Here is a 115,343-nt window from a genome sequence, read left to right as displayed (position 1 = left end):
AGCGAAAAACTGTCCTATCCTAACCGGTATCTGTATAAACAGTTTTAAATTCCGATTATTCTATAAAAGATAAAAATATAACAGTTACAGTAGAATGTAGCTGTTTTTTTAGTTAACCTTCAAGCTGAAGTAAAGTATTGATACCTTTTGCATGAGCATGAAGGTCCGGAAAAAAATCATCATAACATTGCTGAAGCTTATCTTTATTCTTTAAAAAAGCTTCAAAAACAGGAATGTCTTTTTCCAGGTATTTAGCTTTATTAAGAACATTCTGGATACTGAATTTTATCCCCCAATCTTCACGGTAATTATAAAGCCAGTCATCATGCTCCATTTTTACCAGCATTTTTTTGAAATTCTCCGGAAGCCATTCCTGATGCTCATTCAATACCCTGTAGACCTTCAGTGAATGGGCTTTCCATTCCGCTAAAGAGTTTAGGGAAAGATCCGTGGCTACAAAATAATCCATGGAAACATCTACAAAGGCTCCGGCATATAATCTTACCAGGGGAGCAAATACTTTTTTTGCTTCGTGAATGGCCGGGTGGGAGTCTGTAAAGGTATCAATGGCTCTGTGCAAAGTAATCCCATCCTGAATTGTCTTTGGAAATGAAAAACGATCTTTATTCCGGATAAAATCTTCAAGAAATTGTCCTACGATCTGTCCGTCGGTAAAGGATAGAAAAGAATGAGCCAGATAATTCATATTTTAAAGGTAGGAATTAAATGTGAATGGAAAATGTTTCGTAGGTAAATACTTTTAAATTTAAAGCCCTTCCTGCTTTTTTCTAAATTCAGTAGGAGTCATTCCGGTCATTTTTTTAAAAATAGTATTAAAGGCTGTTTTAGAATTAAACCCGGATTCAAATGCAATTCCCAATACGGAAAGCTTTGTAAAAGACTCATTTGTTAACAACTTTTTAGCATGTTCTATTCTGTATTTATTAACGAAATGAAAGAAATTTTCATTAAAGCCATTGTTCAGAAGATAAGAAAGCTGATGGGCATTAATCTGGGCCAGGTCAGAAAGTTTCAGGAGATTAAGGTCACCATCCAGATAAGGTTTTTCCGTTTCCATTAAAACATTTAACCTCAGTTTCAGAGTTTCAAATTCATGATCGGAAATTAATTTCTTCCTTTCCGTCAGTTCTTGCTCATTTTCTATTTCTATGGCCAATAACTCATTCCGCTGTTCCTTGTTGGCAGGATAGATTTCCTGTTGGCGAAGCACATAATAAAGTGTACTGTAGACAATGAATAAAAACAACAGGTCCATAACCAGATGCTGATGCATTTTGTACACGAAAGTGTTAAACAATTCGTAACCGACTGTGATGATAATCGTTATAAAAAGCAGAAAACTTAATTTGATAAGCCATTGTAGATCAATATTCTCCGTGTTGGAAGAAATTGTTTTAATTCTTCTCTGATGTTTCCTTATTTTAAAATAAATGATAGCAATATAAGGCAGGTTATGAGAAACATCTATCAATAATACTATAATGCGGATGATCGGATTGTTATCAGAATAGAATAATAATATCCAATAGATAACAGGAATGATAAGGCAAACCAGATCTCTCGCTTTAAACCTATAATCAGGATTAATAAAAAAGACAACACTGAAGAATAAAAGTATGGGCGTAAATATCTGTACAGCGTATAGTGAATCAATAAAAAACGGCCCTGCAGGAATTCCGCAAAAACGTAAAATATCCAGGACCCAGTAGCTGGACCACAACAATAAAAACATTCCAAAAAAGAAATTGGCTTTCCTGTTGACCCTCATGGGATTTATCAATACCGTAAATGAGAGCAGGGTTAGCCCACCATAAAGCAATACCAGGACAAACTTCTGAATGTTTTCGAGTTGCATTTTTTATGTTTTACTAAAAAAGTCTTTCATGAAAATCTTCAATTTTACTTACTTCCTCAATCTTTATCCCGAATTTTCTTTTTGGAATTTTATTAAGATTGGAAACAAATATTTTCTCGTAGCCCAGTTTTTCAGCTTCCGTAATTCTCTGCTCAATCTGAGCCACCGGACGGATTTCTCCACTTAAACCAATTTCCCCGGCAAAGCAGAAGTGTTCGGAAATGGCAATATCTTCATTGGATGAAAGAACAGAGGCAATCACAGCCAGGTCAAGAGCCGGATCATCTGTTTTGATACCTCCGGTAATATTAAGGAAAACATCCTTAGCTCCAAGTTGAAAACCTGCTCTTTTTTCTAATACCGCCAACAGCATATTCAGCCTTTTCGAATCAAAGCCTGTTGAACTTCTTTGTGGAGTTCCATATACGGCTGTACTTACCAAAGCCTGGATTTCCAATAACATCGGACGGTTTCCTTCCAGAGTTACAGCAACTGAATTACCGGAAAGCTCTTCAAATTTCTTGGTAATCAGAATTTCAGAAGGATTTTTAATTTCCTTTAATCCCTGAGAGATCATCTCGTAAATTCCGATTTCAGAAGTAGATCCAAAACGGTTTTTATTGGCTCTTAGCAATCTGAAAAGATGATTCCTGTCCCCATCGAAGTTTAGAACTACGTCTACCATATGTTCCAGTACCTTAGGGCCGGCAATCTGACCGTCTTTGGTGATATGCCCTACCAGAAATACAGGTGTACTGTTTTCTTTGGCATATTTAATAATTTCATTAGAACATTCTCTGATCTGAGAAACTGTTCCGGGGGAACTTTCAATCAATTGAGACTGAAGAGTCTGAATAGAATCAATAATGATAAAATCAGGTTCCAGTTTTTTGGCTTCATGAAGAATCTTTTCCAATGATGTTTCGGTGAAAAGAAAACAGTTTGGATTTTGAACATCCGTAAGCCTGTCTGCCCTCATTTTAATTTGAGAAGCACTTTCCTCACCGGAAACATAGAAGACTTTTTTCTTCATTTTTAAGGCAAGCTGAAGTAGTAGTGTAGATTTTCCGATGCCGGGTTCCCCACCAATCAGGGTAACTGATCCTAAAACGATTCCGCCTCCCAGTACACGATTCAGTTCTTCGGAAGGGGTTTTTATTCTCGGTTCTTCACTGGTTTCCACTTCAATGATGTTGATCACATGCTGTTTGGTTTTGGAAAATGGAGGCGTCTTATGAGAGGGTTTTTCCACCACCTCTTCCACTAAAGTATTCCATTCTCCACAGTTTTTGCATTGTCCCATCCACTGAGAGTATTGAGAACCACAGTTTTGACAGAAATATGCTGTTTTCAGTTTTGCCATACTGCGAAGTTATAAAAAAATGCATTTTTTTTCCGAAGTTTTACTGGATTTAATAATAAAAACTAACATACATCAATGTCAGAAATATCTTTTATATATTAGCTTTGTCTAATTAAAATAGTAATATAAAATATAATTACAATGAAAAAAGTATTTTTATCCTTCGTATTCGCTTTATTAAGTGTGGCAGGTTTTGCACAAGGGAGCTGGACAATAGACCCTATGCATTCTTCTGTAAATTTTACGATTAAGCACATGGGAATCAGCTTTGTTCAGGGCAGATTCGATAAATTCAGCGGAACGGTAACTACAAAAGGGGCTAATCTTGAAAATGCAGCTTTCGATATTGCTGTGGAAGCTGAAACTATCAATACAGGAGTAGAGATGAGAGACAAGCATCTTAAAAGTGATGATTTCTTTGGGGCAGGTAAGTATCCTTCAATACTATTGGAAGGAACTTCTATCGTAAAAGATAAAAACGGCCCTTATACGTTAAAGGCAAAACTGACTATTAAAGATGTGCAGAAGGAAATTGCCATCCCTGTAACATTTGGTGGAATAACAAAAAATAAGAATGGGAAAGAAGTGATGGGACTGCAGGGAAAATTCACTATTAACCGTTTGGATTATAATATAAAATATGACCCTACCGGAACGGGAGTAGCAAAAGATGTTGATATCAACGTTTACCTTGAATTGGTAAAACAATAATTGTATATCATTTTAAATAAAAGGGTTTCCAATTCCATGGAAACCTTTTTTTGTTTTTATCATTCTAAAGGCTCTCAGCCTGAGAAATTTACTTTTCCTGAATAATAGATAATACGGCTGCAAAAATCATCAATTGGTATATGTTAACTCCTTGTGATTTGGATTGAATATGTATACTGAAGTAATGGTGGGTACTGCTTTTTGTGATTTGTTTATACTCAATATAAATATTTTTTTTAATCAGGTTTTATTATTGTTTGAAGGCTGTTTTAGTATTTTCAAAATCTAAAAGATTGCTTTGTGTTTCTTTTTCCCCTAACTTTGCACAAACCTAATCTAATGAGTAAAAAGAATACAAAGTACATCTTTGTGACAGGAGGTGTAACTTCATCTTTGGGAAAAGGAATCGTGTCTGCTTCTCTGGGACTATTGCTAAAATCACGCGGTTTTAACGTAACGATCCAAAAACTTGATCCTTATATCAATATCGACCCGGGAACATTGAATCCTTATGAGCATGGAGAGTGCTATGTAACCGAAGATGGTGCAGAGACGGATCTGGATTTAGGCCACTATGAGCGTTATCTTGATGCTCCTACTTCCCAAAATAACAACGTTACTACAGGAAAAATCTACCAGACTGTAATTGAAAAAGAAAGAAAAGGAGACTTCCTTGGAAAAACAGTTCAGGTGATTCCTCATATCACTAACGAAATCAAACGCAGAATTAAAATCCTTTCAAAACAGAACTACGATATCATCATCACAGAGATCGGAGGAACAGTAGGGGATATTGAATCTTTACCATACATTGAAACTGTTCGTCAGTTGAAATGGGAATTGGGAGAAAGTAATTCTATGGTTATCCACTTAACATTATTGCCATACCTGGCTTCAAGTGGAGAGTTAAAAACAAAACCATCACAACATTCAGTACGTCAATTGATGGAGAGTGGAATTATGGCTGATGTTTTGGTTTGCAGAACAGAGCATAAAATTCCTAAAGATCAAAGAGCAAAACTGGCACAATTCTGTAACGTTGCTTTGGAAAACGTTATTGAGTGTAAAGATTTGGAAACCATCTATGAGGTTCCAATGTATCTTCAGAAACAGAATTTTGATGATGTAGTATTGAAAGAACTGGATCTGAAAAGTGATAAAACAGCTGATCTTAAAGACTGGAAAAATTTCCTGAAGAAATTCCAGAACCCTAAAAAGAAGGTAGAGATTGCGTTGGTAGGAAAATATGTTTCCCTTCAGGATTCATATATTTCTATTGCTGAGGCATTTAAACATGCCGGTGCTGATCTTGAAACTGAAGTGAAGGTAAGATGGGTATACAGTGGAGATATTACAGAAGAGAATATTAAAGATGTTCTGAAAGGAGTGAACGGTATTCTTGTAGCTCCGGGATTTGGAGACAGAGGAATAGAAGGGAAAGTCCTTACTGCAAAATATGCAAGAGAAAACAAAATTCCTATGTTGGGAATCTGTTTGGGGATGCAGATCATGACGATTGAATTTGCAAGAAATGTTCTTGGACATACCAAAGCGAATTCAGTAGAATTTGATACAGCAACACCTGATCCTGTGATCTCTTTAATGGAAGAACAGAAAAATGTAATAGATAAAGGAGGAACAATGCGTCTTGGAGCATGGAAATGTGCTTTGAAAAGCGGATCCAAATTATTTGATGTCTACGGAAGCAAAAATATTTCCGAAAGACACCGTCACCGTTATGAATTCAACAGTGAATATCTTCAGGAGTTTGAAAAGAACGGCTTCCTTGCTACAGGTACAAACCCTGAAACAGGATTAGTTGAAGCTCTTGAACTTCCCGGTCACCCATTCTATGTAGGTGTTCAGTATCACCCTGAATATAAGAGTACGGTAGCAACACCACATCCTTTATTCAGAGCTTTCATTAAGGCTTGCGAAACATCTAAGTAGATCGTTTGGTATTTGGAAAGAATGTATAAGTACGTTACATTGTTCCCAATAAAGAATACTAAATGTCCGGATAAAAAGAAATAAGGTAAAATTTTATCATAAACGTCTTACTATAAACTCAGGCTGATTATTCTCAGCTTGAGTTTATTATATAGTAACGTAGTAAAGCATAGAGTTTTGATAAAAAAACAGTATTTTTGTCAGCTCAAAATTATGTACATATAAAGGTACATCCTAAGTTTAAAATTTTAATATAAAATAAAATGCAACAAAACAACGGAATCGATAAGAAGCAAATGATTAGTTTCGCGGTTTTATGCCTGGTTCTCTTCGGCTTTATGTTCTATTTCCAGAACAAGCAGGCGAAAGAAGAGCAGTTAAAAGCTGAGCAGCAGAAAACTGAACAGGTTAAAAACCCGGTAAAACAAACTCAGGCAAGTAATATCAATCCAAATGTAACTCCTGGTTCCATCCAGACAGCAAGTTTGTCTAACAAAGAATTGAATGTTGAATTCTCAAGTTTAGGAGGACAGGTTTCTAAAGTACAGCTTTCAGAATACAAAGCATATGACCATAAAACAGATCAGGCAGATCTTCCGCTTTATCTGATCAATAAAAATAACTCAAACTACGGATTCCAGTTTAAAGATAAAACAGGAAAGGTTGTCAACACTAAAGATTTAGTTTTTGCTCCTGCTGTCAATGGAAACGTAGTAACATTAACAGCTGATTATAACGGAGCCGTTATTCAGTTTATTTATACCTTACTTCCCAAATATACTTTAGATTTTAAAGTAAGAACACAGGGACTTTCTAAAATTACTTCTGACAATAAAGCAGACTTTATCTGGGATTATAGTGTAAGAAACTTAGAAAAAGGTAGAGCTCAGGAGCAGTCTCACTCAGAATTCTCTTATGCTTTCAATAATTATAAGGATTATGATTATGATGGAAGAACTACAATGGAGGAAGAAAAAGAAACCCTTAACTGGATTGGTGTAAAGCAGCAGTTTTTCACCTCTGTGATTGAGGCTAAAAATGGTTTCACACAGAGTAAAGGAAATCAGGAGTCAATTGAAGAGGGTGAGTATCTGAAAAAATTAAACTATGAAGGTTTTGTTCAGATGACGGGAAGTGAATTAAACCAAGATTTCACTTGGTACTTTATGCCCCTGGATCTGAAATTACTGAAATCTTATGATAAAAACTTTGATGAGATTTTACCATTAGGATGGTCTTTTATCGGATGGATGAACCGTGGATTCTTTATGCCGATGTATAACCTAATTGCTGATTGGGGATTAACAGCAGGCTGGGTAATCTTCCTAATGACCATTATTGTAAAATTAATCTTGTCTCCAATTATGTATAAGCAGCATAAGTTGAGTGCAATGATGAAAGTAATCCGTCCGGAAATTGATGAGGTGAATGCTAAGCTGAAAGATGCGGATCCTATGAAGAAACAGCAGGCTACTATGGAGGTTTACAGAAAAGCCGGAGTGAATCAGATGGCGGGATGTTTGCCTGCGTTGGTTCAGATTCCAATTTTCTATGCATTATTCCGTTTCTTCCCGAACTTTATTGATTTGAGAGGTCAGGGATTCTGGTTTGCAAAAGATTTGACAGCCTATGATGATTTGATCAAACTACCATTTAAAGTTCCTTTCCTGGGAGATCACTTGAGTATTTTTGCATTGGCATGTACTATTGTTATCTTGATTTATACGGTGATGACTTCAGGAAATATGCAGCAGCCTCAGCAGGAGGGAATGCCAAACATGAAAGTGTTGATGTATATTTTCCCAATTACATTCCTATTCTTCCTGAACACTTCAGCGTCCGGTCTTTCATGGTACTATTTTGTATCGAATGCGATCAACATTCTAATTATCCTGGTGATTAAGTATGTGATTCTGGATGAGAAGAAAATTCATGCTCAGATTCAGGCTAATAAAGAAAAGCCAAAAACGGAAGGTAAATTCCAGAAGAGAATGAGAGAAATGATGGAGAAAGCTCAGGACCAGCAAAAAGCTCAGGAGCAGCAAAGAAATAAAAAGAAATAGTCTTATATTATATAGGACTACAAAAAAGAGAAGCAGTTTAACTGCTTCTCTTTTTTTATGGCTATCATTGAATGTAATTCATTGAATATTGCATTTAATCATATTTCAATCGGAATGATTGTCTGTGGTGTTTTGTAGGGCCATGCTTTATCAAAGCTTCCTGATGCTTTTTTGTGGCATATCCAAAGTTGGTGTCCCAACCATATTCCGGATGCTGTTCATGCAGCTCTATCATTAATCTGTCTCTGTAGTTTTTGGCAAGTATTGAAGCGGCGGCAATGGACAGAACTTTTGAATCACCCTTGATGATACACTGATGAGGTATGAAGTTATAAGGATGGAATTTATTGCCATCTACTAAAATAAGCTCAGGAGTGATCGTTAATTTGTCTAGGGCACAATGCATGGCATGGATGCTGGCATTGAGGATGTTATGTTCATCAATGAATGAAGGAGGTAGTTCAGCAATAGCGTAGTTTTTTACGTTATCCTTGATGTAATTATCCAGCTCCATTCTTGTTTTAAAGGTTAATTTTTTTGAATCATTAACTAAATTTTGCTTAAAATTATCATCTAGAATTACTGCAGCAGCCACCACTGGTCCGCTTAAACAACCTCGTCCTACTTCGTCACATCCTGCTTCAATATAAGCGTCTGACCACCTATGTAATAATTGTGTATTTATATCCGCCATAAGACTGTAAAATTAGCAAAAACAAACCTATTAAACAGAGGTTTCATCTGTTTTTTGAAATTCTGAAAATAAATCATTTTTAAGTTCATGAATTAAAATAAATGATCGATAATAATATGATTTTTATGATTTGTCAAGAGAGTTTAAAATTGCTTTTTTTTAACCTAAAAACAATTTTACTTAATGGTACTATATTGGTGCTTTTGTTACGTTAATTTATTTATGATTTTTGTGATTTTTTGTTACGGTTGTAGCTTGTTGCTCGCGGTTTGTAGAATGTTTTTTCGAATTTTAAGATAAAAAAAAATAATATGCAATACATTGTATTGTTGGAGTTATTGCTTCTTTTAAAGATTGTTCATGTGTGTATATTATTTATTTACAGTATATTATGAGGTTTGTATATTTTAAATTTACATAGATAATGTCAATAATGACAATCGTTAGTATTTTTGGAAGAAAAATGTTTAATTTTTTTTTAATCTTTGTTAAAAAAAACAATTTTAACGTATTTTAATAATTTTTGTGCTTATTTATTTGAAAATTTTTGAACAGTTAATAATTTTTTAAGAATTTATTTTGTGTTGTTAATAAAGTTTTACAAATTTGTACGGATACAAAATTAAATTTGATATGAAGAAACTAACAACGAGTCTTCTTGTGGTGGTATTGTCTTCATCTGTTGCTATTGTAAGTGCTCAACAGAAGAAAAATGATACCGCTACGCAGACTAAAGAGATTGAGGGTGTAGTGGTGACTGCATTAGGTATTAAGAGAGAAAAGAAAGCTCTTGGATATGCCTCTCAAGAAATCAAAGGGGACCTTATTTCTGATGCAGGGCAAACTAATGCTGTAAGTGCATTGTCGGGAAATGTTGCGGGGGTACAGGTTACAGCACCTTCTTCCATGGGAGGTTCTACCAGAATTACCATGAGAGGTATTAGTTCGGTTACCGGAGAAAACCGACCTTTAATTGTTATTGATGGGATTCCTTTAGATAACTCAAACGTTAACAGTGTAGATACTCAGAGAGGAGCAGGAGGTAGAGATTACGGAGATGCAACTTTTGACATCAACCCGGATGACATTGAAAGTGTAACGGTTTTGAAAGGAGGTCCTGCAGCAGCACTATACGGATATAGAGCGGGTAACGGAGCGATCATCTATACCACAAAATCAGCTAAAAAAGGTAGAACGGAAGTTACACTTAATACAGGTGTATCTTTTGAATCAATCTACATCAGACCCAAATTACAAACTCAATATGGAGGAGGTTTAGAATCTGAACTTCCTACAGCAGATATTAATGGTCAGACCTATAATATTACAGAATTCGGAACAGACGAAAGCTGGGGCCCAAGATACAATCCTAATTTACTATATTTAGGTTGGAATTCATTTGACCCTGAGTTCAGTAATGATTATATGAAACTGAAAAAATGGGTAGCTCCTAATAAAGATGTTGATGACTTCTTTAGAATGGGAACTACATATACCAATAACTTCTCAGTTTCTAAATCATTTGAGAATACCAACGTAAGATTATCTTATACCAATACTAAAATTAACGGTATTGTTCCTAATTCAGAAATTAAGAAAGATAACTTCAGTTTAAATGTTAGCTCAAAATTATCAGACAACCTTAAGGCAGATGCTGTTTTCAATTATGTACATACAGCAGGTTTCAACAGACCGGAACAAGGATATGGAGATAATTCAGTAGCACAGAAGTTTTATCAGTGGGGACAAAGACAGTTAGATTTTTCAGAACTGAAAGATTATAAACTGGCTAACGGAATGCAGAGATCTTGGAACAGAACTGCTTGGGATGATGGTACTCCTAACTTCTCAGATAACCCATACTGGACTATTTATGAAAATACGTCTGATGATAGCAGACACAGATTCTTTGGAAATGCAGGGTTAACCTATAATTTCTCTAAGAAGGTATATGTTTCAGGAAAAGTATATGGAGATACATATTCTCAGCAGATCAGATCAAGAGTTGCTGTTGGTTCAGCAGCACAATCAGGATATACTATCCAGAAAAGAAATAACTCTGAATTCAACTACGAAGGTAGAATTCACTATAACGATAATTTCGGTGATTTCAGTTTAAATACATTTGCCGGATTCAACATTATGGATCGTAAATGGGATATTTTAGAAGGTAGATCTGTAGGGGGATTAATTATCCCTGGCTTATATAACCTTGCTAATAGTAAGGAAGCTCCACGTGCATCTAACGCTTCTTACCATTTAGGAGTACGCAGTGTATTTGCATCCGTTTCATTAGGATATAAAGACTTTTTATTCTTAGAAGGAACAGGAAGAAATGACTGGTTCTCTATGCTTAATGAAGATCAGTTTTATCCTTCAGTAACCGGTAGTTTCGTGTTCTCCAAAATTGCTAATGTAGACTGGATCTCTTTTGGTAAATTAAGAGCGGGATGGTCAAGAATTGCAGGAGGTTCAGATCCTTATATCAGAGGAACGTATGCATCGATAGAGACTCCGTTTGGAGGAAGCCCTGTATACTCTATGCCTAACACTAAAGGGGAGCCAATGATCAAACCAGAGATCAAGACTACAAAAGAGATCGGTTTGGAAATGAACTTCTTTAAAAACAGATTTGGATTTGACTTTACGTATTATGACGTAAAATCTACGGATTTGATTATTCCATTGCCAATTGATCCGGCTACAGGATATGGATTCAAGAGAATCAATGCCGGGGAAATGACCAACAAAGGTATTGAAGCTATGGTAAATATTACGCCTATCAGAAGCAGTGATTTCTCATGGGATTTTACCTGGAACTTTACAAGAAACAGAAACAAACTTGTTGATCTACAAGGAAGTCTTCAGAATTATATCTTAACTACTGCACCGTTCAGAGTACAGCTTGCTGCTCAGGTAGGATATTCTTACGGAGTAATCTTAGGAACTGATTATGTATATGATGCTGCTGGTAATAAAGTAGTAGATGCTACAGGTCGTTATAAAGCTTCTGAAATTAAACCTTTAGGTTCTGTACTGCCTGATTACAATATGGGATTCAGAAACTCATTTAAGTATAAGAGCTTCGGGTTGTCATTCTTAATTGATGTTCAGCAGGGAGGTAAATACTTCTCAACAACTAATATGTGGGGGATGTCTTCAGGTATGCTTGAAGAGTCTGCACTTGGAGGAAACAGAGAAGCTGGAATTACTCTTCCGGGAGTTAAAGAAGATGGTACTCCAAATGACATTCATTTAGATGCAACAACATGGGGGAAATCATTTTATAACACTGTTGATGCACAAAACGTTTTTGATGCAAGCTACATTAAGCTAAGAGATGTTACATTATCTTACGATTTACCAAAATCTTTCATTGGGAATTCTATTCAGGGAATCAGAGTATCTGCTTTTGCAAGAAACCTGTTTGCTTGGAATTTAGCTAATAAAGGAATTGATCCGGAGAATACAGCTTATGGATCAGGAAATATTCAGGGAATAGAAGGAGGTTCGTTACCATCTACAAGGGTATACGGAGTTAATGTAAACTTTAAATTTTAATCACAATGAAAAAGATATTTTCAATACTAACACTGGCAGGTTTGTCTCTCGCTCTTAATAGCTGTGCAGATAAATTTGAAGAAATAGATACCAATCCAAACTCTACGGAGAATCCGTTACCAACCGGATTATTCAACAATGGAAACAAAGAGTATATGGATTATACAAGAGATGGTTGGGTGTCAGGAAGAATGATGTTGCCGTTTATTCAGTATTCAGCTCAAAGACAGTATACTGAAGAAGACAGATACCAATACAGACTTACTACAGGTACACAATTATGGACAAGAACCTATTATGTGGCTCAGGATTATAAAAAGATCATTGATCTGAATACTGATCCGGCTACTAAGGCTCAAATGGCTAATTATGGAGCTAACGCGAACCAGATTGCAGCATCCAGAATTATGTTATCTTATGTATTTGCTAATTTAGCAGATGCTTTCGGAGATATTCCATATTGGTCTTATGGAAATAAAGATGCAGATTTCCAGGCATTAAATGTTGATGCGAATTTACAGCCTAAATTTGCTACTCAGAAGAAAGTATATGCAGACATCTTAAAAGAGCTTAAAGAGGCTTCTGAAATGATCGACGGTACTCAGGATGTTATCCTGACAGATGGAGATCAATTGTTTGGCAGCCCTGCTAAATTGAAGACATTTGCGAACTCACTGAGATTAAGAATTGCAACCCGAGTAAAAGGAGTAATTCCAGGAGCGGAAGCTCATATTGCTGATGCTATTGCTTCAGGAGTAATGACATCTAATGATGATACTGTTGGATTAACATATGAAAATAACTTAGTGAATCCATCTCCGTTCTTTGCAACCTATATTGAAAGATCAGATTTTGCTATTTCGAAGACTTTCGTACAGCTGCTTAAAGGAGAAAAAGGTAATTTTGGAGTGGATCCAAGAATCTTCAAATATGCTTCTCCAACTTCTGTAAAAGCTTCTAATATCAGAGCTCAGAATATGGTTGAAGCTACAGATATCAGCCAGATCAAAGGAATGCCATATGGAGTACCAACTACCTTGGCTACCAGTCAGGCGGCTTCATCAAGTTACTTCGGTAAAAGTGTTTTAAAGCCTGGTTATACTGAAATCTTTATGGAGTATGCAGAAGTAGAATTCTTATTAGCAGAAGCTAATGGATGGTCACAAGATCATTATGAAAAAGGAGTTAGAGCATCTATGGAAAGATGGGGTGTTCCTACTACTGATATTGATACATTTGTTGCTGCTCTTCCGGCAGCTAGCAAAGCTAATGTAATGAATCAGAAGTATGTAGCGTTATTTATGCAGCCTAACGAAGCTTGGTCAGAATACAGAAGAACAGGATATCCTAATACATTATTGTTACCTGGACAAACAGCTGACTTGAATGTACCTTCTGCAGCTGGGCAAACAACATACACGTTTACTTCGCTTATTGCAGGATTAACAGATGTACCAACAAGAATCTTCTATCCAACAACAGTTCAGACGTTAAATACAGCGAACTATCAGGCAGCTTCTGCTTCTATTGGTGGAGATCAAATGAACACAAAATTAATATGGGATACCAATTAATATTGTAAATATATTTATAATACACATTCAGTTAACATTCATATCAAAACCGCCTTTGGGCGGTTTTTTTATTTAATATTAGGAATTGTTTTTTCATTATTAAGCAATTAGTAGTGGTGCTTACTCTCATTTTCCACTAAATGATTGTTGATTTTTTATTGATTTTTTGTCTGTTGTATTTTTTTTATGACAATTTAAGGGGTAGTTATTTAAAATCATTTTATGAATTTCAATTTTTGATAAATATATATAAGAAACTTTATTTTATTGTTTATTAATTGGTTTTTTAACTTAAAATATTAATTAATGCACATGTTTTATCGTTTTATATTGAGTATTTTATATTTTTTTAATTTTTTTTCTTTGACTTGTTTAGAAGGTTTTACAAATTTGTACGGATACAAAAATTAAAATCTGATTATGAAAAAACTAACAACGAGTCTACTCGTAGTAGTATTATCTTCATCCGTTGCTATTGTAAATGCCCAACAGAAGAAAAATGATACCACCACGCAGACTAAAGAAATTGAGGGTGTAGTGGTGACTGCATTGGGCATTAAGAGAGAAAAAAAGGCTCTTGGATACGCTTCTCAAGAAATCAAAGGGGACCTTATTTCTGATGCAGGGCAAACTAACGCTGTAAGTGCATTATCTGGAAATGTTGCAGGGGTTCAGATTACTGCTCCATCGTCTATGGGGGGATCTACAAGAATTACAATGAGGGGGATCAGTTCTGTAACTGGTGAAAACCGTCCGTTAATTGTAGTGGATGGAGTTCCTCTAGATAACTCAAACGTTAACAGTGATGATACTCAAAGAGGGGCTGGAGGTAGAGACTACGGAGATGCAACTTTTGATATTAACCCTGACGATATTGAAAGTGTAACCGTTTTAAAAGGAGGACCAGCAGCTGCTTTATATGGGTATAGAGCTGGAAATGGAGCGATTATCTATACTACAAAATCAGCTAAAAAAGGAAGAACTGAAGTTCAGCTTAATACTGGTGTTTCATTTGAATCTATTTACATCAGACCAAAATTACAAAACCTATATGGAGGTGGTTCAGAATTAGCACTGCAAACTCAGGAAATAGATGGGATAACGTATAATCTTCCTGAATTTGGAACAGATGAAAGCTGGGGTCCTAAATATAATCCTAATTTATACTACTTAGGATGGGATTCTTTTGATCCTGAGTTTCCGGATCAATATATGAAGCTTAAACAATGGGTTGCTCCTAGAAAAGATGTTGATGATTTCTTTAGAGTGGGAACAACTTATACCAATAACATTTCTGTTGCTAAGTCATTCGAAAATACAAATATAAGATTGTCTTACACCAATACAAAAATTAACGGTATTGTGCCAAATTCTGAAATTAAGAAAGATAATTTCAGTATAAATATTAACTCCAAATTAACGGACAATTTAAAAGCTGATGCAGTTTTTAATTATGTGCGTACCGAAGGCTTCAACAGACCGGAACAAGGATATGGAGATAACTCTGTAGCACAGAAGTTTTATCAGTGGGGGCAGAGACAGCTTGATTTTTCTGAACTGCAAAATTATAAATTGCCGTCAAACGGAATGCAGAGATCATGGAATAGAACATCATGGGATGATGGTACTCCGAACTTCTCTGATAACCCTTACTGGACGATTTATGAAAATACATCTGCTGATACCAGAAATAGATTCTTTGGAAATGCTGGGTTGACGTATAACTTTTCTAAGAAAGTATATGTTTCTGGTAAGGTATATGGAGATACCTATTCACAAACCATCTCCTCAAGAGTGGCTATTGGATCAGCTGCACAATCTCAATATAACCTTAGAAAAAGTAATAACTCTGAATTCAACTATGAAGGAAGACTACACTATAATGATAATTTCGGAGATTTCAGTTTAAATACCTTTGCAGGATTTAATATTATGAACCGTAAGTGGGATATCATGGAAGGGAATTCTGTTGGGGGATTAATTATTCCTAATTTATATAATTTATCTAACAGTAGAGAAGTTGCACGTGCACGTAACTCATCTTTTCACTTGGGGGTACAAAGTTTATTTGCATCAGTTTCTGTGGGATATAAAGACTTTTTATTCTTAGAGGCTACAGGTAGAAATGACTGGTTCTCTATGCTAAATGATGATCAGTTTTATCCTTCAGTAACCGGTAGTTTCGTGTTCTCTAAAATTGCTAATGTAGATTGGATCTCTTTTGGTAAATTAAGAGCAGGATGGTCAAGAATTGCAGGAGGTTCAGATCCTTATATCAGAGGAACTTTTGCAACTATTGGAAATTCATTCTGGGGAAGCCCAATTTATTCTATGCCTGCTACTAAAGGAGAGCGAGACCTTGCTCCTGACTTGAAAACCACTAAGGAAATTGGTTTAGAAATGAACTTCTTGAAAAATAGAGTAGGGTTTGATTTTACTTACTATGATGTGAAAACTACAAACCTGATTCTTCCGTTACCAATTGATCCTGCCACAGGATATGGATTCAAAAGAATCAATGCCGGAGAGATGACCAACAAAGGTATCGAAGCTACGGTAAATATTACTCCTATAAAAACTGCTGACTTCTCATGGGATTTTGCATGGAACTTTACGAGAAACCGAAACAAGCTTGTAGAATTGCAGGGTACTCTTGATAATTATATCCTTACTAATGCTCCGTTCAGAGTACAGTTAGCTGCTCAGGTTGGATATTCATACGGTACAATCCTAGGAACTGATTTTGTATATGATGCCAATGGTAATAAGATCGTAGACGAAACTGGTCGCTATAAAGCATCAGCGATTAAGCCTTTAGGTTCAGTACTTCCTGATTATAATATGGGATTCAGAAACTCATTCAAATATAAAAGTTTTGGGTTATCATTCCTGATTGATGTTCAGCAGGGTGGTAAATATTTCTCAACAACTCACATGTGGGGAATGAATAATGGTATGCTTGAAGAAACGGCTCTTGGAGGAAACAGAGAAGCTGGCGTGATTCTTCCAGGGGTTAAAGAAAATGGTGCACCTAACGATATTCTGCTGGATGCTCCAACTTGGGGTAAATCATATTATAATACCGTTGATGCGCAGAATGTTTTTGATGCAAGTTACATTAAGCTAAGAGACATTACTTTATCTTATGATCTTCCAAAATCATTTATAGGTAATTCTATCCAAGGTATCAGAGTATCAGCATTTGCAAGAAATCTTTTTGCATGGAATCTTGCCTTCAAGGGAGTTGATCCGGAGAATACTTCTTATGGGTCAGGTAATATTCAAGGGTTAGAAGGTGGTTCTTTACCATCTACAAGGATGTATGGAGTTAATGTGAATTTTAAATTTTAATTACAATGAAAAAAATATTTTTTATAATAGCACTAGCAGGTTTGTCTTTAGCATTTAACAGCTGTGCAGAAAGGCTAGATGAAATTGATGACAATCCGAATTCTACAGAGAATCCTCTGCCAACCGGATTATTCAATAACGGGAACAAAGAATATATGGACTATACGAGAGATGGTTGGGTATCAGGAAGAATGATGTTACCATTTGTTCAATATTCTGCTCAAAGAATATATACTGAAGAGGACAGATATCAGTACAGGCTCACTACAGGAACTCAGTTGTGGACAAGGACCTATTATGTAGCACAGGACTATAAGAAAATTATTGATCTGAATACTGATCCAGCATCAAAAGTTAAGATGCTTACCTATGGAAGTAATGAAAATCAGATTGCTGCAGCAAGAATTATGTTATCTTATGTGTTCGCTAACTTGGCAGATGCTTTTGGGGATATTCCTTATTGGTCTTATGGTAATAAGGATGCTGATTTCCAGGCATTAAATATTGATGCAACATTGCAACCTAAATTTGCTACACAGCAAAAAGTGTATGCAGATGTCTTAAAAGAGCTTAAAGAGGCTTCGGAAATGATTGATCTTTCTACATCAACCGTTTTTTCTGAAGGTGACCAATTGTTTAAAAGCCCGGCTAAGCTTAAGAAATTTGCAAATTCATTAAGATTGAGAATTGCAACCCGAGTAAAAGGTGTAGTTCCGGGAGCAGAGGCACATATTGCAGATGCTATCGCTTCAGGAGTAATGACTTCTAATGATGATACTGTGGGCTTAACTTATGAAAGTAACTTGGTTAATCCATCACCATTCTTTTCAACCTACATTGACAGATCTGATTTTGCTGTTTCAAAGACTTTTGTTCAATTGCTTAAAGGAGAATCTGGAGTTTTTGGGGTAGATCCTAGAATTTTTAAATATGCAGCTCCAACAACGGTGACAGCAACTGATATTAGACAGCAGACAATAGCAGAAGCTTCAGATATTAGCAAAATCCAAGGAATGCCTTATGGTGTGCCATCTACATTGACCTCAAGTCAGGCAGGTACCTCAAGTTACTTTGGTAAAAATATCCTAAAACCTGGTGCTACCGAAGTATTCATGGAGTATGCAGAGGTTGAATTCTTACTATCAGAAGCGAATGGCTGGTCACAGGATCATTATGAAAAAGGTGTGAAAGCATCTATGGAAAGATGGGGAATTGATGCCGCTAAAGCCAATACATTTGTAGGTGCGCTTCCTGCAGCGAGTAAGGCTAATGTAATGACACAGAAGTATATTGCATTATTTATGCAGTCTAATGAGGCTTGGTCAGAATATAGAAGAACCGGATACCCGAATACATTGTTATTGCCTGGACAAACGGCTAATCTTAACAAGCCATCCGCAACGGGGGTAACTACCTATACATTTACGTCACTTATTGCTGGCTTAACAGATGTACCAACCAGAATTTTCTATCCAACTACTGTGCAGACATTAAATACAGCGAATTATCAAGCTGCGTCTGCTTCTATCGGAGGAGATAAAATGGATACCAAATTAATTTGGGACAAAAATTAATATCTTTAACAACATTCATATTATACCGCCTTCGGGCGGTTTTTTTGTTTTTATAAGTTTGTATTTTAGATTCTTAAAATGATTTTTTTTAGTAAAAAAAATATTTCTTTTTATGATGAATTATTATTATATTTAAGTTCACAATAAAATAAATAATATGAAAAATTTGAAAAAAATGTCAACACAAGAATTAAAAACAATTCTGGGTGGGGCTGCACCTGAGTGGTGTGTTGGTCCTGGTGGATGTTGGGATCATAAAACAAAAAGCTGTTATCCAGCTGGACAATGTCCTTAATGTAATCTAAAAAAAAATGAATTCTCTTCTAATACTAACTCAGTATTCAACAAAATTAAACGTTGAAGAGTATGTCTAAAAATGACATGGTATTAGTCTTAGAAAAAGATCTATTGGAAAACCGCCGAAATGCGGTTTTTTTAAGTATACAATAAAAAGAGGTCTCAAAAGACCTCTTTTTTTATTTTTATTCACCTTTGCACTTTATTGAGAATGGTAAGCAGGCGCCCCAGGCTTGACATTGTCTGTAGCCGTCAGGACAGGTTCCCCATGGTTCGCAGCAGGGAGCATTTCCTCCATTGATCTTTTTAAGTTCTGTTTTAGAGATTTTTCTTGAATTTTTCATGATATATTTTGTTTTAATTAGTAAAATAAATATATGAAAATTATCGATAATTTGTTGCTTTTCAGTGTAATAATGTGAAAAATAAATTAAATAATTGAAACTCTCTGATCTTGGTATATAGGGTTGTCTTTTTTATTTCACTAAATTTGTACTTCAAATTTTTGAGATGAAGTAAGGCTATTCCACGTGGCCTTTAAAAAAGTAATATATACACATGAATATTAAAGATATTATAGAAGGGAAACTTTCAGAGGTTATTTTAAATGTATATCAATTAAAAGACATTAAGCTGGAAGTTCAGGAAAATAAAACGGAATTTGAAGGTGACTTTACCATTGTTACTTTTCCGTTGGTAAAACAATTAAAGAAAAATCCGGAAAGCATTGGAGTTGAATTGGGAGAGGCTTTAACGGAACAATCAGATTTATTTGAAAGCTTTAATGTAGTAAAAGGTTTTTTGAATGTTAAAGTTATAAATCAGTTGTTTGTGGATAACTTCAGATCCGTAAGCAATAGTTTTTCAACCATAGAAAAGAAAAATGCTACGGTAATGGTAGAATATTCTTCACCAAATACTAATAAGCCTTTACACTTGGGGCATATCAGAAATAATTTATTAGGATTTTCTGTAGCTCAGATCTTAAAAGAAGCAGGTTATGATGTGATCAAAACGCAAATTATCAACGATAGAGGAATTCATATCTGTAAGTCGATGTTGGCTTGGGAGAAATTCGGAAATGGTGAAACACCGGAAACGACTCATACTAAAGGAGATAAATTTGTAGGAAACTACTATGTGGAATTTGATAAAAACTACAAAAAAGAAATTGCAGATCTTGTAAGCCAGGGAGCAGGAGAAGAACAGGCAAAGAAAGAGGCTCCAATGATCAAGGAAGCTCAACAAATGCTTTTAGACTGGGAAAATGGAGATGAAACGGTGAGAAATCTTTGGGCAGAAATGAATTCCTGGGTATACAAAGGATTCAATGAAACCTATAAAAGATTAGGTGTTGATTTTGACCAGGTTCAATATGAAAGCAATACTTACCTCTTAGGGAAGGATCTTATTCAGCAAGGTTTGGATAATGGAGTTTTATATCAAAAAGAAGATGGTTCGGTTTGGTGTGACCTTACGGATGAGGGGCTTGATCAGAAGTTATTATTACGTTCTGACGGTACATCCGTTTATATGACACAGGATTTAGGAACTGCCGTTGAACGTTTTAAACAAAGCGATATCAAGAAGCTGATCTATACTGTAGGAAATGAGCAGGATTACCACTTCCAGGTTTTATTTAAGATTTTAAAGAAACTGGGATATGAATGGGCAGACCAGCTGTATCACCTTTCTTACGGAATGGTAGAACTTCCTGAAGGTAAAATGAAGTCTCGTGAAGGAACTGTAGTAGATGCTGATGACCTGATGCAGGAAATGTATGAAACTGCAAAATCTAAGGCTCAGGAGCTTGGGAAACTGGAAACTCTTTCAGAAGAAGATAAAGAAGCTTCTTATGAAACAGTAGGACTTGGAGCATTGAAATATTTTATGCTAAAAGTAGACCCTAAGAAAAAAATGCTTTTCAATCCTGCCGAAAGTATCGATTTCAATGGAAATACAGGGCCATTTATCCAGTATACTTATGCACGTATTCAGTCATTGTTATCTAAGGCGGACTATATCCAGAAAGACACAGCTGATGTAGTTTTCAATCAATCTGAGAAAGAACTGATTATGCAGTTGACCAACTTTAAAACTGTAGTAGCCAAATCAGCAGAAACACTAAGTCCTGCTTTAGTAGCCAATTATGTATATGATCTTGTGAAAGCATACAACTCTTTCTACCAGAATAATCCCATCCTGATTCAGGATGATGAAAATATAAAACAATTCCGTCTGAATGTTTCAGACCTTACAGCCAAGACCATTAAAAAGTCTTTAGCGCTTCTGGGAATCGGAACCGTAAACAGAATGTAGAAAATAATAAGCCTCCTGAATTTCAGGAGGCATTTTTTTTGTAAATATATAAGTTGAGATCAGAAATCTTTATACAGAATTACCCCTCAAAATTTCACATCACGAACCCCGTGCCTCGTATCCCTTACCCTGAATTATATCTATCCTACAATTTATCACTCTCACCATGCATCTGCTTAAGGCTATCTGCGTATAGTTTCGCTGCACTCCATCTTGCATGCTTGGAAAGAACCACCTTGTATCCTTTTTTGTATGTGTAGACTTTGGTGAATTTGGCCCCGAAAAATATCAACATACAGGAATAATTAATCCACATCATAATCAGAATCACGGTTCCCGCAGCTCCAAAAGTGGAGGTTGGTTTTACCTGGCTGAAATAAAGGCTTAGTAGAAATTTTCCTAATGTAAATAGAGCTGTTGTTAAAAAAGCACCTCTCCATACAGATTTCCAGGAGATCAGTACATCAGGGAGAACCTTAAACATTAGGGCAAACAAAAGCATGACAAGTCCGAAACCTACAGCAAAGTTCACCAGTTCTACAAGCATATAAGTTTCAAAACCGAAATATTGCGTAATGATTTTATTAAAAAGACTGATCAGAGAAGATAAGATCATCGTGATCATCAGTAAAAATCCCAGGATAAGGATCATTCCCAGAGAATTGGCCCGGTCCAGTAAAAATTTGAGTAGCGCCTTTTTAGGAGCAGCTTCTACATCCCAAAGTGCATTTAGGGAATGCTGAAGCTGAAAGAAAAGGGTTGTAGAACCAAAAACAAGAGAGCCTACTCCTACTGCTTTCATAAAAATGTTTTTTTTATCAATAAGGGCTCCAGCCAGCATCCCTTCAATACTTTTGGCCACGTCAGGTCCCATAATACCGCTGATTTGAGTACTTATCTGTCCACGTATAGCTTCTTCACCGAAAAAGTTTCCCAATACCCAGATAATAATAATTAATAATCCCGGGATAGAAAAGATGGCATAATAGGCCAGACTTGCCGAGTCTTTTGACGCAGAAGAACTGTTCCATTCTGTAAATGTTTCCTTTAAAACCTCCCAGAAAAATTTTATATTATTTATCATATTAAAATGGATATCCGATGGCAATATTTAAAATAAGATTATCTTTTCTCCAGCTTGGATCTCCGAAATTAATTTTATCGAAAGCCCATCTGTCTCCTTTTTCATAATAAGGTACCCGCAATGGCATGGCTAAATCCAATCTTAAGATCAGGATAGAAAAATCAAGTCTCAGACCAACTCCGGCTCCCACAGCAATTTCATTTAAAAAATCTTTTGAGAATTTGGCACCGGGTCTATCCTTATCATTATTGATCAGCCATATGTTTCCGGCATCTACAAAAACGGCAGCATTCAGAAATTTATACAGATTAGCACGGTATTCGGCATTAAATTCCAGTTTTATATCTCCTGACTGATCAAAATAGGCACCTTCTTTTAAAGTTCTGGGATCAAAACTTCCCGGCCCTAATGTTCTTGCACGGAATGCTCTGATACTGTTACTCCCTCCTGAGAAAAACTGCTTGGAAAAAGGAATAAATTCTGAATTTCCATATGGATAAGCAATTCCGGCAATCACTCTTGTTGCCAGTGAGGATTTCTCGGTAAATTTATGATAGAACCTCAGGTCATTTTCAATCTTAACATATTGACTGAAAGGAATTCCGAAAATTTCTTTTTGCTTATCTTTTTTTGCATTGGCTCCAGTAACCAGTCCCGTAATGTTTCCTGCCAGATCAAGCGTTCCTTTATAGTAGAATGTATTGGTTCTGGGAAGCATTGTGTTCGTATAGGTATAAGAATAGGTAGGTCCGAAAATAAGCTGTCTCTCTACAATTCGCTGCATGGCAGGGTTACCTTCGGATTTTTCTCTATATTCCTCTGTAACTTTAGCCGGAGAAACCAACGTGATATCGATCACCTTCAGCTCATGTTCTTTTCGGGCATTTTCTTTCCAGATATACCCAAATGATCCGGTGAAGTTGTTCAGTGTATAATATTTTGTCCTGTTCTGAAATTCGTATCCCAATGTAATATTGGTTCTCGGAACAAATTCGCTGGAAGAGTGGAAACGGAAAGGTGCTACAATTCTTGGAATAGAAAGCTGCACATTGGTTCCTCCGCGGAAAATATTGTTGGCATCTTTAGGTCCTCCCATCTGAAAATCAAAAGCTCCATAAATAGCAGCTTTAAATTGTTCAGCTCCACGGAAAAAATTTCTGTGTGTCCAGTTTAGGTTTAGCTCACTACCGGCGTAGTTTGCTGAGTTCGTTCTTCCTAATGCTTCAAGACGAAGAGATTGAATTTGTCTTGGTGTCAGTAAATAATAGGCATCAAATTGATGACTTAATGAATCCGCTACAATGAATTCATTTTTTACAAATTTGAAAACACCCAGACTTATTAACCGGTTTAGCGTAAGGTTATGGTTGGAACGGTTATACAGATCTCCTTTTTTAAAGTATAAAGCACGGTCAAAGATTTTAGGTTTAAATTTATGTTGCGGATCGATAACATACATATCATCGAAAGCATATTTAGAAAGGGAGTCTTTATCCATCGGGATACTGTATTTCCCATCTTTTACATCCTGGATGTTATAATTAGGGAACACAATCACCTTATCAATACTAAACTGTTGGGTGGCTAGATCCGGAGTATTATCTTTAAGTTTTACGTTGAGTTCTACCTTATGATTTTTATTTACAGTACTGTCTGCCTGTACAATGATATTATCAGGATGGAAGTAATAAAAACCTCTTTCTTTTAAACCATTATCAATTCTTTCTCTTTCAGTTTTGATGACATCCAGGTCAAACGGCCTTCCGTTTTTAAGAAGAGTTTTAGGGGTTAAATTTTGAATTTCCTGATTAACAAGGGTAGAATCTTTCTGAAATTTTACGCCCTCAATCATATATCTGGCACCAGGCTTTACCGTATAAATGACATGTGCTTTTTTGTTCTTTGAAACCGTATCATAGGTTGCCCGTGCATTGAAATATCCTTTGTTTTCAGAATAGTTTTCAATAATATCTTTATTAAACTCACGGTCTACATCGCCTAATAGTACTGGTTTTTCACCCACTTTATATTTAAGCCAGTAATTAAAACCTTTGTCTTTTTTGGGCTCTTTGGCTATATTATAGAAATATAATTTGGGACGAAGCCCCAGGAATGTAGAATTGGGTTTTGGGGTAAGGTTGGCTTCCAGTGCTGACTGGAGATCTTTTTTTTCTTTTTTTGAAATAGTGTCGTTTACGATTTTTACCTCTGCACCCGTATAGAGCATCTGACCCTCTCTCAAATACTTGGTATTACTGCAGGAGAGAGCTACCGATGAAAGCCCGGAAACAAACAGATATTTGCAATATGTATGAAATGTTTTACCCATTATTTAAATTCTACCACTTGGTTATTTTGATTTTTTTTTGGCTTTTTCTCTTTAGATTTTTGAAAAATCTCCCGGAATTTGTCATAATCCAATGTAATGATAAATCCTACTCCGGTTTCTATGATTTGCCCCTGAAGAGCCACCTGATATTCATCTTTACGGTAAGCACGAAGCATATATCTGCCGTCTTTAGACAGGCTGTAATCTACAGAAACATTTCCTGCAATATTGGTCATGTTTTCATTTTGACGGGCCTGGCCTTCCAGTCCGAAATTACTTCCTACCGTTACTTTCAGTCTGTCATTCAACAGTTTTTTACTGATATCTACATTAAGGTCTGTTCTGGTGTTTTTCTGCCCGGTTGAATAGTCCTCTGAAGAATCAAGCCCAAAATTAAGATCAACTCCTTTAATCAGCCCGGCGGCAAGGTTATTCAGCTGTTGGGAGAGAATTTTACTCACACTCTGTCTTGCCATGGTTTCTGCAGACATTCCGGCGCCGCTTTCAAAAGGGTTTTCTCCAATAAATCGGTTGAGGAGAAGTAAAGCAAATACCTGCTTATTCAATTCAGATTCCTGAGTTCTGAGCTGGGCCAGTTTCTGATCAACAATATCTTTAACATTAGTGGATACAGAATTGTTTTTTTCTTCCGTGGTAACATCAAAACTAAGCTGAGGTTTCAAGAGCTCACCTTTCATTTTCAATAAAGCATTGAATGGTATTCTCTGTTTAAACTGATTGATCAGGGATGCTCCTCCGTCAGTACCTACCTGTTGTTCTACAAGGTCAATAGGAGCAGCTTCAGTTTTATAAACTGCGGTAATATCCATTACAGCCGTTGTAGGCTCGCCTGTCCAGGTGATGGTACTTCCTTTCTGGATGTCAAACTTACGTTTCAGGAAGCTTACAGAAAGATCATAGCTTCCTTTTTCTACTTCATAGACCCCTACCAATGTGGTTTTTCCTGATGGATCTATTCCTCCGGTAAGCTCTGCTTCGCCCTGAAGCTGTACAAAATCCCCGTTGGCTTTGTCTATAATAAGTGAAATTTTTGCTTCTTTGCTTACTTCAATATTCACACTTACATCCATTCCTTTGATGCGGCTCTGTGCATTAAGAGAGTCTGCTTTCACCGTTTTATTGAGAACCACCTGATCCTGATCAATAAACTCTACAATCCCGTCCCTTTCCTGTAAAGATGGGGTAGATTGAGGAAGTACAAAAGTAAAATCAGTATTGTCAGCAACGCTTAACCTTCCGTCTACTTTTGGTAAATCAAGGTTTCCGCGGATACGAAGCCCTGCATCAATAGCAAGAACACCATACATCATGGCATCATTGGATTTCTCAGAGTTGACCACTTTGAAATCTTTAGCATTCACATTAAGATTAAATGCAAAATCTCGATAGGTCTGCGTAAGTACTTCTCCATCTACAACAAGAGCATTTCCATCTTTATCATTGATCTTAAACTTATTAAATTCAATGCCACGGTTTGTGAAGTCTATATCATCATTGAGTTTTCTGAAATCACTTCCTGTTTTTGCAATTTCAAGACCTGCATCATTAAACTTTACTTTTCCTAAAATATTGGGTTTTTCCGAACTGCCTGTGATTTTTAAATTTCCGGAAAGATATCCCTCTGTATTGGTGATTGCATTCATGGAAAAGCCCTGGATACTTTTCATCTGAAGCTGATTGATAGCCATATTCAGATCAAAGGTGCTTGAAGAGGTATTGTAATCTCCAAGGATTTTTACATCATTATTATTTCCGGAAAGAGCGATATCAGCATTTAAAAGATTCGATGAAGAATTGTTCACCTTGACAGCAAGATTTCCAACGGGGCTTCCGTAGACAATCAGGTCTGAAATATTTAAATCTGAAGTGAAGGTCATCTTTTTCATCACATCCCTCAGCTGAGCTGTACCATTAATTGTCCCTCTTGCCAGAACCGTATCTTTTTTAATAAGTTCTGTAATGGTTTCTATTTTGAAATCTTTCAACGAAACATTCAAAGGACTGTTAGGGTTGTCATTCTCAGATTGAAGAGAAATTTCGCTTCCTCCATTAGAAAGGATGAAATTGTCTGCTAAAATCCCTTTATTACTGATCTGAATTTTATTATTTTCGGCAACATTCCAATCGGTATAATTAAGTTTTAGCCCATTGGGATTCAATGATATTTCTGTAATGTCGTTCAGTGATTTTGCATTTCCTGCAATAAGGAACCGGGTGGCATCTTTATCATCTTTCGTACTCACGTTGTAATTGATGGTGTTATCGGCAACATCTCCACCAATATTGATTTTCTTTAAAGTTAAGCTTGAACTTTTCAGAGCGGCTACATTAAGGTTGTACTGTAATGCCTGATTTTCATTGGTCACTTTAAGAGTTGCATTTTCAATGGAATTTTCACCATATAGCAACTGGGGAATCTGTCCGTCAATCTCAATTTTCTGAGAATCTGCATCATAATTTCCTGTCAGATTAATAGTCTCGAAACTTTTCAGATCAGGAACAAATTTTCTGATAAGATCATCATTTTTAATTTTTGCCAGAAAGTTGAAATGCTGTCCCGGATCAATTTTCTGGGTTTTATCCGGTTTCTGAAACTGGTAATATTGGTTGATCGTCTGCGTTAAAGCTCCGAAGATCTGAGTGAGCTTATATTTTCCCTTTAACTCTACATCTGCAATTTGAGAATTGAATACAATCTGTGTGGAGTCATTGGTAGAAGAGGCTTTTAAATTGACTTCCTGTACAGGATACACTTCTTTGGTATCGGAGAAAGCAAAATCTTTAAGGTTTACATAGCCATTCAGATTATTAGGATCTAAACTGCTAAAGTCACCATCAATTTTTCCTGCAATGATCATCTGTTTATCATAGAAGCCCAGTTTGTTAACATCCAGTTTAATGATTTCTCCATTGATTTTTACCGTAGGATTTTTTTCATTATAAACACCCGAAGCGGTCAGTTGTAAATTCGCATTCGGATCTTTTGAATCTAAAATAATATGATAAACTCCTTTGTTAATTTTCCCGTTTAGATTCATATTCTGGTATCGGTAACCTTTATAGACAGCTGAAGCAACATGTCCTTTTACATCTGCATTGGCATTTTTAAAATCAAAACTTTCTCCTTTTGCCGAAATCTGAGCTGTGATGGGGCCAATGTCTTTATTCTGAATGATTTTTCCCACCTGTACTCCCTGAAGATTGGCTTTTATATCGTACAATTCATGATTTTTTCTACGCATATCAACATTTGCAACGATTGCTGCATTTCCAAGCGTAGAATAAAGATTGAGATCTGTGCTCACTACTTTTGTCGTTCCTTTTGCATTTCCTTTAACGCTGAAATGCGAAGGAAGGGAAATATTGGAAGGAATTGTATTTTTAGGCACAAGATTGAAGATTGTTTTGGCACTGGAAGAAAATTCTCCGATTCTTACATCATAATACAACTGGTCGGGATTCATTGCATTTTTGATCTTTCCTGATGCCACGACTCTCAATTGATCTAATCCTGACACTTTGAGATCCTGGATAAAAAGATCATTGACACTCCCTTTTACATTGGCGTTCACATTTAAAATAGCATTCGGATACTTGTTGAAAGGAACGGTGTTTTTTAGAGTGGGAACCAGGTTTAAAATATCAGAAAATCCGATTTTTGAATCTTTAATGTTAGCTGAAATTTTAACAGCACCCAGATTTGAAGTGAGCTGGTCAATGGAATTATAATTCAGGATTACCTCATCCCGCAAAAGAGTTTTTGGAGTTTGAAGGTAAAGACTCTTAAGGTAAGCTTCCTTTTCTCCATACACGAAATCTGTATTGAATTTCTGAATATTCAAACCTCTGGTTTCCTGAACTTCTGCAGAATTTACTGTTCCTGCAAACGTATTGTTTTCCATTTTGAAGCTTCTCACTTCAACATTCATTTTTGAAAAATTCAGGTGGTTGAAATCCATTCCCTGCTTGGTAGCAGCAATTGCTGTATTATTGTAGATCGCTTTTACGTCATTGAGAACAAGTTTTCCTAACAACAATTTCATGGCTTTATCCTGATCTGAAACTTTGGACACTTCAGCCTCCTTTTCCTTTTTTGGATTGGCATTCTGAGCCGGAAGATAAAGGTTGGCATTAATATCCGCTCCGGATAAAAATACATTGGCAACGCTGTAATCGTTATTCTCAAGATCAATTTTGTTGACTTTCGTACTAAGTTCTTTAAATATAACCTTAGCAAAGGTTTTGGTATTTTCGTCCCCGTAATCAACGTCGAAATTGGTCAGTTTAATTCCTCTCAGCCCAATATTCATAGGCTTTTTTTCGTTGAGTGAATCTACCTTTTTCTCAACTTTTTTAGAAACCTCCTCTACAAGGCCCTGCTTCAGTTTTAATTTTAAACCATCAAGGTTAATATCATTGACAGCATAGGTGTTTTTAGTGAGATCAAACTTTTTAACTCTCGTATCAAAAGATGTAAAATAAAGGCTAATGTCATTTCTCGACTGCTGGTCGTTAAAAGTGACCCCTACATCTTTTAAATTAATTTTATCAAGGGAAATAATGAAAGGCTTGGAAGAGCTTTCCTCTTTATCGGTGGTAGCAAAAGCATCAATAATATAATCAAAATTGAATTTACCATCGGGTTTTCTGACAACATGAGCACGGGCTCCCTGCATATCTACAGAGGTAATATCTGCAGTAGAATTGATGAGCTTGAGCATATGTAAACCTACATCCAGCTTTTTTACAGCCAAAAGAGTATCAACATCCTGTCCTTTGAGATACAGATTTTCCATCACAAGACTGTTGGGAAATCCAATATAGACTTTTTCAAGGCTTACTTTAGTCTTGATTTTTTTCTCAAGGTAGACAATAAGCTTGTCTTTAATAAAGTTCTGAACGGCTGGAAGTCTTAAGCTTAGGATCAACAGGGTAACAAAAACCAATATCGAAATAAAAGTTATTGCAATACGCCTTAAGAGTTTTGTGGTGTTGATTTTTAGTTTCAAATGCGATGTGGTTTCTGACAAAGATAATAATACTAAATTATTTTCACTTTGTTGTGGTACCCTTGCAAATGCAAAAATCCTGCCTTGGCTGTCTAATTATGGAATTTTTAGTCTGTAGTTGTCAAGTGAATAGTTGAGTAAGACGAGCCAAGGTGTGGATTTTATTCTTTAAAAAGCCCCCTTTATATCATTTTTTTTGATGTTGAAAAGGTTAGTTAGCAAAAATGAAAATTCAAATGTAATGTAGTTCTAAAGGGGGCTTGGCATGGTTTGTATATTGAGGTAATCAATTTTTTTAATTGTTTCCGTTTTCCCATTTCACCTCTTCTCCCTGTGCTGCAGCACCACCCTGCGAAACTGTAATAGGAGAGGTTTCCTGGTTAATATGATAAACATAGGCTGCAATTTTTTCAGCATCTTTTCCTGTAATGGTTCCGTCCTTAATGAAAGGTCTCATGGTAGGATTATTAGGAGAACCGTTTTCAAGCATCCAGAAAACATTTTTAAATAAGCTTTTCTCTTTGATGTTGATCCAGTGGGTATCGGTAAGATTGGGTCCAATACCTCCTTTTCCACCATCTCCGTGACAGGTCACGCAATTGGTTTTGAAAAGTTCTTGTCCTTCTGCAATATTATCTGCGCTATATTTTGCTGTTTCCAGATTAATTTGAGGTGCTGTTTTTTCAAATTCTGCAATGGAAGCCAGCATTGTTTTTGTTTCTTTCGTATATTCAGCTTCCGGGTGAGCATAATCTGTAAAGCTAAAAGCTGTTAAATACACAACACAGAAGATACATCCGAACCAAAATAAACCGATCCACCATTTCGGAAGTGAATTATCAAGCTCTGTAATTCCATCAAAACCATGGTCAATAAGAATATCTTTTTCCTCAGTGACAGATTGTTTTTTGAAGGCAGAGTTCCATAACTTTTCATAATAGGGAACACTCTTTTCCGCCAGGTATTGTTTTTTCTCTTCATCAGACAGCCTGCTGAAGCTTTCATTCTCAATCATGTCTCCTATGGAATTCATAATCATAAGAAGGATGATGGCAATCAGGATCAGTGCCCAGAAGAATGGAGAAGAAAAATATCCGGAATCACTGGCGAACATTTCAAAGGCCATGATCGTTAAACCTATCGTTGTTGCGATATATATTGAAAGTGGGGTTCTCGTTTTCATTGCAATACAATTTTAATGATTAGTCTGCACTTGCTGTTTGAATCTGTGTTGTTTTGATATCCGTACCTAATCTTTGGAGGTAGGCGATCATAGCTACAATTTCTCTTTGCTCAAGCGGTACATAAGCAGATCCTTTTGCTATTTTTTCTTTTGCCATCTGATCTTTTACATCGGTAGCTTCTGCATAAATTCTTTTTACAATATCTTTTGACTGGTTGTCTGCCCATTGGTTGGCAGAATCAATCTGAGCTTTTGTATATGGTACATCAAAAGAATTTTTCATTAATTTTATTTTATCAACCATTTGAGAACGATCCAGTTTATTGGTGATTAACCAAGGGAAACGGGGCATAATGGAACCGGCAGAGGTAATTCTTGGGTTGTACATATGTTTAAAGTGCCATGAATCCGGGTTTCTTCCTCCTTCTCTGTGAAGATCTGGTCCTGTTCTCTTAGATCCCCATAAAAATGGTCTGTCGTAGATAAATTCTCCAGCTTTGGAATACTGCCCGTTTTTACCTTCGAATCTTAATACCTCATCACGGAAAGGTCTGATCATTTGAGAGTGACACGAGTTACATCCCTCACGAACATATAAATCCCTTCCTTCCAGTTCTAATGGAGTATATGGTTTTACCGCCGTAATAGTAGGAACACTTTGCTTAAGAGATAACGTAGGAACAATTTCCACAAGTCCTCCAATAGCAATAGTAATGAATGCCAGGATAGAAAGTAGGGTAGGAGTTCTTTCCAGCCATAAATGGACACCTTCTCCTTCTTTTCTTCCCGTACCGATGTTGGCCAGGGCTGGGGCTTCAGCAGGAACTTCTTTTTGGAATGAACCGGCTCTTACCGTTCTGATCACATTGATCACCATTAAAATAGCTCCGGACAGATAAAGGATACCTCCTAAAAATCTCATTTTAAAGTAAGGAATGATTGCTGTTACAGTATCCAACCAGTTTTTCCACAATAATGTTCCGTCCGGGTTGAACTGTTTCCACATTAATCCTTGTGTGAAACCAGAAATATACATTGGTACTGCATAGAAAATAATTCCTAATGTTCCCAGCCAGAAATGCCAGTTGGCTAATTTTTTAGACCAAAGTGACGTTCTCCACATAATAGGAACCAGGTAATAGATCACCCCGAATGCCATGAAACCATTCCATCCAAGAGCTCCCAGGTGTACGTGACCGATAACCCAGTCGGTGTAGTGACCGATTTTATTTAAAGATTTTGTTGCTAATAAAGGTCCTTCAAAGGTGGCCATACCATAACAGGTAATTGCAACCACGAAGAATTTAAGGATAGGATTTTCTCTTACTTTATCCCAAGCTCCTCTTAAGGTAAGAAGACCATTTAACATCCCTCCCCAGGATGGTGCAATAAGCATAATAGAGAATCCTGTTCCTACTGCCTGTGCCCATGCCGGTAATGCTGTATATTGCAGGTGGTGAGGCCCGGCCCAAAGGTATACAAAGATCAACGACCAGAAGTGAATAATAGATAGTTTGTATGAGAATACCGGACGTTGTGCTGCTTTTGGCATAAAGTAATACATCAGACCTAATACAGGAGTGGTCAATACGAATGCTACCGCATTGTGTCCATACCACCATTGTACTAATGCATCTTTTACACCTGCATATACAGAATAAGATTTCCAGCTTGTGAAAGATAAAGGAACTTCAAGATTATTGAAGATGTGAAGCATTGCCACAGCAATCCATGTTGCTACATAGAACCAGATTGCTACATACAAGTGTCTTACTCTTCTTTTAGCGATCGTTCCAAACATATTGATCCCGAAGATCACCCATGAGAAAGTAATTAATATATCAATAGGCCATTCATGTTCAGCATATTCTTTAGAAGTATTGATTCCCATTAAGAAAGTAATCACTACCGTAATGATCATAAACTGCCATGACCAGAAATGTAACCATGATAATGTATCACTGTACATTCTTGTTTTCAGAAGCCTTTGCATACTGTAATAAGCACCACAGAAAAAGGAATTACATACGAAAGCAAAAATTACGGCACTTGTGTGAAGCATTCTGATCCTTCCAAAGCCCAAAGCGCCCTGAGTGTTGATCAGCCCCTGAATATTTCCGGATGCTAAACTTTTAATAGTGGTGTCATCTGTACCGAATAAAAATTCCGGTAATTCCGGATAGAAAAGCATTAATGCTGCAGTAAGTCCCAGCAGAAATCCGATGAGCCCGAATACGATAGTAGCATAGAGGAATGCCCTGACAATATTATTGTCATAATTAAATTTTTGCGTCTCCATAAATTCCAATAGTGTTTACCGAAGTGATATTTTCTCTGAAAAAGACTTATTTTCTGTCTTTTTCTATGATGAAAATAAATATCATGTAATGTGTATTATGTTTTGCCAAAGGTATTTATTAACTTTGTTAGAGTCTAATAGGTAATCTTCTAAACTATACCAAAAACTACTAAAACAAAAATGATGAAAGTATGTGGCCAAAATATCAGGAAAATTCGTCGGAGCAGAGATCTTACTCAGGAATATATGGCCTTTGAAATGGGGATTTCCCAGAAGGCATACTCCGATATTGAAAATTCTAAAGTGAAGATCAACCTGGATATCCTGACTAAAATTTCAGATATTTTAGATATTAAGCCTTCCGATATATGCAGCATTTCACACAAATGTGGAACTGACGATGGATATGAAGATAAATATCAGAATCTTTTGGAATATATGAAGAAGAACAATATTTCGATTCCGAAAGAATATCTGTAAAAATAAAATAGCTTTTTTGTTTTTCGTTAGCCAGAATTGTCAATTTGCCCTATGGAACGAGAATTTCTGTGAAAAGTTTTTATATATTTAGCGCCTGAATAATTCATTCTATGAGCAACGAAAATAAAACAGGACAAAACGAGACTTTAGTTAGAGGATTAACAAATCGACACATACAATTAATTGCCCTTGGAGGTGCCATAGGAACCGGATTATTTCTAGGAATTGGACCTGCAGCCGTATTGGCAGGACCCTCCGTTATTTTAGGGTATGCCTTAGCCGGAATCATTGCCTTTTTTATTATGCGCCAGCTTGGTGAAATGGTAGTTCAGGAGCCGGTATCGGGAAGTTTTAGTCACTTTGCCTATAGATATTGGGGAAATTTCCCCGGTTTTGCATCCGGATGGAATTACTGGATTCTCTATATCCTTGTAAGTATGGCCGAGCTAACGGCAATTGGGCATTACATCCATTTTTGGTGGCCGGAAATACCGCTCTGGGTTTCCAGTTTATTCTTTTTTGTAGTGATCACAGCACTTAACCTTGCCTCTGTAAAAGTATATGGAGAAACTGAATTTTGGTTCTCTATCATCAAAGTGGTAGCCATTATTGCTATGATTGTTTTCGGAGTATACCTCTTAATCAGTGGAACAGGAGGTGAGAAGGCAACAATTACAAACTTATGGAATGACGGTGGCTTTTTCCCAAAAGGTCTGTTTAATAAAACAGAAACCGGATATTCAGGTTTGTTCGCCGCTATGGCGATGATTATGTTCTCATTTGGAGGATTGGAACTGATCGGTATTACAGCAGCAGAAGCTAAAAATCCTGAAAAAACAATTCCTCAGGCTACTAATCAGGTGATTTATAGAATCCTTATTTTCTATGTAGGAGCTTTAGTGATCCTGTTTGCATTGAGTCCATGGAGAGAAATTACAGAAGGATCAAGTCCGTTTGTTATGGTTTTTCAAAACTTAAACGGCCTCGAATTCAGTCTTTTTGGTAAGGTTATTCAGTTCAATACATTGATAGCCAATGTTCTTAATTTAATTGTATTAACAGCTGCTTTATCAGTTTACAATAGTAGTGTTTACAGCAACAGCCGAATGCTTTTTGGACTGGCTCAACAAGGTAATGCCCCGAAGTTTTTGAAAAAACTGAATAAAAACTCTGTTCCTACAAATGCCATCCTTATTTCTTCATGCTTTGCAGGGATCTGTATTATCATTAATAAATTGGTGCCTGAAAAAGCTTTTGAGTACCTAATGGCTTTGGTAGTATCTACATTGATTATCAACTGGCTGATGATATGCTATACCCATTTAAAGTTTAAAAAAGCTATCAATAAATCAGGAATTCAATCCAAGTTTCCTTCCATATTCTATCCTGTATCCAATTATATCTGTATTGCCTTTTTGGTTTTAATTTTAGGATTGATGAGTATTACAGGAATGGAAATTCAGGTGATTTTAATTCCAGTTTGGCTGGGCTTTCTGTTCGTCATGTATAAACTGTATAAGCCGAAATAAAATATAAAACAGTCTGATGTTTTAAAAGATGAAAATAAATTTATTTTCATCTTTTTTGTTTTTTTCTGTACCTTGGTAATAGTCCATAACTTCAAATTCCGGCTGGGGAAATCAAATCAATCTCTCATTATTCTTATCGGATTTTTTTAGATTTTTCATGAAACTATGCTGTGCTTTGAAATTTTGGTGTATTTATTGGAACAAAATATAATGATATGAAAAAACTATTCACACTCACTTTTGTGTTGAGTTTTATATTAAGTATGGCACAGACAGATTATCATTTTCCCGAAGAATCTTCACGGCATGAAGGAACGTGGCTACAGTGGCCTCATCACTATCAACATGGAATGACTTACCGGAAGAGGGTAGAGCAAACCTGGGTGGATATGACAAAAGCTCTTCAGTTTGGTGAGAAGGTTCACATTATTGCTTATAATGCCGAGGAAAAAAATAGAATTATCCATATTCTGGAGGAAAATAAAGTTCCTATGAAAAATGTGGATTTCAAAATGTATCCTACAGATGATGTATGGATCAGAGATAATGGACCTATTTTCGTAAAAGATAATAAGGGCAATGTTCTTATTGAAGACTGGGGATTTAATGGCTGGGGCGAAAAATTTGACTTTGAAAATTGTGATAAAATTCCAGAACGAATCGGAAAAGATCTTGGAATAAAAGTGATTGACCTGAATGAAGAAATGGTGAATGAAGGAGGTTCTGTAGAGACTGATGGAAATGGAGTTTTAATGGCTTGTAAAAGTTCAGTGATCAGCCAGAAAAAAGAAGCAACACGAAATAAAGGAATCACACAGGAGGAAGCTGAAGAAATGTTTAAAACATATTATGGGGTGTCAAAAGTAATTTGGCTGGATGGTGTTACCGGATTGGATGTTACAGATATGCATATTGATGGTTTTATGAAGTTTGTTAACCATAATACCATGATCACCATGAGTGAAAATGATCTTCTTGAGCTTGGGCTTTCTGATAAAGATATCAAAACGCTTTATGCAGCCTCCAATACAGATGGTAAGGAATATAAAAAAGTCTATCTGCCTGCGACTCAAAATAAAGTAAAGACAGCTTATGGAAAGCAGCTAGACGAAAAAGGTTCTTATGTAAACTATTATGTAGCTAATACAGTGGTATTGGTTCCTAATTATGGAGATCCTAATGATGAGGTAGCCAATCAGATGATTCAGGGTCAGTATCCTGAGAGAAAAGTTATAGGGATAGATGTAAGAAATTTATATGAAAATGGAGGCATGGTGCACTGTGTTACCCAGCAGCAGCCTGCGGGCAATCTGCTGAAATAAATAAAAAATTTATGCTGTAAAAAAATCCTATAGAATACATGTGCTATTCCATAGAATGTTTTTTTTGTATAAATAATATTGTTAAAAATTAATATTTGAATAATATGTTTTTGTATTTGTAAAAAATGCATGAAAAAAATACTAAAAATCATTAAATAAATGAATATGCTTAGTATTGATTGTGTTATAAAATATTCTGATATACAATTTGTTAAGCTTGGATTCTATTATTGAATTTGCCGTTTTTGTAAGTTTGTAACGGGAAAAACTTCAATTAAGGATGAAAAAAATAAAAGGTTTTAAAAACTCCTGCGGAAATGCCGAACACCGCTTCATAAAGTAGGTAAAATCTAAAAAAGCATTGTATGTCGAACTCATTTCAAACGATTAACAGCTCTGTTAATCATTGGTATATTCCGTTGATATTCGGAATTACTTTTTTAATCTGTGGATTTTATGTTTTCAGTGTACCACTAGCAGCCTATGTTACACTTTCTATTTTTTTTAGTGCTTCGTTTTTATTCTCCGGGATTACAGAAATGTTCTTTTCTTTAGAGAACAGGACCTCCCTGCAGGGATGGGGGTGGTTTCTTATAAGCGGTTTAGTGACTACCGCAATCGGCACTTATCTCATTGCTAATCCTCAGATTTCAATGTCTGTTCTGCCTTTTGTGGTGGGGATTACTTTATTGTTCCGTTCTTTTCAGCTGCTCGGTTTTGCATTTGATCTGAAAAACATGAAAGTAGCAGGCTGGAGTAATGTAGTTCCAACAAGTATCGGAGGCATGATATTCTCTTTACTATTGATATTTAGTCCCATATTTATGGGAATTTCTTTAGTAATATTGACGGGGATTTCTTTTATCTTAATAGGGACAGCCTCTGTAATGCTGGCTTTGGATTTTAAGAAAAATAAAAAATATTTCCGGAGGAACAGGCCTGGAATACAGAGATAGAATCAGAATTTACACAGAAAGTGATGATCTGAAAAAATAAGCATATTATATACGTAGAAAAGACCTTAGTAAGAGGTCTTTTTGTTTTTTTTAATCCGTATATATCTCTGTGTAAAATCATTGATGAAAAAGAGAAGATTTTTATTATAAATATCAGGTTAATTTCTTTTCTGAAAAAAATGAATTCATCTGTGGTTTTATTCACTATGTGTGCTATTTTTCGTACCTTAGTTCAGGTTGTATTTCAAATTCAGGTGAAAATTATAACCTGTTTGAAAGTACAGCTACGGAGATGCCGAACACCGTTATGCAAAGTAGGCAAGACTAAAAAAAGACACCTATGGCCAATTTATTTCAAACCCTTACAAACACCGTAAAACATTGGTATATTCCTTTGATTTTTGGAATCCTTTTCCTTATCTGCGGTTTTTATGTTTTCAGTGTACCACTTGCAACCTATGTCACACTTTCTATTTTCTTTAGTGTTTCATTCTTATTTTCCGGAATTACAGAAATATTCTTTTCCCTTCAAAACAATAAATCCTTACAGGGGTGGGGTTGGTTTCTTGTAAGCGGATTATTAACAACAGCTATAGGAATTTACCTTATCGCAAATCCGCAAATTTCAATGGCCGTACTTCCGTTTGTTGTAGGATTTACCTTACTGTTCCGTTCTTTTCAGCTCCTGGGCTTTGCTTTTGACCTGAAAAGTATGAAAATAATGAGCTGGGGAAATGTAGCTCTTGCCAGCGCAGGAGGAATTATATTTTCTTTACTGCTTATATTCAATCCTATATTTACAGGAATTTCTTTGGTTACCTTAACCGGAGTTTCCTTTATTTTTATGGGAATCGCTTCTATTATGTTAGCACTGGATTTGCGAAAAGTTAAAAAAATTCCCGGAAAGATAAGCCAGGAGCTAAGAGATCGGATTAAATCTATTCAGGATGAAATTGATGATGTGAAAAAGTAAGTATACCTTATATTTATAAATGTAAAAAGACCTTAATAAGAGGTCTTTTTGTTTTTTATCAGCATTTTTCTGTACAAAATTAAGTTACAGGTCCAGAATCCATTTCTGAAGATCAGTGTTCGAAGATAATTTAAGCTTTTTCTTAAGTCTGTATCTTTTTGTCTCTATCCCACGGACACTAATGTTTTCATATTGGCAGATTTCTTTATTCGTAAGATTTAATCTGATATAAGCACTGAATTTTATATCATGTTCTGTAAGTTCAGGAGTATGTGTAATTAATTTTTCATAGAATTCTGGGTATACTTCTTTAAAACGTACCAGAAACAGAGGGCTTCTGCTCTCCATAAGCTGAATGATTTCATCAAATGAATTATTTACTTTCAATTTAAGAACATCCGTTTCTATGATCTTTTTCTCTAGAATTTTGTCCTTTTTCAGGGCTTTTTTAATATAGATTTTTCTGATGAAATATAATAACAGGCCAAATGATACTACAATGAGCATGACTATAAAGTAGAACGTCCTTCTTTCTTTTCCTTTTTCCTCATGCTTTAAATCAATCAATGTGTTAACGGCAAGATTTACGGCTTCTTTTTCGTTTTTACTGATATCGTCATGAAGAAGGGTATATTTTCTTAGAAATTCATTAGATTTTTCAATTTCATTTAAAGATTTATAAACACTGGAAAGTGTGTCATAAACAGTCAGTAAGGAGCCTGGGTTATTTTTCGTTTTTTGAAATACGTCTAGCGATTTCAAATAATATTCAAGTGCTTTTTCTTTATTTCCTTTTATATTATATAGATCTCCATAGCTGAACCATGCAGTGGCTTTTTCAATATCAGATGCATTGTTAGAATAGGCAAAAGCCTTATTCATATAGTATTCAGCAGAGTCTAAATGTTTTTTTTCAGCAATAAATTTATCTGCTGTTCTTGTATAAGAGGTGATATTGGGTTTTGAACCCAGTATTTTCTTCTTTATAGCTTGTAAAGAATCAAGGTTTTTATCTTTGGGAAAATTCTGTTGTTTCCATGAATAGTTGTAGGCCAGAGCAAATTCTCTCTGTTTAAGATTGGTAATTTTCTTTATATAAGATGCTGCCTGATCAAAGGCTGCATTGGACTGTTCATAAAGTCCCAGCTGTGTATAATTCCTTCCGTATTCATTGTATAAATTGGCCTTCAGGAAAGGATCATTACTATGCAGCAGTTCTTTTTTAGCTTTGTCAAGATATTCCAGGCTTTCTTTATTCCTGTCAAGTCCGGATAATATGCTTCCTATATTGGTATATACCATAATAACACCCTTGGTATCATCATTTTTTTCATATTGTGTAAGTGCGTTAATGTTGTATTTTAAGGCTCCTTCGGCGTCTAGTCTCTTTCGATATTCTAATGTCGTTTTTATAGGTTCGGGTTGAAAAGAGAAGTCCTGAGCGTCAAAAAATATTGAGAAGTAAAAGAAAATCAGATATAATATTTTAATTCTAAAATTTGGGAACATATTTTTTAAAATTATTAACACAAAAATAACTTTTTTATGAATATGATTAAGAAATTAATCAGCTGCATGTAATTTTTTATTTTAACATATAGCAAAAATGTACTTCAAAAATACTCCATTTAAATAAGTAAAGTATTGTTTGTTAATTCATTGTATTGTGAAGTGTATTTGAAGTAATGCTTTGAGTAGATAATATTGATACATTTATCACGAAATAATTTTTTCATTCTTTCACGTTTGAAAAGTGTTTGTGTTTAGAGGCAGGGATATTGATGATCCCTGCTTTTTTAATAAGAGAACTATTGGGGTTTTAAAGTGTTTATAATTATCCTCTTTCCTCTGAATATTGCTCAGAAAATACTAATAATTCACTTTTTCCACTTACTTCAAAGTTACTTCACTTGTGTTGTAACTATTTGTTTTGTAGTGTGTTATTGATTGAAGTGTCTTTGGTGTAGATTTTTTTTTGTTTGCATGCTGTAAGTTTGCATCATCAAGTTCGAACACTGGAGATTTCAGACCGGTCATGTTTTTCAGTACGATTCTAAATACACACAAGAAAAAATTAAACAATGAAAAAAATAATAATTTCATCTGCGATATTTGTCGCGAATTTTGCCTTTTCTCAAGTAGGTATTAATACCCCTAATCCACAAGCATCATTGGATATCCAAAGCAAAGGAAATACTTCCGCTACTAAAGCTATGAGAATCAATAACTCAAATAATACAGAAATGGTTACCATTACTGATGCGGGGAAAGTGGGAATCGGAGCTGCTATTCCGAAATCAAACCTGCAGGTTATTGGAGGTGAATTGAGGGTTGGCGGGCCATCCTCACAACTTGGGAGTGTTGCCAATCCAATTTTAAGAATTCATTCTAATGCAAATACTGATGGTTCAGGAGGTTCACTGCTTTTCAGTGAAAATATGGAGACTTTTGGATATTATATAAGACAAAATACAGAAGCAGGAAATACTTATGGTTCCGATGGTTTAGCGATTGGTGCTGCACAAACAGGGAAGTATACATATAATCCGGCACGTCCCGGCATTTTTGTTTCAGATTTTCAAAATGTAAGTTTTGGAACAGCTACTCCCCAGGCAATGTTTCACATTGATGGAGCAAGAGATAATAATATTAATGCAGCTCCAACATCTGCGCAGCAAGTAAATGATATTGTGGTTAACACCTCTGGAAATATAGGAATAGGAACAATCAGCCCTACCCATAAGCTCGATATTCGTTCTGCAACTAACGGAGCCGTTAAAATTGTAGATGGAACACAGGGAGCCAATAAAGTTTTAACCTCAGACGCTAATGGTGTGGCTACATGGAAAGATGGTGTTACTGATACAAGTATCTATAATAGTAATGGAACGTTGTCGGCTAACCGAACTGTTGCACAAGCAGGGAATATTTTAGCATTTACAAGTACTGCTACAGCCGGAACCAGTCATTTTACTGTAGATGGGACCACTTTTAATGTTGATGCAAGAAATAACAGAATTGGCCTGGGTACTGCATCTCCCAATAACCTTTTGGATTTGGGTGCCTCTCAGGGAAAAAAACTGGCAATTTGGAACAGTACTGCTGGCGATGATTTTTATGGATTTGGAGCGGCACAAAATGTTTTACAACTTTTTGCGGGGGTTCCAACTACAGGAAATGCGCTGATGACTTTAAATAAAAATGGAAGGGTGGGTATTGGAACTACTAACCCCCAAGCTAATTTTCATACCATCGGAACAAGGAGATTTGAGAATGCCACAAGCGGCTCTGTAGCTGTGGGTGCTGTATTAACGGCAACTGATACTAATGGTACTGCTGAATGGCGGATTCCCGCTTCTCAAACTGCTGTAGGAGGTGTCGTAGGAGGTGCTGGGATTAATATTCCTTTTGCTAATGATGGCACTTATAAATATACAGGAAGGTATGTCACATTGCCTCCGGGAAAATGGGCAGTTACTATTACTCAGCTGGCACAAACTGTGGGTAATCTGGATAATGATGACTGGATGTTTGTGAGAAGTACTTTTGGAGAAGGGAATGTAGCTGTAGGCGCTGCTCTTACACGATCTAATGATGTAAGAGGTCCTTCATTGATGAGTTTCAGAGTACAAGGACCTGCTTCTGCAGGACATACCCAACAGTTTGATGTATTTCAGGGAACTATTATTATTGAAAATACGACCTCATCAGATAAAATCTATAGATATATTGCTGGAAATACAGTTACAGGTGGAGGACCTAATAGCACAACCGTTATCTCACGATTTGGAGATACATGGTCAGAGAGTTCCATTTTTGCTACAGCCATTAAATAGTAAGAGAAAAGAGGATATTTTATTTTTATGGTTGTTGGCAGGCAGGGATACACTGGATTTTCCATATCCCTGCTTATTTAAACACAGTATAATTGAATACCTAAAGTTATGTATGGTGTAATTAAACAAAACAGATTAAATTTTATTATAAGAGACAATGGAGTTAGATTTTAAAAACATTCACATAGGAAACATGATTCACTTACAGGTAGAGCAAAATCAATTTGAAATGACAAGGATATGTAAGTTTATGAAATCTTCGGAAAAGGAAATAAAAGCAATGTATCTACAAAAAGATCTTCCAACCGGTATATTATTAAGATGGAGCAAACTGTTACAGTATGATTTTTTCCGGATCTATTCTCAGCATTTAATATTATTTGCACCCCAGAAAAGTAGTGCAAGGGTCTACCTAAAACAAACGGAGGATAAGAAAAGTAACCTCCCACAATTTAAAAAAAACTTATATACTAAGGAAATTATTGACTTTATTCTTGAGCTTATCCGTACTGGGGGAAAAACAAAAGAACAGATAATGAAGCAATATAATATTCCTAAAACAACTTTGTATAAATGGCTTAAAAAATACTAACGAAATGTAATAGGATCTGTAAAATAGTATACTAAATCAAATGAAAAGAAATGAAATGTTCAAAACCTTATTATAAAAAGATATTTACTGATATGTTGGCATTAAAATTTCCTGATAAAAAAGAACAATGCTTGTTTTTCTTAAATAAAGAAGAACTTTCCGAGCTGGATGTACTAAAGCTTAATAAAATAATATTTGGCGAGGATGTTTCAGAAAATGTAAATGCCAAAAATCACAGGTCTTATGATAAGTCTACCATTTTTAAAATTTTGGATTATCAAAAGAAACAGAAACTGAATAATATACAGACTGCCAGGTATTTTGGTCTCAGCAGAAACACAGTAGCAAAGTGGAAAAAAATATTTTTAGTCTAAAAATAGTAGGGGCTGTTCCTAATAATTCAATATCTGATTCAAAATTATAGCTAAAAATGTTTTTTTTACTATTTCCTGATTCGAATTCTATCCAACTTTTGATAGAATATATCTTGATCATCTTTAGGGAAAACATGTGCTTTTATCCATAGCTGCTTCTGTGTAATTCATAATGGTTATATTTTAAAATTATAGCTATATAAATGTGGGTTTTTCATTTAAAAAGCTATTTATTGAATAATATTTTCAATTAAAATAATGTATGGTTGATTATTTTTATATTTTTTTAAACCGGGATATTGTTTAGTATCTGTTTTGTTCTTAATTTTAATCCATTGATAAATAATATTGTAGAGAGTTTTAAAGTGTAAATGCAGAAGTAGTAAAGTAAAGAGGTTTTGTAAGGATTACATTGATATAGAAACTAATGTTGAAGTAAAATTTATAAGATTCAAAAAATACATCATATTACTCAATTTAAAAACTAATAAAATGAAAACAAGCATTTTACTATTATCAATGCTGATAATTGCCAATTTTACACGTGCACAAATTGGAATATACACATCAAACCCTCAAGGCGCGCTCCATTTTGATGGTGCAAAAGACAATCCGGCGACGGGTATTCCAACTGATGTACAGCAAGCCAATGATTTTACAATAACCTCTACTGGAAATGTTGGTATTGGTACCATCACCCCGTCATCAAATCTTCATATAAAAAATAGAGGAACAGCTACGGGGATTGGAACAGGTGAAGCGACGAATACAGGACTTTTGATAGAAAACCCTATTGCCAACAGTTCCATATTGTCAATTTTAAGAACCACCGGAGCAGCAGGAACTAAACAGACAGTAATGGGAATAAACCCTAATATCAATGGAAATAATGGATTGTTTGTTATTTCCCGTACCCCTGGTGCAACTGATTTTGTAATGGATTTATCTTCCGGCAATATAGGGATTGCCAATAATGCACCCACCAATACTTTAGATGTGGCTGGTAGTACCAGAATAAGAACCATGGATATAGCTGCAGGTGCTACCATTGTTACCCCAGTATATTCAGATACAAATGGCGTTTTGAATAAGGCAGTTACTAATGTATATGGAACGGTTATTAATAATACGGTGAATGTAACAGCAGGAGCTACAGGTACTTTGATTACGGGAATTCCAAATGCCGGCGTATATAAGGCTGTTATTTCTGTTGGAAATGCTTGTGCACGTACTGCTGTTGCAGAATATTATGTTACCAGCAATGCTTTTAACAGTGCTTTTTCTATTAAGGGAATAGATGGTCTTCTCAACACCGATACCACCTCTAAGGGGCCTGTATTTACAGAAGTAAGCAGAACTACTACTTCAGTGGTTTGGTCTGGTGTGCCAAATTGTGCAGGAGGAACGGGCTCAGCCTTTAGTTATACATTAACAATGCCTTCAGCAGATGTGATAAATATTACCAATAATGGAGATGCGACGCTGGATTATAGAATAATTCTTACAAGGTTTTTTTAATTTTTTTATGAAAGTCTATCGTGTAAGATTCTGGAAAATGATTATTCTATCAATCTATTCTTATTGTATGGTTTTCCGTATTTTTTTAGGGTAATCATCATTTAGTTTTGCTAAATATTTAAATAGTAAAAAATGAAAAAAATGGTATTATTGATCGTTTTAGGAGGGATGTTCAATTCTTGTGGAGGAAGTAGTGATGAAAGTGAAAGAGGTTCAGAATCTTGTACCTATAATGGACACAGACTGTATGTAGGTGAAAAAGGAGGGTGTTATTATCTTTCCTCCGGAGGAAGCAAAGAATATGTTGATAAAAGTTATTGTGTAGGATGTAACTAAAATCTATTAGTTTTATCAATATATAAACATCATTACTATTCTCGAAATAAAACTCTGTCATAAAGGAGACAGGGTTTTATTTTTTTTTCAGAGAGGATTATAAAAACAAAAACCATCCTTAAAGAAGGATGGTTTGTAGACCCACAGGGATTCGAACCCCGACTGACGGTACCAAAAACCGGAGTGCTACCGTTACACTATAGGTCTGTTTATTTTTGGTGATGCAAATTTATAGTTTTTTTTTAAATGTACAAATACCTTATCAAAAAATCTATAGTTTTTACACTCAAAATTGATGGGAATTTATCTTTTCTGACGGATTTTATATTGAATCTTTGGTAGATGCGCCATGTTACCACTGTGAAAAATAGCTTTACAGAAAAATAAACCATTGTATCAACCCTATAAAAAACAAAAACCATCCTTAGAGAAGGATGGTTTGTAGACCCACAGGGATTCGAACCCCGACTGACGGTACCAAAAACCGGAGTGCTACCGTTACACTATAGGTCTGTTTTATTTTGGTGGTGCAAATTTACAGCTTTTTTCTTTACTTACAAGAACTTTTTAAAATTTTTTCTAAATTTACTGTGCTTTTATGAATACTAAAATATGCTGATAGACTTCAATAATCTCAATACTAATAATTTATCGTTTAATACGGAATTTGAAAAAAAAGTTGGTTTTTTTCTGGAAGAATGGTTTTTTAACGCAAACACGGTAAAAGTTCAGACTTCGGGTTCCACAGGAACGCCTAAAATTTTTGAAATTGAGAAAAGTAAAATGATAAATTCTGCGGTAATGACCTGCAACTTTCTGGGATTACAACAGGGTGATAAGGCACTTTTATGCCTGCCGGTAGAATATATCTCAGGGAAAATGATGGTTGTACGTGCTCTGGAAAGAAAATTAAAACTAATGGTGACAGAACCCTCCTTAAACCCTGTCGAAAATCTGGAAGAGGAAATAGATTTTTGTGCAATGACTCCTTTGCAGGTAGAAAATTCATTGGATAAACTTCATTTAATAAAAAATCTGATCATTGGAGGGGCTGCAGTATCAGAGAGTTTAAAAAATAAAATTCTCAAAATGAATCTGAGTGTTTCAAACCGTATTTTTGAAACCTATGGAATGTCTGAAACTCTTTCTCATATTGCCTTAAGGCAGCTGATGCCGGATCCGGAAGAGTATTTTACAGCTTTTGAAAATGTAAATATTTCCTTGGATGAGAGGACATGTTTGAAAATATTTGCACCTGCAGTGAATGATGAAGTGTTGATAACTAATGATTTAGTTGAAATTAAAGCAGGAAAGCAGTTTAGGTTTTTAGGACGGATTGATAATGTAATCAATTCCGGTGGAGCCAAAATTTTTCCGGAAACTCTTGAAGCCCTGGTAAAAAAAGCGATTCCAAATGAAGCGGTATTCTTAGGTATAAAGGACGAAAGTTTGGGTCAAAAATTGATATTGGTTATAGAAGGAAATAAATCAGAAGACTTGTTTGTGAAAATTTCAGAAATACCGTTTGATAAAAATTTCCACAAACCCAAAGAGATTATTTTTATAGATGAAATACCCAGAACGCCAAACGGAAAAATAAACAGGATAGAACTGTATAAAAAGATCAGTACAGAGGCCTAATCTTTTTCACTTATTTTAAAATAAATACAATGAAAGACTTTTCAAAAGAACTCAGTTTCAAAACCTCCCGAAGTAGTGGTGCTGGAGGGCAAAATGTGAATAAGGTGGAAACTGCCGTTACCGTACTTTGGGAAGTGAATGCATCCGTTTTCTTTCATGAGGAGCAGAAAGCATTACTACTGGATAAATTGAAAAACAGGATCAATGCTGATGGAGTTTTATTTTTAACTGTTTCTGAAAGCCGAACGCAGCTGATGAATAAAAATAAAGCAATTGAAAAAATAATTGAACTGGTAAACAAAGCGCTCATTGTTCCCAAAAAAAGAACGGCGACAAAACCTTCAAGGGCTCAGAAACAGAAAAGATTGGATAGCAAGAAAAAGCTCTCCGATAAAAAGGAAAACAGACGGTTTAAGTTGTAGTTGTTTACTCAAAAATAAACGATTACTTCCGGAACGTTGAAAGACATGATCATGATGGGGAAATATTTAATTTGGCGATAATTTGCCGCTACATTCCGATTTTAAGTCCTATATTTGTTAGGATTAAAACAAAATATAATGACAGCAACAATCTTTTTATCTGCGATACGCCGACCGTCAGGATTACTGCTGTCATTACTTTATTTACATACAGACTCTTTCCTGAAAAGTTCTAAGGACTTTATCAATTAAGCCCTGTCAGGATCCAAGACAGGGAATCACTCCGGATTTTATTTATTGCTTTTTTGCAGTTTTCTATAGAAGAAGGCTGTTGTATGCCTGGATTCTACATTGGATCGTTAGGGAATAACTGCATTTTAATTTTAAAAAATTGAACAAAATGTCCAATCATATTATTGTAACCACAGGGATTTATGATGCCATAAAAGATACACTCAGAAGGAAAAAGGTGAGCATCGGAGAAGAAAAAAGACTTACGGAAGAACTTAGAAATGCAAAACAGGTATTGAGAAGAGATCTGCCTGCTGATATCGTAACGGTTGAAAGGAAAGTGACATTGAAAGACCATACCTTAGATTTTGAGCACGAATATATTTTTGTACCTTCTACCAAAGCAAAGCTTAAAAAGAATAAGCATTCCATATTATCGGATATTGCCCTTGCAGTAGTAGGATATAAAGTAGGAGATGTTATCAGTTGGCCTTTCAAAGACGGAGAACGTAAAATTGAAATCCTGAAAGTGGCTCCCTGGGAAGGATAAATCCTTGTTGAAAGCTATTAAATTAAATTAAATTAAATTACAATGAAAGCGGGGCTCACTTTGAGCCCGCTTTTTTAATTTCATTAGCTCAACTGTTTTGGAAAACGCAAAGGCACAAGTTTTTTATATCATGTGTGCTTTAAAATCTTAGATTTTATTGCTGCTAAAAACTTTCATACTACATGAAAAGTTCTTTGCGCCTTTATGTGTCCCAACAAACAGCTTTAGCATTTAACAAATGATAAAAAAAGACCCCTCTGTGACACTTTCTTCAAGTGCTTGGGCTGCATTCCGTTTTTAAGTTTTATCTTTGCAAAAATTAAAAAAAATGAGCAAACCAATTTCTGAATTTATAGAGAAATATTACCTGCACTTCAATGCAGCTGCATTGGTGGATGCATCTAAAGGCTATGTTGCACATCTTAAAGATGGCGGAAAAATGATGATCACTTTAGCTGGAGCAATGTCTACTGCTGAATTGGGTAAAATTCTTGCAGAAATGATTCGCCAGGGGAAAGTAGATTTTATCTCTTGTACAGGTGCTAACCTTGAAGAAGATTTAATGAACCTTGTGGCACACTCTCACTACGAAAGAGTTCCTCATTATAGAGATTTAACAGCTCAGGATGAGTGGGACCTTCTGGAAAGAGGTTTAAATAGAGTTACAGATACTTGTATCCCTGAAGAAGAAGCATTCAGAAGATTACAGAAACATATCGTTGAAATCTGGAAAGATGCAGAAGCGAAAGGAGAAAGATATTTCCCACACGAATTTATGTACAAAATGATCCTTTCAGGAGTATTAGAGCAGTATTATGAAATTCCTAGAGAAAATTCTTGGATGATTGCTGCTGCAGAAGCAAACCTGCCAATTGTAGTTCCGGGATGGGAAGATTCTACAATGGGTAACATTTTCGCTTCTTACTGTATCAAAGGAGAGCTTACAGCTACTACAATGAAATCAGGAATTGAATATATGACTTATCTTGCTGACTGGTATACTAAAAACTCAGGAGGTAAAGGAGTTGGATTCTTCCAGATCGGAGGAGGTATTGCAGGGGATTTCCCGATCTGTGTAGTACCGATGTTGTATCAGGATATGGAAATGCATGACATTCCTTTCTGGTCTTATTTCTGCCAGATCTCTGACTCTACAACATCATATGGTTCGTACTCAGGAGCTGTTCCCAATGAGAAAATCACTTGGGGTAAACTGGATATCACTACACCGAAATTCATCGTTGAAAGTGATGCAACTATTTGTGCACCATTAATGTTCTCTTATATCTTAGAAAACTAAGAACAAAATTCTCGAAAGAGATGACAATATCAGCGCTTCAAATCATTTGAAGCGCTTTTTTATTTGTGAGATAATTCAGCAAGTCAGAAATATTTTGATTAGAAAGCGCAAAGTGGCAAAAAACTTTTTATGTAGTGTGGAGATTTTCAGCAGATATAATGTTATATTAAATTTTCTCGCAGATCACACAGATCACGCAGATTTTAATGAGCATCTGAGATAAAAATAAAAATCTACCTTACACAATTTTATCTGAGATAAAATCCTTGCGCCTTAAAAGCATGAGTTATATTAAAAAACTTGCGCCTTTGCGTTTTTCCAAACTTTTCATACAAAAAAAGACTGCCTCAAAATTGAAACAGTCTCTTGTGTAATATTATTTTTCAAGCTGCTTAGCATCTCTTTTTTGTTGGAATACGCAAAGGCGCAAGGGATTTTCATGTAGTATGAAAATTTTAAGACGCAAGAAAATCTAAGATTTTCAGCAAAAGCAATGTATAATCTTATATTAAATTTTCTCACAGATGAAGCGGGTTTTCATTAGTATCAGCGTAATCTGCAAAATCAGCGTGAGATAAAAATAAAATATACCTTACACAATTTTATCGGAGATAAAATCCTTGCGCCTTAAAAGCATGAGTTATATTAAAAAACTTGCGCCTTTGCGTTTTTCCAAACTTTTCATACAAAAAAAGACTGCCTCAAAATTGAAACAGTCTCTTGTGTAATATTATTTTTCAAGCTGCTTAGCATCTCTTTTTTGTTGGAATATGCAAAGGCGCAAGGGATTTTCATGTAGTATGAAAATTTTAAGACGCAAGAAAATCTAAGATTTTCAGCAAAAGCAATGTATAATCTTATATTAAATTTTCTCACAGATGAAGCGGGTTTTCATTAGTATCAGCGTAATCTGCAAAATCAGCGTGAGATAAAAATAAAATATACCATACACAATTATCGAAGATAAAATCCTTGCCCCTTACAGTATGTAATATTTCAAAAAACTAACGTCTTTGCGTTTTCCAAAAATTTTCCGCAAACATCTGTGAAAACCGGTATCATAAGTAGGAAAATAAAAAAATCAATCCAACGAATTCACCAGAACAAAATAACGATACGCCAAAATTCCCTTTTCTATCTTAGTCAGATGATTGGGATCTTTATTACTCAGTTTTGGGAGAACTTTTTTATTAACCGCATTCAGCAGCCGGAAAAATGATTTTTTCATATCTTTATCTTTAAATGAAACATCATTGAATCCATGTGAGTTCAAAAATAATGCAAATCTTTTGAAATTCGGAGTATATGATTTTCAATCACTTAATTAACTACAGAAAGATATGGACGAAATCTTCAAACAACAGGTGTACGAAGTGGCGAAACTTATTCCAAAGGGCAGGGTTTCAACGTATGGAGCTATAGCCAAAGCAGTAGGTTACCCGAATCATTCCCGGCATGTAGGAAAAGCCATGGGAGGATGTCCTGAAGATGTTCCTGCACACCGTGTGATCTCAAGTTCAGGAGTCTTATCTGTCCCTGAATTTCAGCCAAAACTGGAAGCGGAAGGTCTTACGATAGACAATCTTAGAATAAAAAATTTCAAAAAACTGTTCTGGGATCCGTTGGAGGAATTGTAAATTTCAAAGCAAGTTTGTTTAAACTTAACCACAAAAGTCCCAAGAGATTTTTAAACACTTAAGCTATTTAAGGTATATACTTTGTGTATAAGAAGTACACTAAATTTTTGTTGAAAATCAAAGATTTTCATCTTATGTGAACTTAATTGTGCGGTATTCTTTTAAACTTTCTAAAGTGTACTAAAGTGTCTAAAAAAATAAAAACTTTTGTGTCTGACTACGTCGAAATAATATTCATCGACTGAAAAGAGATAATCTTCGATTTGTGGTTTAGTAAAAAAGTTTAAACAGCTTTAGAATTTAAATCAAAGAATTTTTTTAACGCAAAGTTTTCATTTGCTTTCTTTAATATTTTAAGAGAGCAAAGTTGGAATCAATGAAATTGATTCTTTCTAAGCGAACGTATTACTACCACAAAGCTTCATTAGCGACAGAGTTGCAACTCTTTGCCTCCTAAAATAAAACATTTAAATCATTAATTATGTGCATCAAAAAACTTTAGCATCAATTAGAGCCTATATCACAAAAAAATGTCACTCCATAACTTAATATGAGTGACATCTATATTTTTTACAGTTTTCAAACCGTATTATTTTCTTCCTTTTGGGAGACCTTTCAATTCTTCTTTCAGTTTTTCGTTCTCCTCTTTTAATAAAGCAATATAGTTTTGTAAATTTTCAATGATAGCTCCCGGAATATTATCATAATTATTCTGGTTAGTAATTACCCCCGCAGAAGAAGATCTATCATTAAATACAGGATGGTCATTGTTAATAACTACTGTAGGTTCTTCCTCTTCATAAATATCTTCAATCGGTACATCCAGAAAACGGGCAAGTTTGTCCCATTCATCTTTTACGATCCTTACATCACCGCTTTCTTTTCTGCTGTAATTAGATACATCTGTTGCGATAAAATCAGCTACCTGTTGTTGAGTATAGCCTTTTTGTTTTCTGATGACGCGTAATTTTTCTTTTTGCATGACCGACATTTTATACAAAAATGGCAAAAAAGCATAAGCTATACAATAGAAAACAGAAAAAAATATGATTTAAAGAATAAGATTAAAGATAAAATGAAAATAAGCTTATAAACATAGGTGTTATCTGATTTAATTGTTGAAAACTTTCTTCGTATCAGTTGTTTATTTCATGATAACTTCTGATTAATCAAAGAGTATTTGGTAAAAGACCAGATTTAAACCTTATAGGTTTTTAAAACCTATAAGGTTTAGATACAATAACCTATCCATTTAGATTACTGTTGATGATTTTTGGATTGTTGTAAAATGCAAAGTCGCAAAGATTTTCATGCATTATGAAAATTTAAGACGCAAGAAAATCTGAGATTTTCAGCAAGGGACATAGCAGAATAGTATTAAATTTCTCGCAGATCCAGCAAGTGCTGGTTAAAATCTACCGTACACAATTTTATCGGAGATAAAATCCTTGCGTCATAAAAGCATGAGTTATATTAAAAAACTTGCGCCTTTGCGTTTTCCAACTTCCTCATCCTTTTTACTAAAAAAAAGACTGCTTCAAAATTGAAACAGTCTCTTGTGTATTCTTATTTTTCAAGTTGCTTATAGCTTCTCTGTATAAAGTCTGTCAGGTCTTTTCCTTTCAGTAAATTCTGTGAAAGTTTGGCAAGATCCAGAGCATATTTAATCAGGTTTTGCTTTTCGTCACTATTTTCAGTTTTTAATATCTGATTAGAAAGTTCACTGTTGGAATTGACAACAAGATTGTACATTTCCGGGAATCCTCCCATTCCGAACATTCCACCTCCGCCTGTAGCCTGCATTTCTTTCATTCTTCTCATAAACTCCGGCTGAGTAATAGTGAAAGGAGCATCACTGCTGTCAAGATCTTCAAGCTGAACGGTGAATTTAGCATCCTGTATTGCTTCTTCTACATTCTTTTTTAAAGATTCTTTTTCAGTTTCATTTAATTTTGAAATAACCGGCTCATCTTTTTTGATCAGGTTATTGATGTGATCAGCATCTACTCTTGCGAATGAGATGTTTTCTTTTGAAGTTTCCAGTTTCTGGATCACATGTGGAATGATAGGAGAGTCTAATAAAAGTACCTCATATCCTTTATCCTTTGCAGATTGAATGTAGCTGTGCTGTTCATCAGCATTGGTAGCATAGAGAACAACTAATTTGTTATCCTTATCCGTTTGTGACGGCTTGATTTTCTCAACTAATTCATCCCATAAAAAGTATTTTCCGTCTGTGGTAGGATACAACGTAAATTTATCTGCTTTTTCAGAAAACTTCTCTTCAGTGATAATTCCGTATTCAATAACGATTTTAATATCGTTCCATTTTTTCTCATAATCTTCACGGTTTTCGTTGATCAGAGAAACCATTTTATCGGCTACTTTTTTGGTAATGTAAGAAGAAATTTTCTTTACAGCACCGTCTGCCTGAAGATAAGAACGGGATACATTCAACGGAATATCCGGAGAGTCGATAACTCCTCTAAGAAGCATCAGGAAATCCGGAACGATACCTTTTACTTCATCTGTTACAAATACCTGATTTTGGTAGAGTTGGATTTTATCCTTGTCGATATTCAGATTGTTGCTCAGTTTTGGGAAGAATAAAACTCCGGTAAGGTTGAATGGATAATCAACATTAAGGTGAATATTGAATAGAGGTTCATCAAACTGCATTGGATACAATTCGTGATAGAACTTCATATAATCTTCGTTGGTCAGCTCACTTGGAGCGATAGTCCATGCCGGTGTAGGGTTGTTGATGATATTATCTACTTCTTCTGTTTCCGCCACGGCATCTTCAGGAGCATCTTCCGGTAAAGGCAGGGTATGTGTTTTTGTTCCGAATTTAATAGGAACAGGCATAAACTTGTTATACTTTGATAATAGCTCACGGATTTTTCCTTCTTCTAAAAACTCTACAGAATCTTCTGCAATGTGAAGGATGATTTCTGTACCTCTGTCAGTTTTATCCGTTGTTTCCTCAAGGATAAATTCCGGGCTTCCATCACAGATCCATCTTACAGCCGGTTCATCTTTATATGATTTGGTAAGGATTTCCACTTTCTCAGCCACCATAAAAGCAGAGTAGAATCCAAGCCCAAAATGTCCGATAATTCCTGAATCTTTTGCAGAATCTTTATATTTTTCCAAAAACTCTTCAGCTCCGGAAAAAGCAACCTGGTTGATGTATTTTTCAACTTCCTCACCCGTCATACCAATACCCTGGTCGATGATACGTAACGTTTTTTGTTCTTTATCGATTTTGACCTCAAGTTTTGGGTTACCGTATTCAACCTTAGCCTCTCCGATACTTGTTAAATGCTTTAATTTTAAGGTAGCATCAGTAGCGTTAGAGATTAATTCTCTTAAAAATATTTCGTGGTCGCTGTAAAGAAACTTTTTTATAAGGGGAAAAATATTTTCAACAGATACATTAATATTTCCTTTAGTCATAATATTTTAGATTTTTAATTGTTACCCATAACTTCTCAAAAAAAATACCACGAAGAAGAATGTGACAGAATGACATTTTTTTTATGAGCGGTCTATTCATCCCTTTTATTATATTTACCGCCAATTATAATAACAATATGGGAATCTTTAATTTTTTTAAGAAAAAAGAAAACAGACAGGAGGAAGTTTATGCTCCGGTTCAGCAAAATGAAACATCAGTTAAAAATGTAATGGAAGAAGCTGAAGAAGTGGAAGTAATGGTAGATACATTACCTGAACAGCCTTCGGAGCCAGTTGAAGAAAAGAAGATCAATAATGAATATGAAAAGATAAAGATTTACAATGATTATATTGTCTATTCCATTGCGCTTCAGCTAAAGGGTGATTATGCCCCTATTTCTGCATTTGAAAAGGAAAATGGTGAAGTGGAAGGATTTGCCTATATGGTGAACGATGCTACATATATGTTTTCAATGGAAGATGCTATCGGAAGAATGGAAAAAAAGTTTGAGTCTGAGCTTAAGGAAGGTAAGATCAGGTCATACATGATTTTATACCATTCTAAGTTTGATGATAATGGCAACCATGAAGTGGCAACCCAGGAAGGAGAGTTCAAATCAATCACGCTTTCCTATCATTATAAAGGTTTTGATAAAGCTAAAACAGCATTGCCTTATGTTTTTGAAAACCAAAGTATTACTTATAAAGGTTTTTCAGAGTTTTCTCAGGAAGAAAACAATGAGATCATGAATAATCAGTTGGTAGAGGGTAAAGAGTATTTCACCAATATAGAAGAAATTAGAATACCGGAAAGTAGTAACGAAGCTGGAATCAAGATTAAAAAATCAAATGTTCATACCCTTGCGAGCACGTGGGGTGGGGTTTTCGGATTTGAAAGCTTTCAGAACCAGAAAGAATTTTCCGAGTATTTGATCCACACCATGTCTTTATTTAGAATGGAAGACCCTGCTTATGACCAGGATAAGCTGAAGTATACAGAATTTAAAGATGTAAAATTCAAGCCGGTACTTTCCGATGATTTTACTACCATGTATCCGGAAGTAAAAACTGATTTTTCCCTGGATTTTGAAACAAAGGAGATTAACGAATGGGAAAATGTGAACAACAATGAAGCAGTTATTGGAGGTTCGGCAAGAGATACCTTTGGAATTTGGTTTTTCGCAACGGATTATGTGGAGAATAGGAACAGATATTTGACACAGACAAAATTAAATGTTAATATCAGTGGGATTATTTTCGTATTGGATCTGCATGAGAGTTTTGAATTACCGGACGGTACTATGACGGGAGAGGATTTTACAGCGTATAAACCTAGCCAGGATCTTCCTAATTATGGATGTTTTGATTTTGTGGGTAAGATTATGGACTTCAGAGAAACGGAAGTACTGGCAGATGGAAGTGCTAAAGGCTATATACTGAAATTAAAGCTGATCACAAATTCTGAAATGGAAGACTTCTTTACAATTGATGCCTTTGTTAGTAAAGGAAATATGAGATTTGAAACGTTGACCAAAGGAATGCAGGTTGCCGGAGCAGTACAGTTGCAAGGTAAGATGGCAGACTAATAATAAGCATACAAAAGAAAAACGGTCTGAATTTTCAGACCGTTTTTTTATTTTAATTGAAACAAATTATTTGTTTTTCAATTCTTCCTTGATTTTATTTTCCAATTCCTCAGCAAGATCAGGATTATCTTTTAAAACATCTTTTACAGCATCACGTCCCTGACCTAATTTGGTCTCTTCGTAGCTGAACCAAGAACCGCTTTTCTTTACAATTCCCATATCTACTGCTGTATCAAGAATTTCTCCTACTTTAGAAACTCCTTCTCCATACATAATGTCAAATTCAGCCTGTTTGAAAGGTGGAGCTACTTTGTTTTTCACAATCTTCACTTTCACACGGCTTCCGATAGCTTCGTCACCCTGCTTAATTGGAGCACTTGCTTTTCTGATATCCAGTCTTACAGAAGCATAGAATTTAAGAGCATTACCACCGGTAGTTGTTTCAGGGTTTCCAAACATAACACCGATTTTTTCTCTTAGCTGGTTGATGAAGATTACCGTACATTTTGTTCTTGAAATAGTAGCAGTAAGTTTTCTTAATGCCTGAGACATTAATCTTGCATGAAGACCCATTTTAGAGTCTCCCATTTCCCCTTCAATTTCAGCTTTTGGAGTAAGAGCAGCTACAGAGTCAATCACAACGATATCAATAGCTCCTGAACGGATAAGATTATCCGCAATTTCTAAAGCCTGCTCACCGTTATCCGGTTGAGAAATAATAAGGTTTTCTAAATCAATTCCTAGTTTTGCAGCATAGGTTCTGTCGAAAGCGTGCTCAGCATCAATAAATGCAGCAATACCCCCTGCTTTTTGAGCTTCAGCGATAGCGTGAAGAGTCAATGTTGTTTTACCTGAAGATTCAGGACCATATATTTCAATGATTCTTCCTCTTGGATATCCACCTACGCCTAATGCGATATCTAATCCTAAAGATCCTGAAGGAATAACTTCTATGGTCGTATCTACGGCAGCATCCCCCAAAGTCATTACAGTTCCTTTTCCGTATGTTTTATCTAATTTGTCAAGCACTAATGCGAGTGCTTTTTTCTTATCTTCAATGTTACTCATCGCTATTAAAATATTTCTCAAAAATACATAATTTAAATATCAAAAACTAATATTATTTATGGGTGAAACCTGTTTTTAAAGTTAAAAAATGATAAATTTTTACTACTGATCTCATTCATAACGAAGCAGATGCAGAATATAGTTTTCGGGAAATTTTAAAACATATTTTTTATTTGCAACAGATATATTATCTAATGGAAATTTGAGTTTTTTGTGATATTCAGATAGTCTTCCAGTACCTTCATCTGATCCTTATTTCCTCTTTGTATTCTTGCTTCCCGGCTTACCAGATTGTCATAGATTTTATTGAAAAATATCTTAGATTTTGGAAATAGTTTTTTATAGGAAACCTCTGGAATTTGTAGTCTTTTACAAACCTCGTCACCCAAAAGAAACCAGGTACAGCAGATATGGAGATACCTTAAGTTTTTTCTTTGGAATTCAAATTTTAAAATAGGATTTTCTAACGATTCGTTCAGTAAAGAATGGGCAAGGAGAACAGAGTCTTTATCTGAAGGTGGCTGAACCGAAGTCCATAGATAAAAATATTCTGTAGCCTGCTTTTTATTATCGGGAAGAAGCTGCTCCGGAATTCCTAATAAATATCCTACATATTTCCAGAGGTGAAAAATACCCTGTTCTTCTTCAACAGAAAAAGTGTTTCCCAGTTTTTGAAGGCTGTGAAGGAAAACGAGGCTGAACCCAATATAGGTAGCCATCATATCCCAGGAATTGATGGGCTCTCCCCAGTTTTCAGTGTCCCAGTCTTTATAGTGTTTCTTTATGGAAAGCCTGGCATAGGAATGGATAAGCCTGGTTTTTATGGCAAACTCATATCCTTTTGCGTGAAGTTCGAGTGCATTGTAGCGGGTAGCATTGACCCAGAAATCCAGTGTTTCAGAAAGACGCTTTACAGCTCCTTTTTTTAAGGCTTCCGTTACAATCAGCGGTTTATTGAGATAAGCATAATCATATCCTCCGATCAGGCAGTAATCCCGCAGTGAGATCAGAGAATCCAGATTACTTCTCATACAAAGTTCAGCACCGCTTTTGAGCAGGTTATAATCAAGCCACTCAGGAACCTTTTGGGTTTGGGCGAATAATTTTTTTACGCTGTCAGGAACATCGTCGGTCTCGGAAACACCATTGCGGATATAGTTTTCAATTTCTCTGGAGGCTTCCTGGTATTTTTTAGTAAAATAAACCTCTTTTACAACCTCATCACCGGTTTCATCTACATGATAAAAGAAAGGCGCATATTTCTCAAAGTTTTCAAAACTCACTTCAGCTCCTGAAATTTCAATGAGCTGTTTGCCATTGCCTTCTTCCCAAAAGTTTTTGAAATGAGAAGAATCTTTAAAGCGAGGTTGTATTGTCGTTCGTTCCATGTAATATAAAAGTACAAGTTTTACACCGAAATCCCCTGATGATATTGATCAGTCTTTTAGATGATATGAAGCTTGGTTTCATTTTTTTTTGAAAAATAACACAAACGGGTTATTTTTTTGTCCCCATAAAAGTCCAAACTTTGTTGTGAAGCTAAGAGTCATCAAAATAGCAATTCTAAAAAGATATTGTTTCAGAATTGAATTTCTCTGCTCTTCAATGATAAAAACTTTAACCCTAAAACAACTAATTATGAAAACGAAAATTTTACTGCCACTTTTGCTTTGGACAGGAGTGATCTTTGGACAAGTTAGAGATTCATTAAATGCAAAATTTACCAACTCTGAGGTTGATCAGAGTAAAATAGTTGCATCAAACATTTTAAGAGTTGAGGCTGATCTAGTATCATCCTGGAGAGGAGTCAGAGGTTGTGGCGATGCGCCGACACCGCGTAAGAATATTGAAGCTACCGCTGATGCTTGGATTAAAACGAAAATGTTTGAACACAAAAACTTGAAATGGATCAGATACGGATGGAATGTTCCGGTAATTTCAGTAAGACGCTGGCAGGATCCATTTCCGGACAGAAGAAGGCATTGTTCCGGAAATGCCAGATTCAAAATTTTTATGGAATTTGAAAAACAGTAACCCTTAAAACAAAAAAACCTTCCCATCGGGAAGGTTTTATATTACTTATTGCTTATCGCTCATTACTTATTATAAAGAAGCAGCATGTACAAGCATATCTACTAACTTGTTAGAATAACCCATTTCGTTGTCATACCAAGAAACAAGTTTTACGAAGTTTGGAGAAAGCATGATACCAGCGTCTTTATCGAAGATAGAAGTTCTCTTATCTCCTACGAAGTCCTGAGAAACTACTGCATCTTCAGTATATCCTAAGATACCTTTCAATTCACCTTCAGAAGCTTCTTTGATCGCAGCACAGATCTCATCGTAAGAAGTCGCTTTTTCTAATCTTACCGTAAGGTCAACTACAGAAACGTCTACAGTAGGTACTCTGAAAGACATACCTGTTAATTTTCCGTTTAATGAAGGAATTACTTTTCCTACTGCTTTAGCAGCACCTGTAGAAGAAGGGATAATGTTGTTTAGAGCAGCTCTACCACCTCTCCAGTCTTTCACTGAAGGACCGTCAACAGTTTTTTGAGTTGCTGTTGTAGCGTGTACAGTTGTCATTAAACCTTCTACGATTCCAAATTTATCGTGGATTACTTTAGCTAAAGGAGCTAAACAGTTTGTAGTACAAGAAGCGTTTGATAAAATTTTGATATCATCAGTAAGTTCCTTGTGGTTTACACCCATTACGAACATTGGAGTATCATCTTTAGAAGGAGCGGAAAGGATTACTTTTTTTGCACCTGCATTGATGTGAGCCTGAGCAGAGTCTTTAGATAAGAAAAGACCTGTAGATTCTACGATATAGTCAGCTCCAATTTCATTCCACTTTAGGTTGTTAGGATCTTTTTCAGCAGTTACTCTGATTTTTTTTCCGTTTACAACAAGATCATTTCCTTCTACAGAAACTTCACCTGGGAAAACACCATGTACAGAGTCATATTTTAACATGTAAGCCATGTATTCTGCATTGATTAGGTCATTGATTCCTACAACTTCAATGTTGTCTCTTTCAGTCATTGCTCTGAAAACAAGACGTCCAATTCTACCAAAACCGTTGATACCTACTTTAATTGTTGACATAATAGTTTGTTTTTATTAGATTATAAAAATAATTAGATTGCTAAAATTTCTGAAATCAACATCAAATCTTTGTTGATTTCGTTATGTTTTTTAATGGCTTCTTCAATAGGAGTATACACCACATCATTGGAGCGCATTCCTGCCATTACATTGTTTTGTCCTTCCATTAATCCTACTACAGCACCATATCCAAGTCTGCTGGCCAATACTCTGTCTGCACAACTCGGGGATCCTCCTCTTTGCATATGTCCTAAAACCGCTACACGAATGTCATAGTCAGGGAATATTTCCTTTGTTTTTTCTGCTAACCCATAAACATTGGCTAGTTTTTCACCTTCTGCTACCACTACAATGCTGGATGCTTTTCCTGTTTTTTCAGCTTTTCGGAATTTTGCAAAAAGATCATCCATGCTGTCTTTTTTCTCAGGAATTAAAATATCCAAAGCACCTGTTGCCAGACCACTGTTTAAAGCAATAAAACCGGCATCACGACCCATCACCTCTACAAAGAAAACCCTGTTGTGAGAAGTAGCTGTATCACGGATTTTGTCAATAGCTTCCATAGCTGTATTCAGAGCTGTATCATACCCAATGGTATTATCAGTCCCGAAGATATCATTGTCAATAGTTCCCGGTATACCAATTACCCGGATTCCAAACTCTTCATTGAAGATTTTAGCTCCTGTAAAGGTTCCGTCTCCTCCAATACATACCAATCCGTCTATTCCAAGCTTGACACAGTTATCATAAGCTTTCTGACGGCCTTCTTTAGTTCTGAATTCGTGGGATCTGGCAGACTTTAGAATAGTTCCGCCCTGGTTGATTATATTTTTTACGGAACGAGCTCCCATTTTCAGGAAATCAGCATTGATAAGACCATTGTAGCCTTCTCTCACTCCGTAGCATTCGATATTATAGTAGTTGGCGGTTCTTACTACCGCTCTTAATGCAGCATTCATACCTGGAGAATCTCCTCCTGAAGTAAGAACTGCAATTTTTTTTACAGCACTCTCTTTCATCTAGTAAAAAATTTCGAACACAAATTTACAAAAACAAGTTCAGATTATGGCAGTAACTTTCTAATAGTTTTGAATATAAATTATTAAAAGCTTCTGAAGTTTGTAGGCTTAAAAATATATCGTGCCGTTTTGGTTTCCGGAGAGTCAACATTAAGATCATACCATGGAGAAGTTTTTTTGTTAAAAGGATTGGAAAGTAAATGAACAGACTGAGCCGGAGTAAACCCTTCACCCAATAAGAATAATTTCTTTCCGTCCTTATTGTTACATACTCCTGCAATAAACACCACGTGACCCGGACTTCCCGGAGTAATCAGGATATCTCCGGTTTTTAAATCTGAATTTTTAGTGACCGGTTTTGTCTCCTGATGTAAAGAGATCGTTCCTGCATAATTGAAGATGAGGTCAAGATAACTTCTGAAATTCTGATAAGAATCATCAAAACCTGCTGTTTTTCTAAAATTGACAGAATTACCATTCACAAAAGCTCTTGTTCCGTTTTTATAATCATTCCAGCTGAGCAGATCCCCGCTTGTGAAATGGAATTTTATGGCATCGGTTTTTTTATCTGCATATAAATATTCTGCGCGCAGTCGTATCACGGCATCAGCACATTGCTGCAGGTCTTTATTTCCCGTGTCAATATCAAAAACAGCTTCATGAAGATGTTGGGTAGAAATGGGGGTTTCATCATATTTCAGGATCTGACTTCCATAAGGCTTCAGTTTAAAGTTTTCAATAAAATATCCGAAGGAACCGGATGCTTCATCCTGCCATTCATAATCCTTAGGAGGAGAGAATCTTTCTTTGATGGTATTTTTACCTGTATTGACCAGCACAGAACCTTCGGAAACAAAGTCCTGGGTTTCCTGAGAACTAAGTTTTGAAGATGTTTTATCCGGGGTGCAGCTTACCAGAACACTAAGAATAGTTAATCCTGAAATAATTTTTTTCATATGGCATTTGATACAGTTACAAATATGATGATTTTTGTAATATGTAGTAGAGTATAAAGTATAAAGTATAAAGTATAAAGTATAAAGTATAAAGTATAAAGTATAAAGTATAAAGTATTTGTAGTCTATACTACTGCAGGGTATTAAAAAAAATGTGGGGCCCCCTGTGATTAAGAAACTATGCTTTCTCTTCTTCAGAAATCAACAGTTTTCCCCAGTCATTAAGCTGCCAAAGAATCTTAACCAGCTTTTCTCCAAGTTCCGTTAAGGTATACTCAACTCTGGGAGGTAATTCATTGAAAGATTTTTTTGTTAAAATACCGTCTTCTACCATTTCATTGAGCTGTTGATTAAGAACCCTTCGGTCAACCTTAGCAATACCCCGAAGAAATTCACTGGGCCGTTTTTTGCCCTCATTGATCTGCCATACGATAGGAATCTTCCATTTTCCACTAATGCTGTTCACAGCTACTTCCAATGGACAGATTTTATTTTCTTCAGCTCTTCCCTTTATTTCCATAAAATTGACTTTTTTATCCCTATGGGTGAAAAATATGCGGTATTGCCTGTTTCTAAAGGCTTTTAGACCTTTGTAAAAATAATAAATTAAAAAGTAATGCATAGGTTGGCAAAGCAGATTGATCAGTTGAATCAGGAATTGTTTTTCAGCTTCAGGATTTTGTGCTTCCTTATTATCAGAATTTAGGAATTGAGCTATCTGAGTTTAATAAGAATGATGAAAATACCTTACCGGTTCCTGCTGTTTTTGTGGTGGATGGAAATAGAATGGTAACATATAAGTTTTTAGATGTAAATTACATGAACAGAGTAGATATAGAAGAATTAATAAAGGTATTATGACAGAAAAAAGAAAAGGAGCACGTTCCATCAAAGACATTCCGGGAGATATTCTGGAACAGCTGAATCGGGGAGAACTTGAAACAGCTAATCTTACGGAATGGCTGGCAGTAGATCAAAAATTACTGTTAGAAAATCTGCTTCACCAAAATGGGCGGACAGAATATTTGAAACCTATTGTAGACCTTGTGAATCAGCTGAAAAAACAGACGGTTAATACAGTCAATGAAGCGATTGGAATGGGATTGCTAAAACTTTCTCATCAAAATCATGATGAAGCATTTTTACTGGACCTTTCAAGACATCAGGCAGATTTGGTGCGCTGCTGGTCTGCTTATACCGTGGGGAGAAATTCAAGGACAGATCTTAAAGAAAAACTGAAAAATATACAGCCTTTTGCTTCTGATCATCATTTCGGAGTAAGGGAAATCTGTTGGATGACGGTACGTCCGGATATTTCAAAAAATCTTACAGAAAGCCTGTCGGTGTTGTCAGGATGGACATCGCACAAAGATGAAAATGTCAGACGCTTCGCCAGTGAATCAACGAGGCCCAGAGGTGTCTGGTGTGAGCACATTTCGGAATTAAAGCAAAATCCGGGATTAGGACTGGATATCTTAGAGCCACTACGATCGGATCCCTCAAAATATGTACAGGATAGTGTGGGAAACTGGCTGAATGATGCCAGTAAGTCACAACCTGAATTCGTAACGGAAATCTGTGATGAATGGCTTCGCGAAAGTCCTACTAAAGAAACACAGTATATTGTCAAAAAGGCACTTCGAACTGTCCGGAAATAAAAGTTATTCACAAAATCATAATTTCGGCAGGGATTTATATGTATATTTCTGATAATTAAATAAATACATACTTGTTATTCAAAAAAGTATAGTATGTTGTAATAGTATTTCAAAAAACATAAAAGTTATCCACAAAGTGGAAATGTTGATTTTATTTGATTGCATGATGTTGATATTTAATGCTTTGTGTGGGCAGTTTATCATGAGTATCTGTGCCATCTGTGGTAGAAAAAAGTTATCCACAATATGGAAATATTACCCCGTGTTTTATCACAAATCAGAAGACGCCTGCAGATTGAATAAAAAAAGAAAAATCACTTTAAGGAAAATCCTTGTCACTCCTGACAGATCAGTTTATCCACAAAAAGGAGAATATAGATTGTTGTCGGTTTTAATGTTCTGATTATTAGGTGTTAAATTGATATTTTAGAAAAAAGCTTATGTAAATTTGTGATCAGTAAAAAGTTATCCACAAAGTGGGAATGTTGATTTAATTTCGCTGTATATGATTGATAGTTAGTTTTTTGTGTTGGAAACTTATCATGAGTATCTCTGTTGTTTATGGTGGGAAAAAGTTATCCACAATATGAAGATTAGGGTTGGAGTGTTTCCACAAATCAGAAGAATGCCGAAGCTTAAATGAAAAAATAGAAATCACATTCGGATCAATCTTTGTCATCCATCATAAATAGGGATGATTCACAAAATGAGAATATGGATTATTATTGATAATATTGTATTGAATACCAAATCAGCAATGGAGATTTTGGAAAATTGTTTATCTCAATTTGTAGTCAATAAAAAGTTATCCACAAAGAATAAGTGTCAGTTTAATTTCACTTCATACTACTGGTAATTAGTTATTTGTAAGGGTTTTTTAGAATGAATGTTTGTACTAAAAAAAAATTATCCACAATGTATGAATTCTGAATCCGGGTGTACGGTTATTTTCAAATTATCCCATGCTGAAATTTTCAAAGTACTTCCTTAGTATTTCTCCGTCAAATACTTCCAATATCTCTTGGGTACATGCTGAATATGGAGTTTTAGATTTTTTCTTTCCACAATATTGGTTTTTGTGAAATACCGCTGCCAGAGCGTTTGATAATTCTTCTCTTCATCATGGAATTTCTGTTGATATTGATTGAAATCCGGTTTTTCTTCAGGATAAAAGAAATCACAATTTTCAAGATCATAAAGAATTCCATAGTTTCTCCTAAGATCATAGATCATCCATTTCTGATCCTGGTAACGGTCTTTAAAATGTTTTCTGATCAACGGAAGAACATTAAAGTCCGGATCTATTTTGGCGAAAAAAATACCATCTTTCATTTTTTCAAAGCGTACAAAAGCGGTCATTCTATGTCTTTCCCGGTCTACAGACTTACAGATTTTTGAAATTTTTAAAATATCAGGATCTGCAAAATTTTCCAGAATATTTTCTCCCGGATGTTGTATAGATTGTTTCACCGCAGATAAGATCAATATCTCACTTTCAGGATCATCAGATAAAAAAACTTTTAACAATTGATGAATTCCCTGTTTCCCTATATGCTGTTCTAATTTCTTTAAAACCCGGTCTGATTTATCTGTCTGCGTAATGACTTCATGTATTTCGGCAAAAATATTTTCCTGAAAAAACTTTTCTCTGCCTGTTATTTCCACGTCTTTATAATGGTATTCGAAAACTTCAAACACCGCAGTGAAAAGACCGTCAAAACTTCCGTCATAGATAAGGGTTGTCATAGTTTAATTTGAAAATATAAGAATTGTTGTTTTTGTTATTCTATTGCATTTTCAGAATGATAAAGAGTTTTTTATTTTCTATAGCATATTAATCTCAATTCATTTTCGTCCGATTCCAAACAAAACTCACCAATGCTTTGTATAATTGTAGAAATTTTTTCCAGATCCTGAGCCGTGTTGGAATCAAGAATTTTAGGGAAAGAAAGATATTCTATTTCTTTATATTGAAGCCAATCTCCAAATGAATTATTCCCTTCAAAAGCCGAATCCCAATAATCAAACTCAAAAATGCTGTTTTCATCCAGATATAATTCTCCAATTTTTTCATTTTGAATTTTTTTAAATTGGATTTTCTTTATCTCATGGGCATTGGCAACTATTACCTCGATCAGTTTTACCCATTTTGAGTTGGACATGAAGTGTTGAGAAAATTTTGCAATCTCTTTTTCAATTTCCCTTTTCCATTGCTCACCAGCATGTTTCGCTTTTTTTGTTCTCATATTTAAAATAAACTCAATTGTTGTGAAAATTGATTGTGAAATTTAGATGAGCTTCCTCCTACCAGGAGTTTCCTGAAATTTTTATCCGTTAAATATTTCAAATAAGCATTCCCTGTATTAAAATCAATAAAATATTTTGCCCTGTTGATTGCTGTTCCCAATTGTTTCAAATGATCCATCGTTAACATCTGAAAACGCCTGGCACTTATAATCTTCTGTGCAGATTTTACACCAATCCCAGGAATTCTTAAGATCATCTGATAATCGGCAGTCTGAATATTAACAGGAAACTGATCCAGGTGCCGCAATGCCCAGCTTAATTTTGGGTCCACTTCCAGATCAAGAAAAGGAATAGCAGGATCTAAGATTTCTTCTGCTTTAAAACCATAAAACCTCATCAGCCAGTCGGATTGATAAAGCCTGTTTTCCCGTAACATCGGAACTTCTGTTGCCAGTGAAGGTAATCTTTTGTCTTCCAAAACAGGTACATAGCCGGAATAATACACCCTTTTCAGATTGAAATTTTTATAAAAATGATCAGCAACCTTGATGATTTGTAAGTCGTTTTCATTGGTCGCTCCTACAATCATTTGAGTAGACTGTCCTGCCGGAGCAAATTTAGGAACTTTCTTTAAAATTTTCTTCTCATCCTCATACTGGCTGATCCCTTTCTGGATATACCGCATCGGGCTGATCATATCCTGTCGGTTTTTCTCTGGAGCGAGTAGTTTTAATCCGCTTTCCGTAGGGATTTCAAGATTAACAGACAGCCGATCTGCATATAAAGCTGCTTCCTGCATCAGTTCATCACTTGCTCCCGGAATCGACTTCAGATGAATGTAGCCATTAAAGTTTTCCTCCAAGCGTAATTTTTTTGCCACTCTTACAAGCCGCTCCATGGTGGTATCTGCATTTTTGAAAATTCCGGAACTCAGAAATAATCCTTCAATATAATTTCTACGGTAAAAATTAATCGTCAGATCTACTACTTCCTCAATGGTGAAGGCGGCCCGTTTGATATCATTTGAGCTCCTCGAAACACAGTAAGCACAATCGTAAATACAGTGATTGGTCAATAAAACCTTAAGTAAAGAAACACATCTTCCATCTTCTGTATAGGTATGACAAATTCCACTTACAGAGCTGTCTCCTAAAGCCCCTTTTTTGTTTTTTCTTGTACCTCCGCTGGATGAGCAGGAAACATCATATTTCGCTGCATCAGCAAGGATTTCAAGTTTTTCTTTAAGGCGGTCAAAATTCATTTTTTATAAGATGTGATATTATTTGTATCTATTTGTTGTTTAAATTTTGTTCAAATTTAGTTCCAAAATTGATAAATGTCAATCTTTTTTCATAGAAGTTATCAACAAAAAAGACCCTCAAAATCATTATATTTACGGCTCATTAAAGTTTATATCATGAATCATAAACCCATCGAAGGTTTTTCCAAGCTACCTAAGCAAGGGAAAATCGACTGGCTCGTAAACGAATATCTTGAAGGAAATCAGGACTACCAACATATATTAAAACAATATTGGAATGATGATGCAGATCTTCAGAAACTTCATGAGGAGTTTTCTGAAAATACGATTTCCAACTTTTATATGCCTTACGGAATTGCTCCGAACTTTTTAATTGATGGAAAACTATTGGCACTTCCAATGGCTGTGGAAGAAAGTTCTGTAGTCGCTGCCGCTTCCAAAGCTGCTAAATTCTGGATTGATAAAGGTGGTTTTAAAACAACGATTATCAACACTGAAAAACTGGGGCATACCCATTTTATATTTAATATTGAGCCTCACAAATTATTGCATTTCTTTAATTTCAATTTGAAGAAAAAATTATTTGAAGCTACAGAAGACATTACGGCCAATATGAGAAAACGTGGCGGTGGAATTCTAAACATCAGCCTGATTGATAAAACGGCAGAAATGCCTAATTACTATCAGCTTAAAGCCAGTTTTGATACGGTAGATTCAATGGGAGCAAACTTTATCAACTCATGTCTTGAGCAGTTTGGAAAAACTTTGAGACAGGAGGTGGCAACCAGTGATGACTTTAGTCAGGAAGAAAAAAATTCATTGCAGATTGTTATGAATATCCTTTCCAACTTTACTCCTGACTGTGTGGTAAGAGCTGAGGTTTCTTGTAAAATGGAAGATTTAAAGGATGACAGTGGAATTTCTCCTGAAGAATTTGCAGCGAAGTTTAAACAGGCCGTTACCATTGCTGAAATTGAACCTTACCGTGCAACTACTCACAATAAAGGAGTAATGAATGGGGTAGATGCTGTAGTGATTGCAACCGGAAATGATTTCAGAGCAACAGAAGCCTGTGCTCATGCTTATGCAGCAAGAGACGGACAATACCGATCCCTGACTCACTGTACAACAGATAACGGGGTTTTTAGATTCTGGATCGATCTTCCGATTTCTGTGGGAGTAGTAGGAGGGTTGACTAACCTTCATCCTTTAGTGAAATTCTCTTTGGCCTTACTTGGAAAACCTTCTGCACAAGAGCTAATGAGTATTTTAGCCGTTTCAGGTCTGGCTCAAAACTTCGGTGCACTGCGCTCTCTGGTAACGACAGGTATTCAGAAGGGGCATATGAAAATGCACTTATTGAATATCTTAAACCAATTGGGAGCTACAGAAGAAGAAAAACATCATTTTGTCACCTATTTTAAAGATAAAACGGTAAGCCATCATGAGGTTATCAATGAGTTTAACAGAATGAGAGAAAACTAATGTTACAGATCATTTTGCCCATAGTATTTCTCATCTTCGGAATCTTTTTGAAGAAAACGAATATGGAAGGCTTTAAAAGTTCCAAAAGATTTGCCAATATGTTTATTATACTGGGGATCTCTACATTGGTTGCCAAGTTTATTTTAATATACCTAAAATCAAAATAGTGAAAAAAAGCATCTTATTCTTTCTGTTGATTTCCGGCTTAAGTTTTTCGCAGCAAAAAAATCTGAAAATAAATTTTTTACAGCCGAAATCTGAAAATTGTTATTTTCCTGTGGTTTCTTATCCGGACCAGCCAACAATAGAAAATAAGATCAATACTTTTTTACAGGTTGATCAGCTGGAATATGTTCCCGGATCAGGAGGAAATCCTTTTAAGCTGGTTTCCGGCGGAAAGACTTCTTACTCCAACTATGTTCATTTTTATAGTTGGGAAAAGAGGGAGACTCCAAAGAATATTCTGTGTCTTGCTATAGATGGTGAAGCTTCCGGAGCCTATCCGGAAAATTTCATGATCTGGAAAAACTTTGACCTGAGAACCGGAAATTTGATCAACATTCAGGATCTTTTTCAACCCAATGCTGTTAAAGTAGTGGAAGGTATCATTCAGAAAAGAATAAGAAAAAATATTAATGACTTTCTCACGCAGTTAAGATCAGAGAAAAATCCTTCACAGGAAGTCTTAGATCAGATTGCTCTGTATGAAGGTTGCTATACTGATTATACTTTAGATGGAATCAAGTTTTTTTTCACGGAAGAAAAGCTGAAGTTTATTGCCGGAAGATGTGCGAACCACGCGATGAGAGCACTGGATGAACTGGACGATCATGTTATTGAGTTTCCTTATAAAGAACTGGAGAACTATTGGAGCCCTTATGCCAGAAATTTACTTAACGGATCTGAAAAACTGGAAAAAACCAGCTTCAGAAACAAGCTGTACAGAGGGAAAATAGATGGGAAATATCCGGTTACAGTGCTTATTAAAGACTTTTATGCTGCTAAAGATACGAACGAAGAAAGTTCTTTTTCTGCAGTGTATTGGTATGATAAAAGTAAGAAACTGATTGAGTGGAACGGAAAGATGAAAGGAAACCATATTTCAATTACTGAAAGTGAGTATTACAGCCAGGAAACAAATCAATGGATTTTGAAAGCCTTTGTAGAAGCAGACATGAACGGGAAAAAAATTGTAGGAACCTGGCAAGATTATAATACAAAAAAATATTTAACTCTAGAATTAGAAGAATTATAAAATGAAGACAATTACTTTAGTTTTTGGTGCGGTCTACGGAATGATATCTGTGATCCTTGGTGCATTCGGTGCACATGCCTTAAAGAAAATATTAGCTGTGGAAAGACTGGAAAGTTTTGAAACGGGAGTGAGATATCAGATGTATGCAGCATTTTTCCTGTTGATTATCGGGTACATTTTAAAATTTGAAACCTCTACTGAAAAATGGACCTCTATTTTAATGATTGCAGGAACACTTTTATTCTCTGTAAGCATCTATTTCCTGAGTATGCAGGATTATTTAGGAGTTAACCTTAAATTCTTAGGACCTATCACGCCGCTTGGAGGCCTGATGATGATCTTAAGCTGGGCAATGCTTATTCTTTACTTTGCTAAAAATAAGATCTAAATAATGAAGATCAACAGAAGAAGACGGCTTATAAGAACATTCAACCTTTTGGATCAGCCGATGAGGTTTAATCCGTTTGTTTTTAGCCGTACTTTTTTCATGTGGGCCTTTACGGGGCTCGTAGGGGGAGTTATTGCCGGTGGATACTGGATCGTACTGGAACATTTTACCGAATTTCTGGCTCATTTTCACGGATGGATGGTAATTCCTACGATGGCAATCTGTGGCCTTTTGGCAGGGTTGGTCATTCACTTCATTGGTGATCCCGGAGAAATTCATCTGATCGTTAATAACATCAGGTTTAATAAAGGAAAACTGGAACCGAAGAATAATCCTTCCATGATCCTTTCATCACTTTTCTGTGTAGCTTCAGGAGGAAGTTTAGGACCGGAAGCACCCCTGGTGCAGGTAACGGGCTCTACAGGAACATGGCTGGGAAAAATTTTCAGGCTGAAAGGTGAAGAATTACGTTCTTTAAGTATTGCAGGGATGGCTTCAGGTTTTACAGCCTTATTTGGAGCACCTCTGGGAGGAAGTCTTTTTTCCCTTGAAATCTTGCATCATAAACATGCCGTGGAATATTATAAAGCGATTATCCCTGCATTGGTAGCCAGCTGTTTCAGTTACCTTATGTTTGCTTTAATTATCCATTTGGGAATTGGGGCAACATGGGATTTGAAGGCTTATCACTATGCAGGAGTATATGATTTTGCTTATGCTACAGCATTTGGAATTGTAGGAACCCTATTCGGCTGGATTTTTATTTTTGTAGTGAAATTTTTTAAAAAAATTTTTGAATACAGAAAGTTTCCGATCTATATTAAAACATTTGCAGGTGGGGTTATCTTAGGGATTATAGCGTATAATTTCCCTATCACAAGATATTTTGGACATAATGAAATCAATCAGCTGATTGGTGGGAATTTTGGACTGAACTTCCTGATCTTAGTTCTGGTATTTAAAATCCTGGCTATTGCTATTACAGTAACCTCTGGATGGAGAGGTGGTTTTATCATTCCATTGTTTTTTGTGGGAACAACATTAGGGTTGATTATTCATAATTTGTTTCCGACAGTCGATACTACTTTAGCTATCGTAAGCTGTATGGCTGCCATCAATGCCTGTGTGACGAGAACACCTATGAGCACCACCATTATTTTGGGAACACTCACAGGGTTTACTTATTTCGTACCCATATTGTTTGCCAGTCTTACGGGATATTTTCTGGCTCCAAGAATTCCGTTTATCGGATCGCAGTCTGAAAAATTAGCGGAAGAATAGGGGATTTATATTAACATGTCAAAAATCAAGGTAAGTAATCTTTAATTTTTGAATGAAGAATCTTGAACTTCCGTGTCTTTTTAGTAAATTTGTCAACCTTTAAATTTTTAAATAAAATAATAAAAATAATATGAATCTTCACGAGTATCAATCAAAAGAGATTTTATCAAAGTATGGAGTAGCTATCCAACGTGGTTTCGTTGCAAACAACGTAGATGAAGCTGTAGCAGCTGCTGAAAAATTGACTGCTGAAACTGGAGCTCAGGCTTGGGTTGTAAAAGCACAGATTCACGCAGGTGGTCGTGGTAAAGGAGGTGGTGTTAAGTTTTCTCCAAACATGGATAAACTTAAAGAAAACGCTCAGAATATCATCGGAATGCAGTTGGTAACTCCACAAACGTCTGCTGAAGGTAAAAAAGTACACTCTGTTTTGGTTGCAGAAGATGTTTATTATCCTGGAGAATCTGAAACTAAAGAATTTTATGTTTCTATTCTTTTAGATAGAGCTGAAGGAAAAAATACAATTGTATATTCTACTGAAGGAGGAATGGATATTGAGCACGTTGCAGAAGTAACTCCTCATTTGATCCACAACGAACTTATTGACCCTGCGTTAGGTCTTCAAGGTTTCCAGGCTAGAAAAATTGCTTTCAACTTAGGTCTTGAAGGAAATGCTTTTAAAGAATTTGTGAAATTTATTTCATCTCTTTACAATGCTTACACAGGAATTGATGCTTCTCTTTTCGAAATTAACCCTGTATTAAAAACTTCTGATAACAAAATTATCGCTGTTGATGCTAAAGTAACTTTAGATGGTAACTCATTATTCCGTCACAAAGATCTTGAAGCTTTAAGAGATACAAGAGAAGAAGATCCTATCGATGTTGAAGCTGGTGAAGCTGGTCTTAACTTCGTAAAATTAGATGGTAACGTTGCTTGTATGGTAAACGGAGCTGGTCTTGCAATGGCAACTATGGATATCATCAAATTATCAGGTGGTAACCCTGCTAACTTCCTTGACGTAGGTGGTACTGCTGATGCTCAGAGAGTACAGACTGCTTTTGGAATTATCTTAAGAGATCCAAACGTAAAAGCAATCTTGATCAACATCTTCGGAGGTATCGTAAGATGTGACAGAGTAGCTCAAGGGGTTGTAGATGCTTACAAAGCTATGGGAAGCCTTCCAGTTCCATTGATCGTAAGATTACAGGGAACTAACGCTGTAGAAGCTAAAAAATTAATTGATGAGTCTGGTCTTCCGGTACACTCTGCAATTACTTTAGAAGAAGCTGCAAACAAAGTAAAAGAAGTTTTAGCGTAATCTAAAATTCTCACATAAAATAGAAAACCGTTTCATTTTTGAAACGGTTTTTTTGTTTGAAAACCGCAAAGAATATTAAATTGTATGCTGTTTTTAAGATGTGGTTTTAGGACTATTTTCGAACTGTGTATAAATAAATCTGTATCGCCTTAGCATTGATCCGGCCTATCCAATATTCTAAAAAAAGACCACTTCAATTGTTGAAGCAGTCTTTTATGTCTTTAAAGAATATTTTTATTTATCCTGATTCTCGGTTGCATTAGTTTCTCCACTGGTAATACTGATACTTGTAGGCGTTACCAGCTGGATCTTATCCACATCAAAACGCTCTTTAATACCTAAATAGGCTTTACTTCTTACCTGAGCCAGATTAGCACCTATTTTTATCCAGAATTTTACCTGAAGGTTAAATGAACCCTGTTTTAAATCTGTAAAGATCACCTCTATGGTGTCCAGCTTATCCACATTGTCCAGATTTTTAATGACATCCAAAATACTTTTCTGTGCCTTACTGATATCTTCATCAGCAGGAATTTCAAAGTTTAGGATGATTCTGCGTTGTGGAGACGCTGTAATATTATAGAATGGTGCATTAAAAACAACCTGATTGGGAATGTATGCTTTTTTCCCATCATCAGTAAGGATTTTTGTAGTTAAAAAACCAATTTCCTGAACGGTTCCTGAGTGAGTGCCAATGGTAATATAATCTCCTACTTTAAAGGCCTTATCAATTCCAATAAGCATTCCTGAAAAAATACTTGAAACCAGATCTTTCAGGGCAACCCCTGCGATAACCCCTGCAACTCCCAAGCTCCCGATAAACTTCCAAAGGAAACCACTGAAGCCCATAATCTCAAGTGAAATAAAAGACCCAAACAGCATGATCAGAAATCTGAATACTCCGATCAGAGTAACTAAAGAACTCTCTTTTTTACTTTTTGGGAAGAATCTGTGGAATAATTTTACTGCAATTAAACTTAAATACTTACTTGTGATGAGGAAAAAAGTAAATACTAAGATTCCCACAATAAGTTTAGGAGTGAGTTCGGCAAACGTTATATACCAGCTTTCCAATACTTTGTATACCAAGTCTACATAGCTGAGTCCTGTTTTCTCCATGAATTTTTTTAATAAAGATATAAATTTTCAGGAAAAATTTTGCTAGTTTCAAAAAGTCTACTAAATTTGTAGACTAACAAACGCGAAATAATATGTCAATTAAACTAGGAGATACAGCACCGAACTTTCAGGCAGTCTCATCTTTAGGAGATATCAACTTCTATGATTATCTTGGAGATTCATGGGGAATTTTATTTTCACATCCGGCAGATTATACTCCGGTTTGCACTACAGAGCTGGGCTATACGTCCAAGCTGCAGGCCGAATTTGCTGAGAGAGGAACAAAAGTGATTGCCCTGAGTGTAGATGAAGTAGAGGATCATCAAAACTGGATTAAAGATATTAACGAAACTCAAGATACCCATGTAGCGTTTCCTATTATTGCTGATAAAGACAAAAAGGTGTCAGAACTGTATGATTTTATTCACCCGAATGCTTCTGCTACGGCTACAGTTCGCTCTTTGCTGATTATTGATCCTGCTAAAAAAGTGAGACTGATTATTACTTATCCTGCGTCTACAGGCAGAAATTTTAATGAAATTTTGAGGGTGCTGGATTCTTTACAGCTTACAGATACCCATCACGTTGCTACACCTGTTAACTGGGAATATGGTGATGACGTTATTATACCACCGGCAATATCTACAGAAGAAGCCAGAGAAAAATTCCCTAAAGGAGTTACTGTCATAAAACCCTATCTGAGATATACGCCCCAGCCCAATACATGATTTATTTGATTTTTTATAGTTTAGTTTTATTTGTACGAAAAGCGCCCTGAAAATTATTTTCAGGGCGCTTTCATTTTTATACGTATTTCTGATTACTTAACGTCGTTGATAATTTGTTTTCCTTTAGACGTTGGAAGATAAATCTGGAATCCTAAACCAAAAGTAATTTTGTTGGTATAACCTCCGCTTCCGAATCCTGCATTAGCATCATATTTCACCAATCCTTCTAAACCAATGTTTGGTGTAATGAAATATGAATACCCAGGTCCAAATCCGAAGTTAAGTCCGTTAGAAGAAGAACCTCCTTTAGAGATTGATGTTCCTCCAACACCTAAATTACCTTCTAGGAACCATCTTCCGTGGTGTAACAGATTGTTTACTCCCTGCTCTCCCGGATTAAGGTAATAACGTCCTAATGCTCCTACATTATACGTGAAAGTAGTGGGTGCATCTTTAGCTCCTTTGAATCCTAAATCTACATATCCCCCAATAGCAATGTTATCTTCAATAAAGTAAGCTCCTTTTGGCTGAATATTGAAATCATAACCACCTCCTTTATTTAAACCGAAGTTGGCGCCTGCAAGGTTACCACCTACCATCCAATTACCTTTTTGAATCTGAGCGTTTGCAGTTGCTGTTAAGCCTGCTACGGCTAATATCCCTGTTAAAATAAGTTTTTTCATAATTTATTATTTTAATAATTAAATGTTTATTATTCACGAATTATAGAAAAAACAATAAATGTGCCAGACTCCTAATTTTAGATAATTTTTCAAAATTATTGTTAACAATATCAATGAGATAGAATTGATTTTTTTAACACAATTACTAAATATTTCGCAATTATATTAAATAAAATGAAACGCTCTAAATTGAATATTATTAATATTAGAGAGATTATCTATTCTCCTTTTACTATTTATTTGTTTGGATTATAATTAGGAAGTATCAGGATATTTGAACTTTCTTTAAATGAATAGAAGAAGTAAGGATATAATTAATCCGGCAATGGTAAACTTTATTCCTCGTTTGAATGCTTTGGTTTTAGGATTGAACATCCAGAAGCTTGAGATCACAAAAAAGAAAAGGGCAACTCCGAAGAATATACTTAAAGGTGCTATGGCATCTTTAGACTGTGATTTGTGAAGAGAAACCATTTTATCCAGTACAAAAGGCAATTCCATTTTTGAATACTTAGCTACTCCTGTTGCTGAATCATAAGTTCCTTTTTTAAAGTGGAGAACGTTACCTTCAGTTTTTTCTACTTCAAGACCTTTCATCTTCAGCTCTTTTTTCAGTTCTTTTTCAGAAAGGTTTACAGATAAAGTCTTCTCATACTTTTTTTCGCTCTTTAGAAAATCTGTGTCTCTGTAGACCAAAATAATTCCACTTACTGCATACACTGCCATAATACCTGCAAGGAAATATCCCAGATAACGGTGTGTAATCCTCATGAAACTTCTCGTGTCTTTAATCTTATCCATATTGTATCGTTTGTTTTTAAATTTCAAAAGTGGAAACTGCAAAAATGCAATTTCCACTTTGAGTTAAAAAATAAATAGTTATTTATTTCTAAAGTTTGTACGTCAATGTAAAATAATAATTTCTCGGCGTGATCGGGTTTACAGAATAATTCTCGTGAACGTTGTAGTTTACAACATCAAATAAGTTACCCACTTTACCCTGGATAGAGAATTTCTTCCATTCATATCCTACAGATACTGTTACCGTAGTGTAATCTTTTAGATCAATCATTCGGGTTACATTATTTCTGGTGATATTGGTAGATTTTGAATCATTCCACCCTGCAATTCTGTCTCCGATATAATAGATACCTGCACCTACTCTCAATCCTTTTACATAATTGGTGAATTTATAGAAGATGGAAGCATTAGCTGTTGTTGCAGGAGTTCTTACCAATCTTTGATTTTCGACATATCCTTTTTCAGGGGTATCTGTATAAACAGCATTGTTGTAAGATACACCGGCAATAATAGAGATGTTTTCGGTAGGATTCCCTGTAATATCCAATTCTACCCCGCGGCTTCTCATTTTTCCTGCAAGCTCCTTCAGGTTAGAATCAGGAGTCTGTACTTTTCCGGCATTATCAACATAGAAATAGTTCTGGTAATAATTATTGTACATTATTTGATACAACGTCAAATTTACTGCTAAGGCGTTATTCCAGAAATTTTTCTTTGCGCCAATTTCGTATTGATCAACTGTTGTAGGCTTGATTCCCTGTTTAGCTAAACCGTTCACTCTGTTTTGTACATCAGATAAACTTCCACTGGTGTTTAGATTATCTGTTCCGTCTGACATATAGCCCGCATTAGATACAAATGAATTGGTATATGTTGCAAACACAGAAAGGTTATCATTCGGCATATATACTAAACCAAGTTTTGGAGATATAGCCTGATCAGAAGTTGCTGTATTATTTACCAGTGTTTTTGTATTGCTGGTAAATTTAGTATTGATAGTTGGCATATTTTCAACATATGACCAACGTAAACCAGCGATTACTTTAAACTCTTTATTAAGACTGATGAAATCTTGTGCATACACACCAATTCTTCTTGTGTTGATTCTGTTTTTTTCTAATGTTTTAGAATCGGGCATGCTGCCGCTTGCCCATGTAGATGGATCATCCAGATAAACAGTACCGTTTGAATTTCCATTTGTTCCATATAAATAAGATGTTCCGAAAGTTGCCTTTTTAGGATCTGCAACGTTTGGATCGTAATATGTATAAGAATCTGAACTACCGTAATCAGCATCAGCACCAATCAACACTTTATGGTTAATTCTTCCGGTATTGAAATCACCATTGATATTCACCTGTGCAGAAGTATAATTCTGCTCATTATAAGTTCTGTTTAATGGTCTGTCCCACGAAAGACGGTCAGAGCCTTTTTTATATCCCCATTGTACTCTTTCTGTAGAGAAATAGTCTTTCGTATAGTTTTGATAAGACGCCACTGCATTTAATGACCATTTTTCATTAAACTGATGATTAAAGGTAACATTGGTTGAGGCTTGCTCTACATTCTGATATTGCCAGTCTGCTCCCAAGAATGCACTTCTCGACAGAAGGTTATTCATTTCATAGGATACTCCGTCTTGTTTTGTGATAGAACCAATACCAAAATCCGGGGTGAAGTTATTTTTAAGATAATCGGCTTCTACAATCAATTGTGATTTTGGGCTGATATTAAAAAGGAATGACGGATTGAAATAATATTTCTCAGACTGTACCACATCTCTGAAGCTTTCAGCATATTCATAAGCTCCATTTATTCTGAATGCCACATTCTTGGATAATGGACCATAGATATCAACAGTCGGTTTGTAAGAATTCCAGCTTCCTGCATTTAAACCTACGTTTCCGCCAAAATTGAATTTCGGCTTTTTAGTAATCATATTGATAATACCACCGGCAGCTGCATTACCAAAAAGCATGGCATTAGCTCCTTTTAATACTTCAACTCTTTCCAGTCCGCTTACTTCAGGAAAAACCCCACTGTTTATTCTTGTACCGTTCTTAAAGATATTATCATTCCCTAGATTAAAACCACGCCCACCGAAACTGTCCTGAGAATTTCCTCTTGAAGAAGTCACATACATTCCGTTTACGTTTTGAAGAACATCACTTAGCTGTTTTGCCTGCTGTTGCTCAATAATCTCATGAGTTACAATCGCAATAGCCTGCGGATTTTCCATTACCGTAAGGTTAGACTTTGTTGATAAGGATCTTGCCTGGTTAGGATTTCCCGTTTTGTGAAGATTAATGTCTTCAATGGTCTGGGTTCTGATAGTATCTGCTTCAGCATTTTTAAGCTGGGCACTCAATGATACAGCAGTACATAATAACCCTAAAGAAAGTAGTTGTCTTTTCATTTTATTTTTATGTAGAACAGTTTTAAATAAGCCGCAAAAGTAAGTATTTGTTTAGAATAGATAAAAATTAATACATGATTTTTATCATAATATTAATTCACTGAAATGTGTTTTATCGTTATTGTTGCTGTGGATGGACAATGAGGAGCTTTTTATGAATATATTTGTTATAAAAATAAAATTATGCAATTGGTAAAAGCAGGGCTATGTGCCTTTGGAATGAGTGGAAAAGTATTTCACGCTCCTTTTTTAAAGGAACATCCCGGATTTTTTATTTCTGCTGTAGTAGAAAGAAGCAAAGAAGAATCTAAAGAAAAATATCCTGAAGCCACTATTTATTGCTCAGTAGAAGAGATGCTTCAAAGTGCAGATATAGAATTGGTGGTGATCAATACTCCGGTTCAGACCCATTATGAGTATGCAAAAAAAGCATTGGAAGCAGGGAAAAATATTATTGTTGAAAAACCATTTACGGTGAATGTAGAAGAAGCTGAAGAACTGGTGAAGCTTGCTGAAGAAAAAGGGCTCTTTCTAAGTGTTTATCAGAACAGGAGATTTGACCGTGATTTTTTACAGGTAAAGAAAATTTTAGAAGAGGGAAAACTGGGCAGTATCAAAGAAGCCGAAATTCGCTTTGACAGATTTCGTACGACACCGAGTGGGAAGCAGCATAAGGAAAATCCTGATCAGATAGGTTCGGGTTCTCTTCATGATCTTGGAGCTCACCTTGTAGATCAGGCTGTGCTGTGTTTCGGATATCCTGAGAAGCTTTTTGCTGATGTATTCTCTATGAAAGGGACGGCATTCGCAAATGATTATTTTGAGATCCTTTTATTCTACAAAAATGATGTAAGGGTAAGATTAAAGTCTTCAGTTTTCAGTAAAGAAGCTCATAATGCCTATATCATCCATGGAGATAAAGGCAGTTTCTTACAGGAAAGAACCGACAATCAGGAAAATGAATTGGTAGCAGGTGCTATTCCGGTGTACGGAAATGAATGGATGCAAGGATTAAAGCAACCTGATGGAATTTTAAATTTCCTGAATGAAAACTCCGAAACCGAAAGAATTCTTACTTCAAGCGAAGCCGGAAATTATATGGATTACTATCAGCAGATCTATGAACACATTGTATTTGGGTATCCTTTGCCTTCTCCGGGAAGAGAAGTTATTCAGAACATGAAAATTATAGATGCCTCTCTAAAGAGTACAAAAGAAGAAAAAGTAATCTATTCATAACTCATCATTGTTTTTTATAGAGCTTCCTGAAGTTCAAGCCATTTCATTTCGTGGCTTTCCAGTTTTTCGGAAATGGTTTCCAATTCAGCAGAAAGTTTGACCACTTTTTCATAATCTGTTTCATTATTCAGCTGATCTAATATTTTTGCACGTTGTTCCTCCAGCTCTGGCATTTCTTTTTCAATAGTTTCCAACTCCCTTTGTTCTTTAAAAGTGAGCTTTCTTTTTTTAGCATTGGAAGATGCTGTAGTTTCCGGGAGAGGCGTATTTTCTTTTACAGGTTCTGCCTTTACCGTTGTATTTTTTCCTAAAGCATCCTCACGGCTTTTAGCTTCACGGTATTCTGAAAAGTTTCCTACAAAATCTTTTATTTTTCCATCTCCTTCGAAAGCCAAAACATGATCTATGATCCTGTCCATAAAATATCTGTCGTGGGAAACAATAATTAAAGATCCCTGGAACTGTTGCAGGAAGTTCTCCAGAACGGTTAATGTAGGAAGGTCAAGATCATTCGTAGGTTCATCAAAAATCAAGAAGTTAGGATTTTGATAAAGAATATACATCAGGTGAAGTCTTCTTTTTTCACCTCCCGAAAGTTTTGAAATAGGAGAGTACTGTGCCTGATCATCAAATAAGAACAGTCTTAAGAACTGAGATGCAGAAAGACTTCTTCCGTTGGCTAAAGGATAGAACTCTGCAATTTCTTTAATGAAATCAATAACACGCTCGTCTTCTTTATAGGTAAGACCTTTCTGGGCAAAATAACCGAAAGAAATAGTTTCTCCCGTTTCAATTTCTCCTTTGTCGGCCTTTTCATAGCCCTGGATAATATTTAATAAGGTAGATTTACCTGCTCCGTTTTTTCCAATGATTCCAATTTTTTCACCACGTTGGAACTGATAACTGAAATCTTTTAATAAAACTTTATCTCCAAAACTTTTATCAATATTCTTCAGTTCTAGAATTTTATTTCCAAGGCGTTTCATTTCGAAATCAAGTTCCAGACCTTGTTTTCTGGTATCGGTTTTGGCTACCTTTTCAGTTTCATAAAATGAATCAATTCTGCTTTTAGACTTCGTTGTTCTTGCCTTAGGCTGTCTTCGCATCCATTCAAGCTCTTTTCTATACAGGTTGTTGGCCTTATCGATGGTTGCACTGAGATTTTCTTCGCGGATCATCTTGTTCTCAAGATATGTAGCATAAGAACCGTTATGAAGATAAAGGTTTTGATCCTCTATTTCCCAGATAATATCACAAACACTGTCCAGGAAGTACCTGTCGTGGGTCACAAGCAGTAAAGTTATTTTAGCTTTATTCAGATAATTTTCAAGCCATTCTACCATGTCTACATCCAGGTGGTTGGTAGGCTCATCCATGATCAGGAGTGTGTGTCTGTGCTCAGCTCTGGTTTCTGTTAATAACTTTGCCAACGCAACACGTTTGATCTGTCCTCCCGAAAGAGTTCCCATTTTCGCATCCAAATCAGTGATCTTAAGCTGGGAAAGAATTTGTTTCATTTCATTTTCCAGATCCCAAGCTTTATGAGCCTCCATATCGGCCAAAGCTTTTTCAATGAATTCATTATCGGTGGAATGAAGGGATTTATGATAATTTTTCAACGCAAGGATAGGCGCTGAATCCAGAGTCATCATAAATTCCTCAATGTTTAAATCAGGATCATAATGGATCTCCTGGTCAAACAGAACAACCTGGATATCCTTATTGATGATCGCAGTACCGCTGTCTGCAATTTCTTTACCCATTAATATTTTCAGAAGGGTAGATTTTCCACTTCCGTTTTTGGCAACAATAGCAATTTTGTCTCCTTCATTGATGTGAAAAGAAATGTTTTCGAACAAAACTTTGATACCATAAGATTTGGTAAGATTTTCGGCAGAAACGTAATTCATTGGAAATTAATGGTTTGATTTTGATTTTGAATTGAACCGCAAAAATACGAAAATGTAGCCATAAAACTTTCCGGAACTTCTTTTTATAAAAATGAATATTTATAATTTTTTAATAGACTGTGTCCATTGTCTGAAAAAACTATTCAGTAATTTTGATAAGATTAATTTTAATAATACAAAATCTGATTTGAAATAATGAAAAAAGTAATTGTCGACATGGATGGGGTAATGGCGGATGTATACCATCAGCTGATACAATTTGAAAAAAGAGACTCAGGAAGAGAGATAGAGATCAGTGATCTGACAGGCAAACCTGAAATAGATGCATTTCCCAACGGAAAGAAACACGTTAATGAAGTTGGTTTTTTCAGAACTTTACCTGTTATGGAAGGCAGCCGTGAAGCAATAGAATATCTGAACAACAAATATGAACTGTATATTGTATCTGCAGGCATGGAATTTCCCAACAGCTTAAGAGAAAAATACGACTGGCTTGCAGAGCATTTTCCATTTATTACCTGGGAACAGATTGTTCTTTGCGGTAGCAAAAGAGTGGTTTCCGGAGATGTGATGATTGATGACTATCCAAAAAACCTTGATCATTTCCACGGAGAAAGATTAATTTTTACACAGCCTCATAATGAACTGGTTGAAAATGAAAGCTATAAAAGAGTAGGATCCTGGGATGAGATTATGAATATGCTGTAAAGCAGGCACAACTTAATCTATAGTCAACCTTTTTAGGGACCAGGAATTTCCATTGTAAATATTAAGATCCACTTTGGTATTGATACCATGAACAATGCCGTTTTCTGTAAATTGCCAGAAATCCCATTGGTCATCAGGCGAAGGAGACGGCACATCATTGTAATTAGCTAGCCAGAGTGGATAACCGTCAAATTCACCTTTCAGAAAGTCTTTATAATAATGGTAGTAGGTATAGATGATAGGTTTTTCACCATAGGTGTCTTCTATTATTTTGCACCATATTTTAAGATCTTCTATCAGCTTTTTGTTTGTTTTGCGTTTGGGAATTTTCTCAATATCTAAAATAGGAGGGAGGTCTCCGCTTTCTAATTTTACATTAGCCAAAAAATTGTTAGCCTGGATGATAGGGTCCTCGTCAGCTCTGTAGAAATGATAAGCACCACGGATAAGGTTGTGTTTTTGAGCTTTCCCCCAAAATTCCTCAAAATGCTTGTCGGCATTGCGGTTACCCATGGTTGCCCGCATAATGACAAATTCTAATGGGATGGTTTTATTGCCAATACTGAGGCTGTCCCATTTAATATCTTCTCTGTTTTGATAATGTGAAACATCAAAGCCATACGTTTTATCAAGATTATCCGTAAGAATTTTTTGAATCCTTAATGTTTCTCTTTCACTGTTGTGGAGTTTTTTATGACTAAATTTATTAAAGTACAAAGCATAATAGTAGCTGACGGATTGTTTTAAATAAAAACCGGTCCCTATCAATGCTATAATTAATATTGCCAATACTACCTTCCTGCGGAAAAAATAGTTCTTCCGTCTATTGATATGGAGCTGTTTGGCAGTTTTTTTGGTGTACTTTTTTGGTGTCATAAAGTTTTGCAAAACTAACTTTTTTCACTACTAAATGCTAAATAAAATCAGTAAATTTGTTTATTATGGAAACACGCGAAAAAATCATCATTATAGGAGGAGGATTTGCGGGGCTACAGCTTGCAAAAACATTAAATAATAAAAATAAAAAAGTTATTGTACTGGATAGGGTGAATCATCACATGTTCCAGCCGCTTTTTTATCAGGTAGCTTCAGGGAGGATAGAACCTTCCAATATTTCCTTTCCTTTCCGAAAGATTTTTCAGCAATCCAGAAACACGCAGTTTCGTATGACGGAGGTGAAAGAAATTGATCCTGCCCACAACAAAGTCATTACTGATGAAGCAGAATTTACTTACGATAAACTGATTATTGCTACCGGTTGTAAAACTAATTTTTTCGGCAATAAAGATCTTGAAAGCAAAGCTTTTGGGATGAAAAATACCCAGGAAGCCATCGGGATCAGGAATCATGTTTTAACAACTTTTGAAAAACTGATCCTGGAAAAAAGCCGGAGTGATGACGGAAACTGGAATATTGTCATTGTAGGAAGCGGACCTACCGGGGTAGAGCTTGCAGGGGCCTTTGCAGAAATGAAAAAAGAAATTCTGCCAAGAGATTATCCGTATATGAATTTTGATCAGCTGAAAATTATTCTGGTAAGTTCCACAGAAAAGCCACTGGCCGTGATGAGTAATGAAGCACAGGATCAATCTGAAAAATACCTCAAAGACCTCGGAGTAACTTTTATGAGTGGTGAAGTGGTTACAGAATATGATGGAGATAAAGTACATCTGAAAAGCGGTAAAGAAATTCCTTCAAACAATGTCATTTGGGCAGCAGGAGTTACCGGCAATGTAATAGACGGCTTCCCTGAGGAAAAACTAATAAGAAACCGATATATAGTAGACCGCTATAATAGAATAAAAGGCTACGATAATATCTATGCCATCGGAGATATTGCCTATATGGAAACTCCGAAATATCCGCAAGGACACCCACAGGTAGCTAATGTGGCCATTAATCAGGCGAAAAATTTGGGGAGAAATTTTTTAAAGAAAAATCCTTCCGAATGGAAAGAATATGAATATAATGACCAGGGTTCTTTAGCTACTATAGGTAAGCATAGAGCCGTTGTTGATTTACCGTTTATAAAATTTCAGGGATTTTTTGCATGGTATTTCTGGATGTTTCTGCATTTAATGTTAATTTTGAGCGTTCGAAATAAGCTGGCCATCTTTTTCAACTGGATGTGGAGCTATTTCAATAAAGATTCATCTTTAAGATTAATTATTATACCTACTAAGAAAAACGGAACATTACAATGAGAATTGATATAATAAGCGTGCTACCGGAATTAATGGAAAGTCCGTTTCAAACTTCTATTTTGAAGAGAGCAATGGATAAAGGATTGGCAGAAGTACATTTTCATCATTTGAGAGACTGGGCGATCAACAAACACAGACAGATTGATGATGAACCTTATGGAGGTGGAGCAGGGATGGTTATGATGATAGAGCCTCTGGATAAATGTATTTCGGAGCTTAAATCTCAGAGGGATTATGATGAGGTTATTTATCTGACACCGGATGGAGTGACTTTAAATCAAAAAATTGCCAATACACTTTCTATAAAGAACAATCTGATCTTTCTATGTGGTCATTATAAAGGAATTGATCAGAGAGTAAGGGATCTTCATATTACAAAAGAAATTTCAATAGGGGATTATGTGCTTACCGGAGGTGAGCTGGCAGCATGTGTTCTTGCAGATTCTGTGATCCGACTGCTTCCGGGTGTTTTAAACGACGAACAAAGCGCTCTTACAGATAGTTTTCAGGATGATTTACTTTCGCCTCCTATTTACACCAGACCCGAAAGCTATAAAGGTCTGGAAGTTCCTAAAATTTTACTGAGCGGGAATTTTGCAAAGATTGAAGAATGGAGACATGATGAAGCGGTAAGAATTACCAAAGAAAAACGTCCCGATTTACTTTAAAAAAAATATTATTGTTTTTTTTAAACCTATTTGCAATAATTGCGAATGGAATAATATTTGTTATATGATATTTTATTAAGAAAAATATTAGTAGTTTTTATTTTAAGTTAATATTTTATTTTATTTATTTTGAATTTTGCTTATTGTCTCAATTTTCGATATTGAGGTAATATCATGAAATGATTGAAAAATTAATTCACTAAGTGTTGTTTTGTTAGTGATTTTTGTTATATTTGATCGTTTTTTACTGAAAAATTAATTTTGAAATTAACAAATATTAATTAAAGAAATTTAAAAAAATAGTAAATTTATAATTGAAAAAAGAGCATACTAACTAAAGATAGAAATTTGTGCTGATGGAGCTATTCTCTTTTTATAATGTTGAAAATTTATTTTTGCCTGATCCAAAACCTGTTCATAAACTGGACCCTACAAAATCAGGTTTAAGAAGCTGGGATGAAAAGAGATATAAAAATAAGCTTTTTAAAATCTCTCATGTATTCCAACTGATGAAGGAGGAAAATGGCGTATTGCCATTTATGATAGGACTCTCTGAAGTTTCCGGCAGGAAAGTTTTAGAAGATCTGGTGGAGATGGATCCTTTTCACTCAGAATATGGAATTGTACATTATAATTCTATGGATGAAAGAAAGGTAGATGTAGCAATGCTGTATGATAAAAATAAAGTAGAGGTAATAGATTCTGAAACCATTACTTTCTTTTTTGAAATATCAAATAAAAACACAGGAAATTACGACACAACCAGGGACGTACTTTTTTCTAAGATTAAATATAAAGGGGAAATTATTAATGTCTTTATCGCCCACCTTCCCTCTAAGCGCGAAAAAGATATCAATAAACCTAAAAGAGCTTTTATATTAAACGAAATCCGGCAACGGATCTTGAAAATTGTAGATGATGATAAGGAACATGTTATATTGTGTGGTGATTTTAATGAAAACCCGGATGATGAAAATTTAGTAAAAATTCTCTATGACAATGATCATGAGAAGGTTTTGATGAACCCTTTTCAGGAATTGTTTTCCGCAAGAAATTATTCTACTTTTCATTATAAATCTGGATTGCTGTATGATCAGATCATAATGTCGAGATCACTTCTGGACAATAAAACACTGGCCTTTCAGGAGGCTTGTATTTTTAATTCTGAGAAAATAAGCAGCAGGACCAGAAATTTTGAAGGACGTCCTTTCCGAACTTATGCCGGTACAAGGTATTTGGGTGGGTATAGCGATCACTTTCCGGTTTTTGTCAGATTTAGTGACTTATCTTAAAAAACATAAATAATAAAAAAGTAGAAAATGAAAAATTCGAGTAACACAAGTTATCATTTAGATTCAATTGACAAAGAGATCATCTACATGTTGATGGACAATGCTAAAACTTCTTTAGCACACATTTCAAAAAATGTTGGAATTTCTACAACAGCAGTACATCAAAGAATTAAAAAACTGGAACACGCAGGAGTTATTGAAAACTCGATTTCGTTCCTTAATCCTAAGAAAATTGGATATAAGGTGATTTCGTATATTGGTGTGTTTCTTGATCAGCCAAGTCATTATCCTGATGTGGTAAAATCTTTGCATGATATTAATGAAGTAGTAGAGGCCCATTATACTACAGGAAATTACACCATATTCCTGAAGGTTCTTTGTAAAGATAATGATCATTTGATGCAGATCCTTAGCAAACTTCAGAAACTAAAAGGAGTAACAAGAACAGAAACCTTTATATCTTTGGAACAAGGTATTTACAGACAATTGAAAGTATAACGATATGAACATAGGACAATATTTGGATTCCACTTACTTGAAAACACCTGAGCAATCAGGGATTTCACACGAAGAAACTCTTCAAAAAGATAAAGAACTGGCTCAGGAAGCTATTGACAATGATTTGTTTGCTGTAATGATCCGCCCGGATTATGTAGCAGAGATCAAAAAATATATTCAGGAAAGAGATTCAAATGTTGCAGTGGGAACTGTAATAGGTTTTCATGAAGGAACATACTCTATTGATGAGAAGCTTGCAGAAGCTACAAAAGCAATTGAGGATGGAGCAGATGAATTGGATTTTGTTATTAATTACAAGGCATACCTTGAAGGAAATACAGCCTTGGTAAAAGAAGAATTTGTACAGTGCACAAAGCTTGGGTTGGAACATCATAAAGTTGTAAAATGGATTATCGAAATTGCCGCTTTAACCGATGAACAAATTGCTGATCTTACCAAAAATATTTCCGGTTGGGCCGGAGAAAATTTTACAGAAAAGGACTTTCCTCATATTTTTGTAAAATCTTCAACAGGTTTTTTTGAAACCACTGGTGGAAAACCTAACGGTGCCACATTTGAAGGAGTGAAAATAATGCTTGATAATGCAGGAAAACTTCCTGTAAAAGCAGCAGGAGGAGTAAGAACCCCAGAGGATGCTGAAAGAATGATCAATATGGGAGTGAAAAGAATAGGAACTTCTTCAGCCCTGGCATTAATTAAAAATCAGTCTTCATCAGAAGGATATTAATATTGATATCAATTATAAATAAAAAAACCATCAAATTCATTTGATGGTTTTTATTTTATGCCTGTGCCTGATATTCTTCGTAAAACTGTTGAGTCTCCAGAATAAGGCTGCTCATTTCGTCTAATGTGAAAACCTCCAGGAATTTTTTTCTGAATTCCTTAAAGTGAGGAACACCACGGAAATAGTTACTATAGTGCTGACGCATTTCTATTAGTCCTAATTTTTCCCCTTTCCATTCTACACTCCATTCAGCATGCTGGCGTACTGCCAATAAACGGTCTGCGACGGTTGGCTCAGGTAAATGTTCACCTGTTTTAAAGAAATGTTTGATCTCATTAAATATCCAGGGATAACCAATTGCTGCACGTCCGATCATAATTCCGTCACATGCATATTTTTGTTTGTATTCCAATGCTTTTTCAGCAGAATCGATGTCACCGTTCCCAAAAATAGGAATTTCAATATTCGGATTCTGTTTTATTCTTGAAATATGTTCCCAGTCTGCTTCCCCTTTATACATTTGTGCACGGGTTCTGGCATGTATCGTAAGGGCCTTAATTCCTGTTTCCTGTAGGCGCTCTGCTACTTCATCAATATTAATACATGTACTGTCCCAACCTAAACGGGTTTTAACAGTCACTGGCAAATGAGTAGAACTTACTACAGCTTTTGTAAGACGAACCATAAGGTCAATATCTTTCAACACTCCTGCTCCTGCTCCTTTGCAGACCACTTTTTTTACAGGGCATCCGAAATTAATATCCACTAAATCAGGATTTACCGTTTCTACAATTTTTGCAGACATAGCCATTGCCTCTTCATCTCCTCCAAAGATCTGTATGCCAACAGGTCTTTCATAATCAAAGATATCCAGCTTTTTACGGCTCTTCATTGCATCACGGATTAAGCCTTCGGAAGAAATAAATTCCGAATACATTAAATCTGCACCATGCATTTTACACAAACGTCTGAACGGAGGATCACTTACATCTTCCATCGGAGCCAGCAAAAGTGGAAATTCCGGCAGTTCTATATTGCCTATTTTTATCATGGTGCAAATTTACAAAATTCTTAGGATTAGAAAATATGATAATATCTATGAGTGTGATGGGGTGAATTTGATCGGTTGGAAGCGGAAGATATGAGAATGTACATGTACATTCTCCTTTCTTCAGGTCTTAGAAGCTTGCTTTTACCTGCATACTTCCGATATGTATTGTCCTGTCACCAGAGTTTCTTCCTTCATAATTTAAATTTAACTGAATGAAAGAGTTGATCGCCTGCTGGATAAATACACTCCATACCTGGTTTTTTCCAGGCTTTAAACCATCCAGCATCTGGTTTCCTACAATACTGTAATTATTTCCGGTGAAGGTATTATTGATGAATGAAAAATTCCCACGGATTGAAGTTTTTTTACGTTCCCACTGAATGGTTCCGGTAATATCAAAGGCTTTAAGATTTTCCTCTCCATCCACTCTCTCTTTTTTGCGGTAAGCGGCTGAGAGCTCAGTCTGGATAGCATCAGTAAATTTATAGGTAGCCTTCGGTTTGGTTTCCATATTGTTTAAACGATAATCTCTTGTTGCAAACAGCTGCGAGGAGTTTTTAATATCATGAACCGAGTTTTCCCAGTCTACCCTGAATTCTTTATTGAACCAGTATCCTATATTCAGGAAATGAGAAATTTGCTCACGTTCTTCACTGCTGAAGTTTGCATTGATAAGATTGTCGTTAGATATAAATCGGTAGTTTCCGTTCCAGCCGGATTTGTCGGTAGGATTAAACTGTACAGAGGTCAGTATATTTTGATTTTTAAGAATCTGATCACTGTTTTTTTCAAAAGGATTAAGGACCAACACCCTGTCTTTTTTATAGAAAGAGTTTTGAGAATTTAATGAAATATTGAAGTTCCAGCGCTTTAAAAATGCATTCTCAGAATTGAAAACAATAGCAGGGTTTACGAATAAAGCCAGCTGAAGTTTATTTTTATTAGACGGAATATATCGTACAGAATTGGTGTAAACACGGATGTATTTTGCTAAATCTGAATATTCTGCGATTTCAAATTCATCCAGCTGCTGAATACCGTCTCCGTTATAATCGGTCCATTTATAGATCCCTTGTCCATCTGTTACTTTAATGTATTGAAACTCCCTTTGTGCCTCCTGTCCGTTTCCGAGTTCGTAGAATGCCTGCAAACGCATTCCATTCCTGAAAAGCTGCTGATTGTAAAGGATATTTCCAACCACAAAATCATTGTTTCTGGTTACGGCATCGGCAATATCGTTCTGGTAAAAGAATTTTCTATAGTGAATTAACGCATTAAGAGTGGTTCTTTCGGTTTTAATGATTTGACTTTCTGCCATGATCCCCAAAATACTGTTCATGTTTTGAAGTCTGTTATCACGTACAGAGTCATTATCTCTCATATATACTTTTGCCAGCAATTTGGTCCTGGTGCTATCGCCAACTTTCTTTTGAACAAAAATTTCTTTCCAGCTGAAACTGGTTACATCCAGGAGTTGAGTGTCATTATATTTTTTCTCATTGTGCTCCATGCTTCCTCCAATAGCCCAGCTGCCTTTTTTACCGGTATATTCTGTGGAAACACCTCCTCGTATAAACTTGGTATCCTGTAACGTTGCATTGGTATTCAGGAAGGAGAAGTTTCCTTTGGTAAAGAACTTTCCTTTGATCCAACCAAAATCCAGGTCATTTTTAATCCCTTTATAAGAATCCTGCTCATTCAAATAGTTAATACGGTAATTTAAAGTAGATTTATTATTCCACTTATTCAGGAAGCTGAAAGTAAACCTGTTTTGAGTTCTGTTGTTGAATTCCTGCACCAAGTTGAAATCTCTGGAGAATTCTACATCATTGATACGGTCCAGAATATGGAATTGCCTGTCTATATATTGATATTCAAAACTTGGAGTTCCTTTCCAGTTGTTTTTAGTAAAGCTTTTATTTCCGAAAATCCGCCATGCATATCCAATATTCTGATCAGAATCTTTTGAGGAAAATAAATTGATATCATAGTTACTCATGGAAATATCAGTACCAATTTTCCCTTCATTTAATAAGTATTCCGAGTTTAGGGAGAAGACCTGTGATTTTTGAGGAGAAGGAAGCTTTCTTACGGCTCTGTAATCTCCTCCATTCGGTCCTGCATATTCGAAAACACGTCCGTTATTGGTGGTTTGTGCTACTTTATAATCTCCCTGGTTGGCTCCAAAATAAGTGAAGGAAACCTGATAAAGTGTTTGATTCTGATCTGTAGAAAATTCATAAAAATTTCCCGTAGGGTTTGAATGCAAAACATATAGGATTTTGTTAACATCATATTCGGTCACTACACCGGATGGAGCATACATCAAATTAGGGTCATTGCCGGCATTAGCCAGGATTTCCTCATCCTCTTTAGAAAGGTTTAAAGAAAGTGGTGCATTTTTATTATCATTTTCCATAAACCAGTTAAGGCCTACTTTGAATTTTTCTCTCTGATGTTCCAGTTTACCCGTAAATAAATATCTGGAATAATTTCTGTTGGCGTAGTTATAAGAGATGGTGATGAAGTTTTGTTGGAAAATAGGACGGAAACTGGTAAAAGTAACCTCACCTGTGTTATAATTGATAATATAATCCTGGTTTTCACCACGTTTCATTAAAATACCATCAATGAATACCTGCTCAGATCCTGAGATCAGTGTGATAAACTGTTCTCCGTTTTTACCTGTCAAACGATAAGGCCCCTGGTTTCCTTCTACCCCCTGAAAACGGATCCTGTGAAATTCACTTCGTGCAACCCCCATTGAAACATCTACAAGTGTTTTGTTTTCAGTTCCAAATTCAGTCTGAAACTGAAGCCCCATGCTTCTTCTCTGATATTTGGCAAAGTAATTTTTAGATTCAACAAGATCTAAATGCCCGGCTCTGAGAATAGATTTATCCTTAATATTAAGCTGCATATAAATCTTATCAAATTCTTCCAAAGTCTGCGTATACCCATCAGCCTGAATCGGTAGATTATGATCTGAAATACTGGCCAGAATGGTTACGTCCTTGGAAAGGCGCCCTGAAATCTGAAGATCCATGGAACTTTGTACAGATTGCCCCTGATTATTACCAAAAGTAATCCCACGGATGATAGACCCTTTAGAATTAAGCTCTCCTAAAAATCTTTTTTTATCATTTTTAGCCAGTACAGCTTCATCAATAATAATTTTATTATTCGTCCTTATAAAGTCCAGAGTGTCTTTGGTGAAAATATCCTGTTCCAGCCTGGCTGCCAGAATACTGTCCTTTTTTATACTGTCCTCAGGAACATTGGGATTTTTCCATGAAAATACCTGGGCACTCCCTGAGAAGATGCCTAAAAAGAAGAATACGAATAGTAGAATAAAATTCCGCAAGTCCTGAAAATAATCCGTAAAAATAATTAAAAAATGTTAACGGAATGGGGTTTAGTATTATTAACAGAAAATTAATATAATTATTGCGAATGACTAAAAATTTGATATAATTTAGCGGTTGAAATTATTAATATTTAAATTTTAATCATGAAAAAACTTTATTCGTTAGCTTTATTTTGTTTAACAGGTTTTGCATTTGGTCAAATTAGCTTAACGACACTAAACACTCCTTACACTCAAAATTTTGATGAATTAGTAAATACTGGAACAGGTTCTCTGGCCTTAACCGGTGGTTTAGTAGGATGGAGCATTGTAGAGACGGGTGCTAATGCCAATACTACGTATGCAGCAGATACAGGAGCATTAAATGCTGGTAATACTTATAGTTATGGATCAGCAGGGAGTACTGATAGAGCATTAGGATCTGTGGCGAGCAGTAACTTATTGTCAAGATGGGGAGCTCAGTTTAAAAATGATACTGGAAATCAGATTACAGATCTTCAAATATCTTATACTGGTGAAGAGTGGAGAATGGGACAACTGAACAGAGGGAGTAATGATAAGATTATATTTGAGTACAGTACGGATGCTACCTCATTAACGACAGGAACATGGACTGCTGTTTCAGCTTTAACTTATGAAACAACTAATGCTACAGGAACTGCAGGAGCAAGAGACGGGAATGCTGCAAGCTACAGAACTGCACTTAGCTCTACAATTTCTGCATTGAATATTCCTGTAGGACAAACATTTTGGATCAGATTTGTTGATTTTAATGCCGATCAGTCTGATGACGGTCTTGCTATAGATGACTTTTCTTTAATACCTCAGGGAGGAACCTTGGCAACAGGAGAAAATAGAATTTCAAGCAAATCTTTTGTTAAAAACACTTCAGTTGAAAATGAAATCTACTTCGGAGTACAATCAGAAGTTAAAATCTTCAATATAAGTGGGCAATTGATCAAAACAGCTTCAGTGAGAGAAAACGGAAGTTTAAATGTAGTTGAACTTCAAAAAGGAATTTATTTTGTAACAGGAATTGTAAACGGTAAAAACGTTTCTGAGAAGGTTATTAAAAGATAATTTTAACTAATTGTTAAATATGCACCGTCACTTGAATTGGGTGACGGTTTTTTTGTACTTTTAGACTATAAATTTAAATCATCATATAATGAAAAAAATCTTTACTATTTTGGGAATAGCTTCTGCTATTGGTTTTATGAATGCGCAAACTACCGTTTTGACGGAAGATTTTAGTTTTACAGGAGCTCTTAATGCAAATGGATGGGTTACTCACAGTGGGACGGCAGGACAATTGACATCTAACGGAAATGCTGTTAATTTAATTTCAGGAAATTCAGAAGATGTAAATAAGGCATTTTCAAGTGTATACAACATTAGCTCTACTGAAGTGAGCAGAGCAGAATATTCTGCTACAATTAATGTACCTAACGGGACAGGTTTAAGTACTACCGCAGGTGACTATTTTTTAATGTTTACAGTTTCTTCTGGTGCTAATCCAGGAATTTTTAATGGAAGACTTTTTGCAAAAGGATCTGCAACAGGATATACTTTAGGAGTTTTGAATAATGGTGCAGGAGGATCTGCAACACCAACTTTTGGAACTGAAATTCCTTATGGGACACCTGCTAATATTACTTTGGCTTATATCGTTGATAATACTGGAGGTTCAAGTTCGAATACAGCAACTTTACAAATCAACTCTCAACCCTTAATTACAAGTACTGCCGGAACAGGTTCTGCGCCAGCAACAATTGGTGCCGTAGCTATCAGACAGGGTTCAGGAACTGGAAATATCTCCATTGATAATCTAGTGGCCAAGGTATATTCTCCAACATTGGCTGTTTCAGAATTTAAAAACGGCAAATCAGGAAGCTTTGTAAAAAATTCTTTCGTTAAAAATGGAGAAATTACTTTTGGAGCTGATGTAAAAGATGTAAAAGTTTTCAATATGTATGGACAAGTTGTGAAAACGGCTTCTGTAAAACAAAACGGAGCTGTCAACGTAGCTGAACTTACAAAAGGAAATTATATTGTAACCGGAACGGTAAACAATCAGCCGGTATCTCAAAAAATATTGAAGGACTAAAACGAAGTTTTTAGATAAAATAGAAGCCACTCATTTCTTTGAATGAGTGGCTTTTTTATATTAACAGATCCTTATTTATTGTAATTTTTCTTATTAATTTTTCAATTATATGGTACTGTTTTTGATATTTTTAATTCAAATTTGTTGCTAAAATTATACACCCATGAAAAAAATATTTACTATTGCAGGGTTAATACTGTTTGCTGTAGTGGCACATGCTCAAATCGTTATCAATGAGATCTACGGAGGGAACGAAAATTCCGGGGCTGTATTAAAAAATAATTATATTGTATTAAAAAATATAGGAAATGTTCCCGTTTCTTTATCCGGAGCTACTATTCAGTATGCCCCTGCAGTAGGAGCATTTAACCAATATCATACATTACCGGATTTTACCCTGAATCCGGATCAAACCTACCTGATTCAGGAGGCTGGGATTAGCGGAGGAACAGTAAATTTGCCAACTCCGGATTATATTGCCACAACGGTAACCAATTTTGATGCAACTCCTAATCAGTCAAAGGGATTACATATTTCAGGAGTTTCAGGAAAAATTGCATTGGCTGCCAATAATGTGCAGGTTCCCGGACCTATATCATCCAATGTACTGGATTTTGTAGGATATGGCTCCAACGCAGATCAGTTTATGGGTGACGGCCCGGCTCCGTCTCCAACAATAACAACGGGGATCAAAAGGATAATGGGCAGCAGCAATGACAATCAGGTTGATTTCTCTCTTAAGGGTACTGCAAAGTCCGGTTTTGTACAAAATCCATTTATAAAAGGCAATGAAATTGTTTTCGGATCCGAAATTACTGATGTCAAAGTGTATGATACCTTCAGACGTGTTGTGAAAAAAGCCCCTACAAAGACGGCCTTAGCTCTCGATATTGCAGAATTACCTAAAGGAACTTATATTGTAACAGGAACAATTAATAATGTCCCTATTTCTCAGAAAATTGTAAGGGATTAGTTTTTTATAGAGAAGGCTACCTTACACTAAGATAGCCTTTTATTTTTTTAGTACTTCGTTAATACCCGGCATTAAAAATAGAACCATTGCTTTTTCTGATTTAATACCAACCTCTTCTGGCAGCATTAATAATGGTCCCCAGATTGAGAACAAGGGTATATCTGATCCGTTTTGCGTAGTCTTTGAATGAAGGTTCAAACCCAAGAGAAGATTGTATTGGGAAGTAAACTTCAAGGAAATCCGGAATAATTCTTACTTTTATGCCACTGTCCCAGATAAATTTTGTGGGACGGTCTTGATTTTTATAGATCCCTGCATCAGCATATACATGAAATATTTTCCATACACTGGAATCTACATTGAAGGAAGTAATCCATTTATTAACGGAGCCCGGTATAAATGATTTGAAACCTCCGTCTGCCAAAATAAATTGCTGAGAAAGGATACCACTGTTGGCACTTTCACCCAAAAGACTGTAGGAAAAAGCATAATTTGAAACCCTTGAAATTCCGTAATTAAATAAATTATTTCGGGTGTCATTTCTTAAAAAGTATCCGGCAAATAAACGTAAACTCAGTTTTTGTTTCGGGGCAAATTCCCATCTGTAAAAGGCTTCAGCTGTAACTTTATTGAAATCTTCCATTCCCTGTGTGCTGATGCTGAAACTCTTTTCATGAATCATCTGATTGTCACTATAGCCATACCCAAAGCTCCATAGGTTATACTTTTTGTAATCATTATTAGCAATCATAACAGGGCTGAGATCTCTGTCGAAATAATTATAAGACATCCCAATGCTTCTGCTTATGGTACTTCGGGGATCTTTCCTAAAGCTTATGTTAGAAAGTACCGATGCTTTTCGGTAGGCCAATCCATAATCATAATGGAAATAAGATCCGGAAACTCCAAAAGTAAGGCTTCGAATGATGCTTTCAGCAGGTAGAAAAGAATAGGATACCGCTCCGGATCCGGTTAGTTTTCCAGTTCCTGAACTGTACATCGGTGTAAATGAATACAGAAATTTCTGATCAAAGAATGATTGATTTTTAAGATTGATTCCTAAAAGAAATTTATCATAGGTATTATTAAAACGTATTCTCGGACTGATATAGATCTCATTATATTCAGGATCCGGAATGTCTTTGATGAGTTTTAGTTTGATTTTTTTAGCATTCGAAAATATACCTTTTGCGTACAGGAAATTATCCCTGTAATTTGATTCCGGGAAGCTATAGCCTGTGTTTAAGGTGACTTTATAAATATTATCTGACGCAGGAAGAAATAATTCATTATTATTCTTATTTTCTTCTGTTTCTATCCAATAGGCTTTTTTCTCTCCCTCCCGGGTTTGGGTTTCCAGTTTTACAGGAATGGGGGCATCTGTATTTTTTGTGATTTTGATATGTAGAGAATCGTTCTCTTTTTTTATGTTTTTCAGTTTAAAGTTAACCCTGTTTTTCTGCTTAAGAAAATTGGTGAGGTATCCTGAGGTTTTATCTTTTTCACTGAGGTCACTCAGAAATTCTTCAGGCTTTATTTTTTTACCGGAATTTTGTGAAATATAATTTTTCACAACCCCATTGAAGGTGTCATTCCCCATTTTATCTGCCGAATAATCAAATAGGCTTCCTGTTTCAAAGCTGCTGACGGCCATGTCATTAAAGTTACTTAATGAAGAAAAATTGTCGTCAATCTTTTGATCCAGATTTTGCAGCATGATATATTGGTACGCCAATCCATACCGATCCAAAAGTTTCACTTTGGATGCATGAAATATTTTTAAAGGCTTAATTCCGAATAATTTGGTCTCCGGAAGGGCACCTAAAAGTTTGGTGTCTTTATAGAATTTTTTCAGATACTGAATCTCAAGATAAGATTTTAAACCGTTTTTAAACCAGTGATCTTTCTCTTTATCAGCAATGATATTCTCATCAAGGATTTTTTTGGTTATGATTCCAAAATAATCAAGATCGGTTTTTTCAGCATCTGTAAATAACTGAAATCTGAATTTCCAGAATCTAATATCATTATTCCCGAAAAAATCTTCCTTAGCTCTGAATTTATCCGAAATGAAAAGTGTCTGTGGAATAAAACCAATTTTATCTTTAAGAAATTTCAATTGTAAAGGTAGTAGGAATTCCAGGTTTTGTTTTTCTTCCGGTTTCAGATTGTACCCGAATTTAATCTCAGAACTGAAGCCATCAACATCAACCTTAATAGAAGGATAACTGTTGGTGGAGATTATAAATTCGGGGTCAGAATCCAGATACCCTTTAAAAGAATTCATCTGAACCTGCGGAAGATTACTTTCAATAAAACTATTGACAGGAATATCAAAATTGACAGTCCAGAAAGTATTGAAACTTACAGATTCTTCAATATCACGATATTCTTTCTTAGAAATATTGTCCGGATCAAATTGATCCGGAACAATAAAGAAATATTTTAAAGCAGTATTCTGGTCGGCTGTACCATATCCTGTAAATGTTTTATCAGGAAGCTGTATCCGGTACTGTAATTTCAAAGTAACGGCTTCGCCGGGTTGTAATGCCTCTTTTAGTGGAAGAAATAAATTCTCATCCGAAAGAGCATTGATAGAAATAGGCTGGTTTTCTGAATTTTTAATATTCAGCTCCAGAAGTTTACCCAGCTGATCAGCCTTTGCAAAGTGCAGATCATTGTTTCTGTCTTCCAGCTTTCTATAGACAAGTGAGGTTCCACGTTTATGATAGGCGGAAATCCAGTTCAGGAGTTTTATGGTCTGAAGCTGTTTGTCAGAATGATTGTAATAAACAATTTCCTGATTGACTTCAAGCGTTTTTCTGTCAGCAGACAACTTTGCTTCAATGTATATGCTGTCTTTTTGTGCAGAAACCTGTACAACTCCTAAAAACAAAATAAGGCAAATCGTGATCTTTTTCAAATATAAGTGATAAAGTACCAAATATAACTTATTTTGTAAATACTTTATAGGATTTTAACCCTGAGTTGTCTTTTTTTCCAAAGAATTAATATAGGCATTCCAACCCTCAGTTTTATAAGTAATCGCTGAAGCTTCCGGATTGTCTGATTTATAAATTCCTCTTCCTACGATGATGAAATCTGTATGTAAGGTTTTAAATACGTGTTCAGGAGTATTGTACTGCTGGCCTTTACCATCACCCGAATCGGCTAGATTCACTCCAGGGGTGAATAATAAAAGATCTTCCGGGATTTTATTCTGGGATACACCACCAATTACATTAGGGTGGGATAAAGCTACTTTTAAAGCATCTTCACGATAGCTGGCAGTCGTTAAAGCTCCTTTAGAAGACATTCCTACGATGGCTACTACTCCTACATTTTTAAAGCAATCCAATGATTCAAATCCCCCGATAACCTGTGATGTCACAAAATCTGCCCAATCTGTAATTTTGAAAACCCCACTGGTGAACTGAAGTTCCTGAGTATTTCCGATATCTGCAAATTTTCTGTCTTCCATTAATAAAAACTGATGCTTTTCAGCAATTGCTTTTAATGGGCTAATTGTTTTTTCATAGTCAAAATCTGAGATGATATCGATATGTGTTTTCAAAGCAATGATATGAGGTCCTACTTTTTCAGCAAAATCCAATAGTTCCTGTGTTGTCGTAACATCTGCAGAAGCAATAAGATTAGATTTTTTTGCCAAAGCAGTTTCTAATAATTTCTTTGAAACAGAATGCTGAGTACTGCTCAGCTTTTGCTCATATGAAGCTCTGGTCTCTTCTTCAAACTGAATATGATTACCCTGTAGGAAGTCCTGAATTCTTTTTACTTCTTCATCAGATAATTCTCCTGTTTCCTGAAGAATAACACATACTTCTGAAATGTTGAAAAGAGTATGTACTCTGTATCCTTTACTTTCCAAAAGTTGCTTTCCTCCCTGTTCTCTGTCTAAAACCACAACAATATCCGAAACTTTCAGATCTTCCTGCTCGATTTCAGGAATCGTTTCCAGCAAAGATTTTCCTGAAGTAATAACATCCTCCACCAAAAGACAGTTTTGACCTTTCTGATAAATACCTTCAATCAGCTTTTTGGTACCGTAGCTTTTAGCTTCTTTTCTTTTAATAATTAATGGAATGTAACTTTCCAATGACATCGCAGTAGCCATCGGAAGTGCAGCATAAGGAACTCCGCAGATTAGATCGAAATTATCTAATGGAAGCATTTCCAATAAGTAGTTGGCAAGATTTTTTAAAATTTTCGGATCTGAAGCCAAAGGTCTTAAGTCTACATAAAATGGGCTTTCAATACCACTTTTTAAGGTAAACCTACCGAATTTGATGATACCCAGCTTGTAACACTCTAAGAAGAATTCTTTTTTACTTTCCATTATTTTTTATTAGATATTGCAAATTTAAGGATTTGAAATAAGGCTTAAAAATTTATCACCTATTTGTAAATAAAAAACCACCCTGAAGGATGGTTTTAAAGACTATAATAAACTATTATTTTATAATTTCAGCATCAATAACTTTGGCTCCGCTATATTTTTGCTCGGCTTCCCAAAGTAAAAATTTATCAACTTCTTTGATGAGCTTGGGGATAGTTAACGATAATACCGCTAAGTCATCCATTACTCCAAGTACCGGTATGGCAAATTCAGGAAGAAGGTCGATAGGGGAGATGATATATAAAATTCCGAGTAAAGGAAGAATGATGTCAATGGATTTCATTGGATAAACTCCTTTTCTCCACATTTTTACCATTCTGAATATGTCGGGAATCTTTCTCACAAAACCTTTGTGATTGATAGCTTCTTTAGCAATGTTTAACTTTGAATATTTCATTTTGTGTTTGGTTTTAAATAAGTTTTTCAACGATGTTAATTTCGCAAATCTTATACCAACAAATTATAAAATTTAGTTAAAAATGATTATTTAATAATATTGTCAATGAACTGATGCACAGTCTCTGTGTTCCAATCTCTGTATGCATCTTCTTTAATAATAATCCTCCCTGTTTTATCTAAAAGAAAAGTGGTAGGAAATACTTTAGGAAGAATTTTTTCAGAAATAGGACTTTGAGCAATATACACAGGAACAGTATAATTATTTTCTTTCAAAAATTTTCTTACGTCCTCTTCCTTATCATTCATGGCAATAAGGATGAAATCAACATTATCTTTTCTGGAATCATATAGCTTCTGAATAGTAGGCCATTCTTTTCTGCACGGTGGGCACCATGTTCCCCAGAAGTTCAGAAAAACAGCTTTATTCTTAAAGTTTTTAAGGTTGGTGCTTGGAGCATTAATTCCTTTAAGGTCGATATCATAATCTTCTTCACTTACATGTACAGCATTTTCAATAGTAGCAATAGGAAAGAACTGATCTTTCATAAAATTCCTTATTCCCGGCACAAAAGCAATGATGCCAATAATGACGATGAGTACAATATAAATAATGTTCTTTTTCATTTACTATTTTTTACTGTTAATAAGTGTCAGATCTATTTTATAATAAATCTAAAATTTCCTGAATAGAATCTTTACCTCTGTTTCTTGCATAATAAATCTGCAGATCATTGTAAAAACTGTCTTTTGGATATCCTTCAGGATCAGCTTTATATTTCATAAGCAGCTCATATCCATATTTTGGACGTGGGCCCCATGAATTTTTTACGTTAAAATCTTTATCCAGGATAATTACCTTAGGAATAGACTCTGTTCCATTGGTTAAAAACTGGTTGATCAGGCTTTTATCACTGTCTCTCAGGAAAACTCTGATTTCATTATGGCCTTCAAAAAATTTAAAAAGAGCAGGTACAGTAGCACTTGCATCTCCACACCATGCCTCGGAAATAATTAAAATCTTTCCATCGAAATTTTTATCAGCTAATTCCTTCAACTGTTCTTCATCGGGAACATACTTCTTAAGAGTTCTGTCCATTCTCTGAAGTCCCAGTTCGTAATATTGTTTGTAGTCCGCTTCCTGTTGGTCAGCTGGATTTTCTAATCTTTGTTTTGCAATTTGAAGGTATTCTTCAAATGAAATTCCTTTATCCCAGTAATTTTTCATTACCAAAAAATTATGTTTAAAAATTATTGATATTTCTTGTTTTGTTGATCAAAAAAAGATCAGCCAATACGAATGCGGCCAGAGCCTCTACTACAGGAACTGCTCTTGGAACTACACATGGGTCATGACGTCCTTTTCCTTCTACAATGACAGGGTTTCCTTCTTTATCTATACTATCCTGAGGTCTTAAAATAGTGGCTACAGGTTTGAATGCTACGCGGAAGTAAATATCCATTCCATTAGAAATTCCACCCTGAATCCCTCCTGAAAGATTAGATTTTGTAGTGAAATCTGTATTGAAAGCATCATTATGCTCCTTTCCGGTCATTTTTGCTCCACAGAATCCACTGCCATATTCAAAACCTTTACATGCATTGATGTTCAGCATTGCTTTTGCCAGTTCTGCCTGAAGTTTTGAAAATATAGGTTCACCAATTCCCACAGGAACATTTTTAATAACGCAGGTAATAGTTCCACCGATGGTATTGCCTTCTTTTTTGATTTCTTTAATTTTTGAAATCATTTTTTCAGCAGTCTCCGCATCCGGACAACGTACGTCATTGCTCTCTGTCTGAGAAAAATCCAAGGCCTGATAAGGTTTCTCACAGAAGATATCTCCTACAGAAGAAACGTAAGCATTTATTTCAAGTTCCGGTAGAAGCTGTTTGGCAAATGCGCCTGCAACTACCCAATTCATTGTTTCTCTTGCTGAAGATTTTCCACCTCCACGATAATCCCTAAACCCAAATTTCTGGTCATAGGTGAAATCAGCATGACTTGGACGATATGCACCAGCAATATGGTCATAATCTTTTGATTTCTGATTTTCGTTTTCGATGATAAAACCGATTGGCGTACCCGTTGTTTTTCCGTCAAAAATTCCTGAAAGAAACTTTACTGTGTCACTTTCTTTTCTTTGGGTAACAATAGCAGACTGCCCCGGTTTTCTTCGGTTCAGTTCGTACTGAACTTTTTCGAGATCTACCGTTAAACCTGCCGGAAAATTATTGATGATACCGCCATAAGCCACTCCGTGACTTTCTCCAAATGTTGTAAGACTAAGAAGATTACCTAATGTGTTGAACATAATACAAAATTACCTTTTTTTCTCCATATAATAAAGTTTCAGTATTTGTTCTATTTATCAGTGTCTTTGATATTATTGATAACATCTTCTGCTTCCATTTTCTCTCTGGAAATGAGCTTTTTCCAGATAAATCCTTTTCTGATATCATTTTTATCGGAAAGTTGAGGGAATATTTCTGCTTTGACGTCATCAAAAATAAAACTTGTTGATATGGCGGGAAGAGGAGTGTCAAAATTAAAAGGATAATTTTTAGAAACATTGAATTTTAAATTGCCAACCTCAAAGGTGTTGTATTGCTGATATTCATAGGTTGATGGTTGGTAAAATTGTTTTTTTTCAAATCCGGCGATGAAATTTCCGGGTCTAAAACTTGGAAGATGTTCCTGAATGAAATTGGGGAAAGACAATATGGAAATAAACAATATACTCAGAGCTGAGAAAATGATGATTGATTTTCGTTTGTCAAAATATTCATAACAGAATATAAAAAATATCACAAAGAACACGTCTATAAAAAATCTGTATTGAGCTGAAAAAGCAAGCACAAGTATACTTTTTATCAATACTGAAATACAGAGTAAAGAAATCAGTTTTCTTTTTTTGATCCAGGCAAATGCTGAGAAAGCAATCAGGCTTACAATAAACAGGATGTTGATGTTGGATTTTATTCCGTTTAGGAGAAACCAGTTTCTGATGTGATCAAATGTTGAGAATCTTTGAATTTCTTCATAGGAATACTGCATATCATAAGTTTTCTGAATGGCATATTGTGAAGAAGTTTTTAAGATCTCAGGGTTAGGTTTCCAGGGTATTCCCAATTCGCCAATGGCAACAGGAAATATAGGATAGCCAAATGCCCAGATGTTTTTTGCAAAAAATACAAGGAGAATAAAAATTCCAAAAAGTAGTTTTTTAAAATCTGATTTAAAAATAAAAACTGCACAAAGGAAAGTAAGTATGGGCAGCCAGATCATGGTAGGCTTTATGGCAAAAATAAAAATGGAAAATGCAAAAAGAAGTGTTGTGTTTCTGTTTCCTGCTGTTATTTCATTCAAAATAATTAAAGAAAGAGCAATGACAGGAAGATCTGGGCTTGGTGATTGTGAGAACAATAATAATACAGGGAGAAAACATAGATGAATCCATACTTTTCTTTCAGTAATATAAATGGTATAAATGATTAATAGGATGGTATTGATTCTTAAAAAGGGATCTGAAAAATTTGAGAAACCGGCCTGGAAAATATGCCATATAGACATTTGCCCCAATGTAAAGTCAAGGTTGGAAATTCCTTTTATCAATCCATATTCAGTAAGCCATTTTATGGTGGGTACATAGTAGCCAAAATGATCTAATATATAAGGAGAAAATGTACCGGCTAACACAATAATAAATGATACTGTGGTCATTAAAAAAATATCCTTTCCCGAAAAGTGGTATAACTCCCGGTATAGCTTATTTTTAAAAAAGAAAAGAAATCCTAATGCAAGAGTACCTATTTCTACATAAATATTCAGGGGAATAAAAAAAGAAAGGAGGGTCCATCCCATACTTATTCCTAAAATACCTGCTAAAGCTTTTCCTGCAAGACCCGGAAAGAGACTGCCCCAGAAAAAGTCCATGATTTTACCTGCACCTATCAAGACAGGAATGATGAAAATAGCAGAAAAAAGAATCAGTATCATAAAAAAAGATTGCTTAAAAATAAGCAATCTTTATATTGTATTGTGAAAAAATATTATCTGCGTGGCTGTACTCTGCCGTCTTTTCTGTCTCCTGATCTCCCTATGGCATATCCGGTAGCGCCCCCTACGACACCACCAATTACAGCTCCAAGACCTCTGTTATTCTTAGAGATAATAGCTCCTGCTGCAGCCCCACCAACAGTACCAATGATGGTTCCCTTAGCAGCTTTGCTCATCCCTTTTTTCTTAGTTGTACCTTGTGAAGAACTGCTTCCATTATCTGCATAGTCTCCATTGCTTCCTCCGGAATTGGAGTTAGAGTTAGAACTAGAACCGGAGTTTCTATCTCTGTATATAGTTCTGGTTTCTCTTATCACCTGTGGCTTTGAATTATTTGCAGCTTTTGCTTTTTTGCTTTCTGAGATACTGTCAGATTTTTTCTGTGCTTCGTAAACCAGCTTTTCCTTTTCAATAGCTAGTTTCTGTTTTTCTATTTCAAGCTGCTTAGCTTGAAACTCAAGTTTTTGTACTTCCAGAGACTTTTCAGCAACGCTGTTGTTATCATCTTTTTTGCAGGCCGTCATTAAAAAAACGGATAAAAAACCTGCTAATATTACCTTTTTCATAATTCAAATTTTAATAAGCTAGAGCCTAAACGACTGTAGTTTTAGTTTTATTTCCAATTATGAAGCCAAATTTCAGTTAAAGGATGTTAAAATTATTAAAAAAGATAAATGGTAATAAATGAAACATGATAAATATCGTATGAAAGCTTTGTGTTTTAGTACAGTTCTTGCTATTTATTCAGAAGTTTTTCAGTGTTGGAGAATTAAAAGTTTTTTTGAACAATTGTAAATTTTAATTAATTAATAGTTTTCGTTGAATTAATCTGAGATCATTAATTTTGAGAAACTAAATTACTTTCAATATGAAAAAAACAACATTTACAGCATTGGCTTTCATCGGATTGTTGGGTACTGCTGTTTCATGGTCTTCTACTGATAATGGTATGAAGACAGAGTCGCAAGCACGTCCAGAGGTATCAAAGAGAGAAACAAAAGCACAGACTTATAAAATACGATATGGTTTGCTTTCTAAAAACGGAACAAAAATTCTTTCCGGAAGTCATGATGTAGGAAGTTTTCTTGCTGAAAATATGGCTACGGGAGATGTGTATGATACGTATTACAGTGGAGGTTTTCAGGCTTTACCTCAGTATTATGAAGGAATCCCTGAAGGAACCTATACTTTTTCTGCAATGCAGGGACAAGGTGCCTGGACTGGCTATGGATCAGTTGTAGCGACTGTTTCAGATGCCCAAGTAGATGCTGATGGATATATTACAGTATATATTCCAATAACTTGGGAAGAATAATATTGCATAAAACAAAATATTTAGTAAATTTACCAATCTCTTAAAAGAGTGTTTTTAATTAATTATTAAGTTAATTACTTTGTTTACTTAATTTATACTCGCTATTTTATTCGTGGTAAAATCAATCATAGATGTAATTATAGCATAAATAGTAAACAATTTTAAGATATTCTGTTTGGATTTTTCTGAATAGATTTTTTTCATCATTTGTGTTTTTTAGGCCTCCTGATTGGAGGTCTTTTCTATTGTATGATCAACTAAAGACCTAAGGTTAAGTATTTTTCAAATAATAGCTTTAGATATACTCGCTAAAAGGTATTGTAAATAATTCTTTGTTAAGAAATTGTATTTCATACTTATGATCTGATAATAAAAAAACTCCTCATTTTTGAGGAGTCTTATATTATAAATGTAGAGTTACTTTTATCTTGTTGATCAAACGATGAAGAGTACTGGTCTGATAAGCCAGGAGTTGGTAGATCTCTTCTGAATTGGTGTAGGTTTCAGGAACATTGAGATTGTTGATCTTCTTAATTCCTCTTCTTTTCATGGTATCATAAATCACTTTAGCAAATGATTCTTTTGCTCCCTGCTTACTGCTGTGCTGTGAAATGCCATCGGAATGAAGTCTGTAGAGGTATAAAGGTTCTTTGATGTATTTTACATCACCATATTCCAGAATTTTCAAATACAGATCCTGATCTACAGCGCTTCTAAGTGCTGGATTAATACCCGAGGTTTTTAAATACGCTTCTTTTTTAAAAGTAAAAAAATGGGCAAACTGAATAGGGCAATTAAAAAAATACCGGCTGTTGTAAACTTGTTTGGTGCTGGCAAAAATCTTATCAGGGACAAGATTATCATCACACAGCATCATTTGAGAATAGGTAGCAACAATATCGGTTGTATTGGCAAATTCATTGATTGTTTTTTCCAACGCTTGTGTATAGATAGCATCATCAGGGTCAAGGTAGGCGCATAGCTCTCCCTCTGCATATTTCATGCATTCTCTCTTGGTAAATCCACAGCCCTGATTCACTGCATTATGATACAGTTTGAAACGGGGATCATCTTTGATAATTGACTTTATAACTTCTACTGAATCATCCGTAGAGGCATCGTCAACAATGATGGCTTCCCAATTTTCATAAGTTTGATTGACTAATGAATTATAGCAGTCCCTAAAATACTTTCCATTATTATAGTTGGCTATAAGTATAGAAAATTTTATCACGTTTTTTTGAGTTAAGTTTAATTTAATGTGTAAAACTATAAAAGAATATCCATGAAAAACATATCTTTAGTCATAGTATAATTGATATATTTTTCTTATTTTACAAGAATTTACCATTGTTTAATTTGAAATTGGTAAGATAAAATAAAAACTATTTTATGAGTTCAATCATAAAATAATAATAATAACTAGTATATTTTTGAAAAAAGATTAATTATTTTATTTCTGATATATAAAAATTTTTTTCATCATTTGTGTTTTTTAAGGCCTCCTCTGGAGGCTTTTTAGTTGAAAAAACACTAATGAAAAAAAAATCTGTTATCAAAAAAAGGTCAATCCTAATCAAAAATTGATTTTCATACATCAGAGATTTGAAACATTTCCTGTTTCTTTTTCAATGATAAGGTTGCCATTTTTGCTCATGTCAGTTATTTTATGGCTAAGTCTGATATGGCTTGTCATATTTTTTTGCTGTAATTTTATTTTTTTTATATCAAAATATTATCTTTAAATGATTTTGTGAATATTAGAATATTTTATACTAAATTTACGGATTTAATTTTCAATTTTTAATGATTGAGATTAATATATGTTTTTTTTATTTTTTAATTCATCTGTTTTTTATTAAAGTTGCTGTTGAATAATCTTTAATAATATTGTTTTTTTAATACTTCCTATTTGGAATAGTTGTAATTAACAAGATGTGATTTTTAATAATACGAAAAAAAAGAGGTGAAAATATTAAAATATGATATTTAATCTCTCGAAAATATATATTGGAATATTTTTATCAAAATTTAAATTTTGGCACGATTTTTCAATGTAGATATGTAACTCATGTTTAATTTGAGTTTTCATGGTTATTAGTTTTTATCCTCGGAATTTCCGAGGATTTTTTTTTGAATATGATTCTACTCATAAAAAGAACATCGATTAGTTGATGATCTTTAGATGAATAAATTTCTACATATCATCACTTTTTACATTATTTATTAAGCTTCTCTTTGAAAAGGGAAGCTTGTTTGTTTAAACGATCCGATATTAACTGCCTAATTCCAGTTGATTTTTCACCAGTTTGTAATATTCACCGTTTTTACTGACTAATTCCTGATGATTGCCTTCTTCTACAATTTTTCCTCCATGTAAGACGATGATATTGTCAGCATTTTTTACGGTAGATAAACGATGGGCAATGATAACAACGGTTTTTCCTTTAAAAAACTCCTGAAGGTTATCATGGATTATTTTTTCATTTTCAGCATCCAGGGCTGATGTCGCCTCATCAAAAAATAAGTATTGAGGGTTTTTGTATACAGCTCTTGCAATTAATATTCTTTGTTTTTGGCCTCCGGAAATTCCGTTCCCTGAAGCTCCAATCTTGGTATTATATCTTAAGGGAAGAGAGTTTACAAATTCGCTGATATTGGATGTTGTGACTGCTTTTAGTAATTTTTCGTCATCACTGTTTTCATCATGGGTAATGATGTTTCTGGCGATGGTATCAGAAAATATAAATCCATCTTGCAGAACAACTCCTGAGCTTTTTCTAATGCTTTTAGGAGAAATATGTAAAATATCCGTTTTCCCAAAACTGATTTTTCCTGATACCGGATTATAAAATCTCAGTAAAAGTTTCATAAGGGTCGTTTTTCCGCTTCCACTGGCTCCTACAATCGCAGTAACCTTTCCCTGAGGGATAGTAAGCGAGATATCTTTCAATACATAGGGAGACTGAGGTCCTTCATACTGAAATGATACGTTTTCAAACAGGATATCGCCTGCTGTTTCTTCATTGGATTCTATAGGTTTGTCGTCTTCTTTTTCCTCTTTGGATTTAAACTGAACTTCATTAAGTCTTTCCATGCTCAATTTTGCATCTTGAAAAGAACGGAAGAAATTTATCATTTGACTTACAGGGGAATTCATCTGTCCTATTATGTAAGATACTGACAAAAGCACCCCAAGAGACATACTTCCTTTTACCACATAAGTGGCAGCCAAAAAAGTAACAATTATATTTTTAAGCTGATTCAAAAATTCAAATCCGGAGAGTTGATACTGATCAATTTTTAAAATTCTGATATTAAGCTGAAACAGCCTTTTTTGGATTTTTTCCCATTCTGAAATTTTAAAATCTTCAAATTGATTTAATTTCATTTCGGTAACTCCGTTCAACATCTCATAGATGGAATCCTGATTTTCACTGCGAAGTTTAAACCGGAAATAATCCATTATTTTTCTTTTTCTAAGCCAGTAAAATGACCAGGCAATAGAGATCAGGGTCAAAATGGAATATACTAACAGTATTTTGACATCATAGTACGCGAGAACGCCAAAGAAGACGGAGAAGGTGACTATGGAAAAAAATGTAAGTAAGCTTTGGGAGGTTAAGAATTCTTCAATCCTATTGTTATCCTGAATTCTTTGCTGGAAATCTCCCAGTAGTTTGGTGTCGAAAAACCGGATGGGAAGTTCTATTATTTTTTTTAGAAAGTCTGAAATAATTTTGATACTCAGATGTGTACCAATATAGAGTGTCAGCCAGTTTCTGAAAATATTGATAACGATACTGCCTAAAAATAATGACAGCTGTGCCAGCAGGATAATAAAAATAAAATTTAAATTCTTTGAACTTACCCCGTCATCTATCAGAGACTGGGTAAGAAATGGAAAGATAAGTGTGATGCCACTTCCTGCAAGAAGCAGACAGAACATCAAGGCTATTTTCCTTTTGTAAGGTTGCAGATACTCAACAGTCTGCTTAACGGTTAACAGCTTCTGCTGAGGGGGCTCATTTTGATAAAATGTATCTGTGGGAGTTAAATAGACGGAAACTCCTTTGCTACGATCTGAAATCCAGGATTCTTCAAATTTTTCCTGAGATATTTTGATGATACCATGAGCAGGATCGTAAATTTCAAATATTTTTTTTTTGGAAAATAAAGAATTACTGACTTTATTGAGTACCACAAAATGATTTTGATCCCAGTGTAAAATAACAGGTTTCTTGGTATTTTCGATATTGGAAATTAAATGATCAGATTCTTCTTTTACCGCATGATAATCAAATCCTATTTTTTTTGATGCTTCTCCTATGCCTAAAAGAGAAACCCCTTCTTTTGTGATATAAGAGTTTTCTCTAAGGTACTCCAACGGGTATTCTTTTCCATAAGAATTGGCCACCATGCTTATACAAGCAGGGCCGCAATCCATTTGATCATATTGAGCAATAAAACGCACTATCTTAATTATTTATCTTTGATTGGTATAAGGATACTGAGCAACAATGAATGCTTGTGCTTTGATGAAAAGCCTGTTTCAATTTTGAACATTCTGATTTCTGCTCCGGAAACAGGATAGGAATACAATTATGAAATATTGTTTCCCCATTGGACTGTTATTTTAATCTTTTTTTACTTTCAGTTTTTTCAAATTAGAAAGTATTACATTTTTTTTATCTAAAGTCAGCTCATCTGTTTTTCCACTGATTTTAAGTGAAGCTACATTTTCTATATTCAGAACTAAGGTTTGGGTATCAACAGTCAGGTCTATTTTCCCTGCATTGATAACCTTAAGTTTGGTTGTTCCAAACTGAGCTTTGTCTGTGGTCTGTAATATTCCCACGTTGTAGGCATTGATAAAAATGTCGTCACTTTTTGACGTAATATAGAGGTTGTAGTTGTTTTTTTTGCTTTCTTCAGTGGAGTGGATTGCCTTTACGGAGGCGACGCCATCAGTTATGCTGAATTTAATCTCTTTGTCTTTGTCGGAGCTCCTTTCCACAATAATTGAATTTTCGGAACCTTTGGTAAAGAATACCTGGGCAATATCTTCAATCCTTATTTCTTTGAAATCAGCTTTATCGGTATTTAATTCACTTTTAATCATTTGAGAATGAGCTTTTTCAAAAGAAAAGAAAAGGGTCATTATTATAAATAAATTGAATACTTTCATAAGATTGCTTGGGTTTCTAGTTTATTAAATGAGGAATGGGTGATTATTTCATCACAAAAATCTAAGATAATGATTTTTTCATTTTCCTTATGTTTTTCTGCCGTTGTTATAACATCGGTAAGAATGTCAAAAATCATAGACTTTCTAAGGTCGTCACTATTGTACTCCAGGTATATAGGATCATAAACAACATCTTCAAAAGTTATTTGATTTTTGTCTATCAATAGTCTGAATATATCTTTTAAGATGATAAGGGCACGGTCAACTTCCATTGATCTGAAACTGATCCTTGCCAGGTTGTGGATCTGCTGAATTTTATGAAAAAAAACTATAGGAAATTTTTTTTCAAAATAGGAATCCAGCTCCATTGTTTTTTTTGTACCTGTGAAAGCAGCGGAAAAATCTCCTTTCCTGTAGTGCAGATAGGCATCAATAGGTACACAAATCAAGTCATATAGTTTTTTTTCATCTTCACTCAGTAAAGATTTGTCTATGTATTTTCCTGCTCTTGATACAAGATTTTCAGCGGTCATGATATTTCCATGTCTGGAGTGCTCCAGAGCTTTCTGATAATTTTCATAGTAAAATAGGAATACTTTTTTATTTAAGCATACGGAGTTGATCATCTCATTCACATGCTCATCAAATTTCAGCTGCTCTTTGTATTTTTGCTTGTTTAGCTTTTCCAGCTGATCTAGTTTACTATAAAGATTATCAAATTTTTTCATGGTATTAATTTTTAAAAGGCACTTAAAACTTCTGATCCTTTTTGAGCAATGATATAGGATAGAGCGATTCTGTCTTCCATATTGAATTTAAATGACGGACAAGAAAAAATTCCTTCTTTCCATGTTTTAGGGCATGCTCCTCCACAAATAGGAAGTATTTTGCAGGTATGGCAGGGAGAGTTTGATTTGTTCTCTCTAATCAGATCATTCCAGTCGACAAACGGTCTTTCCTGAAGTAAATTACTCGGGTCCGTTCTATTTAAATTTCCTAAGATATAACCGGATTTATCATAGGCCGGAACATATGAAATTTCTGTGCAGTTATAAATGTTTCCATAGGCATCTATCAGTTCAGCTTTAGGGTCTATAGCCATACAAGTCTGTTTTTTTCTGCTAGGTACCACAGGGGTATTGAATTCCTTTTTAAGGCTGTACATCACCCAGTCGATCTCTTTGTCTGCAAAGTTGGCAATTTCCAGAGACATCAGATGCGCGTCATTTCCCCATGAATGTATAGGGGCAACATAGAAATTAGACAGTTTTTTATGAATCCCCAGAGAATTCAGTTCATCAATTAAAAGAGTAACACTGTCATGATTGGTTTGATCTACATTACAACGGATGTTCACCGTAGTATTTAATTCAGAAAAACCTTCATAGTTGAATATGTCAATAAGGTTATCGAGAATAATTCTGTAGCTTTTTTCTCCTGACTTCAGGAATCTTCTTTTGTCATGGTATTCTTCTGTACCGTCCAATGTAATCTCAAAAAAGCTGAGATGATAGTTTTTAACAAGATCCAGGAAAACATTCAATTTTAAAGACAATCCATTGGTAACCATTTTTGAAGAGTATCTTAAATTGTGCTTGTCGGCTAATGCTTTCAGTCTTGGAGTTAATGCTTTAATATTACTTAAGGCCATTAGCGGTTCTGCTCCAAACCAACCTATTTCCAGAGCGTCAAAATTATTTTCTCTTTCAAGTTTAAATTTTACCCTTTCAACAATAGCATCCATTTGCTCATTATTCAATAGGGCTTTGGTATGGTTTTGCCCACAATATCCACATCCCAACTGGCAGTTGGCTGTAGGTTGTATAACCTGATACAATGTTCTGCTTTCGGCAATACTTGTTTTATTTTCCAGTATCACTTCATCCAGCTCATTTTCTTCTTTTGGTACGATGAGGTCTGATGCCAGAAGCTTAGAAAAAACATTCTCAGGAAGATCATCATAATTTTCATTTTCATACAGCAGGGCAGTATGGCTCTCTAAGGCCATTGTTTCGCCACTCCTTGTAGAATAAAAAAGCACGGTATCATTTCCTACTTCTGATTTTATTTTGTAATAAGAGTTCTTGAACATATGATAGTTTTTAAAAGGGTTAAAAACCTCCATAACTATTGAGAAAGAGTTATGGAGGATAATTAATTTACTCTATTGAAGAGATTTCTTTAGTTGGAGTAGTTGGGGTAGTTGGAGTACAACCAATATTACAACCAGAGTTTACGTTTACTGTACACAGTGGTTGCCAACCTGCAGCTTGTCCACCTCTGATAGCTAATTGCTCATTTACACTAATGATTTCACCTCTATTTACAGCGTCTAATTGTACAGCACCGTAAATGTTCTTAAGTTTTGAATTTTTCATGTTAATTAAAATTTTAAATTAAAGTTTTTGGTAAAGTTTTGATACATTAACCTTTTTTGGTACTTGTTTGCAAACGGTTATATTTATTCATAGTCCTGTATTGTGCACATACAAAACCGGAAATCATATTATTTTAATCTGCTTTTCTCATCACTGTTTCCTATTTCTCTGTTTTTACCCTTGATGTTTTTGTTTCCAAAGTTGTATCGTAAGGACAATCTCAGTCTTCTGGTGTCAGCATACACATTATAGGTTTGGGTAATGCCATTGGTGTATGTGGTATTATCAGGATTACTTGTTTTTAAAATATCGTCTACACTAATGGAGCATTGCAGGTTTTTATTAAGAAATAAAAATCTTAATCCGAGATCTAACCTCATTGATCCGCTTTGTTTGTATATCAACCCTTTATTGGGTGCATTATAATTGTAATTAAGCTCTCCTGATATTGTTTTACTTTTATTGAGTACAAAACTGTTGTTTAATGAGAAAGCAAAGCCAAATCCGCTTTGAGAAGGTACAGCATCTTTATACTGATCATCAATCTTGGTTTTTATATAATAAATATTGTATTGAGCATTACTTTCTAACCAGCTCCATTTATTAAAAACATAATTTTGTGAAATTCCATAGGCATAGCTCTTATAATAATTTAATCTTGTAAAAACCTGAGTTAAATCATCTTTCACGTAAGGAACCTGGCTAAACCCATTGCTTTTTAGCTGAGTGAAAAATGAGGTAAACAATTTTTCTTTATATGTATGGGTCAGTTCAAAATTATGACTGATCGCCGGTTGTAAAAAAGGATTACCTTCTGCATAGGAATTCGCATTGAAATACCATTTAAAAGGATTTAATTCCCAAAACGAGGGTCTGTTTATTCTTTTACTATAGCTCAGGTTGATGGTGTTGCTCCCATTAAGAACCCGAAGCACATAGAACGTTGGGAAAATTTTAAAATAATCATTTTTATATTCCGTACTGTTGGTGACAGATTTGGACGTAGTCTGGGTATATTCCGCTCTTGCTCCTAATTTTACCTGCCATTTTTCTCCAAAGCTTTTGGCAAGATCAAAATAGGCAGCCTGTATATTTTCTCTATATTGATAGGCATCAGTCTGTAACGGATCTACTACAGGAGTTCCAGTCGTCTGATCTATAAATTTGATGGAACTGTCATTTTTTGTTGAGGTTATCTTCGCTCCATAAGTATAGTTTGCAAATTTTGCCGGGTGTATAAAATCAATCTTAGCTGATAAGTTATTGATGTCCTGCTGCCCTAAATTCTGTGCTGATAATTGTAACACATTATTTTCCTGGGTATCAAAAAGCCTGTTTTTATCTTCCTTAAATTTGAAATAATCCAAATCAACTGAGAATTTTTTTCCCAAAGAATCAAGATCATGGGTGAAATGAAGGTTTAATGAATTATTCCAATTTTTCGCATCTGTTTCAGCATTCGTAGATAAAATTTTATTTCCCTGACCTTGTCTGCTAAGCAGGTTTACAACATTAGTTTCCTGAATGTCCGGTGTGGAATTATAAAATTGAAAAATAGCCCCAATACTTGATTTTTTTGAAATCTGATAATCCGCTGACACTTTTACACTCTGAACATCTTTACTGTCCTTTCTTTTCACTTTGCTCATCCACAAATAAGATGGATACTCAATATTTGATCTTTCGGTTACATTTTCATTCCCTTTCTTAGCATCCAGCATAATTGAAAATGAATACCGGTCTTTATTGTAGTTAAATGTATTTCCCAGAGATAAGGCAGGGTAACTGGTTTGTGTATAGGTAGTCCTTGTACTGTTACTCCAGGAATTCTGTTTTGCTTTTTTCAACTGAATATTGATAATACCACTGTTTCCTTCAGCATCATATTTTGACGGAGGTGTTGTAATTACCTCTATACTTTTTATATTTTCAGATGAGGTAGCTCTTAAATAGTTCATCAGGGCTTCTCCTGATAACTGAACCATTTTTTCATCGATCATCACCGAAACAGAGCTTTTGCCAATAATCCC

General features: G+C 35.3%; 91 protein-coding genes and 2 tRNA genes (2 of these 93 running past the window's edge). 45 read left to right on the top strand and 48 right to left on the bottom strand.

The genetic code is table 11. The annotated features are described in order from the left end of the window. On the top strand, nucleotides 1-48 hold the end of the coding sequence (locus tag B8967_RS07795) for a DUF6702 family protein (protein ID WP_047493268.1). 465 nt of this gene lie to the left of the window's left edge; 48 of the gene's 513 nt are visible here — the last part of the coding sequence; its start codon lies beyond the left edge, outside the window; it ends in the stop codon at nucleotides 46-48. A gap of 64 nt (nucleotides 49-112) precedes the next feature. Here B8967_RS07795 and B8967_RS07790 read toward each other — a convergent pair whose 3' ends face one another. From B8967_RS07790 to radA, 3 genes are read right to left on the bottom strand one after another with little or no spacing between them, the layout of a single operon-like run. Continuing rightward, complete coding sequence (locus B8967_RS07790; RefSeq protein WP_084085556.1) at nucleotides 113-706, bottom strand: acyl carrier protein phosphodiesterase; 594 nt, start codon at nucleotides 704-706, stop codon at nucleotides 113-115. A 60-nt stretch (nucleotides 707-766) separates the two neighbouring features. Continuing rightward, on the bottom strand, nucleotides 767-1,876 hold the full coding sequence (locus tag B8967_RS07785) for a helix-turn-helix domain-containing protein (RefSeq protein WP_084085554.1): 1,110 nt from the start codon (nucleotides 1,874-1,876) through the stop codon (nucleotides 767-769). 13 nt (nucleotides 1,877-1,889) lie between these two features. Continuing rightward, complete coding sequence (radA, locus tag B8967_RS07780; protein WP_047493277.1) at nucleotides 1,890-3,239, bottom strand: DNA repair protein RadA; 1,350 nt, start codon at nucleotides 3,237-3,239, stop codon at nucleotides 1,890-1,892. Between the two features lie 141 nt (nucleotides 3,240-3,380). Between radA and B8967_RS07775 the strand changes: the two genes are divergently transcribed. The 3 genes from B8967_RS07775 (at nucleotide 3,381) to yidC (ending at nucleotide 7,963) form a co-directional block, all read left to right on the top strand. Beyond that, the gene (locus B8967_RS07775; RefSeq protein WP_047493281.1) at nucleotides 3,381-3,950 is read left to right on the top strand and encodes a YceI family protein; all 570 of its coding nucleotides are present in this window, start codon (nucleotides 3,381-3,383) and stop codon (nucleotides 3,948-3,950) included. A gap of 339 nt (nucleotides 3,951-4,289) precedes the next feature. Further along, nucleotides 4,290-5,900 carry a CTP synthase gene (locus B8967_RS07770; protein ID WP_047493284.1) on the top strand — a complete coding sequence of 537 codons (1,611 nt, stop codon included), beginning with the start codon at nucleotides 4,290-4,292 and terminating at the stop codon, nucleotides 5,898-5,900. A gap of 263 nt (nucleotides 5,901-6,163) precedes the next feature. Further along, nucleotides 6,164-7,963: a membrane protein insertase YidC gene (gene yidC / locus B8967_RS07765; RefSeq protein ID WP_047493288.1), complete on the top strand. Its 1,800-nt coding sequence runs from the start codon at nucleotides 6,164-6,166 to the stop codon at nucleotides 7,961-7,963. A 94-nt stretch (nucleotides 7,964-8,057) separates the two neighbouring features. Here the strand turns inward: yidC and B8967_RS07760 are convergent, their stop codons facing one another. After that, entirely contained in the window at nucleotides 8,058-8,657 is a 600-nt protein-coding gene (locus B8967_RS07760; protein ID WP_047493291.1) for a ribonuclease HII, read from the bottom strand. Nucleotides 8,658-9,290: 633 nt separating this feature from the next. Here B8967_RS07760 and B8967_RS07755 point away from each other — a divergent pair. From B8967_RS07755 to B8967_RS22440, 5 genes are all read left to right on the top strand, one after another. Next, a complete protein-coding gene (locus B8967_RS07755; RefSeq protein WP_084085552.1) occupies nucleotides 9,291-12,218 on the top strand; it encodes a SusC/RagA family TonB-linked outer membrane protein in 2,928 nt (975 codons plus the stop codon). 5 nt (nucleotides 12,219-12,223) lie between these two features. Continuing rightward, on the top strand, nucleotides 12,224-13,792 hold the full coding sequence (locus B8967_RS07750; RefSeq protein ID WP_084085550.1) for a SusD/RagB family nutrient-binding outer membrane lipoprotein: 1,569 nt from the start codon (nucleotides 12,224-12,226) through the stop codon (nucleotides 13,790-13,792). Nucleotides 13,793-14,212: 420 nt separating this feature from the next. Continuing rightward, the gene (locus B8967_RS07745; protein WP_084085548.1) at nucleotides 14,213-17,143 is read left to right on the top strand and encodes a SusC/RagA family TonB-linked outer membrane protein; all 2,931 of its coding nucleotides are present in this window, start codon (nucleotides 14,213-14,215) and stop codon (nucleotides 17,141-17,143) included. 5 nt (nucleotides 17,144-17,148) lie between these two features. Continuing rightward, entirely contained in the window at nucleotides 17,149-18,717 is a 1,569-nt protein-coding gene (locus B8967_RS07740; protein ID WP_084085546.1) for a SusD/RagB family nutrient-binding outer membrane lipoprotein, read from the top strand. 157 nt (nucleotides 18,718-18,874) lie between these two features. After that, nucleotides 18,875-19,012 (top strand): bacteriocin-like protein, encoded by a 138-nt coding sequence (locus B8967_RS22440; RefSeq protein WP_179140040.1) that lies wholly within the window; start codon nucleotides 18,875-18,877, stop codon nucleotides 19,010-19,012. Between the two features lie 187 nt (nucleotides 19,013-19,199). On the opposite strand, the gene B8967_RS22435 is transcribed toward B8967_RS22440, so the two are convergent. Continuing rightward, on the bottom strand, nucleotides 19,200-19,358 hold the full coding sequence (locus B8967_RS22435; RefSeq protein WP_156126093.1) for a bacteriocin-like protein: 159 nt from the start codon (nucleotides 19,356-19,358) through the stop codon (nucleotides 19,200-19,202). 214 nt (nucleotides 19,359-19,572) lie between these two features. On the opposite strand from B8967_RS22435, the gene argS reads away from it, so the two are divergent. Further along, a complete protein-coding gene (gene argS, locus B8967_RS07735) occupies nucleotides 19,573-21,333 on the top strand; it encodes an arginine--tRNA ligase (protein WP_084085544.1) in 1,761 nt (586 codons plus the stop codon). Nucleotides 21,334-21,478: 145 nt separating this feature from the next. On the opposite strand, the gene B8967_RS07730 is transcribed toward argS, so the two are convergent. From B8967_RS07730 to ccoN, 5 genes are all read right to left on the bottom strand, one after another. After that, entirely contained in the window at nucleotides 21,479-22,417 is a 939-nt protein-coding gene (locus tag B8967_RS07730) for a YihY/virulence factor BrkB family protein (RefSeq protein ID WP_047493319.1), read from the bottom strand. Between the two features lies 1 nt (nucleotide 22,418). Further along, nucleotides 22,419-24,746, bottom strand: a complete 2,328-nt coding sequence (locus B8967_RS07725) for a translocation and assembly module lipoprotein TamL (protein WP_084085542.1) — start codon at nucleotides 24,744-24,746, stop codon at nucleotides 22,419-22,421. Then, nucleotides 24,746-29,776 carry a translocation/assembly module TamB domain-containing protein gene (locus B8967_RS07720; RefSeq protein ID WP_084085540.1) on the bottom strand — a complete coding sequence of 1,677 codons (5,031 nt, stop codon included), beginning with the start codon at nucleotides 29,774-29,776 and terminating at the stop codon, nucleotides 24,746-24,748. Before B8967_RS07720 ends, B8967_RS07725 begins: the two co-directional genes overlap by 1 nt. A 295-nt stretch (nucleotides 29,777-30,071) precedes the next feature. Beyond that, nucleotides 30,072-30,959 carry a cbb3-type cytochrome c oxidase N-terminal domain-containing protein gene (locus B8967_RS07715; RefSeq protein WP_084085538.1) on the bottom strand — a complete coding sequence of 296 codons (888 nt, stop codon included), beginning with the start codon at nucleotides 30,957-30,959 and terminating at the stop codon, nucleotides 30,072-30,074. Between the two features lie 19 nt (nucleotides 30,960-30,978). Further along, the gene (gene ccoN, locus B8967_RS07710) at nucleotides 30,979-33,258 is read right to left on the bottom strand and encodes a cytochrome-c oxidase, cbb3-type subunit I (protein ID WP_047493355.1); all 2,280 of its coding nucleotides are present in this window, start codon (nucleotides 33,256-33,258) and stop codon (nucleotides 30,979-30,981) included. A gap of 180 nt (nucleotides 33,259-33,438) precedes the next feature. Between ccoN and B8967_RS07705 the strand changes: the two genes are divergently transcribed. The 5 genes from B8967_RS07705 to B8967_RS07685 all read left to right on the top strand — a co-directional run bounded on the left by B8967_RS07705 (nucleotide 33,439) and on the right by B8967_RS07685 (nucleotide 38,518). Further along, a complete protein-coding gene (locus B8967_RS07705; RefSeq protein ID WP_228406077.1) occupies nucleotides 33,439-33,738 on the top strand; it encodes a helix-turn-helix domain-containing protein in 300 nt (99 codons plus the stop codon). A 110-nt stretch (nucleotides 33,739-33,848) separates the two neighbouring features. Further along, nucleotides 33,849-35,267: an amino acid permease gene (locus B8967_RS07700; RefSeq protein WP_047493333.1), complete on the top strand. Its 1,419-nt coding sequence runs from the start codon at nucleotides 33,849-33,851 to the stop codon at nucleotides 35,265-35,267. A 215-nt stretch (nucleotides 35,268-35,482) separates the two neighbouring features. Continuing rightward, a complete protein-coding gene (locus tag B8967_RS07695; protein WP_084085536.1) occupies nucleotides 35,483-36,589 on the top strand; it encodes an agmatine deiminase family protein in 1,107 nt (368 codons plus the stop codon). A gap of 365 nt (nucleotides 36,590-36,954) precedes the next feature. After that, complete coding sequence (locus tag B8967_RS07690; protein ID WP_084085534.1) at nucleotides 36,955-37,545, top strand: HdeD family acid-resistance protein; 591 nt, start codon at nucleotides 36,955-36,957, stop codon at nucleotides 37,543-37,545. Between the two features lie 340 nt (nucleotides 37,546-37,885). After that, entirely contained in the window at nucleotides 37,886-38,518 is a 633-nt protein-coding gene (locus B8967_RS07685; protein WP_047493339.1) for an HdeD family acid-resistance protein, read from the top strand. An 84-nt stretch (nucleotides 38,519-38,602) separates the two neighbouring features. Here B8967_RS07685 and B8967_RS07680 read toward each other — a convergent pair whose 3' ends face one another. After that, nucleotides 38,603-40,027 carry a tetratricopeptide repeat protein gene (locus B8967_RS07680; protein ID WP_084085532.1) on the bottom strand — a complete coding sequence of 475 codons (1,425 nt, stop codon included), beginning with the start codon at nucleotides 40,025-40,027 and terminating at the stop codon, nucleotides 38,603-38,605. Nucleotides 40,028-40,599: 572 nt separating this feature from the next. On the opposite strand from B8967_RS07680, the gene B8967_RS07670 reads away from it, so the two are divergent. The 5 genes from B8967_RS07670 to B8967_RS07650 all read left to right on the top strand — a co-directional run bounded on the left by B8967_RS07670 (nucleotide 40,600) and on the right by B8967_RS07650 (nucleotide 45,174). Continuing rightward, the gene (locus tag B8967_RS07670) at nucleotides 40,600-42,354 is read left to right on the top strand and encodes a hypothetical protein (protein ID WP_084085528.1); all 1,755 of its coding nucleotides are present in this window, start codon (nucleotides 40,600-40,602) and stop codon (nucleotides 42,352-42,354) included. Nucleotides 42,355-42,511: 157 nt separating this feature from the next. Beyond that, a complete protein-coding gene (locus tag B8967_RS07665) occupies nucleotides 42,512-42,946 on the top strand; it encodes a helix-turn-helix domain-containing protein (RefSeq protein ID WP_084085526.1) in 435 nt (144 codons plus the stop codon). Between the two features lie 50 nt (nucleotides 42,947-42,996). Continuing rightward, nucleotides 42,997-43,320, top strand: coding sequence for a transposase (locus B8967_RS07660; RefSeq protein ID WP_084085524.1), 324 nt, complete (start codon nucleotides 42,997-42,999; stop codon nucleotides 43,318-43,320). Between the two features lie 492 nt (nucleotides 43,321-43,812). After that, nucleotides 43,813-44,838, top strand: coding sequence for a hypothetical protein (locus B8967_RS07655; RefSeq protein ID WP_143330483.1), 1,026 nt, complete (start codon nucleotides 43,813-43,815; stop codon nucleotides 44,836-44,838). Between the two features lie 132 nt (nucleotides 44,839-44,970). Continuing rightward, complete coding sequence (locus B8967_RS07650; RefSeq protein ID WP_084085520.1) at nucleotides 44,971-45,174, top strand: hypothetical protein; 204 nt, start codon at nucleotides 44,971-44,973, stop codon at nucleotides 45,172-45,174. A 136-nt stretch (nucleotides 45,175-45,310) separates the two neighbouring features. Here B8967_RS07650 and B8967_RS07645 read toward each other — a convergent pair. Both B8967_RS07645 and B8967_RS07640 read right to left on the bottom strand, forming a co-directional pair. After that, a tRNA-Gln gene (locus B8967_RS07645) sits at nucleotides 45,311-45,381 on the bottom strand. Nucleotides 45,382-45,616: 235 nt separating this feature from the next. Beyond that, nucleotides 45,617-45,687: transfer RNA gene (locus B8967_RS07640), tRNA-Gln, on the bottom strand. Between the two features lie 99 nt (nucleotides 45,688-45,786). Here B8967_RS07640 and B8967_RS07635 point away from each other — a divergent pair. The 4 genes from B8967_RS07635 to B8967_RS07620 all read left to right on the top strand — a co-directional run bounded on the left by B8967_RS07635 (nucleotide 45,787) and on the right by B8967_RS07620 (nucleotide 49,318). Further along, the gene (locus B8967_RS07635) at nucleotides 45,787-46,815 is read left to right on the top strand and encodes an AMP-binding protein (RefSeq protein WP_084085518.1); all 1,029 of its coding nucleotides are present in this window, start codon (nucleotides 45,787-45,789) and stop codon (nucleotides 46,813-46,815) included. Between the two features lie 29 nt (nucleotides 46,816-46,844). After that, nucleotides 46,845-47,237 (top strand): alternative ribosome rescue aminoacyl-tRNA hydrolase ArfB, encoded by a 393-nt coding sequence (gene arfB / locus B8967_RS07630; protein ID WP_084085516.1) that lies wholly within the window; start codon nucleotides 46,845-46,847, stop codon nucleotides 47,235-47,237. Nucleotides 47,238-47,637: 400 nt separating this feature from the next. Beyond that, the gene (locus B8967_RS07625; RefSeq protein ID WP_047490079.1) at nucleotides 47,638-48,018 is read left to right on the top strand and encodes a GreA/GreB family elongation factor; all 381 of its coding nucleotides are present in this window, start codon (nucleotides 47,638-47,640) and stop codon (nucleotides 48,016-48,018) included. Between the two features lie 328 nt (nucleotides 48,019-48,346). Next, nucleotides 48,347-49,318, top strand: coding sequence for a deoxyhypusine synthase family protein (locus B8967_RS07620; RefSeq protein ID WP_047490081.1), 972 nt, complete (start codon nucleotides 48,347-48,349; stop codon nucleotides 49,316-49,318). Nucleotides 49,319-50,399: 1,081 nt separating this feature from the next. On the opposite strand, the gene B8967_RS22430 is transcribed toward B8967_RS07620, so the two are convergent. After that, on the bottom strand, nucleotides 50,400-50,546 hold the full coding sequence (locus B8967_RS22430; RefSeq protein ID WP_167449396.1) for a hypothetical protein: 147 nt from the start codon (nucleotides 50,544-50,546) through the stop codon (nucleotides 50,400-50,402). 112 nt (nucleotides 50,547-50,658) lie between these two features. Here B8967_RS22430 and B8967_RS07610 point away from each other — a divergent pair, with 112 nt between their 5' ends. Further along, complete coding sequence (locus B8967_RS07610) at nucleotides 50,659-50,955, top strand: MGMT family protein (protein WP_047490089.1); 297 nt, start codon at nucleotides 50,659-50,661, stop codon at nucleotides 50,953-50,955. A gap of 589 nt (nucleotides 50,956-51,544) precedes the next feature. On the opposite strand, the gene B8967_RS07605 is transcribed toward B8967_RS07610, so the two are convergent. Both B8967_RS07605 and htpG read right to left on the bottom strand, forming a co-directional pair. After that, nucleotides 51,545-51,937: a helix-turn-helix transcriptional regulator gene (locus B8967_RS07605; protein WP_047490091.1), complete on the bottom strand. Its 393-nt coding sequence runs from the start codon at nucleotides 51,935-51,937 to the stop codon at nucleotides 51,545-51,547. Nucleotides 51,938-52,521: 584 nt separating this feature from the next. Further along, on the bottom strand, nucleotides 52,522-54,414 hold the full coding sequence (htpG, locus tag B8967_RS07600) for a molecular chaperone HtpG (protein WP_084085512.1): 1,893 nt from the start codon (nucleotides 54,412-54,414) through the stop codon (nucleotides 52,522-52,524). 83 nt (nucleotides 54,415-54,497) lie between these two features. Between htpG and B8967_RS07595 the strand changes: the two genes are divergently transcribed. Beyond that, nucleotides 54,498-56,000, top strand: a complete 1,503-nt coding sequence (locus B8967_RS07595; protein WP_084085510.1) for a hypothetical protein — start codon at nucleotides 54,498-54,500, stop codon at nucleotides 55,998-56,000. Between the two features lie 66 nt (nucleotides 56,001-56,066). Here B8967_RS07595 and recA read toward each other — a convergent pair whose 3' ends face one another. Together recA and B8967_RS07585 are read right to left on the bottom strand one after the other, a co-directional pair. Then, the gene (recA, locus tag B8967_RS07590) at nucleotides 56,067-57,068 is read right to left on the bottom strand and encodes a recombinase RecA (RefSeq protein ID WP_047490101.1); all 1,002 of its coding nucleotides are present in this window, start codon (nucleotides 57,066-57,068) and stop codon (nucleotides 56,067-56,069) included. 191 nt (nucleotides 57,069-57,259) lie between these two features. Next, the gene (locus B8967_RS07585) at nucleotides 57,260-58,456 is read right to left on the bottom strand and encodes an oxygenase MpaB family protein (protein ID WP_084085508.1); all 1,197 of its coding nucleotides are present in this window, start codon (nucleotides 58,454-58,456) and stop codon (nucleotides 57,260-57,262) included. Nucleotides 58,457-58,706: 250 nt separating this feature from the next. Here B8967_RS07585 and B8967_RS07580 point away from each other — a divergent pair, with 250 nt between their 5' ends. Next, on the top strand, nucleotides 58,707-59,102 hold the full coding sequence (locus B8967_RS07580; protein WP_084085506.1) for a hypothetical protein: 396 nt from the start codon (nucleotides 58,707-58,709) through the stop codon (nucleotides 59,100-59,102). Nucleotides 59,103-59,171: 69 nt separating this feature from the next. On the opposite strand, the gene gap is transcribed toward B8967_RS07580, so the two are convergent. The 4 genes from gap to B8967_RS07560 all read right to left on the bottom strand — a co-directional run bounded on the left by gap (nucleotide 59,172) and on the right by B8967_RS07560 (nucleotide 62,671). Continuing rightward, nucleotides 59,172-60,176, bottom strand: a complete 1,005-nt coding sequence (gap, locus tag B8967_RS07575; protein WP_047490113.1) for a type I glyceraldehyde-3-phosphate dehydrogenase — start codon at nucleotides 60,174-60,176, stop codon at nucleotides 59,172-59,174. Nucleotides 60,177-60,208: 32 nt separating this feature from the next. Continuing rightward, nucleotides 60,209-61,195: a 6-phosphofructokinase gene (gene pfkA / locus B8967_RS07570; protein ID WP_047490116.1), complete on the bottom strand. Its 987-nt coding sequence runs from the start codon at nucleotides 61,193-61,195 to the stop codon at nucleotides 60,209-60,211. Nucleotides 61,196-61,278: 83 nt separating this feature from the next. Next, nucleotides 61,279-62,151: a DUF4846 domain-containing protein gene (locus B8967_RS07565; protein ID WP_084085504.1), complete on the bottom strand. Its 873-nt coding sequence runs from the start codon at nucleotides 62,149-62,151 to the stop codon at nucleotides 61,279-61,281. Between the two features lie 178 nt (nucleotides 62,152-62,329). Beyond that, on the bottom strand, nucleotides 62,330-62,671 hold the full coding sequence (locus B8967_RS07560; protein WP_084085502.1) for a winged helix-turn-helix transcriptional regulator: 342 nt from the start codon (nucleotides 62,669-62,671) through the stop codon (nucleotides 62,330-62,332). 337 nt (nucleotides 62,672-63,008) lie between these two features. Here B8967_RS07560 and B8967_RS07550 point away from each other — a divergent pair, with 337 nt between their 5' ends. Continuing rightward, on the top strand, nucleotides 63,009-63,809 hold the full coding sequence (locus B8967_RS07550) for a DNA alkylation repair protein (RefSeq protein WP_084085500.1): 801 nt from the start codon (nucleotides 63,009-63,011) through the stop codon (nucleotides 63,807-63,809). A gap of 987 nt (nucleotides 63,810-64,796) precedes the next feature. Here B8967_RS07550 and B8967_RS07545 read toward each other — a convergent pair. The 3 genes from B8967_RS07545 to B8967_RS07535 all read right to left on the bottom strand — a co-directional run bounded on the left by B8967_RS07545 (nucleotide 64,797) and on the right by B8967_RS07535 (nucleotide 67,317). Further along, nucleotides 64,797-65,555 (bottom strand): TIGR03915 family putative DNA repair protein, encoded by a 759-nt coding sequence (locus tag B8967_RS07545; RefSeq protein WP_084085498.1) that lies wholly within the window; start codon nucleotides 65,553-65,555, stop codon nucleotides 64,797-64,799. Between the two features lie 71 nt (nucleotides 65,556-65,626). Continuing rightward, nucleotides 65,627-66,055, bottom strand: coding sequence for a hypothetical protein (locus tag B8967_RS07540; RefSeq protein WP_084085496.1), 429 nt, complete (start codon nucleotides 66,053-66,055; stop codon nucleotides 65,627-65,629). Between the two features lie 2 nt (nucleotides 66,056-66,057). Beyond that, nucleotides 66,058-67,317 carry a putative DNA modification/repair radical SAM protein gene (locus B8967_RS07535; RefSeq protein ID WP_084085494.1) on the bottom strand — a complete coding sequence of 420 codons (1,260 nt, stop codon included), beginning with the start codon at nucleotides 67,315-67,317 and terminating at the stop codon, nucleotides 66,058-66,060. A gap of 156 nt (nucleotides 67,318-67,473) precedes the next feature. Between B8967_RS07535 and B8967_RS07530 the strand changes: the two genes are divergently transcribed. From B8967_RS07530 to sucC, 5 genes are all read left to right on the top strand, one after another. Continuing rightward, the gene (locus B8967_RS07530) at nucleotides 67,474-68,802 is read left to right on the top strand and encodes a hydroxymethylglutaryl-CoA reductase, degradative (protein ID WP_047490143.1); all 1,329 of its coding nucleotides are present in this window, start codon (nucleotides 67,474-67,476) and stop codon (nucleotides 68,800-68,802) included. Between the two features lie 166 nt (nucleotides 68,803-68,968). Further along, nucleotides 68,969-70,057, top strand: coding sequence for a hypothetical protein (locus B8967_RS07525; RefSeq protein ID WP_047490146.1), 1,089 nt, complete (start codon nucleotides 68,969-68,971; stop codon nucleotides 70,055-70,057). A 1-nt stretch (nucleotide 70,058) separates the two neighbouring features. Next, complete coding sequence (locus tag B8967_RS07520; protein WP_047490149.1) at nucleotides 70,059-70,445, top strand: DUF423 domain-containing protein; 387 nt, start codon at nucleotides 70,059-70,061, stop codon at nucleotides 70,443-70,445. Between the two features lie 3 nt (nucleotides 70,446-70,448). Beyond that, nucleotides 70,449-71,726 (top strand): chloride channel protein, encoded by a 1,278-nt coding sequence (locus tag B8967_RS07515; RefSeq protein WP_084085492.1) that lies wholly within the window; start codon nucleotides 70,449-70,451, stop codon nucleotides 71,724-71,726. A gap of 130 nt (nucleotides 71,727-71,856) precedes the next feature. Then, complete coding sequence (gene sucC, locus B8967_RS07510) at nucleotides 71,857-73,047, top strand: ADP-forming succinate--CoA ligase subunit beta (protein WP_047490155.1); 1,191 nt, start codon at nucleotides 71,857-71,859, stop codon at nucleotides 73,045-73,047. A 234-nt stretch (nucleotides 73,048-73,281) separates the two neighbouring features. On the opposite strand, the gene B8967_RS07505 is transcribed toward sucC, so the two are convergent. Then, nucleotides 73,282-74,166, bottom strand: coding sequence for a mechanosensitive ion channel family protein (locus tag B8967_RS07505; RefSeq protein ID WP_047490158.1), 885 nt, complete (start codon nucleotides 74,164-74,166; stop codon nucleotides 73,282-73,284). 92 nt (nucleotides 74,167-74,258) lie between these two features. Between B8967_RS07505 and B8967_RS07500 the strand changes: the two genes are divergently transcribed. Then, nucleotides 74,259-74,894 carry a peroxiredoxin gene (locus B8967_RS07500; RefSeq protein WP_047490159.1) on the top strand — a complete coding sequence of 212 codons (636 nt, stop codon included), beginning with the start codon at nucleotides 74,259-74,261 and terminating at the stop codon, nucleotides 74,892-74,894. A gap of 92 nt (nucleotides 74,895-74,986) precedes the next feature. On the opposite strand, the gene B8967_RS07495 is transcribed toward B8967_RS07500, so the two are convergent. The 3 genes from B8967_RS07495 to B8967_RS07485 all read right to left on the bottom strand — a co-directional run bounded on the left by B8967_RS07495 (nucleotide 74,987) and on the right by B8967_RS07485 (nucleotide 78,794). Further along, nucleotides 74,987-75,577, bottom strand: a complete 591-nt coding sequence (locus B8967_RS07495; protein ID WP_047490162.1) for an outer membrane beta-barrel protein — start codon at nucleotides 75,575-75,577, stop codon at nucleotides 74,987-74,989. A 285-nt stretch (nucleotides 75,578-75,862) separates the two neighbouring features. Beyond that, the gene (locus B8967_RS07490; RefSeq protein WP_084085490.1) at nucleotides 75,863-76,378 is read right to left on the bottom strand and encodes a hypothetical protein; all 516 of its coding nucleotides are present in this window, start codon (nucleotides 76,376-76,378) and stop codon (nucleotides 75,863-75,865) included. A gap of 88 nt (nucleotides 76,379-76,466) precedes the next feature. Next, nucleotides 76,467-78,794: a TonB-dependent siderophore receptor gene (locus B8967_RS07485; protein ID WP_084085488.1), complete on the bottom strand. Its 2,328-nt coding sequence runs from the start codon at nucleotides 78,792-78,794 to the stop codon at nucleotides 76,467-76,469. A 183-nt stretch (nucleotides 78,795-78,977) separates the two neighbouring features. Here B8967_RS07485 and B8967_RS07480 point away from each other — a divergent pair, with 183 nt between their 5' ends. Beyond that, nucleotides 78,978-80,033, top strand: coding sequence for a Gfo/Idh/MocA family oxidoreductase (locus B8967_RS07480; protein ID WP_084085486.1), 1,056 nt, complete (start codon nucleotides 78,978-78,980; stop codon nucleotides 80,031-80,033). 14 nt (nucleotides 80,034-80,047) lie between these two features. Here the strand turns inward: B8967_RS07480 and B8967_RS07475 are convergent, their stop codons facing one another. Then, nucleotides 80,048-81,943 carry an ABC-F family ATP-binding cassette domain-containing protein gene (locus tag B8967_RS07475; protein ID WP_084085484.1) on the bottom strand — a complete coding sequence of 632 codons (1,896 nt, stop codon included), beginning with the start codon at nucleotides 81,941-81,943 and terminating at the stop codon, nucleotides 80,048-80,050. 195 nt (nucleotides 81,944-82,138) lie between these two features. Between B8967_RS07475 and B8967_RS07470 the strand changes: the two genes are divergently transcribed. Continuing rightward, nucleotides 82,139-82,651, top strand: a complete 513-nt coding sequence (locus B8967_RS07470; protein ID WP_047490176.1) for a 5' nucleotidase, NT5C type — start codon at nucleotides 82,139-82,141, stop codon at nucleotides 82,649-82,651. 12 nt (nucleotides 82,652-82,663) lie between these two features. On the opposite strand, the gene B8967_RS07465 is transcribed toward B8967_RS07470, so the two are convergent. Beyond that, nucleotides 82,664-83,527 carry a glycoside hydrolase family 25 protein gene (locus B8967_RS07465; protein ID WP_047490179.1) on the bottom strand — a complete coding sequence of 288 codons (864 nt, stop codon included), beginning with the start codon at nucleotides 83,525-83,527 and terminating at the stop codon, nucleotides 82,664-82,666. A gap of 65 nt (nucleotides 83,528-83,592) precedes the next feature. Between B8967_RS07465 and B8967_RS07460 the strand changes: the two genes are divergently transcribed. From B8967_RS07460 to deoC, 5 genes are all read left to right on the top strand, one after another. After that, nucleotides 83,593-84,855 (top strand): NAD(P)/FAD-dependent oxidoreductase, encoded by a 1,263-nt coding sequence (locus B8967_RS07460; RefSeq protein WP_047490181.1) that lies wholly within the window; start codon nucleotides 83,593-83,595, stop codon nucleotides 84,853-84,855. Next, nucleotides 84,852-85,523 carry a tRNA (guanosine(37)-N1)-methyltransferase TrmD gene (gene trmD / locus B8967_RS07455; RefSeq protein ID WP_047490184.1) on the top strand — a complete coding sequence of 224 codons (672 nt, stop codon included), beginning with the start codon at nucleotides 84,852-84,854 and terminating at the stop codon, nucleotides 85,521-85,523. Before B8967_RS07460 ends, trmD begins: the two co-directional genes overlap by 4 nt. A 356-nt stretch (nucleotides 85,524-85,879) precedes the next feature. Beyond that, a complete protein-coding gene (locus B8967_RS07450; RefSeq protein WP_047490187.1) occupies nucleotides 85,880-86,815 on the top strand; it encodes an endonuclease/exonuclease/phosphatase family protein in 936 nt (311 codons plus the stop codon). 27 nt (nucleotides 86,816-86,842) lie between these two features. Then, complete coding sequence (locus tag B8967_RS07445; protein WP_047490188.1) at nucleotides 86,843-87,313, top strand: Lrp/AsnC ligand binding domain-containing protein; 471 nt, start codon at nucleotides 86,843-86,845, stop codon at nucleotides 87,311-87,313. A gap of 4 nt (nucleotides 87,314-87,317) precedes the next feature. After that, the gene (deoC, locus tag B8967_RS07440) at nucleotides 87,318-88,061 is read left to right on the top strand and encodes a deoxyribose-phosphate aldolase (RefSeq protein ID WP_047490191.1); all 744 of its coding nucleotides are present in this window, start codon (nucleotides 87,318-87,320) and stop codon (nucleotides 88,059-88,061) included. 55 nt (nucleotides 88,062-88,116) lie between these two features. Here deoC and dusB read toward each other — a convergent pair whose 3' ends face one another. Together dusB and B8967_RS07430 are read right to left on the bottom strand one after the other, a co-directional pair. Continuing rightward, on the bottom strand, nucleotides 88,117-89,112 hold the full coding sequence (dusB, locus tag B8967_RS07435; protein WP_084085482.1) for a tRNA dihydrouridine synthase DusB: 996 nt from the start codon (nucleotides 89,110-89,112) through the stop codon (nucleotides 88,117-88,119). A 127-nt stretch (nucleotides 89,113-89,239) separates the two neighbouring features. Continuing rightward, the gene (locus B8967_RS07430) at nucleotides 89,240-92,476 is read right to left on the bottom strand and encodes a hypothetical protein (RefSeq protein WP_081989044.1); all 3,237 of its coding nucleotides are present in this window, start codon (nucleotides 92,474-92,476) and stop codon (nucleotides 89,240-89,242) included. A 147-nt stretch (nucleotides 92,477-92,623) separates the two neighbouring features. Between B8967_RS07430 and B8967_RS07425 the strand changes: the two genes are divergently transcribed. The 3 genes from B8967_RS07425 (at nucleotide 92,624) to B8967_RS07415 (ending at nucleotide 95,559) form a co-directional block, all read left to right on the top strand. Then, the gene (locus B8967_RS07425) at nucleotides 92,624-93,559 is read left to right on the top strand and encodes a T9SS type A sorting domain-containing protein (protein ID WP_084085480.1); all 936 of its coding nucleotides are present in this window, start codon (nucleotides 92,624-92,626) and stop codon (nucleotides 93,557-93,559) included. An 88-nt stretch (nucleotides 93,560-93,647) separates the two neighbouring features. Further along, the gene (locus tag B8967_RS07420) at nucleotides 93,648-94,586 is read left to right on the top strand and encodes a T9SS type A sorting domain-containing protein (protein WP_084085478.1); all 939 of its coding nucleotides are present in this window, start codon (nucleotides 93,648-93,650) and stop codon (nucleotides 94,584-94,586) included. A 163-nt stretch (nucleotides 94,587-94,749) separates the two neighbouring features. Next, nucleotides 94,750-95,559 carry a lamin tail domain-containing protein gene (locus B8967_RS07415; protein ID WP_084085476.1) on the top strand — a complete coding sequence of 270 codons (810 nt, stop codon included), beginning with the start codon at nucleotides 94,750-94,752 and terminating at the stop codon, nucleotides 95,557-95,559. Between the two features lie 100 nt (nucleotides 95,560-95,659). Here B8967_RS07415 and B8967_RS07410 read toward each other — a convergent pair whose 3' ends face one another. The 8 genes from B8967_RS07410 to B8967_RS07375 all read right to left on the bottom strand — a co-directional run bounded on the left by B8967_RS07410 (nucleotide 95,660) and on the right by B8967_RS07375 (nucleotide 104,998). Further along, nucleotides 95,660-98,482, bottom strand: a complete 2,823-nt coding sequence (locus B8967_RS07410; protein ID WP_228406075.1) for a gluzincin family metallopeptidase — start codon at nucleotides 98,480-98,482, stop codon at nucleotides 95,660-95,662. Nucleotides 98,483-98,536: 54 nt separating this feature from the next. After that, complete coding sequence (pyrF, locus tag B8967_RS07405; protein WP_047490204.1) at nucleotides 98,537-99,916, bottom strand: orotidine-5'-phosphate decarboxylase; 1,380 nt, start codon at nucleotides 99,914-99,916, stop codon at nucleotides 98,537-98,539. Between the two features lie 115 nt (nucleotides 99,917-100,031). Continuing rightward, a complete protein-coding gene (locus B8967_RS07400) occupies nucleotides 100,032-100,373 on the bottom strand; it encodes a YkvA family protein (protein ID WP_047490446.1) in 342 nt (113 codons plus the stop codon). An 86-nt stretch (nucleotides 100,374-100,459) separates the two neighbouring features. Then, complete coding sequence (locus B8967_RS07395) at nucleotides 100,460-100,999, bottom strand: TlpA family protein disulfide reductase (RefSeq protein WP_047490207.1); 540 nt, start codon at nucleotides 100,997-100,999, stop codon at nucleotides 100,460-100,462. 37 nt (nucleotides 101,000-101,036) lie between these two features. After that, entirely contained in the window at nucleotides 101,037-101,600 is a 564-nt protein-coding gene (locus B8967_RS07390) for a thioredoxin family protein (protein ID WP_047490211.1), read from the bottom strand. Between the two features lie 16 nt (nucleotides 101,601-101,616). Further along, the gene (aroC, locus tag B8967_RS07385) at nucleotides 101,617-102,687 is read right to left on the bottom strand and encodes a chorismate synthase (protein ID WP_047490213.1); all 1,071 of its coding nucleotides are present in this window, start codon (nucleotides 102,685-102,687) and stop codon (nucleotides 101,617-101,619) included. Nucleotides 102,688-102,737: 50 nt separating this feature from the next. Continuing rightward, entirely contained in the window at nucleotides 102,738-104,372 is a 1,635-nt protein-coding gene (locus B8967_RS07380) for an LIC_10190 family membrane protein (protein ID WP_084085472.1), read from the bottom strand. 53 nt (nucleotides 104,373-104,425) lie between these two features. Further along, the gene (locus tag B8967_RS07375) at nucleotides 104,426-104,998 is read right to left on the bottom strand and encodes a YMGG-like glycine zipper-containing protein (RefSeq protein ID WP_084085470.1); all 573 of its coding nucleotides are present in this window, start codon (nucleotides 104,996-104,998) and stop codon (nucleotides 104,426-104,428) included. A 302-nt stretch (nucleotides 104,999-105,300) separates the two neighbouring features. Between B8967_RS07375 and B8967_RS07370 the strand changes: the two genes are divergently transcribed. Further along, entirely contained in the window at nucleotides 105,301-105,747 is a 447-nt protein-coding gene (locus tag B8967_RS07370) for a hypothetical protein (protein ID WP_084085468.1), read from the top strand. Nucleotides 105,748-106,150: 403 nt separating this feature from the next. Here the strand turns inward: B8967_RS07370 and B8967_RS07365 are convergent, their stop codons facing one another. The 7 genes from B8967_RS07365 to B8967_RS07335 form a co-directional block, all read right to left on the bottom strand. Next, nucleotides 106,151-106,981: a glycosyltransferase family 2 protein gene (locus B8967_RS07365; protein WP_228406074.1), complete on the bottom strand. Its 831-nt coding sequence runs from the start codon at nucleotides 106,979-106,981 to the stop codon at nucleotides 106,151-106,153. A gap of 1,041 nt (nucleotides 106,982-108,022) precedes the next feature. After that, nucleotides 108,023-110,194, bottom strand: coding sequence for a peptidase domain-containing ABC transporter (locus B8967_RS07360; protein WP_241508041.1), 2,172 nt, complete (start codon nucleotides 110,192-110,194; stop codon nucleotides 108,023-108,025). Between the two features lie 189 nt (nucleotides 110,195-110,383). Further along, a complete protein-coding gene (locus B8967_RS07355; RefSeq protein ID WP_084085464.1) occupies nucleotides 110,384-110,908 on the bottom strand; it encodes a GIN domain-containing protein in 525 nt (174 codons plus the stop codon). 23 nt (nucleotides 110,909-110,931) lie between these two features. Next, nucleotides 110,932-111,663: a hypothetical protein gene (locus B8967_RS07350; protein ID WP_047490233.1), complete on the bottom strand. Its 732-nt coding sequence runs from the start codon at nucleotides 111,661-111,663 to the stop codon at nucleotides 110,932-110,934. 11 nt (nucleotides 111,664-111,674) lie between these two features. Further along, complete coding sequence (locus tag B8967_RS07345; RefSeq protein WP_179140039.1) at nucleotides 111,675-113,027, bottom strand: radical SAM/SPASM domain-containing protein; 1,353 nt, start codon at nucleotides 113,025-113,027, stop codon at nucleotides 111,675-111,677. A 67-nt stretch (nucleotides 113,028-113,094) separates the two neighbouring features. After that, nucleotides 113,095-113,313 (bottom strand): hypothetical protein, encoded by a 219-nt coding sequence (locus tag B8967_RS07340; protein ID WP_084085460.1) that lies wholly within the window; start codon nucleotides 113,311-113,313, stop codon nucleotides 113,095-113,097. Nucleotides 113,314-113,441: 128 nt separating this feature from the next. Further along, nucleotides 113,442-115,343, bottom strand: partial view of a TonB-dependent receptor domain-containing protein gene (locus B8967_RS07335; RefSeq protein WP_084085458.1) — the 3' portion only. The gene runs 255 nt beyond the window's last position; only the last 1,902 of its 2,157 coding nucleotides appear in the window; its start codon lies beyond the right edge, outside the window; its stop codon occupies nucleotides 113,442-113,444.

Origin of the sequence: Chryseobacterium sp. YR221 (assembly GCF_900176315.1) — a bacterium.
GTDB classification, from domain to species: domain Bacteria; phylum Bacteroidota; class Bacteroidia; order Flavobacteriales; family Weeksellaceae; genus Chryseobacterium; species Chryseobacterium rhizosphaerae.
This window is presented reverse-complemented; position numbering and strand designations above follow the sequence as displayed.

Excerpts from the sequence above, each read along its gene's own strand:
- B8967_RS07790 (WP_084085556.1), bottom strand. The coding sequence starts at position 706 with ATGAATTATCTGGCTCATTCTTTTCTATCCTTTACCGACGGACAGATC.
- B8967_RS07785 (WP_084085554.1), bottom strand. The coding sequence starts at position 1,876 with ATGCAACTCGAAAACATTCAGAAGTTTGTCCTGGTATTGCTTTATGGT.
- radA (WP_047493277.1), bottom strand. The coding sequence starts at position 3,239 with ATGGCAAAACTGAAAACAGCATATTTCTGTCAAAACTGTGGTTCTCAA.
- B8967_RS07775 (WP_047493281.1), top strand. The coding sequence starts at position 3,381 with ATGAAAAAAGTATTTTTATCCTTCGTATTCGCTTTATTAAGTGTGGCA.
- B8967_RS07770 (WP_047493284.1), top strand. The coding sequence starts at position 4,290 with ATGAGTAAAAAGAATACAAAGTACATCTTTGTGACAGGAGGTGTAACT.
- yidC (WP_047493288.1), top strand. The coding sequence starts at position 6,164 with ATGCAACAAAACAACGGAATCGATAAGAAGCAAATGATTAGTTTCGCG.
- B8967_RS07760 (WP_047493291.1), bottom strand. The coding sequence starts at position 8,657 with ATGGCGGATATAAATACACAATTATTACATAGGTGGTCAGACGCTTAT.
- B8967_RS07755 (WP_084085552.1), top strand. The coding sequence starts at position 9,291 with ATGAAGAAACTAACAACGAGTCTTCTTGTGGTGGTATTGTCTTCATCT.
- B8967_RS07750 (WP_084085550.1), top strand. The coding sequence starts at position 12,224 with ATGAAAAAGATATTTTCAATACTAACACTGGCAGGTTTGTCTCTCGCT.
- B8967_RS07745 (WP_084085548.1), top strand. The coding sequence starts at position 14,213 with ATGAAAAAACTAACAACGAGTCTACTCGTAGTAGTATTATCTTCATCC.
- B8967_RS07740 (WP_084085546.1), top strand. The coding sequence starts at position 17,149 with ATGAAAAAAATATTTTTTATAATAGCACTAGCAGGTTTGTCTTTAGCA.
- B8967_RS22440 (WP_179140040.1), top strand. The coding sequence starts at position 18,875 with ATGAAAAATTTGAAAAAAATGTCAACACAAGAATTAAAAACAATTCTG.
- B8967_RS22435 (WP_156126093.1), bottom strand. The coding sequence starts at position 19,358 with ATGAAAAATTCAAGAAAAATCTCTAAAACAGAACTTAAAAAGATCAAT.
- argS (WP_084085544.1), top strand. The coding sequence starts at position 19,573 with ATGAATATTAAAGATATTATAGAAGGGAAACTTTCAGAGGTTATTTTA.
- B8967_RS07730 (WP_047493319.1), bottom strand. The coding sequence starts at position 22,417 with ATGATAAATAATATAAAATTTTTCTGGGAGGTTTTAAAGGAAACATTT.
- B8967_RS07725 (WP_084085542.1), bottom strand. The coding sequence starts at position 24,746 with ATGGGTAAAACATTTCATACATATTGCAAATATCTGTTTGTTTCCGGG.
- B8967_RS07715 (WP_084085538.1), bottom strand. The coding sequence starts at position 30,959 with ATGAAAACGAGAACCCCACTTTCAATATATATCGCAACAACGATAGGT.
- ccoN (WP_047493355.1), bottom strand. The coding sequence starts at position 33,258 with ATGGAGACGCAAAAATTTAATTATGACAATAATATTGTCAGGGCATTC.
- B8967_RS07705 (WP_228406077.1), top strand. The coding sequence starts at position 33,439 with ATGATGAAAGTATGTGGCCAAAATATCAGGAAAATTCGTCGGAGCAGA.
- B8967_RS07700 (WP_047493333.1), top strand. The coding sequence starts at position 33,849 with ATGAGCAACGAAAATAAAACAGGACAAAACGAGACTTTAGTTAGAGGA.
- B8967_RS07695 (WP_084085536.1), top strand. The coding sequence starts at position 35,483 with ATGAAAAAACTATTCACACTCACTTTTGTGTTGAGTTTTATATTAAGT.
- B8967_RS07690 (WP_084085534.1), top strand. The coding sequence starts at position 36,955 with ATGTCGAACTCATTTCAAACGATTAACAGCTCTGTTAATCATTGGTAT.
- B8967_RS07685 (WP_047493339.1), top strand. The coding sequence starts at position 37,886 with ATGGCCAATTTATTTCAAACCCTTACAAACACCGTAAAACATTGGTAT.
- B8967_RS07680 (WP_084085532.1), bottom strand. The coding sequence starts at position 40,027 with ATGTTCCCAAATTTTAGAATTAAAATATTATATCTGATTTTCTTTTAC.
- B8967_RS07670 (WP_084085528.1), top strand. The coding sequence starts at position 40,600 with ATGAAAAAAATAATAATTTCATCTGCGATATTTGTCGCGAATTTTGCC.
- B8967_RS07665 (WP_084085526.1), top strand. The coding sequence starts at position 42,512 with ATGGAGTTAGATTTTAAAAACATTCACATAGGAAACATGATTCACTTA.
- B8967_RS07660 (WP_084085524.1), top strand. The coding sequence starts at position 42,997 with ATGAAATGTTCAAAACCTTATTATAAAAAGATATTTACTGATATGTTG.
- B8967_RS07655 (WP_143330483.1), top strand. The coding sequence starts at position 43,813 with ATGAAAACAAGCATTTTACTATTATCAATGCTGATAATTGCCAATTTT.
- B8967_RS07650 (WP_084085520.1), top strand. The coding sequence starts at position 44,971 with ATGAAAAAAATGGTATTATTGATCGTTTTAGGAGGGATGTTCAATTCT.
- B8967_RS07635 (WP_084085518.1), top strand. The coding sequence starts at position 45,787 with ATGCTGATAGACTTCAATAATCTCAATACTAATAATTTATCGTTTAAT.
- arfB (WP_084085516.1), top strand. The coding sequence starts at position 46,845 with ATGAAAGACTTTTCAAAAGAACTCAGTTTCAAAACCTCCCGAAGTAGT.
- B8967_RS07625 (WP_047490079.1), top strand. The coding sequence starts at position 47,638 with ATGTCCAATCATATTATTGTAACCACAGGGATTTATGATGCCATAAAA.
- B8967_RS07620 (WP_047490081.1), top strand. The coding sequence starts at position 48,347 with ATGAGCAAACCAATTTCTGAATTTATAGAGAAATATTACCTGCACTTC.
- B8967_RS22430 (WP_167449396.1), bottom strand. The coding sequence starts at position 50,546 with ATGAAAAAATCATTTTTCCGGCTGCTGAATGCGGTTAATAAAAAAGTT.
- B8967_RS07610 (WP_047490089.1), top strand. The coding sequence starts at position 50,659 with ATGGACGAAATCTTCAAACAACAGGTGTACGAAGTGGCGAAACTTATT.
- B8967_RS07605 (WP_047490091.1), bottom strand. The coding sequence starts at position 51,937 with ATGCAAAAAGAAAAATTACGCGTCATCAGAAAACAAAAAGGCTATACT.
- htpG (WP_084085512.1), bottom strand. The coding sequence starts at position 54,414 with ATGACTAAAGGAAATATTAATGTATCTGTTGAAAATATTTTTCCCCTT.
- B8967_RS07595 (WP_084085510.1), top strand. The coding sequence starts at position 54,498 with ATGAGCGGTCTATTCATCCCTTTTATTATATTTACCGCCAATTATAAT.
- recA (WP_047490101.1), bottom strand. The coding sequence starts at position 57,068 with ATGAGTAACATTGAAGATAAGAAAAAAGCACTCGCATTAGTGCTTGAC.
- B8967_RS07585 (WP_084085508.1), bottom strand. The coding sequence starts at position 58,456 with ATGGAACGAACGACAATACAACCTCGCTTTAAAGATTCTTCTCATTTC.
- B8967_RS07580 (WP_084085506.1), top strand. The coding sequence starts at position 58,707 with ATGAAAACGAAAATTTTACTGCCACTTTTGCTTTGGACAGGAGTGATC.
- gap (WP_047490113.1), bottom strand. The coding sequence starts at position 60,176 with ATGTCAACAATTAAAGTAGGTATCAACGGTTTTGGTAGAATTGGACGT.
- pfkA (WP_047490116.1), bottom strand. The coding sequence starts at position 61,195 with ATGAAAGAGAGTGCTGTAAAAAAAATTGCAGTTCTTACTTCAGGAGGA.
- B8967_RS07565 (WP_084085504.1), bottom strand. The coding sequence starts at position 62,151 with ATGAAAAAAATTATTTCAGGATTAACTATTCTTAGTGTTCTGGTAAGC.
- B8967_RS07560 (WP_084085502.1), bottom strand. The coding sequence starts at position 62,671 with ATGGAAATAAAGGGAAGAGCTGAAGAAAATAAAATCTGTCCATTGGAA.
- B8967_RS07550 (WP_084085500.1), top strand. The coding sequence starts at position 63,009 with ATGACAGAAAAAAGAAAAGGAGCACGTTCCATCAAAGACATTCCGGGA.
- B8967_RS07545 (WP_084085498.1), bottom strand. The coding sequence starts at position 65,555 with ATGACAACCCTTATCTATGACGGAAGTTTTGACGGTCTTTTCACTGCG.
- B8967_RS07540 (WP_084085496.1), bottom strand. The coding sequence starts at position 66,055 with ATGAGAACAAAAAAAGCGAAACATGCTGGTGAGCAATGGAAAAGGGAA.
- B8967_RS07535 (WP_084085494.1), bottom strand. The coding sequence starts at position 67,317 with ATGAATTTTGACCGCCTTAAAGAAAAACTTGAAATCCTTGCTGATGCA.
- B8967_RS07530 (WP_047490143.1), top strand. The coding sequence starts at position 67,474 with ATGAATCATAAACCCATCGAAGGTTTTTCCAAGCTACCTAAGCAAGGG.
- B8967_RS07520 (WP_047490149.1), top strand. The coding sequence starts at position 70,059 with ATGAAGACAATTACTTTAGTTTTTGGTGCGGTCTACGGAATGATATCT.
- B8967_RS07515 (WP_084085492.1), top strand. The coding sequence starts at position 70,449 with ATGAAGATCAACAGAAGAAGACGGCTTATAAGAACATTCAACCTTTTG.
- sucC (WP_047490155.1), top strand. The coding sequence starts at position 71,857 with ATGAATCTTCACGAGTATCAATCAAAAGAGATTTTATCAAAGTATGGA.
- B8967_RS07505 (WP_047490158.1), bottom strand. The coding sequence starts at position 74,166 with ATGGAGAAAACAGGACTCAGCTATGTAGACTTGGTATACAAAGTATTG.
- B8967_RS07500 (WP_047490159.1), top strand. The coding sequence starts at position 74,259 with ATGTCAATTAAACTAGGAGATACAGCACCGAACTTTCAGGCAGTCTCA.
- B8967_RS07495 (WP_047490162.1), bottom strand. The coding sequence starts at position 75,577 with ATGAAAAAACTTATTTTAACAGGGATATTAGCCGTAGCAGGCTTAACA.
- B8967_RS07490 (WP_084085490.1), bottom strand. The coding sequence starts at position 76,378 with ATGGATAAGATTAAAGACACGAGAAGTTTCATGAGGATTACACACCGT.
- B8967_RS07485 (WP_084085488.1), bottom strand. The coding sequence starts at position 78,794 with ATGAAAAGACAACTACTTTCTTTAGGGTTATTATGTACTGCTGTATCA.
- B8967_RS07480 (WP_084085486.1), top strand. The coding sequence starts at position 78,978 with ATGCAATTGGTAAAAGCAGGGCTATGTGCCTTTGGAATGAGTGGAAAA.
- B8967_RS07475 (WP_084085484.1), bottom strand. The coding sequence starts at position 81,943 with ATGAATTACGTTTCTGCCGAAAATCTTACCAAATCTTATGGTATCAAA.
- B8967_RS07470 (WP_047490176.1), top strand. The coding sequence starts at position 82,139 with ATGAAAAAAGTAATTGTCGACATGGATGGGGTAATGGCGGATGTATAC.
- B8967_RS07465 (WP_047490179.1), bottom strand. The coding sequence starts at position 83,527 with ATGACACCAAAAAAGTACACCAAAAAAACTGCCAAACAGCTCCATATC.
- B8967_RS07460 (WP_047490181.1), top strand. The coding sequence starts at position 83,593 with ATGGAAACACGCGAAAAAATCATCATTATAGGAGGAGGATTTGCGGGG.
- trmD (WP_047490184.1), top strand. The coding sequence starts at position 84,852 with ATGAGAATTGATATAATAAGCGTGCTACCGGAATTAATGGAAAGTCCG.
- B8967_RS07450 (WP_047490187.1), top strand. The coding sequence starts at position 85,880 with ATGGAGCTATTCTCTTTTTATAATGTTGAAAATTTATTTTTGCCTGAT.
- B8967_RS07445 (WP_047490188.1), top strand. The coding sequence starts at position 86,843 with ATGAAAAATTCGAGTAACACAAGTTATCATTTAGATTCAATTGACAAA.
- deoC (WP_047490191.1), top strand. The coding sequence starts at position 87,318 with ATGAACATAGGACAATATTTGGATTCCACTTACTTGAAAACACCTGAG.
- dusB (WP_084085482.1), bottom strand. The coding sequence starts at position 89,112 with ATGATAAAAATAGGCAATATAGAACTGCCGGAATTTCCACTTTTGCTG.
- B8967_RS07425 (WP_084085480.1), top strand. The coding sequence starts at position 92,624 with ATGAAAAAACTTTATTCGTTAGCTTTATTTTGTTTAACAGGTTTTGCA.
- B8967_RS07420 (WP_084085478.1), top strand. The coding sequence starts at position 93,648 with ATGAAAAAAATCTTTACTATTTTGGGAATAGCTTCTGCTATTGGTTTT.
- B8967_RS07415 (WP_084085476.1), top strand. The coding sequence starts at position 94,750 with ATGAAAAAAATATTTACTATTGCAGGGTTAATACTGTTTGCTGTAGTG.
- pyrF (WP_047490204.1), bottom strand. The coding sequence starts at position 99,916 with ATGGAAAGTAAAAAAGAATTCTTCTTAGAGTGTTACAAGCTGGGTATC.
- B8967_RS07400 (WP_047490446.1), bottom strand. The coding sequence starts at position 100,373 with ATGAAATATTCAAAGTTAAACATTGCTAAAGAAGCTATCAATCACAAA.
- B8967_RS07395 (WP_047490207.1), bottom strand. The coding sequence starts at position 100,999 with ATGAAAAAGAACATTATTTATATTGTACTCATCGTCATTATTGGCATC.
- B8967_RS07390 (WP_047490211.1), bottom strand. The coding sequence starts at position 101,600 with ATGAAAAATTACTGGGATAAAGGAATTTCATTTGAAGAATACCTTCAA.
- aroC (WP_047490213.1), bottom strand. The coding sequence starts at position 102,687 with ATGTTCAACACATTAGGTAATCTTCTTAGTCTTACAACATTTGGAGAA.
- B8967_RS07380 (WP_084085472.1), bottom strand. The coding sequence starts at position 104,372 with ATGATACTGATTCTTTTTTCTGCTATTTTCATCATTCCTGTCTTGATA.
- B8967_RS07375 (WP_084085470.1), bottom strand. The coding sequence starts at position 104,998 with ATGAAAAAGGTAATATTAGCAGGTTTTTTATCCGTTTTTTTAATGACG.
- B8967_RS07370 (WP_084085468.1), top strand. The coding sequence starts at position 105,301 with ATGAAAAAAACAACATTTACAGCATTGGCTTTCATCGGATTGTTGGGT.
- B8967_RS07360 (WP_241508041.1), bottom strand. The coding sequence starts at position 110,194 with ATGGATTGCGGCCCTGCTTGTATAAGCATGGTGGCCAATTCTTATGGA.
- B8967_RS07355 (WP_084085464.1), bottom strand. The coding sequence starts at position 110,908 with ATGACCCTTTTCTTTTCTTTTGAAAAAGCTCATTCTCAAATGATTAAA.
- B8967_RS07350 (WP_047490233.1), bottom strand. The coding sequence starts at position 111,663 with ATGAAAAAATTTGATAATCTTTATAGTAAACTAGATCAGCTGGAAAAG.
- B8967_RS07345 (WP_179140039.1), bottom strand. The coding sequence starts at position 113,027 with ATGTTCAAGAACTCTTATTACAAAATAAAATCAGAAGTAGGAAATGAT.
- B8967_RS07340 (WP_084085460.1), bottom strand. The coding sequence starts at position 113,313 with ATGAAAAATTCAAAACTTAAGAACATTTACGGTGCTGTACAATTAGAC.